87 protein-coding genes are annotated in these 81,732 nt (G+C 40.5%); 42 read left to right on the top strand and 45 right to left on the bottom strand.

Features of this window, described 5'->3' with window-relative positions:
• Positions 1-131 precede the first annotated feature (131 nt).
• The 4 genes from AACX33_RS08500 to AACX33_RS08485 all read left to right on the top strand — a co-directional run bounded on the left by AACX33_RS08500 (position 132) and on the right by AACX33_RS08485 (position 2,447).
• Positions 132-962, top strand: coding sequence for an RRXRR domain-containing protein (locus AACX33_RS08500; RefSeq protein ID WP_227788980.1), 831 nt, complete (start codon positions 132-134; stop codon positions 960-962).
• 82 nt (positions 963-1,044) lie between these two features.
• Positions 1,045-1,230 carry a hypothetical protein gene (locus tag AACX33_RS08495; protein WP_227788979.1) on the top strand — a complete coding sequence of 62 codons (186 nt, stop codon included), beginning with the start codon at positions 1,045-1,047 and terminating at the stop codon, positions 1,228-1,230.
• 284 nt (positions 1,231-1,514) lie between these two features.
• Positions 1,515-1,835 carry a hypothetical protein gene (locus tag AACX33_RS08490; protein WP_227788978.1) on the top strand — a complete coding sequence of 107 codons (321 nt, stop codon included), beginning with the start codon at positions 1,515-1,517 and terminating at the stop codon, positions 1,833-1,835.
• A 63-nt stretch (positions 1,836-1,898) separates the two neighbouring features.
• Positions 1,899-2,447, top strand: a complete 549-nt coding sequence (locus tag AACX33_RS08485; RefSeq protein WP_227788977.1) for a WGR domain-containing protein — start codon at positions 1,899-1,901, stop codon at positions 2,445-2,447.
• A 73-nt stretch (positions 2,448-2,520) separates the two neighbouring features.
• Here AACX33_RS08485 and AACX33_RS08480 read toward each other — a convergent pair whose 3' ends face one another.
• From AACX33_RS08480 to AACX33_RS08455, 6 genes are all read right to left on the bottom strand, one after another.
• Positions 2,521-3,027, bottom strand: a complete 507-nt coding sequence (locus AACX33_RS08480; protein WP_227788976.1) for a DUF1993 domain-containing protein — start codon at positions 3,025-3,027, stop codon at positions 2,521-2,523.
• 252 nt (positions 3,028-3,279) lie between these two features.
• Positions 3,280-4,359: a DUF3616 domain-containing protein gene (locus tag AACX33_RS08475; RefSeq protein WP_227788975.1), complete on the bottom strand. Its 1,080-nt coding sequence runs from the start codon at positions 4,357-4,359 to the stop codon at positions 3,280-3,282.
• 275 nt (positions 4,360-4,634) lie between these two features.
• Positions 4,635-5,807, bottom strand: a complete 1,173-nt coding sequence (locus AACX33_RS08470) for a hypothetical protein (RefSeq protein ID WP_227788974.1) — start codon at positions 5,805-5,807, stop codon at positions 4,635-4,637.
• A gap of 109 nt (positions 5,808-5,916) precedes the next feature.
• A complete protein-coding gene (locus AACX33_RS08465) occupies positions 5,917-7,560 on the bottom strand; it encodes a hypothetical protein (protein ID WP_227788973.1) in 1,644 nt (547 codons plus the stop codon).
• A gap of 257 nt (positions 7,561-7,817) precedes the next feature.
• The gene (locus tag AACX33_RS08460) at positions 7,818-8,093 is read right to left on the bottom strand and encodes a helix-turn-helix domain-containing protein (RefSeq protein ID WP_339406317.1); all 276 of its coding nucleotides are present in this window, start codon (positions 8,091-8,093) and stop codon (positions 7,818-7,820) included.
• Positions 8,094-8,290: 197 nt separating this feature from the next.
• The gene (locus tag AACX33_RS08455) at positions 8,291-8,431 is read right to left on the bottom strand and encodes a hypothetical protein (RefSeq protein ID WP_227788971.1); all 141 of its coding nucleotides are present in this window, start codon (positions 8,429-8,431) and stop codon (positions 8,291-8,293) included.
• Positions 8,432-8,523: 92 nt separating this feature from the next.
• Between AACX33_RS08455 and AACX33_RS08450 the strand changes: the two genes are divergently transcribed.
• The 8 genes from AACX33_RS08450 (at position 8,524) to AACX33_RS08415 (ending at position 12,902) form a co-directional block, all read left to right on the top strand.
• Positions 8,524-8,646, top strand: coding sequence for a hypothetical protein (locus AACX33_RS08450; protein ID WP_265338636.1), 123 nt, complete (start codon positions 8,524-8,526; stop codon positions 8,644-8,646).
• A gap of 15 nt (positions 8,647-8,661) precedes the next feature.
• Positions 8,662-9,270 (top strand): hypothetical protein, encoded by a 609-nt coding sequence (locus AACX33_RS08445; protein WP_227788970.1) that lies wholly within the window; start codon positions 8,662-8,664, stop codon positions 9,268-9,270.
• A 134-nt stretch (positions 9,271-9,404) separates the two neighbouring features.
• Positions 9,405-10,286: a hypothetical protein gene (locus tag AACX33_RS08440; protein ID WP_227788969.1), complete on the top strand. Its 882-nt coding sequence runs from the start codon at positions 9,405-9,407 to the stop codon at positions 10,284-10,286.
• A gap of 84 nt (positions 10,287-10,370) precedes the next feature.
• Positions 10,371-10,754 (top strand): hypothetical protein, encoded by a 384-nt coding sequence (locus AACX33_RS08435; protein ID WP_227788968.1) that lies wholly within the window; start codon positions 10,371-10,373, stop codon positions 10,752-10,754.
• A complete protein-coding gene (locus AACX33_RS08430; RefSeq protein WP_227788967.1) occupies positions 10,751-10,939 on the top strand; it encodes a hypothetical protein in 189 nt (62 codons plus the stop codon). Before AACX33_RS08435 ends, AACX33_RS08430 begins: the two co-directional genes overlap by 4 nt.
• Positions 10,940-11,383: 444 nt before the next feature.
• Complete coding sequence (locus AACX33_RS08425; RefSeq protein ID WP_227788966.1) at positions 11,384-11,608, top strand: hypothetical protein; 225 nt, start codon at positions 11,384-11,386, stop codon at positions 11,606-11,608.
• A gap of 2 nt (positions 11,609-11,610) precedes the next feature.
• Positions 11,611-12,456: a hypothetical protein gene (locus tag AACX33_RS08420; protein ID WP_227788965.1), complete on the top strand. Its 846-nt coding sequence runs from the start codon at positions 11,611-11,613 to the stop codon at positions 12,454-12,456.
• 89 nt (positions 12,457-12,545) lie between these two features.
• A complete protein-coding gene (locus AACX33_RS08415; protein ID WP_227788964.1) occupies positions 12,546-12,902 on the top strand; it encodes a hypothetical protein in 357 nt (118 codons plus the stop codon).
• Between the two features lie 157 nt (positions 12,903-13,059).
• On the opposite strand, the gene AACX33_RS08410 is transcribed toward AACX33_RS08415, so the two are convergent.
• Genes AACX33_RS08410 through AACX33_RS08400 form a run of 3 tightly spaced genes read right to left on the bottom strand, consistent with a single transcriptional unit; the run spans position 13,060 to position 14,073 of the window.
• Complete coding sequence (locus AACX33_RS08410) at positions 13,060-13,434, bottom strand: hypothetical protein (protein ID WP_227788963.1); 375 nt, start codon at positions 13,432-13,434, stop codon at positions 13,060-13,062.
• The gene (locus AACX33_RS08405) at positions 13,431-13,763 is read right to left on the bottom strand and encodes a DUF5674 family protein (protein WP_227788962.1); all 333 of its coding nucleotides are present in this window, start codon (positions 13,761-13,763) and stop codon (positions 13,431-13,433) included. The genes AACX33_RS08410 and AACX33_RS08405 overlap by 4 nt, the downstream gene beginning before the upstream one ends.
• 16 nt (positions 13,764-13,779) lie before the next feature.
• On the bottom strand, positions 13,780-14,073 hold the full coding sequence (locus AACX33_RS08400; protein WP_227788961.1) for a hypothetical protein: 294 nt from the start codon (positions 14,071-14,073) through the stop codon (positions 13,780-13,782).
• A gap of 135 nt (positions 14,074-14,208) precedes the next feature.
• Here AACX33_RS08400 and AACX33_RS08395 point away from each other — a divergent pair, with 135 nt between their 5' ends.
• The 8 genes from AACX33_RS08395 to iscB (AACX33_RS08360) all read left to right on the top strand — a co-directional run bounded on the left by AACX33_RS08395 (position 14,209) and on the right by iscB (AACX33_RS08360) (position 19,349).
• Positions 14,209-14,478, top strand: coding sequence for a hypothetical protein (locus tag AACX33_RS08395; protein WP_227788960.1), 270 nt, complete (start codon positions 14,209-14,211; stop codon positions 14,476-14,478).
• Positions 14,479-14,788: 310 nt separating this feature from the next.
• Positions 14,789-15,151 (top strand): hypothetical protein, encoded by a 363-nt coding sequence (locus AACX33_RS08390; RefSeq protein WP_227788959.1) that lies wholly within the window; start codon positions 14,789-14,791, stop codon positions 15,149-15,151.
• Positions 15,148-16,032 (top strand): hypothetical protein, encoded by an 885-nt coding sequence (locus AACX33_RS08385; protein ID WP_227788958.1) that lies wholly within the window; start codon positions 15,148-15,150, stop codon positions 16,030-16,032. Before AACX33_RS08390 ends, AACX33_RS08385 begins: the two co-directional genes overlap by 4 nt.
• Positions 16,029-16,505 (top strand): hypothetical protein, encoded by a 477-nt coding sequence (locus AACX33_RS08380; protein WP_227788957.1) that lies wholly within the window; start codon positions 16,029-16,031, stop codon positions 16,503-16,505. Before AACX33_RS08385 ends, AACX33_RS08380 begins: the two co-directional genes overlap by 4 nt.
• On the top strand, positions 16,502-16,714 hold the full coding sequence (locus AACX33_RS08375; RefSeq protein WP_227788956.1) for a hypothetical protein: 213 nt from the start codon (positions 16,502-16,504) through the stop codon (positions 16,712-16,714). The genes AACX33_RS08380 and AACX33_RS08375 overlap by 4 nt, the downstream gene beginning before the upstream one ends.
• A gap of 2 nt (positions 16,715-16,716) precedes the next feature.
• On the top strand, positions 16,717-17,067 hold the full coding sequence (locus AACX33_RS08370; protein ID WP_227788955.1) for a hypothetical protein: 351 nt from the start codon (positions 16,717-16,719) through the stop codon (positions 17,065-17,067).
• A gap of 172 nt (positions 17,068-17,239) precedes the next feature.
• On the top strand, positions 17,240-17,836 hold the full coding sequence (locus AACX33_RS08365; protein WP_227788954.1) for a hypothetical protein: 597 nt from the start codon (positions 17,240-17,242) through the stop codon (positions 17,834-17,836).
• A gap of 229 nt (positions 17,837-18,065) precedes the next feature.
• Positions 18,066-19,349, top strand: a complete 1,284-nt coding sequence (gene iscB / locus AACX33_RS08360; protein WP_227788953.1) for an RNA-guided endonuclease IscB — start codon at positions 18,066-18,068, stop codon at positions 19,347-19,349.
• 220 nt (positions 19,350-19,569) lie between these two features.
• Here iscB (AACX33_RS08360) and AACX33_RS08355 read toward each other — a convergent pair whose 3' ends face one another.
• The 9 genes from AACX33_RS08355 to AACX33_RS08320 all read right to left on the bottom strand — a co-directional run bounded on the left by AACX33_RS08355 (position 19,570) and on the right by AACX33_RS08320 (position 26,745).
• Positions 19,570-20,520, bottom strand: a complete 951-nt coding sequence (locus tag AACX33_RS08355; RefSeq protein WP_227788952.1) for an RpoD/SigA family RNA polymerase sigma factor — start codon at positions 20,518-20,520, stop codon at positions 19,570-19,572.
• Positions 20,521-20,601: 81 nt separating this feature from the next.
• Positions 20,602-22,857, bottom strand: a complete 2,256-nt coding sequence (recD2, locus tag AACX33_RS08350; RefSeq protein WP_227788951.1) for an SF1B family DNA helicase RecD2 — start codon at positions 22,855-22,857, stop codon at positions 20,602-20,604.
• Between the two features lie 247 nt (positions 22,858-23,104).
• Positions 23,105-23,461, bottom strand: a complete 357-nt coding sequence (locus AACX33_RS08345) for a hypothetical protein (protein ID WP_227788950.1) — start codon at positions 23,459-23,461, stop codon at positions 23,105-23,107.
• A complete protein-coding gene (locus AACX33_RS08340) occupies positions 23,442-23,792 on the bottom strand; it encodes a DUF5674 family protein (RefSeq protein ID WP_227788949.1) in 351 nt (116 codons plus the stop codon). Before AACX33_RS08340 ends, AACX33_RS08345 begins: the two co-directional genes overlap by 20 nt.
• A gap of 82 nt (positions 23,793-23,874) precedes the next feature.
• A complete protein-coding gene (locus AACX33_RS08335) occupies positions 23,875-24,108 on the bottom strand; it encodes a hypothetical protein (protein ID WP_227788948.1) in 234 nt (77 codons plus the stop codon).
• Between the two features lie 60 nt (positions 24,109-24,168).
• On the bottom strand, positions 24,169-24,444 hold the full coding sequence (locus tag AACX33_RS08330) for a hypothetical protein (protein WP_227788947.1): 276 nt from the start codon (positions 24,442-24,444) through the stop codon (positions 24,169-24,171).
• Entirely contained in the window at positions 24,444-24,551 is a 108-nt protein-coding gene (locus AACX33_RS26480; protein WP_227788946.1) for a sigma-70 factor domain-containing protein, read from the bottom strand. The genes AACX33_RS08330 and AACX33_RS26480 overlap by 1 nt, the downstream gene beginning before the upstream one ends.
• 68 nt (positions 24,552-24,619) lie before the next feature.
• Positions 24,620-25,120 carry a DUF192 domain-containing protein gene (locus tag AACX33_RS08325; protein WP_227788945.1) on the bottom strand — a complete coding sequence of 167 codons (501 nt, stop codon included), beginning with the start codon at positions 25,118-25,120 and terminating at the stop codon, positions 24,620-24,622.
• A 14-nt stretch (positions 25,121-25,134) separates the two neighbouring features.
• The gene (locus AACX33_RS08320) at positions 25,135-26,745 is read right to left on the bottom strand and encodes an ATP-binding protein (protein WP_227788944.1); all 1,611 of its coding nucleotides are present in this window, start codon (positions 26,743-26,745) and stop codon (positions 25,135-25,137) included.
• A gap of 152 nt (positions 26,746-26,897) precedes the next feature.
• Between AACX33_RS08320 and AACX33_RS26475 the strand changes: the two genes are divergently transcribed.
• The 12 genes from AACX33_RS26475 to AACX33_RS08265 all read left to right on the top strand — a co-directional run bounded on the left by AACX33_RS26475 (position 26,898) and on the right by AACX33_RS08265 (position 38,061).
• Positions 26,898-27,173, top strand: a complete 276-nt coding sequence (locus AACX33_RS26475; RefSeq protein ID WP_227788943.1) for a transposase — start codon at positions 26,898-26,900, stop codon at positions 27,171-27,173.
• A gap of 115 nt (positions 27,174-27,288) precedes the next feature.
• On the top strand, positions 27,289-27,519 hold the full coding sequence (locus tag AACX33_RS08315; RefSeq protein WP_227788942.1) for a hypothetical protein: 231 nt from the start codon (positions 27,289-27,291) through the stop codon (positions 27,517-27,519).
• Between the two features lie 21 nt (positions 27,520-27,540).
• Positions 27,541-27,780, top strand: coding sequence for a UPF0175 family protein (locus AACX33_RS08310; protein WP_063872696.1), 240 nt, complete (start codon positions 27,541-27,543; stop codon positions 27,778-27,780).
• A gap of 9 nt (positions 27,781-27,789) precedes the next feature.
• The gene (locus AACX33_RS08305; protein ID WP_227788941.1) at positions 27,790-27,957 is read left to right on the top strand and encodes a hypothetical protein; all 168 of its coding nucleotides are present in this window, start codon (positions 27,790-27,792) and stop codon (positions 27,955-27,957) included.
• Between the two features lie 91 nt (positions 27,958-28,048).
• Positions 28,049-28,204 (top strand): DUF2958 domain-containing protein, encoded by a 156-nt coding sequence (locus AACX33_RS08300; RefSeq protein WP_227788940.1) that lies wholly within the window; start codon positions 28,049-28,051, stop codon positions 28,202-28,204.
• Positions 28,205-28,274: 70 nt separating this feature from the next.
• A complete protein-coding gene (locus AACX33_RS08295) occupies positions 28,275-28,556 on the top strand; it encodes a hypothetical protein (RefSeq protein ID WP_339406303.1) in 282 nt (93 codons plus the stop codon).
• A 148-nt stretch (positions 28,557-28,704) separates the two neighbouring features.
• Positions 28,705-29,109 (top strand): hypothetical protein, encoded by a 405-nt coding sequence (locus AACX33_RS08290; RefSeq protein ID WP_227788938.1) that lies wholly within the window; start codon positions 28,705-28,707, stop codon positions 29,107-29,109.
• Positions 29,110-29,210: 101 nt separating this feature from the next.
• A complete protein-coding gene (locus AACX33_RS08285; RefSeq protein WP_227788937.1) occupies positions 29,211-29,441 on the top strand; it encodes a hypothetical protein in 231 nt (76 codons plus the stop codon).
• A gap of 133 nt (positions 29,442-29,574) precedes the next feature.
• Positions 29,575-29,835, top strand: a complete 261-nt coding sequence (locus AACX33_RS08280; RefSeq protein WP_227788936.1) for a hypothetical protein — start codon at positions 29,575-29,577, stop codon at positions 29,833-29,835.
• Between the two features lie 200 nt (positions 29,836-30,035).
• Positions 30,036-34,292: a strawberry notch-like NTP hydrolase domain-containing protein gene (locus tag AACX33_RS08275; protein ID WP_227788935.1), complete on the top strand. Its 4,257-nt coding sequence runs from the start codon at positions 30,036-30,038 to the stop codon at positions 34,290-34,292.
• Positions 34,293-34,735: 443 nt separating this feature from the next.
• Positions 34,736-36,019: an RNA-guided endonuclease IscB gene (gene iscB, locus AACX33_RS08270; RefSeq protein ID WP_227788934.1), complete on the top strand. Its 1,284-nt coding sequence runs from the start codon at positions 34,736-34,738 to the stop codon at positions 36,017-36,019.
• A 236-nt stretch (positions 36,020-36,255) separates the two neighbouring features.
• Positions 36,256-38,061 (top strand): ankyrin repeat domain-containing protein, encoded by a 1,806-nt coding sequence (locus tag AACX33_RS08265; RefSeq protein WP_227788933.1) that lies wholly within the window; start codon positions 36,256-36,258, stop codon positions 38,059-38,061.
• Positions 38,062-38,346: 285 nt separating this feature from the next.
• On the opposite strand, the gene AACX33_RS08260 is transcribed toward AACX33_RS08265, so the two are convergent.
• The gene (locus AACX33_RS08260; RefSeq protein ID WP_227788932.1) at positions 38,347-38,718 is read right to left on the bottom strand and encodes a hypothetical protein; all 372 of its coding nucleotides are present in this window, start codon (positions 38,716-38,718) and stop codon (positions 38,347-38,349) included.
• 130 nt (positions 38,719-38,848) lie between these two features.
• Here AACX33_RS08260 and AACX33_RS08255 point away from each other — a divergent pair, with 130 nt between their 5' ends.
• Complete coding sequence (locus tag AACX33_RS08255; RefSeq protein WP_227788931.1) at positions 38,849-39,001, top strand: hypothetical protein; 153 nt, start codon at positions 38,849-38,851, stop codon at positions 38,999-39,001.
• Positions 39,002-39,009: 8 nt separating this feature from the next.
• Here the strand turns inward: AACX33_RS08255 and AACX33_RS08250 are convergent, their stop codons facing one another.
• Entirely contained in the window at positions 39,010-44,127 is a 5,118-nt protein-coding gene (locus tag AACX33_RS08250) for a hypothetical protein (protein ID WP_227788930.1), read from the bottom strand.
• A 36-nt stretch (positions 44,128-44,163) separates the two neighbouring features.
• Here AACX33_RS08250 and AACX33_RS08245 point away from each other — a divergent pair, with 36 nt between their 5' ends.
• On the top strand, positions 44,164-44,697 hold the full coding sequence (locus tag AACX33_RS08245) for a hypothetical protein (protein ID WP_227788929.1): 534 nt from the start codon (positions 44,164-44,166) through the stop codon (positions 44,695-44,697).
• A gap of 19 nt (positions 44,698-44,716) precedes the next feature.
• On the opposite strand, the gene AACX33_RS08240 is transcribed toward AACX33_RS08245, so the two are convergent.
• From AACX33_RS08240 to AACX33_RS08215, 6 genes are all read right to left on the bottom strand, one after another.
• A complete protein-coding gene (locus tag AACX33_RS08240) occupies positions 44,717-45,217 on the bottom strand; it encodes a hypothetical protein (protein WP_227788928.1) in 501 nt (166 codons plus the stop codon).
• Between the two features lie 108 nt (positions 45,218-45,325).
• Entirely contained in the window at positions 45,326-45,736 is a 411-nt protein-coding gene (locus tag AACX33_RS08235; RefSeq protein WP_227788927.1) for a hypothetical protein, read from the bottom strand.
• 67 nt (positions 45,737-45,803) lie between these two features.
• Positions 45,804-47,009 carry an AIPR family protein gene (locus AACX33_RS08230; RefSeq protein ID WP_227788926.1) on the bottom strand — a complete coding sequence of 402 codons (1,206 nt, stop codon included), beginning with the start codon at positions 47,007-47,009 and terminating at the stop codon, positions 45,804-45,806.
• A 133-nt stretch (positions 47,010-47,142) separates the two neighbouring features.
• Positions 47,143-47,508: a hypothetical protein gene (locus tag AACX33_RS08225; protein ID WP_227788925.1), complete on the bottom strand. Its 366-nt coding sequence runs from the start codon at positions 47,506-47,508 to the stop codon at positions 47,143-47,145.
• A 33-nt stretch (positions 47,509-47,541) separates the two neighbouring features.
• A complete protein-coding gene (locus tag AACX33_RS08220; protein ID WP_265338637.1) occupies positions 47,542-48,873 on the bottom strand; it encodes an RNA-guided endonuclease InsQ/TnpB family protein in 1,332 nt (443 codons plus the stop codon).
• Between the two features lie 41 nt (positions 48,874-48,914).
• Positions 48,915-49,214 carry an FHA domain-containing protein gene (locus AACX33_RS08215; protein WP_227788923.1) on the bottom strand — a complete coding sequence of 100 codons (300 nt, stop codon included), beginning with the start codon at positions 49,212-49,214 and terminating at the stop codon, positions 48,915-48,917.
• Here AACX33_RS08215 and AACX33_RS08210 point away from each other — a divergent pair.
• Positions 49,213-49,428, top strand: a complete 216-nt coding sequence (locus AACX33_RS08210; protein ID WP_227788922.1) for a hypothetical protein — start codon at positions 49,213-49,215, stop codon at positions 49,426-49,428. The two genes, AACX33_RS08215 and AACX33_RS08210, sit on opposite strands and share 2 nt — an antisense overlap.
• A gap of 53 nt (positions 49,429-49,481) precedes the next feature.
• Here AACX33_RS08210 and AACX33_RS08205 read toward each other — a convergent pair whose 3' ends face one another.
• Positions 49,482-50,720, bottom strand: a complete 1,239-nt coding sequence (locus AACX33_RS08205; protein WP_227788921.1) for a ParM/StbA family protein — start codon at positions 50,718-50,720, stop codon at positions 49,482-49,484.
• Between the two features lie 15 nt (positions 50,721-50,735).
• Entirely contained in the window at positions 50,736-51,245 is a 510-nt protein-coding gene (locus tag AACX33_RS08200) for a hypothetical protein (protein ID WP_107807068.1), read from the bottom strand.
• Positions 51,246-52,402: 1,157 nt separating this feature from the next.
• Here AACX33_RS08200 and mobV point away from each other — a divergent pair.
• A complete protein-coding gene (mobV, locus tag AACX33_RS08195) occupies positions 52,403-54,229 on the top strand; it encodes a MobV family relaxase (RefSeq protein WP_227788920.1) in 1,827 nt (608 codons plus the stop codon).
• Positions 54,230-54,253: 24 nt separating this feature from the next.
• Here the strand turns inward: mobV and AACX33_RS08190 are convergent, their stop codons facing one another.
• Positions 54,254-54,817 carry a hypothetical protein gene (locus tag AACX33_RS08190; protein WP_227788919.1) on the bottom strand — a complete coding sequence of 188 codons (564 nt, stop codon included), beginning with the start codon at positions 54,815-54,817 and terminating at the stop codon, positions 54,254-54,256.
• Between the two features lie 271 nt (positions 54,818-55,088).
• Here AACX33_RS08190 and AACX33_RS08185 point away from each other — a divergent pair, with 271 nt between their 5' ends.
• The 4 genes from AACX33_RS08185 to AACX33_RS08170 are packed head-to-tail and all read left to right on the top strand — an operon-like array spanning position 55,089 to position 58,050.
• The gene (locus AACX33_RS08185) at positions 55,089-55,901 is read left to right on the top strand and encodes a hypothetical protein (protein WP_227788918.1); all 813 of its coding nucleotides are present in this window, start codon (positions 55,089-55,091) and stop codon (positions 55,899-55,901) included.
• A gap of 16 nt (positions 55,902-55,917) precedes the next feature.
• Positions 55,918-56,736: a nucleotide-binding protein gene (locus tag AACX33_RS08180; protein ID WP_227788917.1), complete on the top strand. Its 819-nt coding sequence runs from the start codon at positions 55,918-55,920 to the stop codon at positions 56,734-56,736.
• Between the two features lie 10 nt (positions 56,737-56,746).
• The gene (locus AACX33_RS08175; RefSeq protein WP_227788916.1) at positions 56,747-57,439 is read left to right on the top strand and encodes a hypothetical protein; all 693 of its coding nucleotides are present in this window, start codon (positions 56,747-56,749) and stop codon (positions 57,437-57,439) included.
• 8 nt (positions 57,440-57,447) lie between these two features.
• Positions 57,448-58,050, top strand: a complete 603-nt coding sequence (locus tag AACX33_RS08170) for a DUF6753 family protein (RefSeq protein ID WP_227788915.1) — start codon at positions 57,448-57,450, stop codon at positions 58,048-58,050.
• Here AACX33_RS08170 and AACX33_RS08165 read toward each other — a convergent pair.
• A complete protein-coding gene (locus AACX33_RS08165) occupies positions 58,043-58,720 on the bottom strand; it encodes a response regulator (protein ID WP_227788981.1) in 678 nt (225 codons plus the stop codon). The two genes, AACX33_RS08170 and AACX33_RS08165, sit on opposite strands and share 8 nt — an antisense overlap.
• Before the next feature lie 319 nt (positions 58,721-59,039).
• Between AACX33_RS08165 and AACX33_RS08160 the strand changes: the two genes are divergently transcribed.
• Positions 59,040-59,741 carry a sensor histidine kinase gene (locus AACX33_RS08160; RefSeq protein WP_227788914.1) on the top strand — a complete coding sequence of 234 codons (702 nt, stop codon included), beginning with the start codon at positions 59,040-59,042 and terminating at the stop codon, positions 59,739-59,741.
• Between the two features lie 192 nt (positions 59,742-59,933).
• On the opposite strand, the gene AACX33_RS08155 is transcribed toward AACX33_RS08160, so the two are convergent.
• On the bottom strand, positions 59,934-60,710 hold the full coding sequence (locus AACX33_RS08155; RefSeq protein WP_227788912.1) for a hypothetical protein: 777 nt from the start codon (positions 60,708-60,710) through the stop codon (positions 59,934-59,936).
• A 73-nt stretch (positions 60,711-60,783) separates the two neighbouring features.
• Here AACX33_RS08155 and AACX33_RS08150 point away from each other — a divergent pair, with 73 nt between their 5' ends.
• Entirely contained in the window at positions 60,784-61,587 is an 804-nt protein-coding gene (locus tag AACX33_RS08150) for a peroxiredoxin-like family protein (protein WP_227788911.1), read from the top strand.
• 7 nt (positions 61,588-61,594) lie between these two features.
• On the opposite strand, the gene AACX33_RS08145 is transcribed toward AACX33_RS08150, so the two are convergent.
• The 14 genes from AACX33_RS08145 to brxC form a co-directional block, all read right to left on the bottom strand.
• A complete protein-coding gene (locus tag AACX33_RS08145; protein WP_227788910.1) occupies positions 61,595-61,777 on the bottom strand; it encodes a hypothetical protein in 183 nt (60 codons plus the stop codon).
• 40 nt (positions 61,778-61,817) lie between these two features.
• Entirely contained in the window at positions 61,818-62,231 is a 414-nt protein-coding gene (gene arfB, locus AACX33_RS08140; RefSeq protein ID WP_227788909.1) for an alternative ribosome rescue aminoacyl-tRNA hydrolase ArfB, read from the bottom strand.
• 534 nt (positions 62,232-62,765) lie between these two features.
• Positions 62,766-63,851: a tyrosine-type recombinase/integrase gene (locus tag AACX33_RS08135; RefSeq protein ID WP_227788907.1), complete on the bottom strand. Its 1,086-nt coding sequence runs from the start codon at positions 63,849-63,851 to the stop codon at positions 62,766-62,768.
• A gap of 82 nt (positions 63,852-63,933) precedes the next feature.
• Entirely contained in the window at positions 63,934-64,329 is a 396-nt protein-coding gene (locus tag AACX33_RS08130) for a hypothetical protein (RefSeq protein WP_227788906.1), read from the bottom strand.
• A gap of 2 nt (positions 64,330-64,331) precedes the next feature.
• Positions 64,332-64,682, bottom strand: a complete 351-nt coding sequence (locus AACX33_RS08125) for a hypothetical protein (protein WP_227788905.1) — start codon at positions 64,680-64,682, stop codon at positions 64,332-64,334.
• 6 nt (positions 64,683-64,688) lie between these two features.
• Complete coding sequence (locus AACX33_RS08120) at positions 64,689-66,803, bottom strand: DEAD/DEAH box helicase (RefSeq protein ID WP_227788904.1); 2,115 nt, start codon at positions 66,801-66,803, stop codon at positions 64,689-64,691.
• Positions 66,804-66,885: 82 nt separating this feature from the next.
• A complete protein-coding gene (gene brxD, locus AACX33_RS08115; protein WP_227788903.1) occupies positions 66,886-68,202 on the bottom strand; it encodes a BREX system ATP-binding protein BrxD in 1,317 nt (438 codons plus the stop codon).
• 14 nt (positions 68,203-68,216) lie between these two features.
• Entirely contained in the window at positions 68,217-71,111 is a 2,895-nt protein-coding gene (gene pglZ / locus AACX33_RS08110) for a BREX-6 system phosphatase PglZ (RefSeq protein ID WP_227788902.1), read from the bottom strand.
• Positions 71,112-71,526: 415 nt separating this feature from the next.
• A complete protein-coding gene (locus tag AACX33_RS08105) occupies positions 71,527-72,864 on the bottom strand; it encodes an ATP-binding protein (protein WP_227788901.1) in 1,338 nt (445 codons plus the stop codon).
• On the bottom strand, positions 72,849-75,746 hold the full coding sequence (locus AACX33_RS08100; protein ID WP_227788900.1) for a HEAT repeat domain-containing protein: 2,898 nt from the start codon (positions 75,744-75,746) through the stop codon (positions 72,849-72,851). Before AACX33_RS08100 ends, AACX33_RS08105 begins: the two co-directional genes overlap by 16 nt.
• Positions 75,743-77,134, bottom strand: coding sequence for a hypothetical protein (locus AACX33_RS08095; RefSeq protein WP_339406287.1), 1,392 nt, complete (start codon positions 77,132-77,134; stop codon positions 75,743-75,745). The genes AACX33_RS08100 and AACX33_RS08095 overlap by 4 nt, the downstream gene beginning before the upstream one ends.
• A 216-nt stretch (positions 77,135-77,350) precedes the next feature.
• Positions 77,351-77,587: a hypothetical protein gene (locus tag AACX33_RS08090; RefSeq protein ID WP_227788898.1), complete on the bottom strand. Its 237-nt coding sequence runs from the start codon at positions 77,585-77,587 to the stop codon at positions 77,351-77,353.
• Complete coding sequence (locus AACX33_RS08085; protein WP_339406323.1) at positions 77,584-77,718, bottom strand: hypothetical protein; 135 nt, start codon at positions 77,716-77,718, stop codon at positions 77,584-77,586. The genes AACX33_RS08090 and AACX33_RS08085 overlap by 4 nt, the downstream gene beginning before the upstream one ends.
• The gene (gene brxC / locus AACX33_RS08080; protein WP_227788897.1) at positions 77,718-81,227 is read right to left on the bottom strand and encodes a BREX system P-loop protein BrxC; all 3,510 of its coding nucleotides are present in this window, start codon (positions 81,225-81,227) and stop codon (positions 77,718-77,720) included. The genes AACX33_RS08085 and brxC overlap by 1 nt, the downstream gene beginning before the upstream one ends.
• Positions 81,228-81,732: the final 505 nt, after the last annotated feature.

Raw genomic sequence — 81,732 nt, 5'->3', positions numbered from 1 at the left:
TATGGAAATTTAATTCGCGGAAACTTTCCGCGAATTAAATCCTTTTCCTTACTCCACCCGTTTTTTATAACTCTCAATCCTTTAAACTCTTATCTCAACTTGCTTTCGGCTTATCTTAGTGCCATTCCCGCATGGAGCAGCGTCGCATGATGAGGAGAGGACGCAGAGGTAAACGGATTAATCGCTCTATTGAGTTCAGCCAACGCGCTCATCGTCAAAAACGTTTCGACAATCGTCGGCAATCAAAACTACCCCCAAGCATTAAAGCTAACAGGGAACTAGAATTACGAGTTGTTGACGAACTGTGTTCAATTTACCCCATCAGCACAATTGCTTACGAAATAGTCAAAGCGCGTGGAGATAAAGGATTTAGTCCTGTGATGGTTGGTCAGAATTGGCAATTAAAAAACCTGGAAACTTACGCCGAAATTAAGCAAGTTGAAGGATGGGAGACTGCAAATATTAGACAGCAATTAGGTCTGTATAAACAAAAACATTCTAAAGGTAATGCAATCCCCGCAACTCATGCAGTAGACGGTGTTGCTTTGTCATGTAGTGCTTTTATTCATTACAGCATAGTTGACCGTCAAACAATGGGGTGGAAAGGCAGTGTGACTATTACACCTGCACTTTTTACTGTAATTCGCCGTCCTCCAATATCACGCCGTCAACTTCATCTCATGGTTCCCGCAAAAGGTGGAATCAGAAGAAAGTATGGAGGCACTGTAACTCGGCATGGATTCAGAAAAGGCGATTATGTCGAAGCTACTCAAGGCAACAAAACATACTTTGGATGGGTAAGCGGCGACACTGAAAAACAAGTTTCTGTAAGTGACGTGTCCTGGAAACGTCTTGGACAATTCACAGCCAAGAAAGTCCGGTTGGTGCAGCGAAGCACGGGATTAATCGTGTCGCCAACTAGGAAAATGTCAAACTTAACCCCATCGAGGAGTCAAGTTTGACCCGCTATCCCTCCCCGCCCTGCTTCGCTGAGGACGGGGAGGGATAGCGGAAATTTTGATGAATAGAAATTAGGAGAGTCCAATGCAACGCAGTCAAGACAGAATCGACAAAGATAACCCACAATATACATTCATTCCAGAGATTGAGCATACAACCCAACAAATAGAAGCAAATAAGAAACTTGCAGAAATTTTGAATGATCCAAATCTCACAGAATCTGAGCAAAGAGAAGCTTGTTGGTCTGTGTTGAACAGCAAAATTTATTAAAAATGTTGAATTTTACGAATGTTCAAACCCTTAAAACTGAAATTGCCATTGATAACGTAGGTGAAAAAATCAAATTTTGGGATACTACAGATCGGACTTGGATTAAAGGATAAATTATCCAAATTACTGAATGTGGTGGATATTTTGTGAACTTAAAAATAGCTTTTAAGAGCTATAAAAAAAACGAGAGATGTATATTTATCGGGAAGATCGGTTAAGTAAATTATAATTTCCCGTTGGAAGAACGCTACGCGAAATCTGAATGAATTTTACAACTAAAAATTATGAGCAACTTAGTAACATACTACGGGCAAACAGACCTTGTTAACAAGCTTGTTGATAAGTATGGTCAATATTTAGAGCAACTAGATAGGAGAACAAAACTCTTATTTCGTACAATCTTGTCAGACTATGTTTTTAGGGCTGATTCTATGTCTCTGAAAGAAACCGCAGAAAAAATATTTACTAGTCTGCTTATAGGGGCAATTCCCGAAAAACTGTTTGATATCTGCTTAATTTTGGAGGGCATAACTGTAGATGAAGCTGAAAGTCTGTTAGAAGCATTACAGCATCAACTTCGCTGGGGTAACGCCCAATCTAAATAATAATTTATTACAGGTGAATGTCTAAATTTTAGATATTCACCTTTGAATTCAATCAATCAAATCATGGAAACATATCTCGTGTTTGTCGATGCTGTCCGCAACAGCAACAAATTTTGGAGTGCAAAAGTTGAAGATAGTCAGTTGATTATCGAATGGGGAAGAGTCGGGTACAAATCCCAAACGAAAGTCCATTCTTTAGCAAGCAATCAACGGGCGATTTTTAAATATTATCAGTTGGTAGCTGAGAAGAAAGCCAAAGGTTATCAAGAAAGCCAATCTGAGATAGATGGTAGTCGCAATTTTTCTGATATCAGACGTGCGATACAACTCCTCAATATTATGCGTCCTTGCATTGCTGTCAGGAATTTCCATGAGGGCTACATTGCTGCTCTAAATGAGTATTTGCAAATAGTTCCTACGCCCTTGGGTATGCAGATAGATCCTTGCAGGGTCTACAGAACAGTTGAAGATATTGACCATCAAAAACAAATCCTCAACTCATTATTATCACACACTCCTGTAACTGTTCCACAGGCTATAGAAGTTCCAAAAGCTGAACTGCAAACTGTCAGCCTCAAGTCTCTGCCTAAGAGCTTCTGGCGGCATTCTTGAAAAAAACCATCAAGCTATTAAATAGCTTGATGATATTTTTTTTACGCAAAATTTTACAGTCAGTAAAAAACCTTTAAGGTTGACCAAGGATGTCTTGTTTGCCAAGCTCTACACCGCAGTGCCTGAGAATATCATAAGCTGTTGTGACATGGAAATAAAGATTTGGCAAGACAAAATATAAGAGAAATGATATTCCAGGAAAAGATAAAGTGTTGTCACGTACTTGTAAGGTAATTGTTTTCTCTTCTGAACCATCAATTTGCTCAGGTTGAAATGTGTTTAATTGAGCGATAGTTTTCTGAATACGTTCAATAAGTTGAGGAAATGTAGTTTCATTGTCCTCAAAACTAGGGGCTTCTACCCCTGCCAATCGTGCCGCACCTCTGTTAACTATGTCACAAGCAATTTGTACTTGTTTTGATAATGGAAACATATCAGGAAATAGACGACTATTGATTAACACAGAAGGGTCTATTTTTTTTGTTTCTGCATACATAGCACCTTTTTCCAAAATACCTACAAGGTTATTCAGTGAGCGAATAGATACGGGTATTGATGCTTGATACATTGAAATGGTCATTTATTTACTCCAAAAAAAAGTTAAATCTACTTAGACCTGTATCTGTGAAAAACTATTACCTGCAAAGGTATCACAAACTGAGCGAATCAAAGATTTTATATTTTTTCCTCCATTACTACCGAAATCTACCCGCCTATCACTGCAAGGTACTCGCGAACATTTTATCAACTTTAGTTCTCAATTATTAGCTCTAGCCCTTCAAATAAACGGGACTTATCCCCATTGACCCAGCTTTTGACGATTTTGCCGTTTTCAACAGTGAATTTGAAAAACATCAACTAATATTTGTTTATCCCCTCTCAAACGCTGCTCGCTGGGAAGATCATAAAATACCATCAAACTATCTTTGTCTCTCCAGCAGGAATATAAAGCTAAACCTTCAGCATAGTCACAACCAGCAGTAAAAGGTAAGTCAAATAAAGGAAACAAACTATCCTTGTCCTGTTGATAAATATTGTTCCCGACATTATCTACAGCATTTTTCCAGCAAAATACCTGCATTCGTGCTTCTAGACCCATAGTAGGTCCTGCCAAGATGATCAAATCTTTCCCTCGCAAACATAATTCTCGTATTCCCAAACCATTCAAATCAAGAAAGTGCTTTTTGTATTTTGCACCATCACCTGTGATTTGTTGCAGTACAAGTACACCCGGCTGGGATTGTGTTACTTGTATTTCTATAATGATCGCCCATCCTCGCAATACAGGTCCACGCAAGCCTATAAAAAGATGATTATTGCTGACTACCGCTAAACCTTCGATATCCAAACCGTTATCTTTAGAAGGAATTCCTCCATTAATAAATGGCTGCAAATGTGCATCTTCTTTTAAAACTTCAAACAATAAATCACGCTGATTAACTTTCTGCAATGAACCTGCAACCAGCCGTTCTCCTTCCGCAGTCATGCCTTCTTTCATTAACTCTCCATTAACCACAGGAATTCTTGCTAGTATAAAACGGTTTAGGTCTGTGCTAATGGTTGCAAGTCTTTCTAAATCTGTTTCTAAGTCTTTTCCTTTCGGCTTCTTTCGCTTCATACTGTGAGAACCAGTCAACCAAAGATAGCCATTGGCAAAATCCATCCCTTCAATATCAATTTCATCATCATCAAATAACTCGATATAGTCCTTTAATAAAAAACGTTGATGTTTTCCATAACGGGAGCATCCTATGGGAGAAAGACGCTCAACACCAACCATTTCATCAGAACCAATCCACAAGCTACCATCATCACTAAAAGCAGCAGCAGAAATATCGCTCACAATATCCTTAGCTCTCTGCTCAAATTGCAGTAGAATCCGAGTTAATAAAAAATATTCTTGTTGATTCATTTCTTTTCCCTGAATTTTTACAGTTAAAAAGCTGTTTACCACAATTTATTAATTTTTAGCACTGTCAAGACCAATCCACTTAAACCAATCTCTGCCGCAACCGTGTATATCGCTGTTGATTATGTCCAGTATAATCATCTGTTCTAAATTCTGGCTTGGTTTTCCAAATTTCTGCCATCGCAAAGCGGTAATTCGATGAAAAGTATGCAGATTTAGGAAAAATTAAATGGAATCTTTCATTCCAGACTTATTTGGTTTTTCTGGATTTTCTAACATTATCTTACTTTAGCATCCCACTCCATTAACTCCCCATCCACACAAGCAATCGCCCATTGCGGAAACTTCACAAGCAATTTCCTGATCACAATTTGCAAAGCTGGATCATCATTCCAACAACTCTGCAAGAACTCAAACCCTGGATTTTCCTTCAATACCTCCGCCAGCTTAAGTTTCTGCATCCGCCTTGGTCGAGCCTTAGACCGCGCAGCGATGGACTCACTTGAGCATTTATCAGCACTGGGGGCAGGTGCGGTGGAACTTTGGTCAACGTTATCCGCTTTGACTTCTACACGAGAAACCGAATTTTCAGCCGTTAACAAAGCAGGAAAGTTGGGTTGGGCTTGTTCTTCAAAATTGAGGGCAACGGGCGCGGCGGAACAAGTGCTTTCATGACAATCTTTCGGCTCAACACCACAATTTTGGTTTTCTCCCTCCAAAAAAGTAGATTCTCCCGGTACAGTATCCACAAGCGCCAGCGATGTGCAGTCTGTTACCATAGTTAACTCTTCTTTTGTTTCTTCCACGCCCTCAACAATCTGAGGCGATGCACCCCCCAAGGGTGCAATCGCCGTCTCCTCACGTTGTAAATTTTCGTGTTGCGTGGAAGAATCACACCTCACAATCTCTTTTGAAGAGTTTGTGAGGTGTTTCTGAGGAGTTCGTGAGGGTTCACATAATGCTTGCTCTGACTGGGTTTGAGTTGAGATACACGCCAAATTTGTGGCATCTATTTCTAAGAAGCCAGCATTCATCTCTGAATTTTGAGAATTTGGTTCTGTTTTTTCAGCATTTGGTTTTTGTGAGGTAGAATAAATTCCCTCCCAAAACTCCTTCATCCGGCTACCGTGCAGATTCCGTACCAACCAGCCGACTGTTTCACGCCCATCTTGTATGGATTTGTCGGGCTTGAAAATGAACAACCCACTTTCGGAGAGAATTTTCTTTGCACAGATAAAACTGCTGTAACCCAAAGCCGTAGATAAGGGCATCCACCGGGAACCATAAGGATCAGCCGTCCAACATTCTTGCCATAGTTGATTAACAGAGGGCTTTTGCTGCGAAGCCCACAGCATATCTTCGATTGGGATGATCACATGAAGCCTCCTGTATGGGGATTGGGGTTTCTCTTTCGTAGGCTTTTGGGTATTGCGGGTAATAGTTGCAGTCATTATGCTAACTCCTGTTTGTTTGGACGCACGGAAATTTCCCCCACTATGATTGCGAGGTTGGATATTCATATTTATTTGTCTAAAAAATTACTGGGAAGGGTAAAACTAGTTAGCCTTGCCAGAGTCGCAATTTATCTCTGGAATATTTGTCGGTTTTCTGAAATTTTTCTTTCGAGTGTTCCCAAGCGACGACAACTTCCTCGCCCAAGTCCTCAATTACTTTCCCTCTAGCTACATAAAACCTATCGTAGGGGTCAGCGTGAGCAACGATAGAACCAAGTCCAATCACGGGAGGTTCAGCAGATGCTTTCTGGAGTGCGGCAATTAAATCTGTTTCCTGGGTAGTCAACTCTGCTAAATAGTCCTGTTCAATAGCCTGATATTCTTGAGCAACATCCCAAAAGTCTTGCCAACTACACCCTGGCTTCACCAGTACCTGCCGAATATCACTAACTGCTTGGGGCAATAGTTGCAATTGCTCGGCTCGATATGCGATCGCTTGAGGTGTCGGTTCACTGCCCAAAATCAGAGCCGCAGCTTCCAGTGCTTGGGTGTTGTTCATGGCACTGGCTAAATGCCCCAAAGCCAAACCCATGAGCCTTAAGCATTCTTGGGCATTTTCTTTGGGTGGTTCGGTGGCTAGCGATAGCGCAAGCGCTGCTGCTAAAGCAGATCGCAGATCAATTGTCCTCTCCAGTGCCTGTTTTACCTGCTTATTTAACGCTTTAGTAGCTTGTTTGTTGAAAGTGTTCCCCCACTGCTGACTCGGATGTTCCTGTACCGCGTGTTCCAATTCCTGAATGCGTTGCTGAAGTTGCTGGTTTTCAAACTCCAGTTGGCGCAGGTTTTCCATCTCGTCCAACCGTTGCTGCAACTGAATGTTCTGCTCTTTCTGTTGTTGTAATAATTTCTGGTATGCCTCCAGTTGTTCTTGAATTTGTGCTTCTGCTCTGGCTGATGCTTCGGCTTGCAAACCTACCCTCAATTCTTGTTCTAGTCGCTCTAACTCCTGTCTGTGCTGTTGTTCAAGTGCGGCAATGACTTCGGTGTATTCTGCGGGGTATCTGCGCTCTCTAGGGAAGGATACGCTGAAAGTATCTAAATCAGCATTGTTGATTAGTAATCTCTCGCCATCAGGGAATGTCACAATCTGCTGATAATTGTTGGGTGGATCTGCCTCAATTATTCCCGATTCCCCATATTTAAAATGCGATTGTGATGAAACTGTGACTTTAGTTATTTCCGGAACCATTGGTTCCTGAACAGGATGTTTTTTTCTCACAGTCGGAGGAACCACTTTCTTGGCCGCAGCAGCAAAGTCTGATTCACTGGGGGAAGGGTTTTGCTCCAGCGCGATCGCTAAAGCTTGTTTGAGTTTTTCTGGTTCCTTGACCAAACGCAGCAATGGACGGGACTGACGCTCGTTTTTGATATGTCCGCCAAATTCCCCAGCAGCTTCAATAACCTTCTTAGCCCCTAGCAGCTGATTGATGCGTCGGTAGCCACCCCAAGCAGACAATTCACGCTGGCAGTATTCTTCAAAGTTTGTATAGCCACCCTCAAGGTAAATCTGTCGTTCCCGCATTTGGAGAATTTCATCCACTGCTTGCCACTCGAAGCGGTCGATGGCGGCGAAGGTTTCTTTAATGCTGGTGTTGAGGTCAACGTAATCAGAGGCGGAGGTTGTTTGGGAGTTTTCGGCACTCAAGTCTGTGCATGATGCGGGAGAATTTGATATTGTTTGAGTAGTCATAGCCCTGACGGTTATTTGACTATCCCCACTGCAAGTGTTCAAGGCTGTCAGTGGGGATTAATATATTGTTGTTGATTAATTCGCTTTTGGAGTTCAATTTCTGCCGGCTCCAGTTTCATGGAACTGCATTTAAAATAGTCCATTTTCGATTTATGTCGGTATAAAAAACTTCTTTGTTTTCAGGATATTGATTGACATATACGAGTAAATTACTATCTGGCATTGGACTATATTCATTTTTGGTCTAGTAAAAGCATTCATGCAGCCTCAACTTCTGAGTTGGAACGCTTTCTTGTTTTTCGCTGAGGTATGTCTTCTGGGTTCCTCATTTCAAAAAGATCACCTACTTCTCTAACAAAGTAATTGCATAAAACTTCAACTGTGCCGACATCAACACGGCTGAAGTTATTTGTAAACAAGCGGTTGATTGTTGTGATATCCAACCCAGTTTCTTTTGCCAGCTGTCTTTGTGACAGCTGTGGGTCTTTTTCTGCCATAAGCACGGCTAGCCTACAAAACATTTTTTTGTTCATTCCTCCATCGTACCTGTACGCTACATTAACACAAAATTCTTCATTACCGCATACAATGTATGCTGAAAATAATATATTTTTTGCACTACATCTTGACAACTGTATGTACTACCGCATACATTTATCTATATAAAGACAAATAAAATTTGTTTAAAGAAAGGCGATAAGCAAAGCCATGCCGTTAGGCTGGTCGCCCTTTAACCACGGGGTAATCCTAAACTCCACAGAACCTTGACAGCATAATCCAGAGTGACCGCTTGATGAGTAATCGAGGCACTGGCGCAACCAGAGAAGGCGAGGGGTACATAGCGAGAAATGGATTGGCATGAATAAGACATCACCAGCAGGACGACTGGCTTCTAAAGCCGTATCCGTCGCCTGACATTATTTGTCTCCTGCTTGGTAATGCTCCAGTCACTGGCTAGGAGTAATGAATATATGGCTACGCCAAATCGTTGTGAAAGCGTTGTGGCACACCACAACGTATTCGTACCAAAAACAAAAGCGATCGCTTCCCCTGAGAAAGTTTGCGATCGCCTTTTTATCCAACTGAATGGAAATTATAATTATGACATACGTTACAGCAACTGCAACTCCTGCTCAGGAATCAGTTCAAGAATTAACCCCCATTGAAATCAGTTTTTACGATCACGAGATTTACGCTGGAGACAGATTGATAGCCAGCATCACCTATGACTATGAAGATGTGACTCAGCCCTGGCTCGTAATGGTCAATGGCCAGGAAATTTATCGAGCAAACACCTGGGCGAGAGCGTGGAGATATATCTGCACCCATCACAAAGACGGAAGCTTACCCGTACATCAAGAACAAGAAGCCCCAAACACTACTGGAAACGAAATCGTGTGCCAAATTGCTCAAGAATGCGAAAAATTTGGCTTTGAAATCCTGGACGACGGCATCTATAAAGACGACGTGAAACTTGGTGAAGTAGGATACACCAACAATCAATGGTGGTTTATACGGGTATCAGAGGAAGATCAAGGGAAAATACCTTGTGATTCAGCTTTGGACGGGGTTTGGTCGTTGTCAATGGTTGAAACTGTATCTTGCGAGGAGTTATTAAATAGACCGTTTGACCAATTGACGGATAAAGAATGGCGAATGCTGTTGGAATATGAGCCAGTGCCAGAGAGTCGGGAGTTGGTGGTGGCGTAGTTAAAGGAGGAGGCGATCACACCTATTTCCAGAGATCGCCTCTTAACTCTTAACTTAAGTTGCAATTATTAAGAATAATGTCAGGAAAACAGAGAGCTATAGCAGTATAATCCAACACGGTTAGCATTTAAAACATGAGTACAAAACCGCACGATCAATTTGCAAAACAGTTTTTGGAGGAGTTACTTGCTCCCTTGGGAGAGGTACGAACTAACCAGGAAGTCAGGGATGAAACAAGATTTGTCGATGTACTATTTACACCAGCACCACAAGCTCATGACCTAAACTTAGGATTGTTGGGCAGAATTGCCTTGATGAACACTGCTTTGTTGGAGCCGTTTCGCAATCAACCTAGTGCAACAGAAATACGTAACTGTTTCCTCAAACTGTTTGCAGTCATAGCCAATGCACAACGCAAAGCTAAACGAGAAAAAAGAAGATTAGCAGAAGATGGCTTGGCGCGGCTTTGGATCATATCGCCTAGCGTTTCAGAAACGCTATTGGTGAATTTCGAGTTTAAACTAGATTTAGAGAATTGGCCAAGTGGAGTCTACATTTTCCAAAAAGGTTTCAGAGGAGCGATAGTAGCTGTTAACGAGCTACCAGTGACAGCAGAAACATTGTGGCTGAGAATTTTGGGTAGAGGAGAAACGCAACGTCAGGCTGTATCGGAATTATTGGCACTACCAGAAAGTAACTCGTTAAGACAAAATACTCTCAGACTAATCACTAATTGGCGTATCATTTCAATTCAACAAACAGACAATTTAACTGAAGATGACCGGGAGTTAATTATGAACTTGTCGCAAGCTTATCAGCAATGGGAAGAAACTACAATACAACAAGGAGTGCAACAAGAACGCCGCCAAGTAGTAGAAAATTTGTTGAGATACAGGTTTGGTTCTGTAGATGAGGAAATGTCGAGAGTTGTTGATAGTTTATTACGGCTATCTCCAGAAGATTTTACACCTTTGTGTTTGCAATTAACTCGTGAAGAACTTTTGAGTATGTTCTGAATGACGGGGCAGTAAAAGTAATTACAAATTTAGTAAAAATTATCAGTTCAAAAGCGTTTTCTTAATAGCAAAGCGCTTTTTTTGATGAATGTAACCCAAGTAATTATCACGATCTTAAGTCCATCTATGCTCATAAAATCTTCTCCCCTCCCTTGTTGGCTAAATACCCAAAATACAGATGTAGCAGTTGCGCTGATAAAATTCGGATTTCTTTATGAAGGCGAATTAGAAGGTGACGACATTGATGCCACAGAAGAAGTCACACAAGGTTGGTTAGTTGGTTGTAGATGTTGCGACAACTCAATAGTTGCGATATTTGATGGCGCTGTATTTTCTTCATCATGTGATGGCGGAAGTGATTCAGAGCTTAGATACAACCAAATCAAAAAGCTGATTAGGGCAACCCTCAGAAGCTACAAGCCTTTTAATCCTTGCGAACAATTACAGTTATTTAAAACAGGATCATGATCAACCCTGAAGACTCAAAACAATTACGCCAGCTAATCAAAACTGCTTACCTTGCCCTAGCTGCAATTGATGATTCCCCCCAGTTCAAGCAAATCAATTACTCGCCAGATTTGACCATTGGGGACGCTATTTCAGCACTAGAATACCTGGAATGGGAACTAGGGGATGAATCGCAAGAACGCTAAAAATAAAGGCAATTCCAGTATGAGGAATTGCCCTACGCATCTATTTTTATCAATCGAATTTTACCATACAGCGAGATGAAATCCACAGCTAGGGTGGATTAACGGTAGAACACAGTATTTCCACACAAATTAATAGCAAATATTGAAGTTTCAAACCAATGCCTAGAAAACAGAATTGCTCTGAATTAACAGCAAGTAATCTACTAGACTCGCTTCGAGTTCGTGGTGGCTCCGCCCCTTTACATAGCCTCAAATATTCTAATACAGTCATTCAATCACTGGTAGATCGTGGGTTAGTAAAAGTCATAAATACTGGGTGTGGTTTTTCATTAGAAATTGTTGAACGTAATTGAAAGAAAGCTACGCTTAAGACTTTTGAAAAATAGAAAAGTGCTTTAATGGAAATTAAAACTATCTCTGTAACGGTATCATAGAAAATTTAACTTGGGTGACTACGAATCCCTGGAATTAGGCTGTTCACTTTGGGCGCAAATAGACCCAGAAGAAGATGCAGAAGGTGCAACTCAATTTTTGTATATGCAGGCTAAAGCTTCAGTGAAGGAAGCAGCAATGCCACTGCTTAAGACATCTACTCATCAGATGAACAAAGCCAAGATGTACAAACAATCTAACAAAAATAACAGTGGTGATAATCTGGAGGATTTCTAACTATGGTGGAAATTAAATTAGGATTAGGAAATCCGCCTGAGCCAATTTATCTATATGTCAACCAGGGAGAAGTTCAAGGAGAGCAATATGTCTGGTATAACTATGATATTCAGAAAGACAAGAAAATTCCAGTCAGAGAAAGGGCTTTGACAGGATATATTGCTGAATTAAGGTTGACGACCAAAGAGTACAAAGGTAAGGACAATCTCAAATTAGATATTGTCATCTGTGCGGACGAAATTTATGTGGTTAGAAGTGGGATTGAAACCAATTTCACTAAAACATTTTTGTTAGCTGCATCTCAAGTTGATGATTTCTCTAAACCTCTGACGATTGCTACCACACCTGGGGATGAAAATACGGTTTTCTGCCGACTGTACTATGCCCTAAACAAATCCAGGATTCGTTATGACTGGAATCCTAATGCAGATTGGGCAGGAATTATACAAAGCATTCAATCGAAATTATCTGGTAATCAGGTTTTTGATTTTGAAGAAGAAAATATTCCCAAGACCAAACCTCAAAATGTAGCACCACATCCACAAGATTTGCGAGTGAAGCAAGTTCGCACTTTGTTCAATTATCCGGTTGATTTGGTCAAAGAATGGCTGCAATCCCAAAACGTTCAATATCCTAGTCAGCTTCCTGTGAGTGAAGTTGATAAACTGGTGAACATGATCTGTATGGCTTGGGCATCTGATAAAGTTGACCCCAATCATGCAGCAGCTTCATACCAACAGCAAGTCATTGGTGTAATGTCGGAAGAAATTGATGAAGTGGCAGCAATTCGCGCTTGGGCAAATTATGTACTGGGGCAGAAGACGGCTATGACTACTACAGTTAGATAAGCATTTAGCCAAGATTAATTAACTGAATTTCAACCTATCTTAGAAAGGCAGTTTTAAGCTGTTTTTCTTTTTTTCAAATCCTGAAACCCATGAACAAAATCACCCACCAAATGACCCAAACTGAGCATTTAGAACGCATTCAGAAAATCGAAGTAATCACCAGGAGACGACGCGCCATGAAGCGACTAAAATCACACAGCTTTGTTAACCAAACTTTGTCTAAATTTGCACTTTATTCAATTGTTACCACCGGATTCTTAGGTGTAGCTGCGTTGGGCTGCTGGGGATTTGAAATTATTGACGCAAACTCCAGACCAACAATACTCCGGGGTCATGATTGGCAAGCCCACAAAAATGTTTGCTTGGGTGGTATGGCGATAGCATTCTCTGGATTTCTGGGGAGTGCGTTGTTGGGTGCTTGTTTAGGAGTAGGAGGTGAAGAGTGAAAAAAAATTTGCTTTTGGGTTTTTAGCAGGTATTGCTGGGAGCTTTGGGTGGGTCAGCGTACTCCTTTAGTGCGATTGCGAGTAACGAAACAGTTAGGTTTGGGTACTGTTAAATTTGGCGAATGGAGCAATGGTTTAGAAAGTGAAATCTTGGAAATTAAGCGCTTAGTGCTTCTGGCTCTGTATCCGCTATTTCCAAAACGCGACGCAACCAATCTTGAGTATGTCCCTGTGCAACCCGCTTTTGTTCCTCATCTGACCAAATTTTGTCCCAATGGGCTATCCAACGAGTCAACAGACGAACTAAGTCAACTAACTCCGCGGCCCGGTCAATGTCGTTTGCTTTCACCATGTCAGGAACAGTCCACTCAATAAAGTATCTGCTTTCATTGACAAAAGCTAATATTAATTCCTGGGATGATGTCCCAGTCCACAAGGCATAAATTTCTGATAGGTGATTTGCTAACTGATGTAACCGGGTCGGGACATCATCTTGTATAAAACTTTTCTGCTTTAGTGTCATTTCAATCATAAATTTTCCAGAAACTCCATGATAATTTGAGCTACCCTTTCTCTAATATTAGGGTCTAAAAGTTCCATTGACCGATTTTGCCGAGGACGAAGATTGACCATAGACTCATAGGTGATTTTTCCGGTCACTGGCATGAAGCTGGCAGCCCAAATATCTTGCTGTCTACTACCGTCATCCAGCAACTTTTCTTCACAATCTGCGTGTAAATCACCACCACCAGCTAATACTCGACGTTCAATATCTACGGCAGTTTTAATGTAGAACTTGTGCTGTTGCAGCATTTGCTCAAGCTGTTCATCAGTAGCGCGATCGCGTAATAAAAGAATCATGTGTTCTTTTTTTTAGCTATTTATTCTGAAGCCTGGAAGCAATCGCATCAGCCAAATACTGCTCAAGTTCTTTATCAGCTGCCGCCGCTTGATATTTAATTTCGTTCAAGTGTTTGTCCGCATTTCGCATGACATAGGTTTCCAAGGCTGTACTAATACAGGCGCTAATATCTTTCCTAGTGGCCAGAGAAGCAACAATCAGCTGCACATACAACTGAGCAGGCAACTTAGGGACACCAGGACGTTTGTCAATAATCTCACTAATTACCCCACGTTCTTGCAAAGCCTGAATTAATTTGTCTATATCCACTTCTACATACCCATTGCTACTCCTTAGTAGCTTATCATGCTATTATCCACATAAATCCAAAGTACAAGCCTCCAGTGCATCACCACTGGAGGACTTTTACCCACCACAGATAGGCCTATGGAGGGCATTCCCATCATGACACGGCGCAAGCTAACAAAGATAGATGAATTCGCTCAAGCTTTCATTAATCAAAATGGTTGTTCGATTTCCCCAGGAGAATACGAGTACGTCTCTACTGGAGCTACATTAATCAGGCAGCATCTAGAAAATTTTTTTCAAGGCACTGGCGCACAACCACCAGAATTAAAAACGGTAAAGAACTGGTTCTATAGCGATTGTCCTGATTGGGCGATCGCAGTTCTTTCCCGTGCATTAATTTCCCGAAACGAGGAAACTCCCCAATAATCAATAATCCTATTGCCCACTTAATGTGGGTAATTTATTGTAGATATATTGAAACACAACTGAAACGTGTTTCACTGCTACTGCAACACTAAGATGCAAGATTAACAAACAAATAGAAGCATTAAAACCTTTGATTTAGCGTTATGTTTAGTTAATTTTGAAACATGAGATTGCAAAATTAATATTAACTATGCAACATCATGTATCAGGTGCAATATCCAAAATCTCTGTAATATACTGGCTGTTCTGTAAAATTAGTTAAGCACTCGTTAATCAGGCAGAAACAAAAGTCAAAATCTCGACCGATTGAATGAAAAACAGCAGCATCATGGAATTCTTTGATGCGCCCGAAAGAGAGAAAGTGCGAGCGCAGTTCTTTGATGATTTTTACGAAACCCGCCGAAACTGGGCTGCCTGCTTAGGTGTAGGTAGAGTAACGATTTGGCGATGGGAATCGGAAATAATCAAAATGGTATGGCTGATCCTTCAAGATTACCAATGTGAGCGCATTTATTTGGACAGCTATCAAAGATTCATCCTGACAACGATTTATGCATTGAAACAAGGCTTTGTATTAGGATACAAAGCCAACAACAAAGAAGTGAAAGAATATTTGCAGGAACGGCAAACGCAACTCACTCGCCAACAATTCGATAATTGGATAGCCAAATGATCACCAAAGACCAACTATTTAAGCATTTCACACAATACACTCAAGAACAAATCTTGGATGCCTTACAACAGTTGAGTAAATACGACACTAAGATTAAACCTGATGCAGATAAATTTTCCGATACTGTAATTGAGCAATTAGAACAAGTATTTGAATTGGGAAACCAATCAAAAAACCAGTTAGCTGCACAGGCCACATTTACCAAAGAAGAAATTTTTGGACATTTCAACAGTGCCGGTTATTCCCCAGAACAAATTACTACTGCCCTGAAAAAGCTGAGTGAAAGCGACAAGCAAATTGACCACAATGCCAATGAATTTGGTGAGGGGATTTTGGAGAAGCTGGAAAATACTTTCGCTATACTCCAAGCTGCGATTAATGCTTATGGGGGTGCATTGGATGTTGCTAAAGTCGAGGAATTAGCTACATCTATGGCTAATGAGCAAGCTATAGATATTCATCCTGAAGTATTCCGGGGAGTATTAGAAATTAAATCTGCTGAAGCTGTGGCTAAAGCGGTAATTACTCATGAGTTGACCCAGGATATTTATCAGCAGACTCTGCGGGATTTAGATGCTAAAACTTTAGACCAAGCCAACCAACAAGCCGCAGAGAGAATAGCTTTGATGTCGCTGTTAAATAATCCAGAGACAGTCAAAGAAATTTTGGCGACCTACGGTATTAATAACCAAGCCGCACAACCCCAGATTATGGAAACTACAACAGCTTGTAGTTTGGATTTTGACCCTGATGCTTTCTTGCAGGAGGTGGGAGCAAAGGAAAAAAAGCCCAAGACTATCCAAGATACGAGGCGGGTAGCTCAGAATTTACTGAGCAAATATCGGCTCAACTCAAGCGGTTTGAAAACAACCAATTCATGAACTACCTCAATCGCCACCCTATGACGGCTGTGTTCTTTTTCTTAGGATGTATTTTCTTGTCTATATCAGCCCCCAATATCAAATCCAATATTTCGACGATGGGGGAAATCCAACAAGCAGTTAGAAAAAATTCCACCCAAGAATGGAAACTGAGAGCTTCACAACAAGCAGCCCAAGCCCAAGCAGAAATTGCTGAACAACGTTATCGGGATGGTTGCGTGATGGTTGTGGCCATGAATAATCCTGATTCGTTCACTTCTTTATCTGAGGGAGAGCCGGTCATTGATCATGTGCGGAATGTGCCTTTACCGATTGGCACAGTTGTCTGTGATGCTAATGGGAATACGGCTGTGATTATTAAAGGAGAAAAGCAGCCAGTTACAGGAGAGATCGCTTTCACTGGCAATCAAGAATTAATTGCTAAGGTGCGACAAAAATTCAATAAAAATTACGCTCTACCTAACCTTAAATGAGTAACAACCCTAACAATTGCTATCAGCAGCAAGCAAAACAAGCTGTATTAGAAGTGGATTTTGGATTGGGCTTGGCTACCAGTGAAGCTGAATGTAGAGATGCTATTAGTGCTGGTTTTGAAGCGATGCCAGAAGTTGATGTCAGCGATGAACCGGAAAATTCTATCTACAACCTCAACGCCATTCTAGACACTATTTCAACCCAATAATTATGACTCAAACAAAAAAGGGCGACCGGAATAATGCCAGGAAATTCATGAAAATTCTCTATTGGTTTGCCGTCGCCGTGGGACTTTGGTTTGCGTTTCTCAACATTCAGCCCTATGCGGAAGTTGTGAAAATTGCTACCGAAATTGGCATAGTTAAAGACAATGCTTTACTGCAACTGGTGAACACCATACCCATAATCAACGGTTTTGCGAGAACTATAGGTTTGGCCTTCCATTGGTTTGTAGGATTAATTGTCTGGGTGACTATCCAAACCATTGAAGTATTTCCAGTCATTCTCAAGCGCGATCGCGTGATTATTAGCTGGGGGGATGATATTTTGTATTTAGAGTAAAAATTAACCTCTCGAAGTAAAATGATAGCTTGGAATAAATCCATTTGTCTAGATGTTTCCCACAAAATTTTTTCCACAATATCTGTAACTTATAGCGATTTTTAAGTCCAAGTTGACCGCAATTAAATTAATCCGTTATAAGCTGCTTACATTAACACAACTTTAGAGAATTATGGCAATTAAAAAACATATTAATCTTAATCAAGGATGTTCCATTAATACCATAAATAAAAAGATAATTATCAATTTAGGAACTGAATATCTGTTGAATTCAATAAGGCAAGTATTAAAAAACCATTATTCGCCCGAAACTCAAAAAAATGCTATTGAAGAAAGTTCCAAATTGTTACCTGACTTTGTATTACAAGAATTATTAAAACGCCAAGAACAGGTAGTGAATGTCAATCCAGATACCTTAATCGTGGTTAGTTGTCAGATAGCAGGAACTGAAGTTGATGAGTTGGGGTTTGATTTAAATATTGACGTATGTTTTGTAATTGGAGATACAAAAGGTCAAAATCATTTTCGGGCTAATAAGATAACTTTTTGGTCGAATATCTGGGGTGATGAAGAACAGCTTTTTGATTTAGAAGATGAACTAGGAGAACAGTTCTGGACAAATTATCAAACCCAGTTGCTTTTTGATGAAAAAGAACAGCAGACAATTAAAATTGAAGTATCACAAACAGATAATTACCCAGCAAGATTAAATTTTCACCCATCACTTCAAATCTTTAGCCCATCTATAGATACCTTTGCAGGTCAGTAACTCAACCCTGAAGGGATTGAGCTTGCAAGAGCAATCAAACAAGCTGTACTGACCAGTCTAAGTCTTAACTGACTACGTTTTTTGAGTCACGACACCCTGTGGATGCGTAGCTAGTCCCCTGCTCTGTCATTTGCGGCTAAACAGTTTTAAAGTCACTGAAACAGTGTTGCAAATCTAAAAAGCTCTTAAAACATTGACGAAGCTAACATTACCCGAAAGGAGGGACTTTATGTCCAAAGTATTCGTCTTAGATACCAACGAAAGACCATTGAATCCAATCCATCCAGCCCAAGCGAGACAGTTATTAAGAAATAAAAAAGCAGCAGTTTTCAGAGGATTTCCATTCACTTTAATCCTTAAAGAATCACGTCCTGATTGTCCTGTATCATCTTTGAGACTAAAGTTAGACCCTGGAGCAAAAACAACAGGGATCGTATTAGTTGACGATACTACTGGTGAGGTGGTATTTGCTGCCGAATTAAAGCATAGAGGTTTTGCAATTAGAGACGCTTTAACGTCAAGACGACAGTTAAGACGTGGTAGACGTGCTAGAAAAACTAGATATCGTAAACCGAGATTCTTGAATAGGACACGTCCACAAGGATGGTTAGCACCAAGTTTACAAAGTAGAATTGAGAATATCAAAACTTGGGTAAAAAAGTTGGGTAAATTTGCACCAATTGAGGCTATTAGTCAGGAATTAGTACGCTTTGATATGCAGTTGATTCGTAATCCAGATATTCAAGGCAAGGAATATCAACAAGGTACTCTTGCGGGTTACGAAACTAGAGAATATCTCTTACAAAAATGGGGTAGGGAATGTGCATATTGTGGGGTTAAAGATGTTCTTTTACAGGTTGAACACATTCACCCGAAAGCAAAAGGGGGTAGCAATTCGATTACAAATCTTACCTTAAGTTGTGAGAGATGCAATACAAAAAAAGGAACTAAAGACATTAAAGATTTTCTAAAAAAAGACATAAATAGATTAGAAAAAATCTTGGGGCAAGCAAAAAGACCATTAGCAGATGCAGCCGCAGTAAACACAACTAGGTTTGCATTGCTTGAAATATTAAAAGCAACTGGACTACCAGTAGAAACAGGTTCAGGAGGTTTAACTAAGTTTAATCGCAATCAACAAAAACTAGAAAAAACACATTGGATTGATGCGGCCTGCGTCGGTCAGTCTACTCCGATTCTCAACATTAAAGGTGTTAATCCATTATTAATCACTGCTAATGGTCATGGCTCAAGACAGTCATGTAGAACTAACAAATTTGGTTTTCCTTCTCGGTATGTTCCAAGATTCAAATTTGTAAAAGGTTTTCAAACGGGCGACATCGTAAGAGCCGTTGTTACTAATAGTAAAAAAGTGGGCGAATATGTTGGAAGAATTGCCACTCGTTCGACAGGAAGTTTCAATATATCAACTAAGAATGGATTGGTTCAAGGAATTAGCTTTAAGGCTTGTACGCATATCCATAAAAAAGATGGATATAATTACTCAAATTAGAAGATTCAATGCGACTAAAGTCGCCCGTGTCGCGGTTGGTGAGCGATGTCGAACTATCCCTCTCAGGGCTAAAGCCACTGAGTTTCCCGCATACCGTGAGGTGTGAAGTCTTATGATAGTTTTTAAAAAATATTATACGCTATAAAAAGCACAACCGAATAGTAATAAATCAGTTCTTGTTTAGGTGGGGACGAATCCCCATCTGAATTATCCCTCTTGTTCAAGAAAATAAATATTGTTCAATTTCAGGTTTTTGACGACGTAGAACAGTGATTGCTTGCTGCTGGATTTGACGAACTCGTTCTCGACTGACATTCATTTTCTCGCCAATTTGAGCCAAAGTCAATTCTTGATCGTTCTCTAATCCAAAGCGCAAAATTAATACTTCACGCTGTGTTGGTTTGAGGGATGCTAATAAACTATTCAAATCTTGGCGCAGAAGTTCTTGGGTGATATGCTCGTTCGGAGATATACCTCCATCTGGCAAAAGTGCATTAAGTTCTGTGTCTTGATTATCGCCGACCTTGACATCTAAAGAAATTGGCTGACGAGAGTTGCTAAGAAAATCCCTGATTTGGTTGGGTTGTAAATTTAGAGTTTCAGCAATTTCTGCAACATTGGCTGGACGACCAAGTTTCTCAAACAGTTCTCGCTGTACTTTTTTGATTTTGTTAAGTTGTTCGGTGATATGAATTGGCAAGCGAACAGTACGGGACTTTTCCGCGATCGCTCGTGTCATTGACTGCGTGATCCACCAATAGACATAAGTTGATAACTTGTAGCCACGATTGGGGTCAAATTTTTCCACCCCTCTTTGTAAACCTATTGCCCCTTCTTGCAGTAAATCCAAAAATTCTAGATTGCGTTTCTGATACTTTTTGGCAATGGAAACTACTAGGCGCAGATTTGCTGTCACCATCTTTTGTTTGGCTCGTTGACCAAGTTTTTGAATTTGAGCTACCTCAGCTTCACTTTTTTCAACATCAACAGCTAATTCGAGCATTGTTGGTTCTCGATCTAGTTGTTGGGTGAGTTCATTTCTTCTTTGCTCAATTGCCATCATCTGCTGTACCTGCCTACCATAAGCAATTTCTTGGTCTGCGGCCAGCATTGGGTAACGACCAATTTCCTGCAAATAGATACGAACCATGTCTGGACTCAGGCTGGACATACAACAAAGCCGTTTTTTGATATTTAGACGAATCTAAGATTATAGATCAAATAGCTGAATAATTTTTCTAGCTTTGAGTAGTTACAATTGGACTTGAAATTGCAACCTCTGCCACAATCGTGTGTATCTCTGCTGATCGTTCGTAGTCCTTACCGCTAGAGATATTGCCTTCTTGGAACCAATCACAATTGCTAGTTTCCTTGCACGGGTTAGACCAGTGTAGAATAAGTTCCGCGATAGCATGACGTAGTGCTGCATATATAGTGGAAGTATCACTACAGGGTATTCTGAGCCTTGGCTTTTGTGTATAGTTACACTCCACGCCAACGTAATCTCATTCAAATCAGCATAATCATAAACGACAGAGCGGTTGCCATACTCAACCGTAACCTCTTGCTCCTCAGTATCAATACCAGAGATAGTCCCCAAATCTCCGTTAAATACCTCCCGATTGTAGTCATTCATTTGCTGGATAATGCGATCGCCTACCCGCAAAATCATCCCACCCCGGTTAATTTCGGTTTTCTCTGGTGCGGGAGGATTGATCAGCTGCTGCAATATGGCATTCAAATTCCGAGTTCCAACCAATCCCCGTGACATCGGAGATAGCACTTGCACATCCGTTGCTGGATTAAAGCCCAGCCGGGGGATGAAATCGCTCACCAACTCACAGATTGCCTGTACCCCATGCTCTGGCTGATGACCCCCACCATGCCACAGACAGTCTGACACAGGATTGTCCGAAATCGCTTCCATCATTGGATAATCGCCTTGGTTGATTTGATGTGCGGCGGTGATGATTGCGCTCTGCTGGGCTTGCCTGAATACCTGCGTTAGCCGGACTACTGGCACTTGCAGCGATGTAATCATGTCAGCCAGCACTTTACCAGGACCAACTGAGGGTAACTGGTCGATATCGCCCACTAATAATAGTTGCGCTCCTTGAGCTACGGCTTTGACCAAGGAGTGTGCCAGGAACAGATCCAACATCGAAGCTTCATCGGCAATGATAGCTGTGTATGGCAGAGGATTGTCATGATCCCGCTTAAATCCCATTGTCTTAGGCTCAAATTCTAGCAAGCGGTGTATTGTTTTTGCCTCCAACCCAGTCATTTCACTTAGTCGCTGTGCTGCCCTCCCCGTTGGGGCAGCCAGGGCGATGGATTTGCCCATTGCTTTCCATAAACTAACTATGGTATGGGTAGTAAAAGTTTTCCCAACTCCAGGACCACCTGTAAGTACCATTACAGGTGAATACGCAGCCATTTCTACTGATTTCTGTTGCTGTTGCGATAGTTGAATCTTGTGACTAGCGGTAAAGCGTTCAATCCAAGCCCGAACACGGGGCATATCTTGTACAATTGGCTGGTGCAATCTTCGAGATATCAATTGTGCTAAATTTTGCTCAGTATGGAAGAAGGTTGGCTTGAAGCACAGAAGTAGTTTCTCTCCAAAGTTGTCTCTGACACTTTCCCTGATCAACTCTTCCCTTGCACCCATATCTTTAATAATGCTGGCGATCGCATCTTCTGTGGGTTGATGATCATCTGTCGTCAGCAGTTTGGTGACTTTCTCAATTAATTCCGGCTGGGGTAAATGACAATGACCATCTTCAGCAGCTTCACTCAGAGCATGAATGATTCCGGCGCTGTATCGGAACTCGGAGTCAGAGGGTACACCCAGGTTACGAGCAATTTTATCAGCAGTGAGAAAACCAATCCCGTAGATATCGGTCGCCAGCTGGTATGGGTTTTTGGTTACTGTTGCGATCGCCTTATCTTGGTACTGCTTGTAAATTTTGACTGCATACGTCGTAGAAACACCGTGGCTTTGCAGGAATATCATCACCTCTTTGATGGCTTTTTGGGTTTCCCAGGCATTCTTGATCAGCTTGACTCGCTTTTTAGCAATACCTTGAACTTCGATTAATCGGTCGATTTGGTTGTCGATAATCTCCAAAGTTTCCAGCCCGAAGTGAGCAACGATGCGTTTGGCTGTGATTGGGCCAACCCCTTTGATGAGTCCACTACCCAAATATTTCTCGATGCCTGTGAGTGTGGCGGGTTTGGTTTCTTGGTAATTGGTGACTTGAAATTGTGTGCCATATTGCGGATGTTCACGCCAGAAACCTGTTAACTGAAGCGTTTGTCCAGGCTGAATATTGGCGAAACTACCGACGATGGTGGTTAAGTCTTTGGCTCTGGGACGCACCAGACGCGCCACGGTGTACCCGGACTCCTCTGAATGGAAAGTAAGGCGTTCTACTACTCCTGTGATGGTTTCGTACTGGGGAGTTGCATTAACTTGTTGTTGCGAGAGATTTGGTAAAGTGGACATTATAGTTTATCTAATCCTTAATAGTTAAAATAAAAGAATCAGCATTATAGTACACTTATACCAAGGATGGACAACCAAAAACGATGCTGCGATGTTCAGATCCTAAATCTCGTCAGGATAAAAAACACAAAGATGTGGCTTACTTTAATACAGCAAAAGGATGGTGGAGTCCAAAGTTTGGGGAATTGCCAGGAAAGGTAAATTAACGGTTGACTTATTTTAGTATCTAATGCCTTGTGCAAAAGTTTTAAATGGATTCGGACAACAAACCTGATATACCTAATACTCGCTCTGACCAAACACTAGCTTGCTCAGACATATTTCTGCGTTTGCTCTCATCAGACCAAAGACTATCAAACTTTAACTTCCATCGTGCTAGTTGAACTTGAATGTTAACTAATTCTTCGGCATATTCCGGTTTAATGTCTGCGGCCGTCCATTCTATAAAAGACATAGTTTCATCTGCAACACTTTCAACGGCTTCAGGGTAAGCAGTAGTACAAAATGTTCTCAGCCTGGCTAAATTGGAAGCTATATGTCCTAAGCGATTTGATGTATTTTCGCTTTGAAACCGTGCTTGTTTTTCATCTAATTTCTGGTTCATATCCACCAATTAACTCCTGAGAAATTTGTTTAACCCGTTCTCTAATTACTGGATCTTGAATGAGCATTGAGCGATTATTTTGACTGGGACGTATGTTAATAATCGATTCATAAGCTATCGATTGGTTAAAAGGAATCCAATCAGCACCCCAAATATCTCGCTGTCTACTACCATCTTCGAGCAATGCCGCTTCACAAAAAGCGTGCTTTTCTCCTCCCCCTGCTAAAATACCTCTTTCTATGTCTACTGCTATTTTGATATATAATTCCAAAGTTTGCAGCATTTGCTTAACTTGTTGCAGCGTTGCACGTTCCCTGATAATTAGTACCAAAATTCAACCTCTACTACATATAGATTACCTAGATTACCTGAAGTGTTGTTGCATTAGTCTTTAATCTCAGTCTCCAACAAACTCAACATTTCTCCTCCAACGCCGTCAAATAAGCCCGATTGAGCTTCCCCAGCGACTCCAAAAACTTCTGCACCGATTCTTCTAGCGCAGGGGAATACACCCGAATAATGCGATCAGCTACGCTGGGCGGAACGCCATCGCAGACCAACTGCATCTGCTGATACTCCGCAGGTAGATAGTCATAAGACTTCAGATGCTTCAGTCCAACCGTAAGCTCTCTATTCCAGATTCTCACGGTGCAACTGTAATCATAGACTCCCGTAACTATGCACCAGCAGCCGCCCTTTCCACGTAGTTAAGGATTGTCCTTGGCTAGAATTTGGCAAACTTCGCCCATTTGGTAGGTGTTGGGTACTTTGGTTTTTTCCATTATGCGCTGCACCACATCTTTCACAACCCTACCACTTGGCACTTTATCACCAGCTTCCTCTACTGCGGCTTGCCATACCTCTTGCTGTTGCTGGGGTTCTAGCTTGATGAGAGGACGGACTTGACGCTCATTCGTCGGCAGAATGTGATCCAATGGATCACATTTTTCTAACAAGTTATCAAATACATCAGCCGCATCCATCAAGAAAGCTGCAATTTGTGGCTATATGTTAATTCTTCATCTCTGGTGAATAAGGGATGTTTTCCGATATTTTTCAGGCAAATGTAATTTAAATGTCTAAAAGACATTTAAATTACATTTGCATCTAGATATATTATACAGCAAATACTAATAAAAATAAGTTTTTAATATATTTTTAATTGCTGATTTTAAAAGTTAATTTATCTCCGTTTTTTATATCTAATTTGCCAGCAGGTAATTCTAAGACTTTGGTAGCCCTACTACCAAAATAAACAGTACAAGGGGCTTTATAACAAGGTTGAGCATTGTTTATTATAGTAGTTACTACACCATTATCCAGATAGATAATATCAAGCGGAAAACGAACCTGATGCATCCAAAACCCAACATTTTTGTATCGGTCGCCTAGTTTAAATAACATTCCTTGGTTGCTGGGTAAACTAGCACGAAATTTTAATCCTTTTTGTAGTTCTCTAGGCTTAGTTGCAACCTCTAGATAAAATGTTTGCCCGTTGTGGGTAAATTTTCTGGTAATGGGTAACTGCTGAGGACGAGTTTGGAGGTATGCTACAGTAGGCATTCCAATAATCAAACATATTCCAGCTATCGGACCAGCTATATTTAGAATTTTCAGACCCATAATATATGGGTCTATCTTAGTTTTTGAGATTTGCATAATGAATTCAAAATTCAACCAAAAATATTGACATTTCCCAGGCTATAGACAGAAGAATCTACGGGACTAGATGGTAGTCCTTGAAGGTCAGCCTTGTTCCGCATGGTTTCAACTTTGTCAGCTTCTCTAATTGCCAGAGGGTTAATATTTTGCCTAGCTGCCAACAAAGATGTAAGTGTAATTTCCAGTGGTGGTAATTCATCTAGTACAAAAGTATCCTGTGGAAACATTTGGCAGAAAGTTGTAGCTGCTGCTCTTTCTACAATGCTTTGGATTTCTGCACCGACACAACGCTGTGTTTCCTTAAGCAATCGCCGCCATTCTTCATCAGTAAAGGGGTTCCCTGTACGGAAACGCTCATCAAATCTTCTCAAGTGAATTTTGAATATTTCGTGTCGTTCTCCGTAATTAGGTAAATCTACCTTGAAAATTTCATCAAATCGTCCACATCTGGTAAGTTCAGGTGGCAATAAGTCTAAATTGTTAGCTGACGCAATAATTAATACATCACTGGTACGCTCTTGCATCCAGGTCAACAGCATCCCTGCCAGCCGTCTGGATAAATCATCATCCCCGGCGAATCCCTTATCAAAGTCGTCTAAATAGAAAATAATCCGGTTGATTCGATCCACCAGCCCCAGTAATTTTTTTAGCTTATATTCTGCAAGATTGCCGTAACTGCGGAAATTGCCCCACTCGACAATAATTAAGGGCGCACCCAAAAGTTGAGAACAAGCTTTTGCCGAGTGCGACTTACCCGTTCCTGGTGGCCCAATCAATAAAACACCCTTGGGTAGTCGTAGATTATAAGCTTTAGCTAACGGTGTAGTCAGTCGTTTGTATTTCTTAAACGATTCCTGCATCAGTTCCAGTCCGCCAACTTCAATCGCCGGGGGCTGAAGAAACTCAACATTGTAAACCCGCTTAAGTAGATTAATTTTGTAAGCAGAAAGTTTTTCAACAGCTGTCAAATTATCGGTGATAACAGAATGGACACCATACTCAATATCTGCAATGTACATTCCTACCGCCGCGATCGCTAAATCATAAATTTCTGATTCACCATAAACTACGGGTAAAATTTGCGGTAAGTAATCCGTGATTTCCTCGACTGTTGGTAATTCCTGAGTGACAGTAGGAACTTGAGCCGCAATATCAGGTGAGAGATTAGCGTTAGGGCCAAGTAGAATAGCTGTTTTGTTCGAGTTGCGATTGTAGAGTTTCAAGTTGATCAAAGCTGATTTAATCCACTCGGAAGTCAGGAAAAAATCAGGGTCATCGGTATCGCCCAACCACGGAAATATCCCTTCCAGGATCACAATGCCTTCCTGGTTGGTAGTTTTCCAGAATCGCAAAATTTCAAAATAATGTTCACGCCTGGATTTAGCAGTGATGGGTTGATATTCTCCTACTAACCGTAGAGTTAATTCACCCTCGTTAATTTGCAATTGATGAAGATGGTCATCTTCCAATGACCACAGATAGCAGTTTATCGCTTGGGCATTGGATTCTCTGGCAATATTGGTGAGTAATCGTACTCTCTCTGGTAATGGAGATTCTAGGGCAATCAGTGGATTTTTCAGGTGTATGAGGTCAAATAGTTGTTGGATTAATCCAAAGTTCATTGGTTACTGAAATTAACTTCCTCGTGATCATAAATTTTGTGTAATTTATTATCTACACCCAAAATTACTAACTTCAACTCATACTTTTGGGTGAGAGAAGTGGCTGAAAGCTCGGAAAATCGTTTAGAACTAAAATTGTTACGCAAAATTCAGTGAAGTATCACTGCAAGGTTAGAGTTGATGAAACAACTGGTAGGTTTCTCAAAAATGGACAATCAAAAAAGAGAGGTTTAAATCGTGCCATCTCTGACGCAAGCTGGGGTGAGTTAATTCTCAAGATTGAGTATCTGGCTGCAAAGCAAGGAAAAGTCGTAATCAGAATTAATCCTCAACATTCCAGTCAAAAGTGCAGAAATTGTGGGCATATTGATAAGTCAAATCGTGATGGCGATAAATTCATTTGCACAGAATGCGGATGTCATAATTGATTACATTATGTAATATAATAGAGAGAGTAAACTGACAAATAAATGTTTGCATCTCACAGATAATTAGCAGATAACCATCCTGTAAGTCCTGATTCAGACAAAAGGAGAATAAATCATGCAAAGTATGAGAGTCAAGTCTCACGTTGGTAATGATGGCATGGTACATATATCTTTACCAGAAATCAAAGATACTGATGTGGAATTAATTATTATTTATAAACCAGTTCAGAAGTTACAAAAGCGTCAATGGTCGGCAGAGTTTCTCAGTACCTATGGATCTTGGCATGGTGAACCTTTAGAAAGAGCGCCCCAAGAAGAACCAACAGAAAAAGAGCAATTTTTCTAATTAACACCAGGAGAATAATCTATGAATTCTATTAATTTACAATTATCATCGGATTTAATTCAAGCAGGTGAGGAAGCTATTCGTCAAGAATTGGCTGTACAATTATATGATCAGAATGTTTTTAGTTTTGGTCAAGCACGACATTTAGCTAATTTATCTGTGTGGGAATTTCAGCAACTTTTAGGACAGAGACAAATTAAACGTCATTATAATGAAATTGATTTATTGGAAGATGTAAAAACAATTCAAGAAGGTTTTTGATTAAAAATTATGACTGTTGTTTGTAACGCTACACCTTTAATTAATTTTGCTGCTATTAATCGTCTGAATATTTTACAAGAAATATTTGGAAAAGTTTTAATTCCTCAAGCAGTTTACCAAGAAACTACAATTTCATCCTTTATTTGGTCGCAATTTATTGTACAAGCCGCTACTTAATTAACTAATGTCCTATTTTCCCTACACTTCCTAAATATTTTCTGGCTACGTAATCGTCTTTTTACCTTTTTTCCTATCTCCTGTTTCATCGATGACTACGGTAATTGCTTTTCCATCTAATGCTGAAGAAGAACTGAGTTATTTCAGCCTCACTGAACTACAAGAATATCGCGGCAGGCTAGGTGTTGATATAGAACGAGACTTACCTTTTCGCCCAACTCCATTATCAAAACTAAGACGAAACTAAGTAGAAAAAGAAGGATCAATTTTAACGATCCTGCTTTCCCCGCTACGCAAATTTTTTTGACAATTTATTTATGGATGCTGTTATGAACCAGCAATCATTTTATTATTCTATAAATCAGGCTGTTTCTGATGGCAGTCAAAGAGAATGGACTTTAGAGGAAATCGATTTCCTGATCAGCAACGTACAGCTACAAGAAGAATTAAACGATTGGTTACAAAATTCGATGAGCGATGGATGTTGGCATCCTGAAAATTACAAGATACTAAAATCTATGACCAGTAGTTTAGCAGCATCATTTGAGCAATCAACTTTAAATTATATTTCAGACGAGGTAGAAGATATTCCATTTTAATGGCAAATAAAAATTTGCTCATTATCTATTTTCTAGAGATTTAATATCCAAGTTGTTGATATTGAGATGTTAAATTAAGCCTCGCACATTTGTACGGGGCTTATGAACGCTATGCGAAATTTCAGTGAAAATATTTTGGACAAAAATAATGGATATTCAAAACATACTCACTCTAGCTATTGAAATTATCTTTTGGGCAATGATTGTTTTAATGCTCAACGATTTTATCAATGGACTTTTCTTGTTACACCCTCAATCTCAATATACCGTGATTTCTGCACAACCCCCTTCACCAGTTGCAGAAACCAAAGATATTGACAAATTTGAACAAATTCCTGACCCTTGGGAGTTGCAAACAGATTGTAAACCCAAAATAGGCGAACCACAAACAGTAGTATTACCATTCCCTACCTTGAGATTACTACCACCTGCACAAGAAATACAACCGCAAACCAAGCGTCGTAGCAAACCCAAGAAATCCGGCGACAGCGTTCAATCAACGGCTAAGACTGAACCTCGCAAGCGCAGTAAACCTCGCAAGAAAAGTGCTTAACTAAACAAACTGTGTACCTATATTTGCAGAAATAGGCGTACAGTTGCGCTCAAAGAATTTGATTAGTTTGAAATTTGACAAGTTTAAATAGGAGAAAAAACATGGAAACTATCAAGATTGTACTCTTAATAGGGTGCGATAAGTGCGGCGATTCAGAATATTTGCAACCTTTTGAATGTTTGTGTGACAAATGTTTGGTTAAATCTATCAAAAAAGACTTGTTAGAGCTAGAAAATCAAAACTATATGTCAGCAGAATTTGCAAGTCATCTAAAGGATAAATCCCAAAATCGCTTGAACGAAATATTGCAAAGACAAGGCTGGCAAGCGTGAATTTAAACACACCTAAACAGAGCGATAAGCAAAGGCGACATAGCTTCGTTTACCGCACACATTAAGCTGTCGCTCTGTTTAGTCAAGTCGCTTTGCTCAAATTCAAAAAAGGTCATTTTAAAAATTTAAGACAATGCAAGCAGCACACTGTGCATTGGTAGTTGCACTGAAATCTGCCCCAGATGACCCAGATTTTGCCATCGCAAGACAACATCTACAAGCAGCGATTGCACTTTCTGACGAGTATCAGAGAATTTACTGGAGTATTTTCTGGAAAACATCACCTGAGAAACTCAAAAGGAAAATACGTTTTCAGTGCCACGAATTAGCATTTGATACCTATTCACACATGATTGAGTTAGCTATTTTGGTAAACAAATATGCGGCTGACTAAACATCTCGCAACATCCCGCCGCCGCAGTCCTGGCAAGAATTTGTTTTCACCCTTAAACGTGCTTTTGAGTGGATTGAACGAGAGCATTCAGCAGAAATCTACCTTAGACAATTGAGTTTGATTTGATAGCTGTTCTGGGCAATTTCCAAAACTACTAAGGCTACGCCAAATTGCAACGAAAAATTAATTTATAAATAAGTATGGTAAGCCAAATCGCTACACAGGCTTCTCTGTTCGACGTACAAACAGTTCTGGATTACGGGCAGTCAATAGTTAGCATTGCTCAAGAACTTACCAAATATCTGATCGATAACCGATCCCTTTCCACCAAAACAATCCAATCGCAGATGAACCGATATTTCCTCGGCACTGCGGCAGAGGGTGCGTGGCAGTGGAAAGATGCATACGAGGCGGTCGAAGTTGCGGCAATTCTATATCTGCGGCAAAAGGGTTTATCTGTAAATCCCCTCCAAGAACTACAACTGCTGGAATCACTTTGCCCGACTCATACCCGCCGTAGCGAAGAACAATTGCAACTACAGCAGTTCTCGACTCCTTTACCACTGGCATACTTGGTAGCATTAGCAGGGCAAATAACCAGCAATGATTTGGTGTTAGAACCATCGGCTGGTACTGGTATTCTAGCGCAGTTCGCCAAGCTCAAAGGTGCAAGTCTGATGCTCAACGAACTAGCAGAAGATCGGGCGAAGATTATCCGGCGACTGTTCCCTGGCGTTCCGTTGTTCTCTGTGAACGCCGAGCAAATTAATGACTATCTGGCGGGTAAAACTCAGCCATCTGTAGTTTTGATGAATCCACCGTTTTCATCATCGCCAGGATTGCGATCGCGGAATCCCGATGCAACCCCTCGGCACATTAATTCAGCGTTACAGAGGCTATGCGATCGCGGACGACTGGTGACAATTTCTGCAAACTGGTTTTCTCCAGCCAATCCCTCTTGGCGAGAGACTTTTGTTAAGTTTCAGGAGAAAGCCAGCGTAGTGCTTTCGGTTGGGGTTAATGGGAAAGTTTACAGCAAGCATGGGACGCAGATGGATACCCGTATTACGGTGATTGACAAAATCCCAGCCGCTAATCCAGCCGACATCCCTTGTATTCCTGAAACCCTCGATTTGCCTGAAATTTTGGCATTGATTGAGCAGTTGCCAGAGCGATCGCAATGGCAGCGTTCAACTATCAAAGCGGTAGCAACGTTCTCTAAGAAAGTCGTTACACTGCCCAAACGTATTACAGTCTCACAACCAGAAACCTCCGCAGAAATCCCAGATGTGGTTATTCTGGAATATGAGGTAATTGAGTGGATTGCCAGCGAAGGTTTAAAGGATGCCCTGTATGAAACCTATCGCCCACAGCGAATCCGAATCAAGGACGCAAAACCACATCCGTCGCTACTGTGCGAAAGTGCAGCACTAGCTCTTGTTTCTCCCCCTGCGCCCACCTACAAACCCCACTTGCCTCAGCACATCATCACTCAAGGCTTGCTATCTGAGGCACAACTTGAAAGTGTGATATACGCAGGTCAAGCCCATTCAGAATTTCTCTCCGGCTCATACTTGGTAGATGATTCGTGGGATAATGTAACTGTAGCAGCAAATAGCGAAGAAAATGCCGTTAGATTTCGCCGTGGCTGGTTTCTCGGTGATGGCACTGGTGCTGGTAAGGGTCGTCAAGTCGCTGGTATCTTACTAGACAATTGGTGTCAAGGACGGAAGAAAGCTATTTGGATTTCCAAGAGTTCCGCACTAATTGAGGATGCCCGACGCGATTGGTGTGCGCTGGGTGGTTCTGAAAAGGACATCATTGACCTCAGCAACATCAAGCTGGGTGATACTATCCCCTTCACACAAGGCATTCTGTTCTGCACATATTCTACATTGCGATCGCAAAAGAACGGTAAAAGTCGGCTTAAGCAGATTGTGGAGTGGGCAGGCAAGGACTTTGAGGGTGCGATCGCCTATGACGAGTGCCACGCAATGGGTAATGCAATGGCACAAGAAGGCAAGATTGGCTTAGTCAAAGCATCCCAGCAAGGGATAGTTGGACTTCGGTTACAAAACGCACTTGCCAAAGCACGGGTAATTTACGTTTCTGCTACTGGAGCTACCAAAGTCTCAAACTTATCTTATACCAATCGTTTGGGACTTTGGCAGACTGGAGACTTCCCATTTACCTCCCGTGAGGATTTTGTGGAATCCATCGAGGGCGGTGGTATTGCAGCAATGGAGGTTGTTGCCAGGGATTTGAAAGCACTCGGTTTGTATTTGGCGCGATCGCTTTCCTTTGAGGGCGTAGAATATGACACATTAGAAATTGAGTTAACATCGACTCAAGAACGTATCTATGACAGTTACGCTGATGCTTTCCAAATTATCCATAACAATCTTTACAAAGCACTAGAAGCGTGTAACATCTCCGGTGCGAAAACATACAACCGCATGGCTAAAATGTCTGCGATGTCTCAGTTTGAATCTCACAAGCAAAGGTTCTTTAACCATTTGCTAACCGGGATGAAATGCCCACAATTAATCAAAGCCATTGAGCAGGATATCGCCCAAGGTCATGCTGTGATTGTACAAATAGTCTCAACAAATGAGGAACTATTGAAACGGCGACTCAATGAAGTTCCCGCTTCGGAGTTGAAGGATTTGAATCTTGACCTAACTCCGCGTGAGTATGTTATGGATTACCTGTTAAGTGCGTTTCCTGTCCACTTACACGAAATTCATTCGGGTGAAGATGGAGATGAACGCTCCGAACCGGCTTTTGATGCCGATGGTTCACCAATTGTATCTCAAGAGGCTGTAGCTTTGAGAGATGCGCTAGTTGACCGATTGGCAAGCCTTAATCCCATCCCTGGCGCTTTAGAACAGTTATTGTGGCATTTCGGTCACAAGCAAGTTGCTGAAGTCACAGGGCGTAGTAAGCGAGTCCTTAAGGATGAAAACGGACGATTATTTGTGGATTCACGGGGTAGTGGAGCAAACATCTCGGAGACTACAGCATTCATGGCTGATGAGAAACAAATACTCATCTTCTCTGATGCTGGTGGTACTGGCAGAAGTTACCACGCTGACCTCAATGCTGTAAATCGTAGACGGCGATCGCATTATCTTTTGGAAGCTGGCTGGAGGGCTGACAATGCTATTCAAGGTGTTGGGCGATCGCACCGCACTAACCAAGCCTCTGCACCAGTGTTCAGACCCGTGACCACCAATGTTAGGGGTGAACGCCGATTCATTTCTACTATCGCTCGGCGGATGGACAGTTTGGGCGCACTTACCCGTGGTCAACGGCAAACAGGCGGTAATGGGATGTTTAATGCCAAGGACAATCTAGAGTCGAACTATGCTGAATATGCTTTATACGAGTTATTCAAGCAGATTTTCCAGGGTCGATTTGCTGAAGTTCCTTTGGGTAAATTTGAGCAAATGACAGGTTTATCTCTAACTTCTCATGAAGGCGGGATGAAAATTGACCTGCCACCCTTGCGTCAATTCCTCAATCGATTGTTGGCCTTGAGAATTGGAATGCAAAATCTGATTTTCGAGCGATTTGAGTTGCTGTTAAGTCAACAAATTGAGATTGCGATCGCTAATGGAATCTTTGAAGTTGGAGTGGAAACACTTCGGGCTGAACGGTTTACCATCGAAAGCCAGGAAGTTGTGTACACTCATTCTGCCACTGGGAGCGTGACCAATTACCTGAAAATTGAGCGAGTTCAACAGAACAACATCAGAACGGCTGAGGAAATACTTGAGTTTGCTACTCAGTACCAAGGACAACTCATGGTGAATGAAAAGTCTGGTAATGCAGCCGTATCAATCCCTACTCACAGTTTCTTCGATGAGGAAGGCGGGGTAGTGCCACGGGTTTTACTTGTGCGACCTCAAAAGGAAATTCGTGTACCTAGAGACAAGCTGGAATCATCAACTTGGCAGCAGGTTTCGGCTGATACATTTGTTGCGGCGTGGTCAAAAGAAGTGGATGAACTACCCAAATTCACAAATGACCATATTCATTTGGTCACGGGCATATTGCTACCCATTTGGAAAATGCTACCTCAGAAGAATAGTCGAGTCTTCAGGCTGCAAACCAGTGATGGCGAGAAAATTCTGGGTCGGGTAGTCAATGCAAAAGATATTCAGTCTGTGGCTGAACAGCTGGGACTGAAGAACAAACTGTTAAGTCCAGGGGAATTGGTTTCGCTGGTGTTAAACGAAGGGTACTCACAGCAATTGCCCGGTGGTGTAACTGTGCGGCGTTCTTACGTTGCGGGTGAACCACGAATTGAGTTAGTTGATGCTTTGCCTTTAGCTGACAGGCTTGTGGCTATTGGATGTTTCACCGAGATAATTCAATGGCGCAAGCGGATATTTATTCCAGCTAATGAGAAAGCGACAGAAATCCTGGCTGCTGTGATTGGGATTCTCCATTAAGACATTGAGCCACTCTGTCAAGCAGAGTGGTTGATTTTTTCTAATTAGAGTGCTATCTAGCCATTTTATTTTCTACACCAAACAAATACTTGTATATTTCATAGGGGAGCAATGCGATTTTGTGAGTTAGGTGCGATTCCTACGGCAACTAAATTATTAAACTAAGAGTCTTATTCATTATCTAATTGGCTTTGCTATGTAAACAACCCACCACCAATTACTGAAAGTAATATGGTGGGGGCTTTTAAAGCCCAAAGTTTACCCGACTAAGTGTTTCGCGCACTACGATTTTCAGGTCATCTCACCTACAAATACGTGATGCCAGTTTGTAGCACTGAGGTTAACAGTTAAACAGGTGTAATGGGTGAAGCCAGTGCTGTTGACGTAACAAGCCTAAAAATCATTGTCCAGGCTCACATTACCCAAGCAATTGGAGGCACAAAATGTGCAAAGTATTTGTAATTGATACTAACAAACAACCACTAAACCCTGTGCATCCAGCACAAGCAAGACAATTATTACGAAACAAAAAGGTAGCAGTATATAGACGATTTCCGTTCACCTTAATTCTGAAGGAATCGTGTTCTGATATTCCTGTGTCTCTACTAAGGTTAAAGTTAGATCCTGGGGCAAAATACACAGGGATTGCATTAGTTAACGATTCAACAGGTGAAGTAGTATTTGCAGCAGAATTAAAGCATAGAGGATTTACTATCCGGGATGCTTTAACTTCGAGAAGACAACTACGTAGAAGCAGAAGAAGTAGAAAAACCAGATATCGTCAACCAAGGTTTTTGAATAGAACTAGACCAGAAGGTTGGTTAGCACCAAGCTTACAAAGTCGCATAGAGAATATCAAAACCTGGGTAAATAGGTTGCAGAAGATTGCCCCAATTCAATTTATCAGTCAAGAATTGGTTAAGTTTGACATGCAACTAATTCGTCGTCCAGATATTCAAGGAAAAGAATATCAACAAGGAGAATTAGTTGGATACGAAACTCGCCAATACCTCTTAGAAAAGTGGCAGAGAGAATGTGCTTATTGTGGAATCAAAGATGTTCCACTTCAAATTGAACACATACACCCTAGAGCGAAAGGTGGTTCAAATTCCATCACTAATTTAACTCTAAGTTGTGAGAAATGTAACACTAAAAAAGGCACTAAAGATATTAATCAATTCCTCAAAAAAGACCCAGTTAGATTGAGTAAAGTCCTCAATCATACCAAAAAACCATTAGCTGATGCAGCAGCAGTAAATACTACTCGGTTTGCACTGCTAGAAACGTTAAAATCAACTGGTTTATCAGTAGAAACTGGTTCTGGAGGGTTGACTAAGTTTAACCGTACCCAACAAGGATTAGATAAATCACATTGGCTAGATGCTGCTTGTGTTGGTACATCAACTCCAATACTCAAAATCAAAGGTATTAGACCTTTGTTAATTACTGCCAACGGGCATGGTTCTAGGCAGTCATGTCGGACTGACAAATATGGATTTCCTAGTCGTCATGTACCTAGACACAAATTTGTCCAAGGTTTTCAAACTGGTGATATTGTCAAAGCTATTGTCACCAAGGGCAAAAAAATTGGTACTTACATTGGCAGAATTGCTGTCAGAAGCACAGGCAGTTTTAATATTTCCACCAAAGATGGTTTAGTTCAAGGTATTTCTTACAAATACTGTACAACAATTCACAAAAAGGATGGTTATGGCTATGCAATCTAGGTGTTGCCCCTCCTTTCCTCTCGCCACCAAGCTGTACAGCTATGGTGGGAGTCTCCAGGAGGGAAGATAGATGAATAATTTGTATGAGTCAAAAATGGAGAGATTGCCACAAGTGGCATTGAATCCTTTAATAATGTCCGATTTGCGTTCTCTGTTTTCCTCACAATCGAAGTTTGGGGAATAGCTGCATTAATAATTTATAAATTTTTTATAGGAAATAAGGAAATTACATCATAATGGCGAAATTTAACTACAAATCATCTCGTTATCTCTTCAAGACAATTTTTCTGATTTCCCTGACTGCTTTGGGAACAATGGTAATGATACCATTTGCTGTTGAATCTAAGGTAGCAAAGAAAACCTTTAATTCCATCTCTCCTTTTTGCAAAGTATTATCGGAAAAATTTAGTCCCTTCGGTGCTGCTCCCGATTTATCAGTAGCATTAGGTAAGGCGATCGCCGAAGGAGGTAATCTGAATCAACCCTGCGATATATTGGGTGAAAAGTGGCTACCGCTCAACGTTTTACTATCCACAGACGAAACAGAAGCACTGGCTGAGGGTTTAATCCAAACTGGGGTAAATGTAAACGCCAAGGATGGGAAAGGAGATACTCCCCTACATTATTTAGGAAAATCTGAGAAAAATGCGCGATTACTTCTGAGTAGAGGAGCAAAGGTTAATGTCCGCAACCAAAATGGTAATACCCCACTCCATAATGTTTTTGGTGAAAAAACGGCTGCTGTAATCAAACTTTTGATAGATGGAGGTGCTAATGTTAATGCTAGAAATCAAGAGCAAATGACACCGCTACATCTTGTTCCCAATTCCGGAAAAGCAGATATTACCGAGCTATTGATTCGCAGTGGTGCGGATATAAATGCCCGTAGCAATCAAAACTGGACACCACTGCACTACGCAGCATCTCATCTAGAAATCGCCAAGAAACTAATCGAAGCAGGCGCGGATCTAACTATCCAAAATCGTCAAGGGGCTGTGATTCACTCTCAGGGTATTGAAACAGCAGTAATACAACTCTTACTAGATCGGGGAGTTGACGTTAATCTCCGCAATGCTCAGGGGCAAACTCCGCTCCACGTACATCGCTTCCAACCCACTTTAGTTAAACTGCTTTTGGAGCGAGGAGCAAAAGTTAACTTACAAGATGCTGAAGGTAAAACCCCTTTATATGATGTTAATCTGGAAGTAGCTCAGTTACTGGTTGCGGCTAATGCAGATTTAAATGTTCAAGATAATTTAAGAAGAACACCTCTGCACCAAGCAGTATTGGAGGAACAAAGTTTTTTTGGACCGGAATTGGTAACATTATTTCTCAGTAAAAATGCTAGGGTTGACCTCAAAGATAAGGAAGGTAAGACTGCTCTAGACTTGGCTCGACAACTTAATAAAACCCAAATCATTAATTTGTTAGAGCAACATATCACAACTAAAAATTCTGCTGGTAGTGGAACAAGCACAACCAAAGCAACAGCAAAACTCCAGCAGTTGCTCAATTCTAAAAACTGGAGTGCGGCCGATCAAGAAACCCGCCGTCTCTTATCACCTCAAAAAGACCTCTTTGGACCGAACGCTGGTACTATACCCCTAGATTTGATTCAAGAGATTGATCGAGCTTGGTTAGTAGCTAGTGATGGACGGTTTGGACTCAGTGTCCAAGCAAAGATTTGGCAAGAGGTAATAGCATCTCATCCGAACAATTCCGAAACTGCCGCCAATACCTTTCGCGATCGCGTCGGTTGGAAACTTCAAGTTCCTCGAACCGAAAACGATTTCATCAGCAGCGACTGGCTGAATGAATCCGAACTCAATTATTCACTGAAGCAAGCTCCTCTCGGACACTTACCCTGGGCTGGTGTTTCAGACGCAGCTGTACTATCGGTTGCAGTTCCTGCCCCTGGAGAAAACTGTGGTAGCTGTACCATCGATGCAATGTTTCTACGAGATGGGCGATTCTATAAATATCTGCCTCAACTTTTTGCACGGGTTAAAATAGCATTGACTATTTCTGTGCCGAAAAAATAATCAGAAGCAAGAAAATGTTGAGCTAGAAGCCAAACTGGACTTTCTTGCTGTCTTGCTAAGGTTTGAGTGAATCTACAGCAGTTAATCCTCTTGTATCAAACAGGGAGAATCCAATAGCTAAAAACCTTTAAGAACTTTTAAGAACTTTATTTTCCAGGTTTTTTGCTTAACATTTTAGTTTCTAGTAGAAAATAAAGCTTTAAACCTTGACTAATTCAGAATTTCAGAATCAGGCTTTGATAATGCTTTCTAAAAGTGATACAAAAGGATTAAATACCAACATTCTTAGTTGAGTTTACAGCTGGCGGTAGGTTCTAAGTTGAAGAAAGTTCCTGAGCGGGGTGTAATTGAACGCAACTGTTGGATAAAAGCCTTAAATCTGGCTTCACTGATGCCGAAGCCAGCTTCTGCACAAGCAGTTAAACCCCCTTCTATGGGAATAGGAGAACCATTTCTAGGACTATAAACAATGAATTTATCGACAGTGCCAGTGCCGACCGCAAACCCTATCACTTGGCGAATTGTTCGCAAAGCGGCATTATCTAGAGAACCACCAATACTGCCAACACTGATATTAACGGCACGACTTTCAGCATAAGCCGGCGCACTAATTGACAATACTGCCCCAACCATCATCGCACAAGTGAATTTATTCATTTTCTTTTCCTCCAAAAAATCGAAAAACTAATAATTAGGTTGCGTGTGCATAAGGTACATATGAAAGTTTGCTAGGAAAAAATGTCAGACATTTTATTGTACCTCATATACGTATTTAGGAGGTTAGCTTATGGTTAAGCAACAGTTTCTACGCCTGGATAGCTTTACCAAAGCAGAACGGATTCAGATGACTGCCCATGTTAGTGAGGCCATTAACCAAGCAGGAGGCTGGATTACTGACTTCCACCAATACTCGAACATCTTAATCTGCATCAACTTTTAAGTACCCGGCTAGCGTTCAATACTTTCCTGCTGATTTCTATTTAAATATTCATCAATTTTTACATTTGTCTCATTGAAAAAACTTACTATTTCTGGAGAAAATTGATTAGTCTGTAGTCGTCCAGCTTTAATATCAAGAATTATATTTTTATCTTTAGTAAAAATGGTTAAATCTTCTTGTTGAGCATTAAAAGAAATGTCGTATACTTTTCCTTGAACTTGAGTAGAACCATCGGCTCCAGGTTTACCCATAACTGAGCCAATTTTTTGAGCAATTTGAGTAATTTGGCTAATGGATTGGTACTCGTGAGTATCCTGATTCATGGCTGCAAAAGCTTTGTCTGAAAGTTTTTGACTTTGTTTAAATTCATTAACAACCTCCACAATCCTCTGTTTATATTCATCTGGTTTACCCAACTTTTCAGCAGCTTTGTACCAATCTCTCAACTCATCAATAGTCACTGGTTTATTAATATTTTGGCGATTAATTGGCACAGGATCATTTTTCTCAATCTTGGGTGTAGGAAAGGCAACAATTTTGCCATCAACATAATCCCCCAGAGGTTCCATCTGTAGCCCCCATACCTTCTGTTTTCCCGTAAATAATTCTGGTAATGCTTTGGCTGAATGCTTTTCCATTTGCGCCCATTGCTGTTGGTAAGTGGGGTCAGACATCATCTGTTGAGTGATTTGGTACTGCTTGCCCACTCGAAAGGCTACTTCCTTACCTCCCCCAGACGCGATTGCAATATCACCTTCTTTAAATCCATACTGTTTGTAAGGTTCATAAGCTCTAGTGGTGTGAGTCCTGCCATATCCCCGCATGGCATCAATGCAAGTATCCACTGGAAGAGAATTTGATTCGCCTCGCATAATCAGGGGATAGTTCATTGGGATAGGTTTACCAGATATGGTTTGTGGTTGACTAATTGCAGTTTGTTTAAAAATTGGTTGCTCAGGTGTTTTTAAAGATTTCGGTCGATTTGGTAAAGAATGGATTTTTTGCTGATATTCATCTCTGGACTCAATTATTTCCCCAAACTTCCTTGTCATCGCTGCGGCTGTTTGGTCTGGTATGGAGGCAGTCACCAAGTTAAACACCGCCAATCCTTTCTTATTTTCAAGTTGTGCTGGTACTTGAGTAAAAGTTACATCTTGTTTTTCTAGCCACTGGGTGACAGTTTCAACCTTATGGTCATCTACCACCATCCCCATGATCCCCAGCATTTTATCTTCTGGAGTAGTAAACAAAAAAGTGGGGCGTTCTTTAACCTTTTGCAATAACGGCGCACTTTTATCAATCATTTCCTGTTGTGGTGAAGCTACAACTCGCTTATCTGGAAATGCTTGACTTTCCTTAGTCCAAACTTCAGAATATTCAACTGTGCTGGGGTCAATTTTCACAAAGGTATGAGAAAAATTACTTTGCAGTGTAGCTGGTACTTCGGTCAGCTGACCAAATTGCAGAACTCCCAAGTCTTTAAGTGCTTCCTTGTCCTTCTTGAAATGCAACACTCCCAATGGTTTACCATCTAGAAATACAGCATCCCTGGTCTTTGATTGGGGAATTTCTAAATTTACCTTTCTATATTCAGATTGATCAAAAGGTTCATTTTTAAAATCATATACATCAACTCTATTAATTTTTAACAAGTTGCCTTGGGGCGATTCACCAATTAAAGTTGTGGTTTTATTACCATCACCAATAGGTGTGAGTTTCAGGTTGAGTTGATTGCCATTCTTGAGATAATTAACTTGTTGAAGTTGTTTAACTGAATCAGCATCTAATTCCCCAAGTGTTTTCCCATCCAGTTGAATTTTTACCGCTTGATTAGGAACGGGTACTGTCCCAATTGAAAGGTTGGCTGGTTCGGCATGAAACTCACGCCCCGCATAAGAGAATTTACTAATTTCTCTGATCGTAAACTCAACGGGAGCTTTCCCTGGTTGCTCGACAGTACCAATGGCTGTATAGGTTTCCCCAGGCACTATGTTGGCTTGAGCCTTTGTCCCAATGGGTAACTGACTTGTCCTTGGTTCCAACATGGCAAATTCTTTGTACTCCCCAGCATCGTCTTGTACAAATACGAGTCGAGAGCCATAACGTTCATGATCCTGTGGATGATCACTAGCCCTAATTTCTATTGGGTATTTCTCATCTGGGTTCCAAGCTTTACCCTTGAAATTGTTCGCCTCATTGTCAAGCGTCACCAATTTCATGTCTGTAAATTGCAATTCTTTCAGGCGTGACACAATTTCATCCGGGAAAGCAGCAAAGGCGAAATTAGATACTTTTTTCTGGACATCTCGTTGCTTATCTTCTACCTCATCTTGTCTGGTAGCTGATATACTCCAAGCTGCTGCTGCCGCCGATAATCTCTCAGACTCCGGGATAGAAGCACGAAATGCTTCTGCACTTTGGTAAGCTTGCTGAAATAGTAACGAGGTTTGCCCCCGACTCAATTCTGGTTGAATTTCCTTGAGAAAAGCCCCAGCCGTGACCATTCCTGGTTTTAAATTGTAATCTTCTACTGACTGCTGGCTGACTGTTCCTAATCTGCGATATTTAGGTTTACCATCTTCGACCTCTCCATCAATTTGAGCGATCGCCATTAATTTGTGAGGGCGTTCCCGACTGCGATATTGTTCGGAGATTTCTTTAAGCTCAATATTCAACCTTTGGCCATTCCAAATCCCCGGATGACCATAGCGAGTTAAGTTAGTAATTTCTAGTTGCGCTCCTTGCTGTGTTTGAATTATGGCAGATGGTCCGCGCTCAGTTTCCCGTCGTCGCTCCATTGCTGTAGCTGCATTAAATTTCTGGTCAAATTCCTGCTTGGCTAAGATGGCAGAAAATCTTTGCTGTGGGGTGAATTCTACTTCCTTGAACAAATCTTGGAATTGGACTATGGGACGAGATTCGAGTTGGGAATTTTCAAAGTATTTATTAGTTTGGCTGATTAATAATTCTACAGGTGAGTAGCCTTTGGGAGTAATACCAGTGTTTAAATAAGCAGCTTTTGATTTTTTATCTTTAATATAATTAACGTCACGATATAAATAGCGTTGATTCTCCCTGACTAAATCCATATCAGGTGTTTTGGCACTTTTGAATAAATCTACCGCTATTTGGTTCTGATAACAACCTTCTTCAATCATACTGCGATACATTTGACGGTTTACATCCATCGCCTGTTGTATAATCTCTGGCGTTCTATGAGGATTTTCGGCTAGGGCTACAAACTTTTCCATATAGGGTTTATATTCTGACCTAATTGGTTTGGGTTTGTCGTAACGTTCTTGTTCAAATAAACTTTGATAATGATGGGAAACTTGGTCTAAATATTGTGATTTTAGCTCCGGTGTGCCATAAGTATTGAGAACTTCAATTTCTGACTCCAATGCTTCCAAGGCTGTAACTTGATTATTAATGATCCCCACGCTGATGCTGTCGCTCATGTGGATGGCAATTTCTTCAAAGGGTGGTTGGGTTTTATCTTCCCTATAAAATGATTGCTTTTTCAGCTTGACTGTGGGAGAGTATGCATTTTCGGGCTTGTTTCTGTATTCAGCTTCTGCTGTAAAATTGGGGTATTTACTTGCTTGAGCGACACCAATGCAGTCACCATCAAAATCTCTAGCCTGACGTTCAGATTCCGTTTCTATTGGTGCAACTTCACCAGCTTCCAATCTTGCTTGTATTCGTTTATGATCTTCATCATTAACTACGATGATTCCTTTTAAAGCTTTACCATCTGGAGCTAGACGGTCTTCAATATGCTTGTTAACAGAAACACATAACCCATTAGAGTTAAGAAAAGGAGAACGAAAGTTAAGGACTTTTTCGCCTTCATCCATCCAAGGCACACAAATTTCCCCATTTTTCAATTCCTTAGAAGGAATAATCATTCCCCGGTCAAAAGTCAGTGTTTTACCAACAGCAATATCACGCCATTCATTCTGGATAAATTTATTTAACTCTTGTTTAACCTTCTCAGTTTCTATAAGTTGATTATGTCCTAGCAAATCTGATTTTATAATTTTATACATTAAGGAATCATCTTGCTCTTTTTCAGCTTCATCATCTAACTGATTTTCTTCAGGACTAAATAAATCTAGTTGTTTGACAAAAGTTTCCTTAATTTCTGGCGTAATTATTTCTTGCTGTATAGATGCCTTTTGTTCCTCAGTAAAGGCTTTGCGTTTTTCATACTTCTCACAGTACAGTTCAGCCACCTTTCTAGGGTCATCTTGAACTTCTGCTAGTTGTTGAGCTTGTAGTTCCAGTTCCTCCGCGAAGTCTTTGATTCCTTGGGGGAATGATGCCAGTAATTGAGATATGGCAGTTTTACCCTTCTCTGATTGGGCTTTTTCACCTAACCAAATATTTTGCTGGTATAGCCCTGGTTTGATCTGTGGTTTACTTGGTCTATCTGGGTTATCTTTGTCCGTGCCTTTGAAACTGGATACAGGAATAATTAGGTCAATTTTGGGTTTATTATTAAGATTTGCATATTCTATTATATTTAGTTTGTAGGGTCGCAATGTCCCTTTGCCAAAACGATACTTAGTATCTTCTCCATCACCTTCTTTCCAACCAAAGCGATGCTGAATTACACGATAAGTTTTATCTTGTTGTTCTTCTCTTTTGGTAACCTTATCATATAGCTCTGTGGAAATTTGACCGTAGCAATCTCCTACCAATTTCCACGCAACCTTATCCTCAATCACTCCCCCATTTTCGCCTGTACTATCGTCTACTACCAGAACATTTAATTTCTCATTGATTGAATCTTTGCAAGAACCTAAAAATATTGAACCATAAGCCCCCCGGTCTTTCCGGTCTGGACAAAGTTTCTCAATTACTTCCAAACATTCTGGTTCTCCATAGAGCAATCGAGTTTTTGAAGATAACAGCAGAACGTGACCATCTGGATGATTTTGTAAATCTTCTGCTTTACTATATTCATCAATATGTCCAAAAGAAAAATCTTTACCTGGAAAGTAAGATTCAAGTAGTGTATTATCTAACTTTTCAGTTAAAATGGAATCAGGATTCTTGCTATCTCCGTCAGTATGAATCCATTGATTTAATCTAGTATCAAAGTGTTTGAACTCTAAGGTCATAAATTTTTAGTTTATTGTAATTTTTGGAGGTTTGATATGTCACGAATTAAACGTTGGATTAATATGAACAAAAAAGAATTTAATGCTGATGGAACAATGAAAGATGAGGTTAGACAACAAAAAATATCTCAAGGGAGAAATCCAGCCGCAATTGACGACTATGCTCTAAGAGCGAAACAAGAGTATGATGAGTGGAAACTTTTAGACGAAACAGACCCAGAGCCGTGGCCTGTGTATACTGCCTACGATTTCTTCACCGCCGAAGAAAAGCAACAGTTTAACCCAGATGGCTCTCTCAAACCCGAATATGTGGAGCAAGCGCTTCAAAAGGGCATCAGTGAGAACTGGTTGGAAGAAATGGAACGACGCAAGAAAATAGATGTTGATAATTACAATGCGGTGTCTGCAAAATATGCCGAACAAGGTATCAACTTTGGTGAAGAACAAATGCAGGAAAGAATTGCTTCTAGCAAAACATACGGTCAACGGCTGAAGCAAATGGCTATAGACTTGCGGAACTGTGAACCTGCCGATAGCTTGCCCTTTGATAAGGAAACCACCTATTGGTAAACAATTCAGGGTTTGACTACTATTCATCGGATTTGAATTGACCCTGAATTTTACCTTTTTGTTCGTTGTGAGTGAAATGGCCGCGATCGCCTTTCGCGGAGCGTCTCGTAGAGAAGGCATCGCCCTCTGAAAAAAATTGATTGCGTTCTACAGAATTAGAGACGGTGGGGTTCTGGGTTTGGGAACGTGACAACACCCCATGAGAGAACGCAATCATCCCCAGAATTGCAAAGGAAGTGATGCAGACTCTTTGCAATGAGTTGAATATGGATCTTTCTCTGACTTCTTGAGCCAGGATGTCGTATAGTTTATTTTCGCCAGTTCGTCTTTTGAGGTAATCCAATACCTTAAGACACTGGGTAATATCCTCGCCTCTTTTAGCCTTTTGGCAAATCAAAACTTCCATCAATTCTTTACGGTTTTCAGGAGTGGATAAATCTATTTCATCCCACTCTGTTGTTCTTGATTCGCCAGTAAAGCCGAGTTTACTCTGTTCCAGTTCATAATCCAAAAGCTGCATCTTTCTTCACCAGTAAACGTTAAAGAAAGAATACTCACAAGTCAAATCAAAAACAATCAACTTTATTACTATCTTGATCTAATACTTTTGTCTGTTCGGTTATTACGGTTACAATTCTAGGTCTAAATCATTACTTTTTTCCCAAAAATATTGCTGTTGTGGAACTGGGTGGTCAGCACGAAAAGGATTTGTGCCATCTACAAATATTTCCTGTGCCAGAGTCCGTCCATCACCATCTGTGTCACTTTGCAGAATGAAATTCACTACATGGGAGGGCATACCGTTGGTTATGGCCTGCCCATAAAATACCTTGACAAACTCAATCGATGCCTCGCTGTTTGACAAAATGGCTAATGTTCGTCTCGCGTCTTGAATAGTCATCTTGCGAACATCTTTCACACCAGCTTCTTGCCAAATATCATTGAAAAATTCAGTTTTTTCTTCAGACATTTGTTCTCTGGCGAATTTTGCTAGTTGTTCAGCTTGAAGTTCAAAGTCAAAGTTTTCAGATTCAGACATGATATTGACCTGATTGAATATTTTTCACCGCTTTCTGTGCCAAAAAAAGCGGCAATCAATGCACAGCCTATTTTGCCGTCAACGCGAAGGAATTGCGTTTGCTGGAATTCACCATTTTCATGAGATGCTGATTCAGATAACTTTGGGCAGAGATATACAAACTCTCCCAAAGCTCTTGAGAGCGACTGACTTTAGTTCCGACTGTATTCCCTGCCATTTTCTCAGAAACCAAGTATTTACGATAATGATTCCCCCACAGATGTTGCAGGAAGTTCTCAGCCAACTCCTCAAAAGGAATAATCCAGTTGTAATCCTCATCCAGGAAGACCCGATAGGAGGCAACTATAGGTAATGCCAAATCAGTTGGCGCACCAAACCCAAAGGAATACTTACTATCGGGAAGCAGAGTATTTTTTCTTGTATCGATTGATGCTAAATCATTTACACCCTTTCTTCTGGGGTTGCTGATATGCTCTTGAACAATTTCATACAATCTTTGTTCAATCCACATAGCTTGCGAAAGCAGAGGGAGTAGCTTATTCAATCTTTCCCTCTCAGTATCTGTGATGTGACTGGGGGTATTTGTACCCGTAGGATGCTTCGTTCTTTTATTGCTATCAGGGTTGTACCTGTTTCTGTCCAGGCAGTTGATTAATTTGAATAGGTGAGTAACATTACACTGGGCATTTCTGGGAGCGCCAGTTTGGTTCTGGTAATAGGCAACTCTAAACTTTCTATCTTCCGTTCTTTCTAACTCGGCTAAATACTGCTTGATAAATTCATAATCACCCCTGGCGTTGACTTTGGAGCGAGAATCTACGGGGGAAGTGGTATTGGAAGCTAGAGCAATATCTTTAGCTTCTACTTCATTTAAACCAATGTGGATGGTAACTTTGACTTTGGCTTGGCTGAGGTCATATTTGTAATTTCTCGCTTGCTCAAATGCTAGAACTGTGTGACCGCCATTGATGATGCCATCGCTACCCCCCTCGGAAGCTTCGAGTATTTCTAGTTCCAGTTCAGTTTTGTTCTTATTGGGTTTAACCTTATTGGCACAGAGGACTATACCACTGTGACGCTCGAAGAATTTGGCGGGTTGAGTCGTCAAGGAGTCAAAGATTTGCCTGTAAGTTGCACTTCTGCGGTTGGGTTCGCGGATGTTAGGTTCTAGGGGTAAGTCCGTGGGGAATTTATCAATGTGGGCAGTGGCGATAATGCAATTCGGGTTGGCATTGAAATAGTTATCTATTTTCAGAATCCAAGTTTTCGGCATGGTTTATTTTCTCGCAGGAGCAAAACTTTATAGTAACGCTTGAGTTATTTAGTACAATTGTCCTAGTAAATGTTGAATTCGCTCAAAGACAAAACACAAAACACGATGCTTCTGATTGACTTCAGAGGCATTTTTATCCTTTCGCTGACTGAAATACAAATAATAATATAGCGATCGCACCAATCAGGAAAGTCATTTGCATTAAACTCAACATGACGTTGATACTGAAAATATCCCCATAAGTTTGGTGAACATTGCCAATCAATTGTCGGGCTTTGTAGACATCATTCCAGATTAATGCTGACCTTTCCACAGTCCCAAGACCAGGAAATTTACATTGTTTAAACAAATTCTTCCCATAACAATCACAGGCATTAGTTTCTTGTACTGACAATCTTCGTCTCTCTCGTTCAGGTTTTTGCCAACAAGGGTCTTTGGCTACATCTTCACTCAGTCCACTGAGTGTTACTAGGGATTCAAAAGGGTACTTAGTCAACATCAACTGGTTAAGAAATTTTCCACTGTCTATGAACTACCCATAGTTGGCTCCGCCTGAACTATGGGTTTCTACATCCCTTAGTTCGTTGCTAGCAGAAACTTCTACAGATTTTTGACGCTTCTTCGTCCCTAGTTGCTTCATACTTCCTGCTTGTTTGCGGGTGTATGAAGTAGAGCTAGGCGACTCTGCGTCTACGAGGTTAGTTCCTAACCCCGGTAGTGTTCCTTTCGACCAATAAAGCATAACTTCGGCAGCAGCGATGTCGCGGTCTTGAATATATCCACAAACCCCACACTCGTGTACTCTAATATTGAGTGTTTTCTTGTGTTGATGACCACACTTAGGACAGGTTTGACTAGGCTTTACTTTCTTAGTTGGAACTTCAACGAACACACCACCAATTTGTTCTACTTTGTACTTGATGGTACTGCGAAGCATTCCAAAACCAAGATCCAGTATTGACTTATTCAAACCAGCTTTTTGCTTTTTACGCTGACCTTTCTTAGCTTTACTAGTCATATTTTTGACCTCTAGTTTTTCGGTGGCAACGAAGCTATTACTGCTGATTATTTCTGCTGCCACTTGATGAACCCAGTTTTGACGCTGGTTAGCAACTTGACGAGTTAGTTTACTAACCTGAGCTTGGGCTTGTTTCCATCTTCTAGAAGCCTTGACCTTCTTGTTTCTGTTGGGTGCGCGTTTGCGCCTTTTTTCTTTAGATACCTTTTTTATTTTCTGTTCAGCATTCCTCAAAAACTTGGGAGCATCAATTTGTTGATGATTTTCTCCATCGGTAATTGATAATGCTGATTTACAACCAAAATCAATGCCAATTGCACCAGTTGGCAAAACTTCAGGCTTTAACGCTTGATCTAAAACGTCAACAGTAATAGATGCGTACCATTTACCGTTACGGTAAACAATAGTGCAAGTGGTTGGTTTGCCCCAATACTTTGCTTTCCCTCGCATCTGAATCCGTCCAATTTTAGACAAGTTTAAGTAACCATTTTCACCATTTGATTCTACCGAATAACCAGTTTTAGCCGGATAAGTCCAACCTGAATAATGGCGTATTGACTTGAATCTTGGACGCTTGCCTAAACCTTTAAACCAACGTTCAAAAGCAAAATCAACACGCTTCAAGGTTGCTTGCAAAGCTTGTGAATTAATTTCTTTATATTCTGTCCAAACTTCCTTGAACGCTGGTAAACAATTCTGTTGCTCAAAATAATCAACCTTGTGGTTGAATTTTTGATATTGCGTAAACCTATTATTGACTGCGGCATTATAGAGGTCTTTGTGTAACTTTTGGTGATACCGCAAAGACTGCTGTGTTTGCTTATTTGGGTATAACCGGAAAGTCATTCGCCTCGTAGCCACTGATTTATTTGTCTCCTATATGCGACTTATTCTATGATATTACAAACGATAATAACAGAGCCAACTTGTATTAAATTCCCATCTGATAAAGCCTGTGATTGTTGATGCCTAAGTTGTGTGCTACCAATACGAGTTCCACTGCTGCTGCCCACGTCAAATAACCAATATTGGTTTTTTCCCCAAAGGATGGCGGCATGATAACTATCTACATCTTTGTCGCTGACCACCAAATCATTATCTGGGTCACTGCCAATAGTAAATGGCAGTTGAGTAACTGTGCATTGTTGAATAGGGTTGGTATGGGCAGTTAGTTGTAGAGTTTGCATGAGTATTTTGGCTTTTGTTAATCATCGCTACGCGAAAACTGCATTGAAGTATGGCGATGGAAACTTAAGAAGAGTAAAAAATATTTTAATCGGCTTAGTTTTGGGGATTTTTGTGACTTCCATAGCATCAAATCTCCTCCTTTCAAATTCTTTATTTAAATCAGTATATTGTAATTGGGAAGAATTAGAAGAAATATTCCAACTTCAAAAGTAAATTTGATAAAAGCAGTTATACACTGCTTTTATTTTTCTTATCAAGAGATAAAATCACACACCTTCGTGCATGGGCATAAAACCCTGTTGAATCCATACATCTTCAGGAATTTTGCCATTATAATAAGTTGGTTGATTATCGGTTGGCACTAAAGTTTTTCCTTGACGATCATGACCTAAATTTTTGTCCAACATTTTAATGTGGCTAATATGGCTTGTCCAAACATCAGTTACTCTATCCCCCAAATCAAGAGTATCTAACTTCTTTGGAATTGACACATTGCCATTCCAAACAATCGGTATGCCCTCATTCTCAAAATGTTCAGTCAACTCTTGTCGAACAAATTCAGCCGTTCCACCACAAATTACAATCTCATCCAAGTCCGCAATATTTCGCATCCATCTGAGTACAGCAAGACAATACTCGTCGCGCACATCTGGCAATAACTTTTGAAACAGCTTTAAATCCGACTCTATCCCAGACTCCGTAGTTTTGCGTGATAAAGCACGTAGGTCATCAAAATCGCCCTTACCTGCTGCCAATAAAGCCGGTATCAAACGCGAATCATATTTAGATAAACCAACAGCAGTACGTTCAACAAACTGTGCTACTACCCAACTCATACCCCATTGGGTAGACTCTGCTAGGGATGGGTTGCCCTTTTGGGAAAGATAAAAACTGGCGTTCCGATACCCTAACATCAGCATCCCAATGTTATTTTGGAAATATTTATTTTGGATACTACGACGATAATATGCCATAATTCCAGAGCCTTCTCGAGAAACATCAAAATTACGTAGCTTCCCTTTTAGCCTGACTGTCGGTGTTGTTACACCTTTTTTCAAAGCTTGTGCTAACTCTATTGCTAACTGTTCACCATCGCTGACTTCTCCTGGTGGTAGCAATAGTTGTACAAAAACCTCACTAAAAGAGTTTAAATTAAAATTACGGCAAGCTAGCCATAACATGGCCATAATTTTTGGCAGCGCATACTGATACTTTAAATCTCGTATCGCTGCCGTCCCTGCAAACATAGTTTTTGCTAACTCACCTAATACATAGTATTCTTCACCCAATCCCACCCAAGCATTGTTGCCATGAAAAAATTGATTTTGTTGAATCAACCGCTCAATTGAACCTTGGCTCACATCTGCAACTTCTGGGGACATTGCCAATACTATCGGTATACCATCTGGATATATTTGTGCGATCGCTTTAGTTTGACTGCCACCTAAATCACAAGTCAAGACCAGCCTAGTGACATTTTTTGATTTATCTTGATTTTTAGTCATGTTTTTCTTGATTTATTACCCTAAACCCATCATTCGATTCGCGTCTCTTAATTCTTCGGGCTTTGGCATCCTCATTAATGCCGCCTCTACATCCCAGTCGTCATCATCCTCATCAATCTCATCCTCATTAGTTTGAGCATTTGACTGACTACTATTATTTGAATGACTATCAGAAATCTCTCCCCAGGTAGATGTTTTATCATTTGCTGATACAAATGTTTGGTTGATAACTACTGGCGCAACATGAACTGGTTCAATATCAAGCCCACAGATTCGACGAATGGTGCTGATTTGCGCTTCTAATTTAGCGATCGCACGAATCCCTGCTTGCCTTAGTTTTTCTCCACCCACCCCTTTTGACAATAATGTTAAAGGTAGCCAGTGTGCCTTGAGAGTAGACAAAACTAATTCAGGAAAGCTCTCATTTTCATCAAAAGGGTCAGATTGCAAGTAACTAATTACTTGTCCATCCACACTATCATCTAATCGCTTTATTGAAATCCTTTGGTGCTTTGCATCTGTCATATTCTTGTGTTTTAAAATCTTGATAACAGGAATGCAGATGCGATAAATTATCGCATCACTACCATTTAAAGAATAACAAATGAATTCTCAACGAGCAATAATAAATCATTTTCTTGTTAAGCCTTTCTGAATTCGACAACTAATTTTGATAACACTTTTACTATTTATTTAAATTTTAAATTTATTCAGCCAAGATAGTTCTTCGTTTATTTGTAAACTTATTGCTAGTAAACACCACAATCTACATAGATTTAATTTAGTTTAACAGTGGTATTTTTGTGTAATTTAACACTATGTCTTTGGCACGCTTCAAATTATCAACAGAAGGGCTTTTAGATATCAAAAGGACGCTGTTGAGCAACGAAAAAACTTTATTGCTCCCGAAAAACACATAATGTAACCAAAATGCGATAGTTTAATGACATCCCAATGAGCGTAAAAAATCACCAAAATCGACATATTTTGAGACTTTTATGCCTTGTCTACGCCTCCTATTTTTAGTTAAAAACCGCTCAAAAGCATATACAGAGAAAGTTACAGCCGTTTTTATTAGAAAATTTTGACTCAAAAATCATAATACATTCATGTTGCAAAAGTAATTCAAAAAACTGTTCACAAATTATTCTGTAGTTCTTTATAATACTTATAGTTACAAAAGAGTTGTGTCAGCCTTTGAAAAAAGGTCGAGTGAATCCGAAGCAGCCTGATAATTATCATTAAGATAGCCTTATTGACACTTGAATAACTGAAAACCCTTGTATTTACGTTAAATTAGCCAGTTTTTAGTCAACAGTCACAGAGGTATTTTTGATAGTAATTTGAGGTAAAGATTGACCCCAAAACAGCATTTTTCTCGTGATTTACTGCTAATAATAAACCAAGACACCACCTGATGACTTCATTAACCCTAAAACCCTGTAAATTAGCCGTTAAATAGCCTTTTTGTTATACTTATAAGGGATGGGTTTCTCTCTAATGATGACACAAGGCAGGACTACCGCCATCCCATGAGTGTCAGGTGCAATTTATTAGAACTGTACTCACTACAGTTCTAAAATCTACGGGTGAGATTTCCGTCCCGTTCATGCTCGCCCAGAGACAACCCACAATTACCCTTTGGGGCATGAAAACTGGAGTAAATATACAACTGAGAACAGATGGCAGGTTTAGCAATTTTACGAGTGGTGAAGCTGAAATCTTTTGGCAATGTGGGGGGTAGTGAAGCCCATACTGCCAGACTTCAAGAAACTGCTAATGCTGACCCACAAAAAACAAATATCAGGTTGGTTGGGGACATTGACCATCCCTTGAAGGAAATTGTCAAACTCAAAATTAAGTCTTGCACAAAATACAAGCCCCGCAAAGATGCCGTGTTGTGTAGCGAGATGTTTTTGAGTGCCAGCCCAGAATATTTTCGCCCTTATGACCCATCACTAGCGGGAGAATGGGATCAGGAACGATTGAGGAATTTTTCTAACACCTCTAAGAACTGGCTGATTGAAAATTACGGTGATAAATGCGTAAGAGCAGAGTTACACCTGGATGAAGCCACCCCTCACATTCACGCTTACATAGTGCCGATTGACGAAAAAGCCCATCTTCTCAGTCATTACAAAATGTTTGGCGGTTCACCTAAAGAGTGCAGAATCAAGTTATCCAAATTGCAGGATAGTTATGCTCAAGCACTAGCACCATTGGGTATTGAACGAGGGGTCAAAGGCAGTAAAGCCACCCACACTAAAATTAAGGAATATTACCAAGCCGTAAATAGTCAACCTTTGACTTTGGAACTTGAACGATTAGAACCCATATTGGGAGAAACAGCACAACGATTCTATACTCGGATGAAAGCTGACCCAGTGATTCAAGCACTCGATCATCAATTAGCGGATCGTCAACGCGCCATTGAACATGAACAACGAGCTGTTCAAAATGCGATCGCTAGTGAAAAACTCCGGCAACAGCAAGAAACCACAATCAAACAACTCGAATCAGAAAGCTGGGACTTGCGGCAGCAGACAGAAAAACTACGCGACTTATCCCTGGAGGATGTAGCTTGGCTGTTGGGGTTAGACCGTGACCACAACCAGCCAGGGCAATGGAGAGGCCAGGGTCATATCATGAATATAGATGGCTCCAAATTCTATGACTTTCATCCCAGTGAACAAAAGGGTGGCGGTGGTGCTATTGACTTGGTGATGCACGTTAACCAGTGTGATAATGCCCAGGCGATCGCTTGGGTACATGATAATTTTGGTGAAGCTGGGGTAGAAAAGGCAGTCATCGCCCAAGCTCGAAAAATCGCCACTGAATTTGCACAGTTAGAACCCAGACCCAAGTTTGTACCCCCACCAGCTGATGACCACCAATGGCATAAAGTCAAAAATTATCTTACCTATTCGCGAGAATTACTACCAAGTTTTATCCAAGCCGTTCATGATCAAGGTTTAATTTACGCTGACGAGCAACAAAACGCCGTGTTCTTAATGCGGAATCTAGATGGTGAAACCACTGGTGCATTTTTAAATGTAACAGAAGGGGAAGATAACAGCTTTGAGGGTTATGTGACAGGAAGTAAGCGAACTGATGGGTGGTTTCATTTAAAACTGGGAGGAGAACCAAACGGTGAAATTGAAAAAGTTGTATTGTGTAAATCCCCCATTGAGGTGCTGTCATTTGCCACTCTGGAAATGGAAGTTGAGCAAGGAATACCCAAAACCAAGACAATGTACATGGCAGTGGATAGCCCCAAAAGTCTGCCTGTAGAATTTATCCAAACTGTCCCCGCAGTAGAAGTGGCCTATGACAATGATCATGCCGGGAATGAGACGGCACGAATGATCATGGAACAGTTACATCATGCCATGCGAGTTAAACCCAAAGGTAAAGATTGGAATGATACCCTGTCTGCATGGAGAAAGTACCAAAAGCAACAGAAGCGTGACCACCAGCACCAGCAGCCGGGGCAGGAACTGGAACTGTGACCAAAAGACCAAAAATGTGTTCCATCATTTAATTGGATGGAATAGTCCATCGTCACCAAAGCGCCACCCAACAGAACCAGGATCTTTCGACCTGCACCATCTTTCAAAGTCCTTAGAACTCTGATTATTTCGTTCTCGCTCTAAAGTGGCTAAATCGACACCCAATCTTTTAGCCAGATTTACCCCTTGATACGCTTGCAGTTCTAACTGCGGTGGATGATATTGGTAGGACTGCTTTCTTTGAGGACTTGCAGAACGCTGTCCAAGTAAAGAAATAGCTCCTTCAATTTGTGCCAACCTCAAAGATATGGCTTCGGTCTTTTGTTCCAACAATGAAAGTCTTTGTTTTGAACTATCGTCTACACCAGCATCTTGTCCATTAGCCATTTGAGTCACAAAGGCTTCGAGTTGGTGTAGACGAGTTTCTACACTTGTTTCTGTGCCAGGAACTTGCCCCAGAATATGATGCAAGCCTTGAATCACTAAATCGGTAGCCGTAGTGTTACGTTCTCGTGCAGCTTTGCGGAGTGCATTGGTGAGGGTTTTGGGGAGTTTGAAGTTTATTGATTCGCGTTCTGTGTTAGCCATTTCTACACCACTTATATACCCTAGTACAGACAGTTTAACCCATTGACTAAGCCTCGTTGGGGCGGGTGTAGGGTATTGGGAAACAGGAAGGTATTTTCTTAGAGAATAGCGTTGAAACCTAGAAATTGGTTATTTCTATTTTGTATTCACACTTCAACTTTTTTGGCAATAGTAAGAAAGTATGATATTGATCCCGTAATTTAGTTTATTCCCTTATGGAAGCAGAATATGCCATATTGATCGCAAATCAGGACAACGAAAAGCAGGATTTATGGTTGAAATATGGCATCCGATGGAGTTCAACCATCCATCGGGAAAAATAGTTCGTGTAGTAAATATTCCTAGTGGAGTAGAGTTATTCGCTGAAGATGTATTTTGTCTACTTGGTGTGGAAGTTTCAAATTTAAAGCATGACATTGAAATTAACCAACGATATGTCGTCGTAAATGGAGAAGTATGCCGGGCTGATACCATGCCTGCTTCATCTATTTATTCCCTAAATTACACAAATCCCAAGCTGACAAGAAAATTAGGGTATTGGGTAAGAACAGATATTATTTCAACTTTGACAGAAAATGTCGCTTCGACTTATTCTCCAAAATATAAAAATAACAATATTAATTTCACTTCTAAAGAATCAATAATAAATTATTTAAAATATCAGAAATCAGACTGGGCAATAAATCAAGAGGAAATTGTGGATTTTTACTTGCGTTTCATCAACAAAACAATTCCCTTCGGATGTGATTATCCTACTGTTCAAGACAATCAAGAAGAACAATCAAGAATTTACTATCTACAAATAATACAAAATGTAACCAAGGATTACGATGGATATGAAAGCTTGTATAAAAAATTAGTTTTATCAACGACAAACCTACTAATGGCACAAGAATTAGATTTAGTAGTTTTTGTCGTTCTCAAAAGACTGCCTCAAACAGATTTTCCATTGGATGTAATTAAACAAGGGTTAGTGTTACAAGCTTTAAAATCCGTTCATGCATCACGATTTAGTTATTTCAATTGTGTCGAGCCTTTTTATTTGAGGCTCTTACAGTATTTGTCTAATGAAATAATTGCTTAGTATGGGTAGAAAAAAAATGACATCACAAGAAAATACTTCTCGTAGATTGGTTATCGTAACTGGTGATAAAGGGGGCGTTGGTAAGAGTACCTTTGCAAGAGGACTTTTACAAGCCTGGATAGATGAACAACAAGATTTTGTAGCTTTTGATGCGGATGTTTCAAATCCACAGATAAAAAGATTTTACAGTAACGAATGTACAATTGAACCACTTAATATATTTAAAAGGGGACAAACAGATATATTTTTACAAGGACTGGGAAAATATATCTTTACCCCTGATAAATCAATTGAAGATGGTGAAACTGGTAAAGTTGTGTTTTCTTCAAAATCATTATTTTTGTTGGAATTACCACCACAATCTAGCAACATTTTGAAGGATTTTGTCCAAGATATGGATCTTTTTGAAACCATCAAAAATATTTACCAAATGAGAGTAACTATGGTAGTAGTTATCTCTCGGACATTAGATTCAGTCAACCAGTTTGTTAACTTGTATAGTTACTGCCAAAATAATGTTGACTATATAGTGGTCAAAAATATTTTTTTTGGAGAAGACAACGAATTTAGCAGATACAATAATTCAGAAATAATTCAAAAAATTAAATCTGATTCAGCCAACAAACAATATATTCACGAAATATGTATGCCGGATCTAATTGAACACGCTTATGATTATCTTGATCAACAAAGCTATTCCTTTGCTAAAGGGATACAACAAAATGATCTCATTGCTGTAAAAGGAAGGGTGACAGCATGGCTACGCAAGTTCAAAGATTCCATTAAACCAGTCAGACATTTATTAGGTTTACCCAATTCAGATGCTGCAAAATAAGCGGATGATTATGACTGTAGGCGATTCCCGTGTTGGGAAATCTACAGTCTGTAAACTGTTGATTGATTTACTTTATTCTCAAGGTAAAACTGTCAAAGCTTACGACCATGATAATTTTCATAAACTACAAGCATACAGTAATTTAATTGCTGTTAATACTTTGGATTTTCTTAAGAGTGAAACTGACCAAGTATTAGAAGATTTAAAACATGGACAACTAGAGGTAATTCTTTTAGATATGCCTGGACAGTATGTAGACAAAATTTGTAATTTTATTGATGAATCAGATTTTTTTAATCTGCTAAATGAATCTGGTTGGAGATTAACATTTCTTCAACCTATCTCACATAGATTAAATTGTCTACAATTTATGGAGGAAATTATAAATTTCTCTAAGGAGTATGCCAATTATATAGTGATCAAAAATTATCACTTTGATCACAGATTTAAAAACTATCATACTTCTATGCAGAAGAAATTATATTCAGTAGGTGGTATTGATATAACTTTAACTAAATTACATACTGACCACTATGAAGCAATGGAAAGAACTAATAAACCTTACTCGCAGATACGTGATGATAAATCGATATATATTCTTTACCGCTCATATATATATCGTTGGATACAAAATTTTAATCAAGAACTACTTAAAAGCCAAGTGGCTAGTAATTATCTGTGTTTATCCAAATTGAATTTTTAGGAGTGACTATGACGATTTCGATGGAAGATGCAATGCGCGGATATTCGGAATCAGAGCAAGCTAAAATTCAGGAACTATCCCTTTCTCTGGGCATTTCTCCTGATGATCCCATGTTTCAGATCATGCTAACTCTGGGACGATATGAAGAGACAATGATTGAAATTCCGGCTCGAATGGAAGCGATGGTAGAAGCCTGGGCAGTTCTCATCGACAGAAAACTGGAGCAAACTAGCAAAACAACTCAGTCAATGCACTATGCCGTTGTGAGTTCTTCTGTAAGAGAAGTTTTAGCACAAGAGTTACCAAATTTATCACCAAAAATGCTAGAACCAGGAAAGATGAAACTGGAGATTTGGCCTATCTCTGCAATTTTTGGAGGGGTAATGGCGGCAGGGGCGCTCTTGGGTTCCCTGACTACTTGGAATATTGTCGCTAATTACGTAGGTGTTGCATCTATTGTTACGAAAAATGATTTGCAACTCTTGTCATGGGTAAAATCTGAAGAGGGCCAGTTTGCTAGGGAAATAGTTAAAAATAATCAATCAACTATCTCCGCTTGTAAAGCCGACAAAAATCGACTCCAGGGACATTGCCTGATTAAAATTAAATAGCTTCTTCTTCAATATTTGCTTGAAGAAGGTCACAATTTTGTAAATAACCGAGCTTTTGTCCTTGAGCAATTGCGCCTACTCGATTTCTAGCGTTCATTTTGGTGAACAAATTTGATATATGGCATTTGACAGTATTTTGAGTAATAAATAACTTGTTGGCTATCACTCTATTGGACAAACCACAAGCTATTAATTTTAATATCTTGATTTCAGTTGTAGTGAGTTTGGCTTCGTATAATTTTCCTTTTCTCAGTCCTTTTTTGAAATTAGGTTTTAAAAAAAATTTTGTAATTTTAGGGTCTAAAAATCTTTCTTTTCTATAGGTTCTGTGAATTGCGTAGGTGATATTTTCTGTGTCTTGCTTCAACAAATATGAATCTGCCCCACATTCAAAAGCTGAGTTTACTGTAAATTCATTCGATTGGCAGGTAATAATTATTACCTTGGCATTGGTTCTTTCTTTAATGGTGGAAACAACTTGTAACCCATTCATATCCGGCAAACCAATATCGACTAAAACAATATCAGGTTTAGTTTCCTCAACCAGGATAATTCCTTTTTCACCACTTTCCGCTTCACCACATAAATTCATATTTGGATCTTCAGCGATTACTGCCCTGATACCCATTCTGATGAGGGGTTCATCTTCAATGACTACTATGTGAATCATTTGAGGCACTTTGTATAATTACTTATTATACATATATCATAAAAATACTAATTAATTACTTAAAATGAAAATTATTTCAACCTTTGTACCATACATCCTATCCCTAAATCCTCGTGAATATATCTAAAGACATACTTCTAAAGATAGATATTTCATTTACATCCTATACCCAATACTCTTACTATCAACTTATCCTAAGTATTTCTACTATTATAAAATAAGAGAATCTAAAGCAATACTTATGCTAATTAAAAGTGTTCTTACATCTTCAGCTTTTCTGCATGATATTCTCAACCCTCTTATAGGGATTAGGATTATTTTGAACCAACTCATAATTGGGCATTATGGTCATACATTGGAAGACATCAAACCAGTTTTGGAAGCTATTTTGCAGACGAATAGTAGAGTTAGTTATTTGCTGGAAAATCAAAGTAAAGAAAGGTCTGATGATATCTTCAATATTCATCCAGCGTCTATTACACGTTTAGATTTATTCAAGTTTTTGCAAAAACTGCATTTGGAATTTTTGCCATTAGCTAAGTGCCGTTCACTCAAACTTAACTATGAATCTCATATACCGTTAGCTCATGGTGCTGAAGTTATGGCTGATGCTGTTTCTTTGGGCAGAATGATATCTAATTTAATACAAAATGCGATTAAATATACTGTTAGTGATGGTGATGTCTTTATTAGATTGTTGAATCAAGGAGATGATTTGGTAATTGAGATTGAAGATACTGGTAAAGGTATTGCCCCACACGAAATACCAAATATATTTTTACCTTTTTACCGAGCGAACACACAATCATCGGGGTCTGGGTTGGGGTTGTATGTAGCGATGATGATTGCAAAAGCTCATGGGCTACAGCTTTTGGTAGACTCGTCTGTGCAAGGAACTAAATTTACGATTATTTTCCCCTATCGTGTTAATAAACCTTATGGGCTTGATGGTACGATACAGGTTAGTGAAGGGGAAAAAAATGCGTTACTTAAACAATGTCAAATTTCTGAACAAGATTGAAACTGGAGTGGAAATTGCTATATTTTTTACTCTATTCTTTGCTGCAATTATTAAGTTTGATGTTGATGTAACACAAGCTTTATTTTACATAATTTTGGCAGTAATAATTTCCCCCTTTTCTAAGATTGAAAGGGGGATAAAACGTCCTTTGTTATTAATTGGATTTGCTGGTGGTATATTCCTCGGTTATTTCTAATCTCCCAGGTCAAGGTTATTATCCTTGTCTTTATTTTGGGCTTCTTGAACGATTCTCTGTTTGTTAAATTCGATTATTCCATGAGTTTCCTGCTCTGTGAGGTTGTTCTCTAAAATCTTGAATTGAGAATTCTTATCATTTTTATACGCATTAAAGGCTTTCTCCGGTTTCCTATCTTTGCGATTAATGCTAAGGAATTGCTTACCTTCTTTCATCAATAGCTGTAACTTGTATCTAACCCCTTCATAGATCCGGGTTCTTGCGTCAGTATTTTGACCTTTGGCAACAATAAGTCCCATCATTGCAGGGATGAGTAATTTATTGGTCGCTTCACTTTGTTCTGGTAAACTACTATAAATTTTTGGAGAAGCTTTGGACTGGTTGTGGTCTGGCTTTTCTTCGAGTTTAGATTGCTGCATTTGCAAGAATTGTGATTTTTTCTCAGCAATTAATCTCTCAACTCTTGTCGGAGTATCTTGTTTCTGTAACTCTACACCCAATTTAGCTTCAAATTTCGATAGATATTCTAAGTAGTACCTATTTTTTAGCTTTTGCCTAAAGTCTTCAAGATTTTGAGTTGTGGGAGACTTGGATAGGAGTTTCGTAAGTTCTTCCTGGCGTTCTTGGGGTAAGGCTTGGTTTTCGGTAGCTAGGGGAGTGGAGTTCTCTTTAGCTTGTTGCATGATCAACGATAGTCTGTAAGCCATCATGTTATTGGAAACCCCTCTAACACGATTGATTGAGTTAATTGTTTCGATAGCTGAGTTATTCATTTTGCTAAAAACCAAAAATTGTCATAAACTTGGATTAAAATTGAATAGCTAAATAAGCAGTTAATTCTTTGTCATGAATCCCTACGCTATCCTCAGTCAGACCGAACATCAGCGTGTTAGTGATGGCATGACCCGACCCCTGCTTGAAAATTGTGAGATTGCCTCACATATTCTTATTTTAGTCTGGCCACAACTCGGTGATTTTGATAGCCTAGAATATGCTTGGTGGTTACAGCGCGAAGCTAAAAAATGGCCCGATGAAAAACTTGCTATTCGTGCAGTGGGAATTGGAAATCGCACTTCTGGAGTAAAATTCTGTGAATATACAGGATTTCCGCCTGAGAATTTATTTGTTGAACCGAATGCAGAACTACATCGCCAACTCAATCTCTATTCAGGTCTGAATCTTTCTTTACCGGGACTTTCTGTGTCTGGGAAAGCTTGGCTAAATTTAATGTTAATGTGTGCAGGGATTGGAAGTCCAGGAACGTTAAAAGAAGTTTTTCGGGGATACAAGGGAGATCGTCAAGCGCCTCAATTAATTGAAGATGATCAAATTATTCAAGGTACTCCTTTACCTGCTTTTCAAGGCTCATTTTTCCAATTAGCTGGCGGAAGTGGGTTTCAACGTCCCTTTGAGTTAGCTACTCTCCGGCTACGGAATATGGTGGAAGTTCTGAGCAATTGGCAAACTTATGTACCATTATCTGCCTACTTAACTCAACGCGGTGGAACTTTTCTGTTTGATTCCACAGGCCAGTTACTTTACGAACATCGAGATCCAGGAATTTTGGGCTTTGCTGCTAATATGAGTCAGCCCCTATCATTTTTATCCTTGATCGAAACAGATAGCTTTATCTCAACTCAAAATTCCTAATTGCTGTTTAGTGATGGAAATTACTAAACAAACCGTTAGAGCATCGTTTGCACTTTTGTTTTGTCCCATCCTTTCCAGTACAAGCGCCACAATGGGGACAAATTTCTCGAATGCGTCCCGATTCCGGCACTTCATCAGACTCGCACAATGCCGCCAGTTGGTCACGTCCTAATAATTGCTCACAAGCCATTGCATGAAATATATCATCTTTTCATCCCAGAATTTGCTTTTTAATCAATGGACTGCCTCCTCATTGACTTAATATGTCCTCGCTTAGTTTTACTATCAAGGCGTTTTTTTTGAGAACTGCGAGTTGGTTTGGTGGGTTTGCGTTTTTGGGGCAGTATGACAGCGCTTTTAATCAGTTGTTTGAGCCGTTGCAAAGCTTCTTCCCGGTTTTGCTCCTGGCTGCGGTGTTCTTGAGCCTTAATTACAACGACTCCTTCCTGAGTAATGCGTCGGTCATTTAACTTCAAAAGTTGCTGTTTATAGAAAGTGGGTAATGATGAAGCCTCAATGTCAAAACGTAAGTGGATGGCAGTAGCAACCTTGTTGACATTTTGACCACCTGCTCCTTGAGAGCGAATCGCGCTCATTTCGATTTCGCTATCAGGGATAATAATTTTGTGAGAAATTTGCAGCATAACTTATATATAACTTAGTGCGATGGCAAAATGCCCGCCATTAGGGACTTCCAATTAAAAAAATATCCCATTGCTGAGGTAGGCAGGGGAGCAGGGAGCAGGGGGGATAAAGAACAAAGATGGTCTGATGAAATGGGGTAATTTATTTTCTGGAAATCCCTTAGCGCAGCGTCTCGCACAGAAGGCATTGCTCCCGTAGTCACAGCGATCGCTCGCCACACCATCGCTCATCGGCCAAGACACGCGAGCGCAAAACAGCATGAGCGCACAGATCAATTTTGTTCATCATTGCCAAAAGACACACAAGGACTGTCAATTATCAGTGCGCTTTTCCATGAATTGCAGAAAATGACGGTGGAACAATTCACCCCCAATTCATCAGGGTGAATGCACTTTATCACTCCTTCTACCACAACATGAAAAGCACAATCATTGCAAATAGTTTGACTTGAATCTGACATCACCTGTTACCTCATCACTCATCATCTGGCAAGTACAAAGCGCTGCTAGCAGTCGGTCTGGCACAAAAATACATTAAAACCTCGGCAGCACTGTACCCGTCCCGGCATCTTTTTTAGTTCGGACATAAGCCTTTGTGGTATCGCTCTTACTATGCCCCAACTGGTCTTGCACCTCAAAAAGTGGTTTACTATCCACCGCCCTTGTTGCGTGGGAATGGCGTAACCAGTGACAAGAAAATTTTACTTTGGCTACCTCTGAGATATCCTGAATCAACCTTTTAATCGCGCGATCGCTCAACGGCAGACCCCGTTTTTTGGGGTCAGGTGACATATTGGGAAACACTGGCGTACTGTCACTAGCCATACCCCGATACTTCTTCAAAACCAGCGAAGTTTGGTGATCCAACCCAATCTCCCGATACTTCCCACCCTTACCCCGAAACTTAATTGTGTAATATCCCCTGTGCCGCTCATCCGGCGCTGGGTCAAATTGCCATTGCAAATCGCGCCAATACAACCCCGGATAATCTTCTTTGGGCTGGCCTGGTTCATTACCGGGAATTGTTACCCGACCAACTTCACCAACCCGCATTCCACTATAAAAAAGCAAACTAAAAACTAGCCAGTGCTTACCCCCCAACTGCTTGGCAGCTGCGGCCAATTTCTTCATCTCCCAATCTTCTAGATATCGTTGCGCCTTTGGTAAATTACTGAAATTATCGTAACTTATCGTACTAGCAATATTCCGCAAAAAGTAACCAACATTCTCTCCACTGCCGTAACTCCAGAGCGAACGCAACATCAGCACTTGGTTAGATTTAGTATAAGGGGAAACCTCACCCCAACTAGCCACAAATTCGAGTAACTTTGGTTGCTGAATTAATCGGAAATCCGGTATGCCTTCACTTCGGACCCAATCGAGTAATTTTTGACCAAACCGATAGTATTTTCGCTTAGTTTGCTCTCGATTTTGACTACCCGCCCAAGCCAGGAGTAACTCCTCATCATTACCCACAGCAGGCGTGCGGTAATAATATTGCCTGATTATCTCTGATACTAATTCTGGGGTTACTTGCTGTGAAGTATTTGGTGCCACAACTTTCCCTGGGTTGGGAGAGTGAATCTCTACGGAACTAACCTCAATATTTGTCACATCCATTGGGGAAATAAGAATTACGCGATCGTCAACATCTAACTTCCTGGAAGTGTGGTTTCAGGAAGCTTTTATCTTATTCTAGGGCTTAAGTGGATGTGCGGGTAGGGCTTAAGTGGATGTGCGGGGACTGTCTGCTCTTGTATTTGGGGTTAACCAATGCCCTGAATCTGGTATTTTTTGTGAGCAAGATGTAGCATTTTGGGTAAGCTTGCGGTGGTGGATGGTAGTTATAAGATTGCCGCCTAGAACTAGGGGTAGAACGCTGGTTCAATAAAGCGATCGCTCCTGATGAATTTTCTGGGGCTTGAGTGCGATCGTGCCAGTATCTTGTAGAAGAAGTGGTATCTAAACCCTCACCAGAGCAAGACACGAAAGTTAGCCTTTCTTGTTTAGACGATGATGCTCTAGGAGAATCACTAGAAGTCCTATGGGAACGGGAAATAGATGCCAAAATTGTCGGAGTGACATCATGGGATGCCATTACTAACCGAGGTTTTGATCATCCCCGTTTGTTCTCAGCTTACTTGCACACATTACGGTGGAATTGCGTAACTTCCACATCTGCCCAAGTGTATGATTAATTTGGGCAAGGCTTTTGGTAACAGTTTCTAACTTTTGTGACAAGTGACTCGGTTGTTGTGCTTGTTGCTGAGGTGATGTCGATTCTATACTGTATTCTATACGCTGGCTGAGATGCCCCAACATTGTTTCAATTTGTTGTAAACGATTCTCTACACTCGAAGTATTATGTACCTGACTGGCATCCAGTGCTGAGAGTCGGTTGATGATGTGGTGTAGAACGTTTTCTATACCATTCTCAGCGACAGTTGGCATCGAAATTTAGTTGAATTTTAAATACAAAAAATTCGCTGCGCCAGGAAGGTTTAGCAAAAAATTACCAATCATCTCTAAAGAATAGATTTCTGGTAATGCTGCCTGAAACTTGCTCAGACGATACTCTGGTAATTGTGACAGGATGAATTTTTGTATATTAGAGCTTTGCCAAAAGTCTTGTTCACTCATCTGAGCGATCGCTAAACTTAAGGTAGCCTGACCAAGACTTTCTCCCTCTATTTTGAGCTTGAAGTTATCAACAACAATCTTCCAATCATGGTGAAATTGCAGACCATATTTGAGGGTATGATTAATCTGTCCACCTGCAAAAGTCCACCATAGCGCTCGTTCGTTGTCTATCTGAATACTTGATGGTGAATCTGTTAGTAATGGTCTCAGGTCAGTCCGAAATTCATCTACAGCTGCTTGCGCTCTAGGGTCAATATAAGGAATAATATCTTCTGTTTTAATGATTTGGGCAATTTGCTGACACAGGTCAAAACCTAGTAGTTGCGGAGCAAAACCTCCCCAACTTGGTTTTTTACCACGAGGAGCCGGGACAACCCCAACAGTACGCTCTTGGTGGTTGATGTGGGTAACAGTCCAAGCCTTACCACTAAGCAGGAAAGAACTCATATCTGCAACTAGCTTATCCACAAATGCTTGCTGTAACGAGCCGATGGTGTAACCAGATGGTGTCTGTACTTTGTAAAGCAAAGGGCTACTAAAAACGGCGTAGAGTTCCATAAAGTTTTTCCGACCAAAAACCCGTTCTGCTTTATCCCCCATTGAGAGTAACCCACCTGCATGAAATAGGAAGTCTTCCCGAATCATGTGCTTGATTAGTACCTCGAACTCTGTATAGTTGATACCAGAAAAATCAGGTACGCCAGACAAATGTTCCCAGCAGCGTTCTGGACTAATAGCACCAAATTGTAGAGTTAAGGCTAGTAACTGATGCACCATTACAGCCCAAGCTCTCGTTTGAATGGGAACAGATTCTACCCAGCTTGTTCTCGCTAGTTCAACAATAGCGATCGCTTGCAATATTGTCTCCACATCTTCACAAAAAAATGTAGTGTTGGCGCGTTGACCAGCCCTTCTCCCAGTCCGTCCCAAGCGTTGTAAAAAGGAAGAAACTGTAGAAGCTGCATTGGCTTGCAATACCAAGTCTAAGTCACCGACATCAATACCTAACTCTAGGGTAGAAGTACAAATAATGCTGGTATTACTCCCGGTTTGAAAACGTTCCTCGGCGGCGGTGCGTTCTTCTAGAGAGACGGAACTATGGTGAACGAATACATCAGTGCCGCGATTTCGCATTCGTTCGGCGATTTCTTCAGCCAGTGAGCGACTGTCACAAAAGAACAGACTCTTTTTCCCCTGGGTGATTTGACTAGCTTCTTGAGCGATCGCTCCTAGTGTATCTCGTAAATAAACACGCAAATCTTTTTGAGAAGGCACTTTTGGCGGATCGATCACATCACCTTCCCGTTTTGATGTGCCTTGCAACCAACGCAGAATATCAGCCGGATTACCAACGGTAGCGCTCAATCCTACGCGCTGAATATCATTGACTGTATAACGCTTTAGCCGTTCCATCACAGACATTAGGTGAGCGCCTCGGTCTGTACCCGCTAAGGCGTGGACTTCATCAATGATGACAGCGCGTAAATCTCCAAATACTTTGGCATGGGGTACTTTGGTAGATAGCAGCATCACCTCTAAAGATTCCGGGGTGGTCATTAAGACTGCGGTTGGTTCTTTAATAAAAGCCCGTTTATGGGAATCTTTAATATCACCATGCCATAGGAAACGCCGCAAACCCACCATTTCTGTGTAAGTTCCCAAACGTTCTGCTTGGTTATTTAAGAGAGCCTTGATGGGCGCGATATAAATTAGACCAACTCCTTGGGGTTCACGCTCCATTAACATTGCCAATAGCGGAAAGATAGAGGCTTCTGTTTTCCCTCCGGCGGTAGGAGCTAAAATTACCGCATTTTTACCATCTAGTAAAGCTTGTCCCGCCAGTTCTTGCACAGGGCGCAGAGAAGACCAGCCCAAGCGGGAGACAATTGCTTGTTGTAGACGCGGCGGAAAACGCGCAAAGGTAGAAGTCATAAAAATTCAAAATTCAAAATTAGAACCCATCCCAATTACCGATTACCGATTACCGATTACCGATTCCCAATTCCCCACCTAATTAAAATTCCACAGCGTAGCCTTGAATATCTTCTGGTTCGGCATCAAAAAGGGGGCGACCTTCCCGAATGCGAATTTCAGCTTCGGTTAAATTAGTAACTTCAAAGCCCTCGGCAATCATGGGGTCAAATTTCTCATCATCAGCCGCCAAGTCTAACACATTGACAAATTGACGCAGAAACTGGCGGGGAACTACGCCAACATCACCTTTAAAGCCAGCCGTGACTTTGGCAACTAGTTGTTCAATAAAGTCTGAGGTGACTTTGGTATTTAAGACTGTTTTATTCACCGTAGGATAAATTTCCCGCAATTTTAAGGCTACTTCTTTGAGGCGTTGAGCATCAAAAGGTTTAAGTTCTAACTGGGGTTGGCGAGGGTTAGCAAAGCCACCGGGAACTAAAAATTGGATGCGATCGCTCAAAGGTTCCAAGCCTGCTACACCGCGTTTGGTATCATAGAATTCAGGAGTCCCTGTAAAAATCCAGAGTAAGCCTTTATAGCGGTCTGCGGCATCACAAATTTGTCGAATTCCATTCAAGGACTTACCTCGGCTATCGTGACGCATTCGCAAAATTGTTTCTACTTCATCAATGACAATCACCAAACCCTTATAGCCTGAAGCCTTGACAATCTCTAAAATGCCGTGTAGGTAATCGAGGGCATCCCGGCTGACAATATCTCCTTTAATTGCGGCGGTTTTTTTGGCACTGGCGGCTACATTTTCGCTACCTGAAAGCCAAGAAAGTAAAGCACTAGCTTCAGCGATTTCACCTTTTTGTTTAAGTATAAAAATAGTCCGCAGTACCCTAGCCATATCTTCTGGGGCTTTACCACCAGTCAGAGAAGCGAGTTCTTCTTCCATGCGTTGCTGCACTAGAGTATCAAATTCATCACTGTTTTCGTCAGCACCCCCAGAAATTAAGGCATCTTCTACACGGGCAATCCAACGGTCAATGATGTCGCTTAAAGCACCTCTAGGACAGGAGCTAGTCCCTAATTCTTGCACAACCTTACGGTAAACATCATCAAATTTATAAAAGTGTAAATCGTTGTCAGAAACCACGACAAAGCTAGTAGCAAAACCTTGGGCTTGGGCATCCAAAATTGCCAAGCATGACATAAATGTTTTACCACAGCCATAACCCCCACGCAGAAATTTAAATACACCTTCCCCATCGGCTGCTAATTTGAGTTGGCGATGAATTTCTGTACGTTGTTTGTCAATACCGACGGCAAAAGCTTCTAAACCTCTTTCTGGAACCACACCAGAACGTAGGCGTTCAAAGATATGCTCAATATCTCGTTCACTGATTGCCATAGTTAATTTTTATTTCAATTTTGCTTAACGTAACGCTTACCGTTATTTGTTGTTTCAATCCTGACTGAGAAGGGAACTTTCTTCAAGTATTCCTCAAACTCTAAAGCAAAGCGTCTAGCTTTTCGGGCATTACCGAGAATTTGGGTAAGTTCTGTTTCGGTAATGGAGTTATGTTGTTGGAGATGAAGGAATACTTGCGCTATTGCTTGGTCTGCAAAACTATCTTGCCAATCATTGCTGGTTGGTGCTTGAGTGGTGGTAACTTCGGTTTTCAGAGAACCAGAAACGTCAAAGTATTCTTGGGGAATAGTCGCCTCTACATCTTCAATCCCGTCTGGGTGAAAAATCTCAATGCGGACTCGTTCATCACGTTGTCCTCTCAGGTCGAATACCACTTCTACCCATTCACCTGTTACGGGAATTTGCAGTAGTTGGTTATTTATGCCTGCGCCGATAACATCTTTAATTGTGATTTGGATATCCTGACGGTTAGGAACATGAAAAGCTAAATTAATTGTCTTGGCTTCGGCAAAATTTAACACACTTTGGGGTAAGGGGGCTGGTTTAACTCTCAAGCGAATGTTATTATTATCTGCTTGGGCTTCAATTAAGTATTTACCCATTCCCAAGTGGGAATTATAACGCCCAGATATTGTGAGTACAGGAATCACACGCTCTTGTAAGCTGTTACCACCGTGTACAAAGGTAGCGCCGGGATTACCTGTGGCGAATACAGATGTGTCCTTGCTAAAAATTAAGTATTTATTTTGTCCCTCGTATTTTAGGGAACTCAGGGAAACTGTGACGCACCCTTCCTCTGAGCGTGGTTCTAAATCTAGGATATGGCGGCGGTTGGGGTCTTTTTTACTACCATATTTTATTTCTTGAATGGTATGATCTTGCAGTAAAAAACCATGATCCGCAGTCAAGACAAATTCATTTATACCAATATTTTTCAAGTGATTCCAGGCGGCTTTAATTTGTTGCAGCCAAGTTTCAAAGGTGGCTAAACCCAGGTTAGCTTCCCCAGCGTCGTCAATTTCTCGACTGTGAATGACAATTAAACGGGCATCAGCGCAGCTTTTTTTGAGTTTAGATGTTGTATTATTCCGAATTTCAGTTAAGTTGAAACTGGGGATATCTTTGCTACTGTTACCGAGAGAGATACTTTTATCTTTCATCGCCCTCACCCTTTCTTTAGGGGTGCGGACTGTATATTCACCTGTTTTAAAACCCTTAAAGCCATTATCGCCAGCTAAAAATAGCTTTCCTCCTTGGCTGACAGGGGCTAAGGCGTTCATGCCTACGGCTGTGATGCTGGGTAATTCTGCATACCTTGCTTTCAGTGATACTACGCTGCCAGCTTCGGTAAATTCTTTGAGCAGTTCTGTGGCCATTTCGTAGCGGAAGGCATCTATTAAAAAGTAGGCAACTTTTTTATGATTGTTTTGGGTGAGGGGGTGGATAACTTGGTCGTAGAGAGTACGCTGTTGGAGGTCGTCTTCTGGTAAAAAGCTGTCTTTTTGGCAGATGGCTGTGAAGTCTTGGGCTAAGGTATCAACCCAAACTCGATATTGGCGGCGGAGTTGTTCTGTGGCTTCCTGGAGTTGGGCAAAGTGGGGTAATTTAGACTCTAGCAGGTTTAAGCATTGTTGCTCAAAGCGGCGATGGGCTAGGTCTATTTGATAACCAGATTGGGTATAGTATTCTAGGGCGGCTCTGAGATTATCTAAGGTTTTGATGCGTCCTGATTGTTGAATTTTATCGCCTAAAGTTGCAGCAGCTTGGATGAGTGTCCATTCTATTTTATGGGAGCGCTGGGTTTCTCTGGAAGAGGCTTGGCCTAGGGCGGTGCTTTGACTGCGTTCTAACCAAAATGCAGGTAGTTCTGTGCGTGGTTGTGACCAAGCTAAAACTTTGCTAAATTCCCCGGCTAATAGTGCTTGGACTGCGGCTGCTAAAACTACAGTTTCTCCCCATTGGAATGTCTGAATTTTGCTTAATTCTTCTGGGGTAAGTGTTTGTAGTTCTGGTTCTAGGTGAGATTCGACAATTACCGCTTTGGCGGCGTAGGTGTCGGGATGGCGTTGGCGGAGATATTCTATTAAGTGCTTACAGTTTTTCCGCAGGGGTGAAGACAGTTGGCTGAGGGGTTGGAGTTGGGAAAGATGGGGTGAACGGTTGAGGTCTTGGACATATTCAACGCACATTAACCAAGCGGCGAAAGCTTCACCAAGTCTGGAAAAGGAGAGGGTTTCTTGGTTGCAGTAAAATTGTAAAAATGCCTCATCCATTCCTGTGTGACGGTAAAGATGTTGGGTCAGGGTGTCGAGGCTGTGGGTATCTGGGAATTTAGCTCGTAGTTTTTTAGTTTTATCTATGATGCTGTCTAAATCCAGCAAACCTGCCAAAATCCACTCTAGGCTAATATTTTCTAAGTATTTAGCTAGGCTGTCTTGGGGTTGGGAGAGGGTATTTTCTAACCAATTTTCGGCGGCTGTGAGGTCGGTAATGCCTTGAGAAAGGTAATTTTCTAATTCTGTGGGGGTAACTTGACCTGTGGCGGCTTCCCGGATGAGGGTGTCTAAGGCTTTGCGGAAACGAGAACCAGCCCGGTAAAGTTCTAAAATTGGGGTTTTGCGAATAGTCTCTTCTGTATGTCCGGGGAGATGAATTAGTAATGGTTCTGGTACAAGTCCATTACCATAAGATTCTAGGGCGAATAACATTTCTAGATAACTACCGCGTAAGGCGACGACTGGGGCGAAAAATTCACCTTGGCGATGGCGAGTTATTAGTTCATCAACATAATTGTTATAGTGTGCGTCTTTATCTAGCCAAATGACTATACCTTGTTCCCTTAATTTCTGTTTGATTTCGTCTTCTAAATAGGTGGTAATGATGGACATGGAAATTTTTGGAATTGGGTAATTGGAGAATTGGTAATTGGGAATGTGGGTTAAATATAAAAATATATCTTGGTAAGTGCGTGGTAAAATTTATAACTGTGCCATTGCGTATCGCTAAAGCGAAAGCTTTAAGCGTAGCTATGCCGTAGGCTTTACGCGGAGCGTGGCGTTAGCCATACGGAGCGAAGCAATCGTCAGGTTTTCGAGTCATTCACATTTCATTACATAGTTAGGTTTATTTGAGCCTACTTACTTATTTGAATTCTGAAAGTTATAGCTGGGGGCTGGGTTAAAACCCTTTTGGTGTCTAAGTTTTATTATCCGTTTATGTCCTAACCTCCTTAACGGTTGCTATATGTAGATATCCCTGCTTATAAATTTTAAATCACGCCTTTAAAAGAGGAATTATTATTACTTATAATTGTTTTTGTTGTGCTACCCATTCTCCAAAAATCTGCGACCCAATTGTATACAATTCATCATTATTCTTCAAAACTATACCAGTCCCTGTAAGTACATCTAATGAATCTCCCACTTCGCCATAACTAAGATGAGTGTCCCTCGCTAAACTTTCGATGCTTCCTTGAAGATTTTGATTTTGCATCAAAGCATGATAGACTGCGCGTTCATGCTCACTAAAGCTATAGGAACGCTGAGGATCATTCCACCAAGCAGAAAAATCTCGATAGTGTTGCCGTAAAAGTTCAATTTTTAAATTTTCTATAGAGCGTAATTTTTGATTACTAAAATCATCGAAAATCATATTCAGCATTTGCTGAGTTAAATAGGGATGACCACCTGCCCAGGCGATGACTAGCTGAATTTGTTCTTCGGTCAGGGTAATTTCTTCAAAATTAATCCGTTGCCCAATTAGTTCTCGGATATCCTGATTATTTAATGCTGTTAACCAAATGATTTCAGCTATATTCAACAACGGCGAACCTACAGCTTGTTGATAATCTTTTAAATTTCGGTATCCTGATAGTAAAAATCCTATAAAAGGTTTCAAAGCCGTGTCAGTATCTTTTAACCCTCGGAGATAACTCCAAGCATCATTTGCCCAATCTTGACTAACAATAAACTCTGAACCATCTAATAAGAAACAAACACCTTCAAACTGCCATTCTTGAAGTTCATTAATTGTTTTCAGGAGAGCTTTACGAAAATCCTCATGGTTGAGTTTTTTATCATAGTCAGGGTTATCAACCTTAAACTTTACATTGATAGCAGCAAGAAAACTAAGAGTTACTTCACCACCCATTACTTGACTAAGAAACTGTCGGTACATTTCCCTCATTTCAGATCCTGGTATCTGCTGTCGTCGATTAATTGCCTCTCTTAGACGGGCAATAAGTAAATACCTAAAAGTATCCAAATCTTTGGGCTGTTCTACCTGTAAGTTAATAAAAACTGGAAATCCTCGACTAACTTCTTTTACTAATAGGGCTTGATTTTTATGAGATGTTGGCGGTTTAAGTAATTTAGAAAATGTTGGAAAGAACTTTTCTCTCCATCCTTGGTTAGCATCATTTGGTTCAGAATTTGTAACAATACTGAAATTAAGTAAGTTCCATTCAACTGCTCGGAGAATAGAGGTTTTACCAATACGCCGTCCACCGAGTAAAATACGAACTTCAAAAGGCGATCGCTTAACTAATTCTACCAACTTTCTCTGTCCAAAAAAGTAAGCAGGATCTGTGATTGCTACTCGGAAGTTATCAAAGGGACGCTTTTTATCTAATGAATTTGCCATTTTTTTATTTCCTCCTCTCCCATTTCCATTTGTAACCAATGAGACAACATCGGCAGGTTGCTCTCATAGTAATCATCATTTTCTATTTCTACTCTCACCACTAATCCCACTTTGTCTAACCAAAGCAGAGCATCTAAAAACTGGCTTTCAGTAAACATTTTACTCAAAAATGTCTGCAATTCTCTTGTATTCACACCATGAGATAAATCTGGATGACAAGCAAGCACTCGCAGCACAGCCATTGCTGATTCAAACTGGCGTTTCTGCAAATCTGCCCAAATATTCTGCTTAAAGTAATCTTTTAAAACACTGGAATAAGTAAAGGGTTTTTGGATGTAACGCTGTGCGTCTGACCAAGTAATTAATCCATTATTTGCGGCTTCTGGAACTTTCGCGCAAAGAAGACTGGCAATTTGTCTGGCGATAAATGGATGTCCACCACTTTCTTTGTGAATAGCAGTCAGAGTTTCTAAGTCAAATGCTCGACCCATTAATCGACTAATGTCAGTGAGCATAGTTTTGGTTTCTTCTGCCAATAAGGGAGAAAGAAAAATTTCTTTGAAGAAGCTAAAGACTGGGTTGGTGGGTACTCCTGCCTGTTGCCATTGATTAATGCGGTTACAATCAGGATGAACGTCAGCAATTAATAAACCTAGTTGACGCTGCTCTTGACTAAGCGATCGCAATACTCCAAAACAGGCATTAAATTCTTCTACTTTTTCGGGAGGATCTGTTGGTGTTGGTAAAATTCGCTCTATTTCATCTAAAAAACAGATTATAGGCAATTCATAACCGGCTTTTGTCAATACCTCGGTTAGTAGGTTGATACGTTGGATAAATTCAGTCGTTAAACTGGTGGCAGGCACGTCAGGGCTAAAGGGTGTAAACTTAAGTTTTTGGAACGCTTCACACTGCTTTACCAACAAAGACAGTTGTCGAACTATGGCGTTGAAAAATTCTGCCCCATAACGCGGCTTACCACCATAAGGCTGTAAATCAATATGTACAACTGGGTATCGTCGCAAAGAGAAACCTAACTGTAACAAAATCGAAGTTTTTCCCGATTTGCGAATTCCAAACAGCCCCACTCCTTGTTTTCGGAGTAACTCTTCTTCTAGACGATGCAGTAGTTCTCCGCGACCAAAAAAGGAAAGTGTATCCCCAATAGCATTACGATCATCAAATAAGTCTGCACCAGGTAAATAGCGATCGCTATATTCAGCCAGCAAACCTGTACAAGCTGCACTATCCATCAATACCTGTTCTACTGCTGCTAAAGGAATGGGAATCAGCACGAAATGCTCAGACAAACGCACCTCTGCCATCCGCACCCGAAATAAAGTATCTGGTGTTTCTCGGTAAAGTAAAATCCCAGCACGTTTTTGGCGATTATTTGCTATTCGTTCAGCACACTGGACTAACTCAGTTACATCCTGGTCATGGGGTTGATCAATTGCGAGTAACACAGGTAAAGGGGTAAAAGCTTTCAGCCGTCCTGATGTTGAGACAATTTTTAGTCCCCGCTTTCCTTCGCGGCTGACTTCTGCTCCTGTTTGTTCTAAAAAAAGCTGTGCAGATGCTAAAACTTGATTTAGAATTTCTTGCTCCTGTCTAGCGGTGACGATTGCTCTCGTGAACCGCAAGAACAATACTGGACGCAACCAAAAGAGGAATATCCAAGTTAATGAAACTAAGGTAAATCCCCAGAAAACAATATTGAGAGTTAAATCAAGACTACGAATTCTTTGTTGCTCTTGAAGTGTGTTAAATGCCTGAGTAATAGCTTGAATATCTTCCGCTGCAAATGTAGCTTGTAGAGGGTCTTTTAAAATAGGTTGTAAAACTGATATAGCGGGCTTTAAATTGGATACAGCTTCGTCTAATTCGGCTGTTGATAGTCTTGCTGCTCCATACTGAAGATTTTCACTAATTACACGCAGCGCCGAAACAGCCCCTTGTCGCACAAACTGGTTATCACTTTTGAGAGCTTGTATCAAATCAGCTACAGCAGGTAGTCCCATTTCACCTAGAGCATAAGTTACACCTTGGCGAACAGCTTCATTATCATCATTTAATGCTTCCACAAGTAGAGTCACAGTACCAATTTGAGCGAGAGCAAAAGTTGTTCTTTGACGAACTACCGCATCTTCATCTTTGAGGAAGTTTAGCAGTATAGGAACTACAGATTTAGCTGGAGAACCAATTTCACCCAAAGTATAAACTGTATTTGCTCGTACTTGCCAATTCTCATCCTTGAGTGTTGTGATTAAATGAGGAATTGCTGCTTTTGCTTCTACACCAATTTTTCCTAATGTTTCAATAATTTTGTATTCAATTGTGGGATTTTGCTCTTGCAAGGACTTAATTAAATTAGGAACTGCTGCTTTCGCTTCTGCACCAATTTCTCCTAACGCAAGAATACAATTTAAGCGAACATCTATATTATTATCTTTTAATGCAGTAATTAGTGCAGGAACAGCAGATGAACCAATCCGACTCAAAGCTGTAGCCGCTTCTTGCTTGACATCCTCATCTTGATCTTTTAATGTGGCGATGAGTTCAGGAATTGCAACTTCAGCCTTTAAACCAATCTTTCCTAAAGCGTTAGCAGCACTGAGACGCACTAATGGATTCTCATCTTTGAGTGTTGTCATCAGGTGAGGAATTGCGCTTTCTGCTTCCGAGCCAATTCTCCCTAAAGCCATAGCCGCATTCCATCGTTCTTGGTCGTTTTTGTATTTTAATTCCTGAATATAAATATCAATTTCTTCATTTATGGGATTTTGTGTACAGCCAGTCAAACTGATCAGCAAAGACAGTGAAATTCCCAAGCTGATAAACTTGAAGAACGGGGATACTTTTTGTCTTTTGTGCTGATTCATAATTCCCCTTTGAGATTCAAATTTTCTGTATATATAGCACTATAGTTTAGAGAACTGTCACTTGGTCGATTTGGGTATTTCTTTAACCACTCAATTTGGTTACTTAAGGTAATAGACATCATACCATTCTCAGAAACTTGATAAATCCATTGAGCATCTTTACAGATTGTGGAATTTTCAATACCCGGAACTGATTGAGGCCAATTTCCTTGCTTGGCAGCAATTTGTTTAATTTGGAGGATTTTTTGTGTTAATTCCATTTGTACTCCTAATTTAATCACTTTTTTCCATTGACTTACAAATCCATCTACATCCGTGTATAAAAAATTCCACCATGCAGGTACTATTTTATTTTTTTCAGCAAACTCTTCAGGTTCAAATGAGCAAAGATCATCTTTAGGCAATTTTAGTGATAATCGGTTCATCTTATCCCAATAATCTATGCCAACTAGACCAATATATGGTGGTCTATAGAGGGGATTTAAAAATGCAAAATAATCAAAATTACTATCAAAGTATTCGCTATAGTAGATCAAGTAAAAAAAGGTAGCTTTTCTTGCATCATTGCTCAAAACAAATGATTCAGATGCAAAAAAAGTCAAAAAAGATTGCGGTAAATTGTATTTAATCTCTCGTTCAAGGCGAGATTGCCAAGAAGGAGGTATTCCCGACATTTTTCGCATAACTGCTGCTTGTGGATTAACTACAAGTATAGCAACCAATTTACCAATAATTTCAGGTCTTTTAACAAGAGATTGATATAATTTCCATGAAACTTCCAGACTGTTTAAAGCCTCTTTATTTTGCCCTAGACGAGTTTTTTCTAAAATATTGAGAGTCAGGAATTTTTGAAAACTAACAATATTTAAAAAGCTAGGTAAAGCAATATCAGAAGTTATATTACTCATATCAAGAATTTCCATTTGAGGTAATTCACTATTAAGTACATGATCTTCCACTGCTTCTAATAAACTTGCATTGGAGTTGAGATACTGCCGCAAATTTTCTGGGGGAATATCTATTTTATCAGTCGGGTTTTCTAACTGAACATTTAAGTAATTATCAAGGTCTTTCTGAATATTATCAAATTCTTTTGCTTTTGCTTCATTTCTAGAAATATGAAGATTACGCGCAGGTGTACTTCTTAAACCTGGACCTATAGGAATTCCTAATTTGGCAGTTAATTCTTCCAGCTTGAGAGCAGAGTTATTAGCCTCTCTCGGAGGATACTGTTTTCTAAATTGTGCTTTTGCTGCGTCAATTTTTTTCTCTTGTTGTGTAGCAATAAAGTTACCTACAACGATCCAAGTTGCCAATATTATGATTAATCCAGACAAAGGCCAGATAAAAAATTGCTTATTTATTTTTCTCATATTTCTTTTAACCATAAGGTACAGATTGCGCGATTTTATAGAAACTATTTTTATTTTGGGAGATTTAAATAGACTTTATTCCTAATATCAGCGTATGAGTTAGCAGCACTAACAAGAAATTACCTATTTCGGGAAGTGACACTAGAATTAGTGTACAGCTTCCAGGGTAATTTAGAATAAAATAAAACCCAGAAGCAGATGATAGCTAATGGGTAATTGAGTGGTTGGGTATTACAATTTGTCGTAGTCTTCTGGTTCTATGTCAGGGACTTTAGCTAAAACTTCCTGGAATTTATCCCAACTACCGCGTTTGGCTTTTTCTTCGATATAGTCTTTGGTCATCCATGCGGAAACTTGTGCTGATAGTGCAATGGCTACCAGTTGTTCTAAAGGCATATTTTCTTTGGCTGCTAAGGTTTCAATTTGCTTATATAAGAATTCGGGGATTTGTATGTTTAAGTTACTCATGATATTTCTCCTACTTGTTGTAAGAATTCTTTAGGAGTTAATACTTTAATGCCAAATTTCTCTGCTGCTTGTAAATCTTTTTGATTGTAAGTGATAATAAAGTCGGCTTGGCATTCCATCGCTAAGTCTATTAAAAAATCATCATCTGGGTCGCGTGCAATTGGTCGCCATAGATTAAATCATCTACAATTTTATTGGTTGTGTCTTCAGCTTTTTTAATCTGAATGGCGGCGGAATCTCGCAGTTGCAATAAGGAAGGATAAAGGGCATCTTTGGTGGTATCAAAGGCGGCTTGCTCTATGGGCTTAAATACGTATGCTGATTGTTTTTCACTGAGTCGATTAAATTGGGAACGCTGTTTAACACGTCTGCGGATTTCTGCGGTTTGCTGTTCTTGGCGCTCGATGAGTTGCAAGCGCACGGTTTGATAATGTTGCTCTATGGCTTGTAATTGCGGCTCTAAGCTGTTAATCTCTCGCCAAGGGCGATCGCTTTGGAGTTGTGTTTCTAAGGCGGCGATCGCATCACTGATTTCTGCTAAACTTTCTATATCTTGCAATTGCTTGACTTGGTGTTCTTGAATACTCACCGCCCTAGTAATTGCGGACACAGCAGTATCAGTTAAATCTGTTTCCACGATACCAAGCTGCTGAATACCATCCCGCAGTTCATCTAAATATCTTTTGACTGCAATCACTGTTTTTTCTACTTGGCGGGAGGCGGTACATTTTTCTAAAGCTTCCCGCAGTTTATGTAATACTACTGGTAACTCTGGACGATTAGGTAATAGATTGTACCGTCGTTCAATATCTTGCAACCGCTTGATTAAACCGGGGAATTGTTGAAAAGCTGCATCGGCGATCGCATCATTTTCCCGGTCTAAATCGACTTCGAGGGAGTCTTTAAATAACTTGCAAATGGCAATGCGATCGCGTGGGCTAATATTAGTTTCGTTGGGTGGAAGAATATCCGCACGTTTAATTTCTCGGTCTTTCTCAAAGATATCTCTCACACCAGGGTCACGCACTGAGGTGATTTCTGCCCCAGCTTGGGGACGAATCCGCACCTTATCCCCACGTAGTAACCCCACCAGACAAGCTTTCACCACATCAGCCGGATAGCCATAGGGAGCGCTACCAAAGTAGTTGAGTAAAACATTACCACCCACCCCGTTTTGGTCTTGGATATATTGGGCGATGCGGGTAGGAACTTCACCGCTACAGGTGGGGGAATATTTAGCTGCATCTATTTCCAGAATACCCAAACCTGTTTTCATAAACTTAGGGGAGAGGCCGGATAGATTAGGTTCTAGGAGTTGTTTCAACTCATCTGGTGTAATCGCCATATCAACATAATGGCTGTAAAGTTCAGGGAGAATGCTTTCACCCACCCGTTCTAAAATAGTGTTAAAAGTTGTACCATACTGGGGTTTATCGATTTGTCGCCCCCGGAAGAAAATCTGACCTTCAGTAAAAGCTTGAGCGATCGCATTTTGGACATCTTTTTCTAAGCTGTCACAACGTCCTTGTTCTTCAAACCACAAACGCTGTTTATCTTTAGATATCGTCTGGTGACGACCTTCGTATTTCTGAATAATATGCCGTGATTTTGCCAATTCTTTAACTGAACTAGCTAAATCACCCATTGTCCCTACTACCCAAATCAGGCGATTCTGCAAATTAGGGCTACTACTCAAGGGTATCCATGTATTGGGATTGCGGTCTTCGTTATTGGTCAAATAGCGAAAGTCCACTGTCACCACAGCCACATCGTTAGTAGACTGTAATCTTTCATCTTGGCGTTGTCTACCATCACTATAAAATGCTGCCCAATAAAAGCTTTTATTTTTATAGTGGGGACGAGTGACACTACCTAAAATAGTTTTGAGTTTTTCCCCAACAATGATACTAATGGCATCAGGAATTATACTATATTGCTCCCGTTCTCTTTGCCATTCTTGTCCAGCCGAACTTTGAATTTTATAGCCGAGTTTATCAGAATAAGAAAGCAACCCTAAACCCCGTAATTTTTCTAATACTAGGGTAACAATCGATTCAGGATTACCCATACCTAGCTCAGAATAAAGGCATTGACTAACTAAATTAGCCGTGGTGGGTTCTTGTTCTTGAATTAATTCTAGCAGTGCCACAACTTTAGCCACTTTTACCGCCATTTGATCATTAATTACTTGTTCATGGCTGAATAATCGAGCTAAAGTATTCTGCACATCAGCATCTAAAGCTGATTGTTGCACTTCGTAGATATTCTCCAACGTCACCAAAGCACCTATAGGCTTGTCTCCCAATTTCTGTTCTCGAAACAATTCCCCCAAAAGTTGCAATAGTCCGCGAATTGCGTAGTCGTCACCTTTAGCACGGCTGGAACGAGTGCGGAGGTTAGAAGTAATCTGCATCAGCAAATCAACATAGCCGGGAAGCATAGGATAAACTTCTAAAAAGTCTTCCTCAGTCATTGAGTCACATTTATAACCGTAGAGTTTCAAATCGCTACGATGTTGCTGAAATAAAGCTCTGATTTCTGGTTCCTTGCTGGGGGCTTTTTTGAGCAAGCGTTTGTGAACCACATCCCGAATGTTAGTCGGTGCGAGGTGAACCCGCAACTTCGGCGGAAAGCGGTCTTTAAGTTTACCAATATTACTTTCGTCGTCGGAATCTTCTAACTTTTGTTGACCAGTAGCCAGCAACCACACCCGCCCTTTCAGCTTTTGTCCCAATGCAGACACAAAGGATTGCAATTTCAGCATCCGGTTGGTATTTTGGTAGATATACTGACTAACTTCATCCACCACTATAAACAAATTTTTATTCGGCGCACGAAACTTCAGCATATTAATAATTGCTGTGGTTGTTTCGTCTACTGATGTCCCGATTCCTGTTTGAGCGCCAGCACGACTATCAAGCCAACTCATCGGGTCAGTATAGCGGCTGGGGTTCATAGTGTGCATCACCTCAGAAAAGGCTTCTTCTGCTAATTGGTCATGTTTTGCTGTTGACCAAGGTTCGCCTAAAGTCTGTTCTGCACAACTGAGAAATTCATCCCATTTGCGGTCTAATTCTAATTTCAGTTCGTGGTCTGCAACATAATGACTGATGGTGCAGTAGCCCAAACGCGATTGAATTTCCCGCTTCACAGCCGAGTGAATATCCTCATCATCTCGTGCCACTGCCCCAATGTCAAAAACCACAGCTATCGGGTCAAGTTGATTTCGCAGTTGCTCCCAAGCATCACGGAATTCTTGACTTTTGGGGGAATCATCCCGTTCTAGGAGGGTATCAGCCAAAGTCCGGTGATTAGGTAACAAAAGACCATCCAAAGCCAGACCTAAAAGTTTAGCAAAGCTAGATTTACCAGAACCGTAAAAACCTGATATCCACGAAGCTGGTAGTTCTACACCGCCCTGTTTTTGTAATTCTTCTGCTATACCTTTGAGAAGTTTGACAAATTGTTCATGAATACCAGATTGTACGCGTTTGTGGCGGGGGTCGTTTTCCGGATAGCCCCCAGTAATAATATATTCTGAGACTTCTTCTAAAACTTTCGCCGGATCTTGCTCATGAAAATAGACAACTGGCGCAATATTACGAGCAACGTCAGCAGCAAATATGTCTTTAATTTTCATAGCACACCCTTTTAACAATTATAGTAATTTTGTTGTCCATTCCCTGTTTCCCACGTTGCTTAATTAGATAGGACTTACGCAATAACTCTCTGCAACCCTCTTTCCTTCGTGTCCTTTGCGTTCTTTGTGGTTCGTTTTTTCATGATTTTGCATAAGTCCTATTAGATACAGCAAATTTTATTTGAGTAAGTAGATAGGGCGGGCAGTCCTTGCCGTCCCTCACAAGATTTAGAATATTAATATGTGTACTTCTATGTGTAGTTCATTTACTTGCAAAGTTGTATAATGATTTACTGAAAAAAAGGCAAGCAGCGCATTCGGCGGGTTTCCCAAATTGTAGCCACTGCCGTCTAAAGGCGCAAAGAAGAGCCTATATATGAATGGCACTAAGATAAGCCGAAAGCAAGTTGAGATAAGAGTTTAAAGGATTGAGAGTTATAAAAAACGGGTGGAGTAAGGAAAAGGATTTAATTCGCGGAAAGTTTCCGCGAATTAAATTTCCATA

The organism is Nodularia sp. LEGE 04288 (assembly GCF_963896525.1).
In the GTDB taxonomy this organism is placed as follows: domain Bacteria; phylum Cyanobacteriota; class Cyanobacteriia; order Cyanobacteriales; family Nostocaceae; genus Nodularia.
The sequence above is the reverse complement of the archived record's forward strand: the minus strand, read 5'-3'. Positions and strand labels throughout refer to the sequence as shown.

Bases quoted from the DNA above. Each gene is read 5' to 3' on its own strand.
- AACX33_RS08500 (WP_227788980.1), top strand. From the start codon at position 132: ATGGAGCAGCGTCGCATGATGAGGAGAGGACGCAGAGGTAAACGGATT.
- AACX33_RS08495 (WP_227788979.1), top strand. From the start codon at position 1,045: ATGCAACGCAGTCAAGACAGAATCGACAAAGATAACCCACAATATACA.
- AACX33_RS08490 (WP_227788978.1), top strand. From the start codon at position 1,515: ATGAGCAACTTAGTAACATACTACGGGCAAACAGACCTTGTTAACAAG.
- AACX33_RS08485 (WP_227788977.1), top strand. From the start codon at position 1,899: ATGGAAACATATCTCGTGTTTGTCGATGCTGTCCGCAACAGCAACAAA.
- AACX33_RS08480 (WP_227788976.1), bottom strand. From the start codon at position 3,027: ATGACCATTTCAATGTATCAAGCATCAATACCCGTATCTATTCGCTCA.
- AACX33_RS08475 (WP_227788975.1), bottom strand. From the start codon at position 4,359: ATGAATCAACAAGAATATTTTTTATTAACTCGGATTCTACTGCAATTT.
- AACX33_RS08470 (WP_227788974.1), bottom strand. From the start codon at position 5,807: ATGACTGCAACTATTACCCGCAATACCCAAAAGCCTACGAAAGAGAAA.
- AACX33_RS08465 (WP_227788973.1), bottom strand. From the start codon at position 7,560: ATGACTACTCAAACAATATCAAATTCTCCCGCATCATGCACAGACTTG.
- AACX33_RS08460 (WP_339406317.1), bottom strand. From the start codon at position 8,093: ATGAACAAAAAAATGTTTTGTAGGCTAGCCGTGCTTATGGCAGAAAAA.
- AACX33_RS08455 (WP_227788971.1), bottom strand. From the start codon at position 8,431: ATGTCTTATTCATGCCAATCCATTTCTCGCTATGTACCCCTCGCCTTC.
- AACX33_RS08450 (WP_265338636.1), top strand. From the start codon at position 8,524: ATGAATATATGGCTACGCCAAATCGTTGTGAAAGCGTTGTGGCACACC.
- AACX33_RS08445 (WP_227788970.1), top strand. From the start codon at position 8,662: ATGACATACGTTACAGCAACTGCAACTCCTGCTCAGGAATCAGTTCAA.
- AACX33_RS08440 (WP_227788969.1), top strand. From the start codon at position 9,405: ATGAGTACAAAACCGCACGATCAATTTGCAAAACAGTTTTTGGAGGAG.
- AACX33_RS08435 (WP_227788968.1), top strand. From the start codon at position 10,371: ATGAATGTAACCCAAGTAATTATCACGATCTTAAGTCCATCTATGCTC.
- AACX33_RS08430 (WP_227788967.1), top strand. From the start codon at position 10,751: ATGATCAACCCTGAAGACTCAAAACAATTACGCCAGCTAATCAAAACT.
- AACX33_RS08420 (WP_227788965.1), top strand. From the start codon at position 11,611: ATGGTGGAAATTAAATTAGGATTAGGAAATCCGCCTGAGCCAATTTAT.
- AACX33_RS08415 (WP_227788964.1), top strand. From the start codon at position 12,546: ATGAACAAAATCACCCACCAAATGACCCAAACTGAGCATTTAGAACGC.
- AACX33_RS08410 (WP_227788963.1), bottom strand. From the start codon at position 13,434: ATGATTGAAATGACACTAAAGCAGAAAAGTTTTATACAAGATGATGTC.
- AACX33_RS08405 (WP_227788962.1), bottom strand. From the start codon at position 13,763: ATGATTCTTTTATTACGCGATCGCGCTACTGATGAACAGCTTGAGCAA.
- AACX33_RS08395 (WP_227788960.1), top strand. From the start codon at position 14,209: ATGACACGGCGCAAGCTAACAAAGATAGATGAATTCGCTCAAGCTTTC.
- AACX33_RS08390 (WP_227788959.1), top strand. From the start codon at position 14,789: ATGAAAAACAGCAGCATCATGGAATTCTTTGATGCGCCCGAAAGAGAG.
- AACX33_RS08385 (WP_227788958.1), top strand. From the start codon at position 15,148: ATGATCACCAAAGACCAACTATTTAAGCATTTCACACAATACACTCAA.
- AACX33_RS08380 (WP_227788957.1), top strand. From the start codon at position 16,029: ATGAACTACCTCAATCGCCACCCTATGACGGCTGTGTTCTTTTTCTTA.
- AACX33_RS08375 (WP_227788956.1), top strand. From the start codon at position 16,502: ATGAGTAACAACCCTAACAATTGCTATCAGCAGCAAGCAAAACAAGCT.
- AACX33_RS08370 (WP_227788955.1), top strand. From the start codon at position 16,717: ATGACTCAAACAAAAAAGGGCGACCGGAATAATGCCAGGAAATTCATG.
- AACX33_RS08365 (WP_227788954.1), top strand. From the start codon at position 17,240: ATGGCAATTAAAAAACATATTAATCTTAATCAAGGATGTTCCATTAAT.
- iscB (WP_227788953.1), top strand. From the start codon at position 18,066: ATGTCCAAAGTATTCGTCTTAGATACCAACGAAAGACCATTGAATCCA.
- AACX33_RS08355 (WP_227788952.1), bottom strand. From the start codon at position 20,520: ATGTCCAGCCTGAGTCCAGACATGGTTCGTATCTATTTGCAGGAAATT.
- recD2 (WP_227788951.1), bottom strand. From the start codon at position 22,857: ATGTCCACTTTACCAAATCTCTCGCAACAACAAGTTAATGCAACTCCC.
- AACX33_RS08345 (WP_227788950.1), bottom strand. From the start codon at position 23,461: ATGAACCAGAAATTAGATGAAAAACAAGCACGGTTTCAAAGCGAAAAT.
- AACX33_RS08330 (WP_227788947.1), bottom strand. From the start codon at position 24,444: ATGGATGCGGCTGATGTATTTGATAACTTGTTAGAAAAATGTGATCCA.
- AACX33_RS26480 (WP_227788946.1), bottom strand. From the start codon at position 24,551: ATGTCTTTTAGACATTTAAATTACATTTGCCTGAAAAATATCGGAAAA.
- AACX33_RS08325 (WP_227788945.1), bottom strand. From the start codon at position 25,120: ATGCAAATCTCAAAAACTAAGATAGACCCATATATTATGGGTCTGAAA.
- AACX33_RS08320 (WP_227788944.1), bottom strand. From the start codon at position 26,745: ATGAACTTTGGATTAATCCAACAACTATTTGACCTCATACACCTGAAA.
- AACX33_RS08315 (WP_227788942.1), top strand. From the start codon at position 27,289: ATGCAAAGTATGAGAGTCAAGTCTCACGTTGGTAATGATGGCATGGTA.
- AACX33_RS08310 (WP_063872696.1), top strand. From the start codon at position 27,541: ATGAATTCTATTAATTTACAATTATCATCGGATTTAATTCAAGCAGGT.
- AACX33_RS08305 (WP_227788941.1), top strand. From the start codon at position 27,790: ATGACTGTTGTTTGTAACGCTACACCTTTAATTAATTTTGCTGCTATT.
- AACX33_RS08300 (WP_227788940.1), top strand. From the start codon at position 28,049: ATGACTACGGTAATTGCTTTTCCATCTAATGCTGAAGAAGAACTGAGT.
- AACX33_RS08295 (WP_339406303.1), top strand. From the start codon at position 28,275: ATGGATGCTGTTATGAACCAGCAATCATTTTATTATTCTATAAATCAG.
- AACX33_RS08290 (WP_227788938.1), top strand. From the start codon at position 28,705: ATGGATATTCAAAACATACTCACTCTAGCTATTGAAATTATCTTTTGG.
- AACX33_RS08285 (WP_227788937.1), top strand. From the start codon at position 29,211: ATGGAAACTATCAAGATTGTACTCTTAATAGGGTGCGATAAGTGCGGC.
- AACX33_RS08280 (WP_227788936.1), top strand. From the start codon at position 29,575: ATGCAAGCAGCACACTGTGCATTGGTAGTTGCACTGAAATCTGCCCCA.
- AACX33_RS08275 (WP_227788935.1), top strand. From the start codon at position 30,036: ATGGTAAGCCAAATCGCTACACAGGCTTCTCTGTTCGACGTACAAACA.
- iscB (WP_227788934.1), top strand. From the start codon at position 34,736: ATGTGCAAAGTATTTGTAATTGATACTAACAAACAACCACTAAACCCT.
- AACX33_RS08265 (WP_227788933.1), top strand. From the start codon at position 36,256: ATGGCGAAATTTAACTACAAATCATCTCGTTATCTCTTCAAGACAATT.
- AACX33_RS08260 (WP_227788932.1), bottom strand. From the start codon at position 38,718: ATGAATAAATTCACTTGTGCGATGATGGTTGGGGCAGTATTGTCAATT.
- AACX33_RS08255 (WP_227788931.1), top strand. From the start codon at position 38,849: ATGGTTAAGCAACAGTTTCTACGCCTGGATAGCTTTACCAAAGCAGAA.
- AACX33_RS08250 (WP_227788930.1), bottom strand. From the start codon at position 44,127: ATGACCTTAGAGTTCAAACACTTTGATACTAGATTAAATCAATGGATT.
- AACX33_RS08245 (WP_227788929.1), top strand. From the start codon at position 44,164: ATGTCACGAATTAAACGTTGGATTAATATGAACAAAAAAGAATTTAAT.
- AACX33_RS08240 (WP_227788928.1), bottom strand. From the start codon at position 45,217: ATGCAGCTTTTGGATTATGAACTGGAACAGAGTAAACTCGGCTTTACT.
- AACX33_RS08235 (WP_227788927.1), bottom strand. From the start codon at position 45,736: ATGTCTGAATCTGAAAACTTTGACTTTGAACTTCAAGCTGAACAACTA.
- AACX33_RS08230 (WP_227788926.1), bottom strand. From the start codon at position 47,009: ATGCCGAAAACTTGGATTCTGAAAATAGATAACTATTTCAATGCCAAC.
- AACX33_RS08225 (WP_227788925.1), bottom strand. From the start codon at position 47,508: ATGTTGACTAAGTACCCTTTTGAATCCCTAGTAACACTCAGTGGACTG.
- AACX33_RS08220 (WP_265338637.1), bottom strand. From the start codon at position 48,873: ATGACTTTCCGGTTATACCCAAATAAGCAAACACAGCAGTCTTTGCGG.
- AACX33_RS08210 (WP_227788922.1), top strand. From the start codon at position 49,213: ATGAGTATTTTGGCTTTTGTTAATCATCGCTACGCGAAAACTGCATTG.
- AACX33_RS08215 (WP_227788923.1), bottom strand. From the start codon at position 49,214: ATGCAAACTCTACAACTAACTGCCCATACCAACCCTATTCAACAATGC.
- AACX33_RS08205 (WP_227788921.1), bottom strand. From the start codon at position 50,720: ATGACTAAAAATCAAGATAAATCAAAAAATGTCACTAGGCTGGTCTTG.
- AACX33_RS08200 (WP_107807068.1), bottom strand. From the start codon at position 51,245: ATGACAGATGCAAAGCACCAAAGGATTTCAATAAAGCGATTAGATGAT.
- mobV (WP_227788920.1), top strand. From the start codon at position 52,403: ATGGCAGGTTTAGCAATTTTACGAGTGGTGAAGCTGAAATCTTTTGGC.
- AACX33_RS08190 (WP_227788919.1), bottom strand. From the start codon at position 54,817: ATGGCTAACACAGAACGCGAATCAATAAACTTCAAACTCCCCAAAACC.
- AACX33_RS08185 (WP_227788918.1), top strand. From the start codon at position 55,089: ATGGTTGAAATATGGCATCCGATGGAGTTCAACCATCCATCGGGAAAA.
- AACX33_RS08180 (WP_227788917.1), top strand. From the start codon at position 55,918: ATGACATCACAAGAAAATACTTCTCGTAGATTGGTTATCGTAACTGGT.
- AACX33_RS08175 (WP_227788916.1), top strand. From the start codon at position 56,747: ATGACTGTAGGCGATTCCCGTGTTGGGAAATCTACAGTCTGTAAACTG.
- AACX33_RS08170 (WP_227788915.1), top strand. From the start codon at position 57,448: ATGACGATTTCGATGGAAGATGCAATGCGCGGATATTCGGAATCAGAG.
- AACX33_RS08165 (WP_227788981.1), bottom strand. From the start codon at position 58,720: ATGATTCACATAGTAGTCATTGAAGATGAACCCCTCATCAGAATGGGT.
- AACX33_RS08155 (WP_227788912.1), bottom strand. From the start codon at position 60,710: ATGAATAACTCAGCTATCGAAACAATTAACTCAATCAATCGTGTTAGA.
- AACX33_RS08150 (WP_227788911.1), top strand. From the start codon at position 60,784: ATGAATCCCTACGCTATCCTCAGTCAGACCGAACATCAGCGTGTTAGT.
- AACX33_RS08145 (WP_227788910.1), bottom strand. From the start codon at position 61,777: ATGGCTTGTGAGCAATTATTAGGACGTGACCAACTGGCGGCATTGTGC.
- arfB (WP_227788909.1), bottom strand. From the start codon at position 62,231: ATGCTGCAAATTTCTCACAAAATTATTATCCCTGATAGCGAAATCGAA.
- AACX33_RS08135 (WP_227788907.1), bottom strand. From the start codon at position 63,851: ATGGATGTGACAAATATTGAGGTTAGTTCCGTAGAGATTCACTCTCCC.
- AACX33_RS08130 (WP_227788906.1), bottom strand. From the start codon at position 64,329: ATGGCATCCCATGATGTCACTCCGACAATTTTGGCATCTATTTCCCGT.
- AACX33_RS08125 (WP_227788905.1), bottom strand. From the start codon at position 64,682: ATGCCAACTGTCGCTGAGAATGGTATAGAAAACGTTCTACACCACATC.
- AACX33_RS08120 (WP_227788904.1), bottom strand. From the start codon at position 66,803: ATGACTTCTACCTTTGCGCGTTTTCCGCCGCGTCTACAACAAGCAATT.
- brxD (WP_227788903.1), bottom strand. From the start codon at position 68,202: ATGGCAATCAGTGAACGAGATATTGAGCATATCTTTGAACGCCTACGT.
- pglZ (WP_227788902.1), bottom strand. From the start codon at position 71,111: ATGTCCATCATTACCACCTATTTAGAAGACGAAATCAAACAGAAATTA.
- AACX33_RS08105 (WP_227788901.1), bottom strand. From the start codon at position 72,864: ATGGCAAATTCATTAGATAAAAAGCGTCCCTTTGATAACTTCCGAGTA.
- AACX33_RS08100 (WP_227788900.1), bottom strand. From the start codon at position 75,746: ATGAATCAGCACAAAAGACAAAAAGTATCCCCGTTCTTCAAGTTTATC.
- AACX33_RS08095 (WP_339406287.1), bottom strand. From the start codon at position 77,134: ATGGTTAAAAGAAATATGAGAAAAATAAATAAGCAATTTTTTATCTGG.
- AACX33_RS08090 (WP_227788898.1), bottom strand. From the start codon at position 77,587: ATGAGTAACTTAAACATACAAATCCCCGAATTCTTATATAAGCAAATT.
- brxC (WP_227788897.1), bottom strand. From the start codon at position 81,227: ATGAAAATTAAAGACATATTTGCTGCTGACGTTGCTCGTAATATTGCG.